The 115,343-nt window shown below is 33.8% G+C and carries 112 protein-coding genes (1 of these 112 cut by a window edge); 57 read left to right on the top strand and 55 right to left on the bottom strand.

From position 1 onward, the window contains the following. Positions 1-178 precede the first annotated feature (178 nt). The 10 genes from NZ698_RS04570 (at position 179) to NZ698_RS04525 (ending at position 10,534) form a co-directional block, all read left to right on the top strand. On the top strand, positions 179-595 hold the full coding sequence (locus NZ698_RS04570) for a DUF6157 family protein (RefSeq protein ID WP_263001906.1): 417 nt from the start codon (positions 179-181) through the stop codon (positions 593-595). A gap of 91 nt (positions 596-686) precedes the next feature. Continuing rightward, complete coding sequence (locus tag NZ698_RS04565; RefSeq protein WP_263001905.1) at positions 687-1,082, top strand: acyl-CoA thioesterase; 396 nt, start codon at positions 687-689, stop codon at positions 1,080-1,082. Next, positions 1,079-1,648 (top strand): helix-turn-helix domain-containing protein, encoded by a 570-nt coding sequence (locus tag NZ698_RS04560; protein WP_263001904.1) that lies wholly within the window; start codon positions 1,079-1,081, stop codon positions 1,646-1,648. Before NZ698_RS04565 ends, NZ698_RS04560 begins: the two co-directional genes overlap by 4 nt. A 231-nt stretch (positions 1,649-1,879) precedes the next feature. Then, the gene (locus NZ698_RS04555) at positions 1,880-4,621 is read left to right on the top strand and encodes a heavy metal translocating P-type ATPase (RefSeq protein WP_263001903.1); all 2,742 of its coding nucleotides are present in this window, start codon (positions 1,880-1,882) and stop codon (positions 4,619-4,621) included. Between the two features lie 151 nt (positions 4,622-4,772). Beyond that, positions 4,773-5,501 carry a DUF72 domain-containing protein gene (locus NZ698_RS04550; RefSeq protein ID WP_263001902.1) on the top strand — a complete coding sequence of 243 codons (729 nt, stop codon included), beginning with the start codon at positions 4,773-4,775 and terminating at the stop codon, positions 5,499-5,501. 118 nt (positions 5,502-5,619) lie between these two features. Beyond that, positions 5,620-6,486 (top strand): polysaccharide deacetylase family protein, encoded by an 867-nt coding sequence (locus tag NZ698_RS04545; RefSeq protein ID WP_263001901.1) that lies wholly within the window; start codon positions 5,620-5,622, stop codon positions 6,484-6,486. 164 nt (positions 6,487-6,650) lie between these two features. Next, positions 6,651-7,313 carry a YggS family pyridoxal phosphate-dependent enzyme gene (locus NZ698_RS04540; RefSeq protein WP_263001900.1) on the top strand — a complete coding sequence of 221 codons (663 nt, stop codon included), beginning with the start codon at positions 6,651-6,653 and terminating at the stop codon, positions 7,311-7,313. 53 nt (positions 7,314-7,366) lie between these two features. Beyond that, complete coding sequence (locus NZ698_RS04535; protein WP_263001899.1) at positions 7,367-8,551, top strand: sigma-54-dependent transcriptional regulator; 1,185 nt, start codon at positions 7,367-7,369, stop codon at positions 8,549-8,551. 69 nt (positions 8,552-8,620) lie between these two features. Beyond that, complete coding sequence (locus NZ698_RS04530; protein ID WP_263001898.1) at positions 8,621-9,985, top strand: MATE family efflux transporter; 1,365 nt, start codon at positions 8,621-8,623, stop codon at positions 9,983-9,985. Positions 9,986-10,045: 60 nt separating this feature from the next. Next, complete coding sequence (locus NZ698_RS04525) at positions 10,046-10,534, top strand: hypothetical protein (RefSeq protein ID WP_263001897.1); 489 nt, start codon at positions 10,046-10,048, stop codon at positions 10,532-10,534. Between the two features lie 28 nt (positions 10,535-10,562). Here NZ698_RS04525 and NZ698_RS04520 read toward each other — a convergent pair whose 3' ends face one another. After that, on the bottom strand, positions 10,563-11,117 hold the full coding sequence (locus NZ698_RS04520; protein WP_263001896.1) for a Crp/Fnr family transcriptional regulator: 555 nt from the start codon (positions 11,115-11,117) through the stop codon (positions 10,563-10,565). A gap of 150 nt (positions 11,118-11,267) precedes the next feature. Here NZ698_RS04520 and NZ698_RS04515 point away from each other — a divergent pair, with 150 nt between their 5' ends. Together NZ698_RS04515 and NZ698_RS04510 are read left to right on the top strand one after the other, a co-directional pair. Further along, positions 11,268-11,819, top strand: coding sequence for a GNAT family N-acetyltransferase (locus NZ698_RS04515; RefSeq protein WP_438265551.1), 552 nt, complete (start codon positions 11,268-11,270; stop codon positions 11,817-11,819). Between the two features lie 7 nt (positions 11,820-11,826). Next, the gene (locus NZ698_RS04510; protein ID WP_263001895.1) at positions 11,827-12,348 is read left to right on the top strand and encodes a GNAT family N-acetyltransferase; all 522 of its coding nucleotides are present in this window, start codon (positions 11,827-11,829) and stop codon (positions 12,346-12,348) included. Between the two features lie 87 nt (positions 12,349-12,435). On the opposite strand, the gene NZ698_RS04505 is transcribed toward NZ698_RS04510, so the two are convergent. Further along, positions 12,436-12,864 carry a DoxX family protein gene (locus tag NZ698_RS04505; protein ID WP_263001894.1) on the bottom strand — a complete coding sequence of 143 codons (429 nt, stop codon included), beginning with the start codon at positions 12,862-12,864 and terminating at the stop codon, positions 12,436-12,438. Between the two features lie 67 nt (positions 12,865-12,931). After that, entirely contained in the window at positions 12,932-13,807 is an 876-nt protein-coding gene (gene era / locus NZ698_RS04500; RefSeq protein WP_263001893.1) for a GTPase Era, read from the bottom strand. Between the two features lie 249 nt (positions 13,808-14,056). Here era and NZ698_RS04495 point away from each other — a divergent pair, with 249 nt between their 5' ends. From NZ698_RS04495 to NZ698_RS04485, 3 genes are all read left to right on the top strand, one after another. Further along, positions 14,057-14,620, top strand: coding sequence for a Crp/Fnr family transcriptional regulator (locus NZ698_RS04495; RefSeq protein ID WP_263001892.1), 564 nt, complete (start codon positions 14,057-14,059; stop codon positions 14,618-14,620). A 195-nt stretch (positions 14,621-14,815) separates the two neighbouring features. Further along, positions 14,816-15,142, top strand: coding sequence for a DMT family transporter (locus NZ698_RS04490; RefSeq protein WP_263001891.1), 327 nt, complete (start codon positions 14,816-14,818; stop codon positions 15,140-15,142). 78 nt (positions 15,143-15,220) lie between these two features. Continuing rightward, positions 15,221-15,922, top strand: coding sequence for a T9SS type A sorting domain-containing protein (locus tag NZ698_RS04485; protein WP_263001890.1), 702 nt, complete (start codon positions 15,221-15,223; stop codon positions 15,920-15,922). A gap of 52 nt (positions 15,923-15,974) precedes the next feature. On the opposite strand, the gene NZ698_RS04480 is transcribed toward NZ698_RS04485, so the two are convergent. From NZ698_RS04480 to gpmI, 5 genes are all read right to left on the bottom strand, one after another. Then, positions 15,975-16,742 (bottom strand): class I SAM-dependent methyltransferase, encoded by a 768-nt coding sequence (locus NZ698_RS04480; RefSeq protein WP_263001889.1) that lies wholly within the window; start codon positions 16,740-16,742, stop codon positions 15,975-15,977. Continuing rightward, the gene (gene map, locus NZ698_RS04475) at positions 16,742-17,551 is read right to left on the bottom strand and encodes a type I methionyl aminopeptidase (protein WP_263001888.1); all 810 of its coding nucleotides are present in this window, start codon (positions 17,549-17,551) and stop codon (positions 16,742-16,744) included. The genes NZ698_RS04480 and map overlap by 1 nt, the downstream gene beginning before the upstream one ends. Positions 17,552-17,655: 104 nt before the next feature. Next, a complete protein-coding gene (locus NZ698_RS04470; RefSeq protein WP_263001887.1) occupies positions 17,656-18,087 on the bottom strand; it encodes a BT0820 family HAD-type phosphatase in 432 nt (143 codons plus the stop codon). 96 nt (positions 18,088-18,183) lie between these two features. Next, positions 18,184-19,161: an acyl-ACP desaturase gene (locus NZ698_RS04465; protein WP_263001886.1), complete on the bottom strand. Its 978-nt coding sequence runs from the start codon at positions 19,159-19,161 to the stop codon at positions 18,184-18,186. A 151-nt stretch (positions 19,162-19,312) separates the two neighbouring features. Continuing rightward, positions 19,313-20,854: a 2,3-bisphosphoglycerate-independent phosphoglycerate mutase gene (gene gpmI / locus NZ698_RS04460; RefSeq protein WP_263001885.1), complete on the bottom strand. Its 1,542-nt coding sequence runs from the start codon at positions 20,852-20,854 to the stop codon at positions 19,313-19,315. A gap of 383 nt (positions 20,855-21,237) precedes the next feature. Between gpmI and NZ698_RS04455 the strand changes: the two genes are divergently transcribed. Beyond that, complete coding sequence (locus tag NZ698_RS04455) at positions 21,238-21,561, top strand: translation initiation factor (protein WP_229984884.1); 324 nt, start codon at positions 21,238-21,240, stop codon at positions 21,559-21,561. A gap of 3 nt (positions 21,562-21,564) precedes the next feature. On the opposite strand, the gene NZ698_RS04450 is transcribed toward NZ698_RS04455, so the two are convergent. The 3 genes from NZ698_RS04450 to NZ698_RS04440 form a co-directional block, all read right to left on the bottom strand. Beyond that, on the bottom strand, positions 21,565-22,464 hold the full coding sequence (locus tag NZ698_RS04450; RefSeq protein ID WP_263001884.1) for a leucine-rich repeat domain-containing protein: 900 nt from the start codon (positions 22,462-22,464) through the stop codon (positions 21,565-21,567). 102 nt (positions 22,465-22,566) lie between these two features. Continuing rightward, positions 22,567-24,714, bottom strand: a complete 2,148-nt coding sequence (locus NZ698_RS04445; protein WP_263001883.1) for an alkaline phosphatase PhoX — start codon at positions 24,712-24,714, stop codon at positions 22,567-22,569. Between the two features lie 213 nt (positions 24,715-24,927). Then, entirely contained in the window at positions 24,928-26,775 is a 1,848-nt protein-coding gene (locus tag NZ698_RS04440) for a cytochrome-c peroxidase (RefSeq protein WP_263001882.1), read from the bottom strand. 140 nt (positions 26,776-26,915) lie between these two features. On the opposite strand from NZ698_RS04440, the gene NZ698_RS04435 reads away from it, so the two are divergent. Beyond that, on the top strand, positions 26,916-27,770 hold the full coding sequence (locus NZ698_RS04435; protein ID WP_263001881.1) for a nucleoside phosphorylase: 855 nt from the start codon (positions 26,916-26,918) through the stop codon (positions 27,768-27,770). A gap of 39 nt (positions 27,771-27,809) precedes the next feature. On the opposite strand, the gene NZ698_RS04430 is transcribed toward NZ698_RS04435, so the two are convergent. Next, positions 27,810-28,997 carry a phage tail-like protein gene (locus NZ698_RS04430; protein WP_263001880.1) on the bottom strand — a complete coding sequence of 396 codons (1,188 nt, stop codon included), beginning with the start codon at positions 28,995-28,997 and terminating at the stop codon, positions 27,810-27,812. A gap of 246 nt (positions 28,998-29,243) precedes the next feature. Here NZ698_RS04430 and NZ698_RS04425 point away from each other — a divergent pair, with 246 nt between their 5' ends. Continuing rightward, the gene (locus NZ698_RS04425) at positions 29,244-29,543 is read left to right on the top strand and encodes a hypothetical protein (RefSeq protein WP_263001879.1); all 300 of its coding nucleotides are present in this window, start codon (positions 29,244-29,246) and stop codon (positions 29,541-29,543) included. A 119-nt stretch (positions 29,544-29,662) separates the two neighbouring features. Then, the gene (locus NZ698_RS04420; RefSeq protein WP_263001878.1) at positions 29,663-30,469 is read left to right on the top strand and encodes an enoyl-ACP reductase FabI; all 807 of its coding nucleotides are present in this window, start codon (positions 29,663-29,665) and stop codon (positions 30,467-30,469) included. Positions 30,470-30,613: 144 nt separating this feature from the next. Here the strand turns inward: NZ698_RS04420 and NZ698_RS04415 are convergent, their stop codons facing one another. From NZ698_RS04415 to NZ698_RS04385, 7 genes are all read right to left on the bottom strand, one after another. After that, positions 30,614-32,053, bottom strand: a complete 1,440-nt coding sequence (locus NZ698_RS04415; RefSeq protein ID WP_263001877.1) for a glycoside hydrolase family 30 protein — start codon at positions 32,051-32,053, stop codon at positions 30,614-30,616. A 90-nt stretch (positions 32,054-32,143) separates the two neighbouring features. Then, on the bottom strand, positions 32,144-32,953 hold the full coding sequence (locus NZ698_RS04410) for a glycoside hydrolase family 16 protein (protein ID WP_263001876.1): 810 nt from the start codon (positions 32,951-32,953) through the stop codon (positions 32,144-32,146). Between the two features lie 345 nt (positions 32,954-33,298). After that, a complete protein-coding gene (gene bglX / locus NZ698_RS04405) occupies positions 33,299-35,524 on the bottom strand; it encodes a beta-glucosidase BglX (RefSeq protein WP_263001875.1) in 2,226 nt (741 codons plus the stop codon). Positions 35,525-35,670: 146 nt separating this feature from the next. Next, positions 35,671-37,134 carry a glycoside hydrolase family 30 protein gene (locus tag NZ698_RS04400; protein WP_263001874.1) on the bottom strand — a complete coding sequence of 488 codons (1,464 nt, stop codon included), beginning with the start codon at positions 37,132-37,134 and terminating at the stop codon, positions 35,671-35,673. Between the two features lie 20 nt (positions 37,135-37,154). Continuing rightward, positions 37,155-38,006 (bottom strand): hypothetical protein, encoded by an 852-nt coding sequence (locus tag NZ698_RS04395; protein ID WP_263001873.1) that lies wholly within the window; start codon positions 38,004-38,006, stop codon positions 37,155-37,157. 18 nt (positions 38,007-38,024) lie between these two features. Next, positions 38,025-39,563: a RagB/SusD family nutrient uptake outer membrane protein gene (locus tag NZ698_RS04390; RefSeq protein ID WP_263001872.1), complete on the bottom strand. Its 1,539-nt coding sequence runs from the start codon at positions 39,561-39,563 to the stop codon at positions 38,025-38,027. Between the two features lie 11 nt (positions 39,564-39,574). Next, on the bottom strand, positions 39,575-42,481 hold the full coding sequence (locus NZ698_RS04385; RefSeq protein ID WP_263001871.1) for a SusC/RagA family TonB-linked outer membrane protein: 2,907 nt from the start codon (positions 42,479-42,481) through the stop codon (positions 39,575-39,577). 177 nt (positions 42,482-42,658) lie between these two features. Between NZ698_RS04385 and NZ698_RS04380 the strand changes: the two genes are divergently transcribed. The 3 genes from NZ698_RS04380 (at position 42,659) to NZ698_RS04370 (ending at position 45,860) form a co-directional block, all read left to right on the top strand. Further along, complete coding sequence (locus tag NZ698_RS04380) at positions 42,659-43,846, top strand: MFS transporter (protein WP_263001870.1); 1,188 nt, start codon at positions 42,659-42,661, stop codon at positions 43,844-43,846. A gap of 23 nt (positions 43,847-43,869) precedes the next feature. Then, positions 43,870-44,610: an NUDIX hydrolase gene (locus tag NZ698_RS04375; RefSeq protein ID WP_263001869.1), complete on the top strand. Its 741-nt coding sequence runs from the start codon at positions 43,870-43,872 to the stop codon at positions 44,608-44,610. Between the two features lie 71 nt (positions 44,611-44,681). Next, entirely contained in the window at positions 44,682-45,860 is a 1,179-nt protein-coding gene (locus tag NZ698_RS04370) for an acyl-CoA dehydrogenase family protein (protein ID WP_263001868.1), read from the top strand. Between the two features lie 57 nt (positions 45,861-45,917). Here NZ698_RS04370 and NZ698_RS04365 read toward each other — a convergent pair whose 3' ends face one another. The 4 genes from NZ698_RS04365 to rsmG form a co-directional block, all read right to left on the bottom strand. Continuing rightward, positions 45,918-48,617 carry a PD-(D/E)XK nuclease family protein gene (locus NZ698_RS04365; RefSeq protein ID WP_263001867.1) on the bottom strand — a complete coding sequence of 900 codons (2,700 nt, stop codon included), beginning with the start codon at positions 48,615-48,617 and terminating at the stop codon, positions 45,918-45,920. After that, the gene (locus NZ698_RS04360; RefSeq protein ID WP_263001866.1) at positions 48,614-49,150 is read right to left on the bottom strand and encodes a DUF922 domain-containing protein; all 537 of its coding nucleotides are present in this window, start codon (positions 49,148-49,150) and stop codon (positions 48,614-48,616) included. Before NZ698_RS04360 ends, NZ698_RS04365 begins: the two co-directional genes overlap by 4 nt. Beyond that, positions 49,150-49,557 (bottom strand): hypothetical protein, encoded by a 408-nt coding sequence (locus tag NZ698_RS04355; RefSeq protein ID WP_263001865.1) that lies wholly within the window; start codon positions 49,555-49,557, stop codon positions 49,150-49,152. The genes NZ698_RS04360 and NZ698_RS04355 overlap by 1 nt, the downstream gene beginning before the upstream one ends. A 65-nt stretch (positions 49,558-49,622) precedes the next feature. After that, positions 49,623-50,258 (bottom strand): 16S rRNA (guanine(527)-N(7))-methyltransferase RsmG, encoded by a 636-nt coding sequence (rsmG, locus tag NZ698_RS04350; RefSeq protein ID WP_263001864.1) that lies wholly within the window; start codon positions 50,256-50,258, stop codon positions 49,623-49,625. A gap of 172 nt (positions 50,259-50,430) precedes the next feature. Between rsmG and NZ698_RS04345 the strand changes: the two genes are divergently transcribed. After that, a complete protein-coding gene (locus NZ698_RS04345; RefSeq protein WP_263001863.1) occupies positions 50,431-51,621 on the top strand; it encodes a pyridoxal phosphate-dependent aminotransferase in 1,191 nt (396 codons plus the stop codon). Between the two features lie 39 nt (positions 51,622-51,660). Here NZ698_RS04345 and NZ698_RS04340 read toward each other — a convergent pair whose 3' ends face one another. Continuing rightward, entirely contained in the window at positions 51,661-51,837 is a 177-nt protein-coding gene (locus NZ698_RS04340; protein WP_263001862.1) for a bacteriocin-like protein, read from the bottom strand. 207 nt (positions 51,838-52,044) lie between these two features. Here NZ698_RS04340 and NZ698_RS04335 point away from each other — a divergent pair, with 207 nt between their 5' ends. From NZ698_RS04335 to NZ698_RS04325, 3 genes are all read left to right on the top strand, one after another. Then, on the top strand, positions 52,045-52,677 hold the full coding sequence (locus NZ698_RS04335) for a peroxiredoxin (RefSeq protein ID WP_047443907.1): 633 nt from the start codon (positions 52,045-52,047) through the stop codon (positions 52,675-52,677). 128 nt (positions 52,678-52,805) lie between these two features. Further along, on the top strand, positions 52,806-53,111 hold the full coding sequence (locus tag NZ698_RS04330; protein WP_047402181.1) for a thioredoxin family protein: 306 nt from the start codon (positions 52,806-52,808) through the stop codon (positions 53,109-53,111). A gap of 2 nt (positions 53,112-53,113) precedes the next feature. Further along, entirely contained in the window at positions 53,114-53,362 is a 249-nt protein-coding gene (locus NZ698_RS04325; protein WP_263001861.1) for a DUF6952 family protein, read from the top strand. 129 nt (positions 53,363-53,491) lie between these two features. On the opposite strand, the gene NZ698_RS04320 is transcribed toward NZ698_RS04325, so the two are convergent. From NZ698_RS04320 to NZ698_RS04310, 3 genes are all read right to left on the bottom strand, one after another. Further along, the gene (locus tag NZ698_RS04320; protein ID WP_263001860.1) at positions 53,492-54,181 is read right to left on the bottom strand and encodes a Bax inhibitor-1/YccA family protein; all 690 of its coding nucleotides are present in this window, start codon (positions 54,179-54,181) and stop codon (positions 53,492-53,494) included. A gap of 14 nt (positions 54,182-54,195) precedes the next feature. Then, on the bottom strand, positions 54,196-54,654 hold the full coding sequence (locus tag NZ698_RS04315) for a peptidylprolyl isomerase (protein ID WP_263001859.1): 459 nt from the start codon (positions 54,652-54,654) through the stop codon (positions 54,196-54,198). A 299-nt stretch (positions 54,655-54,953) separates the two neighbouring features. Then, positions 54,954-55,988 (bottom strand): acyl-CoA reductase, encoded by a 1,035-nt coding sequence (locus NZ698_RS04310; protein ID WP_263001858.1) that lies wholly within the window; start codon positions 55,986-55,988, stop codon positions 54,954-54,956. A 59-nt stretch (positions 55,989-56,047) separates the two neighbouring features. Here NZ698_RS04310 and NZ698_RS04305 point away from each other — a divergent pair, with 59 nt between their 5' ends. The 8 genes from NZ698_RS04305 to NZ698_RS04270 all read left to right on the top strand — a co-directional run bounded on the left by NZ698_RS04305 (position 56,048) and on the right by NZ698_RS04270 (position 63,857). Next, positions 56,048-56,398 (top strand): 4Fe-4S binding protein, encoded by a 351-nt coding sequence (locus NZ698_RS04305; RefSeq protein WP_263001857.1) that lies wholly within the window; start codon positions 56,048-56,050, stop codon positions 56,396-56,398. Between the two features lie 116 nt (positions 56,399-56,514). Further along, positions 56,515-57,579 (top strand): 3-phosphoserine/phosphohydroxythreonine transaminase, encoded by a 1,065-nt coding sequence (gene serC, locus NZ698_RS04300; protein ID WP_263001856.1) that lies wholly within the window; start codon positions 56,515-56,517, stop codon positions 57,577-57,579. A gap of 105 nt (positions 57,580-57,684) precedes the next feature. Then, a complete protein-coding gene (locus NZ698_RS04295; protein ID WP_263001855.1) occupies positions 57,685-58,644 on the top strand; it encodes a D-2-hydroxyacid dehydrogenase in 960 nt (319 codons plus the stop codon). A 7-nt stretch (positions 58,645-58,651) separates the two neighbouring features. After that, positions 58,652-59,893 carry a DUF1015 domain-containing protein gene (locus NZ698_RS04290; protein WP_263001854.1) on the top strand — a complete coding sequence of 414 codons (1,242 nt, stop codon included), beginning with the start codon at positions 58,652-58,654 and terminating at the stop codon, positions 59,891-59,893. A gap of 295 nt (positions 59,894-60,188) precedes the next feature. Next, the gene (locus NZ698_RS04285) at positions 60,189-61,586 is read left to right on the top strand and encodes a M28 family peptidase (RefSeq protein WP_263001853.1); all 1,398 of its coding nucleotides are present in this window, start codon (positions 60,189-60,191) and stop codon (positions 61,584-61,586) included. 1 nt (position 61,587) lies between these two features. Beyond that, positions 61,588-62,946 (top strand): M20/M25/M40 family metallo-hydrolase, encoded by a 1,359-nt coding sequence (locus NZ698_RS04280; RefSeq protein WP_263001852.1) that lies wholly within the window; start codon positions 61,588-61,590, stop codon positions 62,944-62,946. A 3-nt stretch (positions 62,947-62,949) separates the two neighbouring features. After that, positions 62,950-63,336: a hypothetical protein gene (locus NZ698_RS04275; protein ID WP_263001851.1), complete on the top strand. Its 387-nt coding sequence runs from the start codon at positions 62,950-62,952 to the stop codon at positions 63,334-63,336. A gap of 32 nt (positions 63,337-63,368) precedes the next feature. Continuing rightward, positions 63,369-63,857 carry a hypothetical protein gene (locus NZ698_RS04270; RefSeq protein WP_263001850.1) on the top strand — a complete coding sequence of 163 codons (489 nt, stop codon included), beginning with the start codon at positions 63,369-63,371 and terminating at the stop codon, positions 63,855-63,857. Positions 63,858-63,931: 74 nt separating this feature from the next. Here NZ698_RS04270 and NZ698_RS04265 read toward each other — a convergent pair whose 3' ends face one another. Then, on the bottom strand, positions 63,932-65,098 hold the full coding sequence (locus NZ698_RS04265) for an aspartyl protease family protein (RefSeq protein WP_263001849.1): 1,167 nt from the start codon (positions 65,096-65,098) through the stop codon (positions 63,932-63,934). A gap of 494 nt (positions 65,099-65,592) precedes the next feature. Between NZ698_RS04265 and NZ698_RS04260 the strand changes: the two genes are divergently transcribed. The 3 genes from NZ698_RS04260 (at position 65,593) to NZ698_RS04250 (ending at position 66,931) form a co-directional block, all read left to right on the top strand. Beyond that, complete coding sequence (locus NZ698_RS04260; RefSeq protein ID WP_263001848.1) at positions 65,593-66,330, top strand: DUF6261 family protein; 738 nt, start codon at positions 65,593-65,595, stop codon at positions 66,328-66,330. A gap of 92 nt (positions 66,331-66,422) precedes the next feature. Next, positions 66,423-66,665 carry a hypothetical protein gene (locus tag NZ698_RS04255; protein WP_263001847.1) on the top strand — a complete coding sequence of 81 codons (243 nt, stop codon included), beginning with the start codon at positions 66,423-66,425 and terminating at the stop codon, positions 66,663-66,665. Then, entirely contained in the window at positions 66,647-66,931 is a 285-nt protein-coding gene (locus NZ698_RS04250) for a type II toxin-antitoxin system RelE/ParE family toxin (protein ID WP_263001846.1), read from the top strand. Before NZ698_RS04255 ends, NZ698_RS04250 begins: the two co-directional genes overlap by 19 nt. 39 nt (positions 66,932-66,970) lie before the next feature. Here the strand turns inward: NZ698_RS04250 and NZ698_RS04245 are convergent, their stop codons facing one another. Beyond that, positions 66,971-67,546, bottom strand: coding sequence for a hypothetical protein (locus tag NZ698_RS04245; protein ID WP_263001845.1), 576 nt, complete (start codon positions 67,544-67,546; stop codon positions 66,971-66,973). 62 nt (positions 67,547-67,608) lie between these two features. Beyond that, positions 67,609-69,018 (bottom strand): FG-GAP repeat domain-containing protein, encoded by a 1,410-nt coding sequence (locus NZ698_RS04240; protein ID WP_263001844.1) that lies wholly within the window; start codon positions 69,016-69,018, stop codon positions 67,609-67,611. Positions 69,019-69,173: 155 nt separating this feature from the next. Between NZ698_RS04240 and NZ698_RS04235 the strand changes: the two genes are divergently transcribed. Further along, on the top strand, positions 69,174-69,677 hold the full coding sequence (locus tag NZ698_RS04235; protein ID WP_263001843.1) for a hypothetical protein: 504 nt from the start codon (positions 69,174-69,176) through the stop codon (positions 69,675-69,677). A 125-nt stretch (positions 69,678-69,802) separates the two neighbouring features. Continuing rightward, complete coding sequence (locus tag NZ698_RS04230; protein WP_263001842.1) at positions 69,803-71,605, top strand: ABC transporter ATP-binding protein; 1,803 nt, start codon at positions 69,803-69,805, stop codon at positions 71,603-71,605. A gap of 210 nt (positions 71,606-71,815) precedes the next feature. On the opposite strand, the gene NZ698_RS04225 is transcribed toward NZ698_RS04230, so the two are convergent. The 3 genes from NZ698_RS04225 to NZ698_RS04215 all read right to left on the bottom strand — a co-directional run bounded on the left by NZ698_RS04225 (position 71,816) and on the right by NZ698_RS04215 (position 74,747). Next, entirely contained in the window at positions 71,816-72,820 is a 1,005-nt protein-coding gene (locus NZ698_RS04225; protein ID WP_263002598.1) for a peptidylprolyl isomerase, read from the bottom strand. 79 nt (positions 72,821-72,899) lie between these two features. Beyond that, the gene (locus tag NZ698_RS04220; protein ID WP_263001841.1) at positions 72,900-73,412 is read right to left on the bottom strand and encodes an FKBP-type peptidyl-prolyl cis-trans isomerase; all 513 of its coding nucleotides are present in this window, start codon (positions 73,410-73,412) and stop codon (positions 72,900-72,902) included. 261 nt (positions 73,413-73,673) lie between these two features. Continuing rightward, positions 73,674-74,747, bottom strand: a complete 1,074-nt coding sequence (locus NZ698_RS04215) for a branched-chain amino acid aminotransferase (protein ID WP_263001840.1) — start codon at positions 74,745-74,747, stop codon at positions 73,674-73,676. Between the two features lie 84 nt (positions 74,748-74,831). Here NZ698_RS04215 and mnmC2 point away from each other — a divergent pair, with 84 nt between their 5' ends. Then, positions 74,832-75,506, top strand: coding sequence for a tRNA (5-methylaminomethyl-2-thiouridine)(34)-methyltransferase MnmC2 (gene mnmC2, locus NZ698_RS04210; protein WP_263002597.1), 675 nt, complete (start codon positions 74,832-74,834; stop codon positions 75,504-75,506). Positions 75,507-75,637: 131 nt separating this feature from the next. Then, positions 75,638-76,054: an NUDIX domain-containing protein gene (locus NZ698_RS04205; protein WP_263001839.1), complete on the top strand. Its 417-nt coding sequence runs from the start codon at positions 75,638-75,640 to the stop codon at positions 76,052-76,054. A 21-nt stretch (positions 76,055-76,075) separates the two neighbouring features. Here NZ698_RS04205 and NZ698_RS04200 read toward each other — a convergent pair whose 3' ends face one another. Further along, positions 76,076-76,783: a DUF4294 domain-containing protein gene (locus NZ698_RS04200; RefSeq protein ID WP_263001838.1), complete on the bottom strand. Its 708-nt coding sequence runs from the start codon at positions 76,781-76,783 to the stop codon at positions 76,076-76,078. A gap of 52 nt (positions 76,784-76,835) precedes the next feature. Between NZ698_RS04200 and chrP the strand changes: the two genes are divergently transcribed. Then, positions 76,836-77,912 carry a chryseobasin maturation metalloprotease ChrP gene (chrP, locus tag NZ698_RS04195; RefSeq protein ID WP_263001837.1) on the top strand — a complete coding sequence of 359 codons (1,077 nt, stop codon included), beginning with the start codon at positions 76,836-76,838 and terminating at the stop codon, positions 77,910-77,912. Positions 77,913-78,014: 102 nt separating this feature from the next. Next, positions 78,015-78,665, top strand: coding sequence for a ribulose-phosphate 3-epimerase (gene rpe, locus NZ698_RS04190; protein WP_263001836.1), 651 nt, complete (start codon positions 78,015-78,017; stop codon positions 78,663-78,665). Between the two features lie 405 nt (positions 78,666-79,070). Here the strand turns inward: rpe and NZ698_RS04185 are convergent, their stop codons facing one another. From NZ698_RS04185 to NZ698_RS04170, 4 genes are all read right to left on the bottom strand, one after another. Then, entirely contained in the window at positions 79,071-79,487 is a 417-nt protein-coding gene (locus NZ698_RS04185; protein WP_263001835.1) for a nucleoside-diphosphate kinase, read from the bottom strand. A 331-nt stretch (positions 79,488-79,818) separates the two neighbouring features. Beyond that, positions 79,819-80,745: a ribosome small subunit-dependent GTPase A gene (rsgA, locus tag NZ698_RS04180; protein ID WP_263001834.1), complete on the bottom strand. Its 927-nt coding sequence runs from the start codon at positions 80,743-80,745 to the stop codon at positions 79,819-79,821. Between the two features lie 103 nt (positions 80,746-80,848). Then, entirely contained in the window at positions 80,849-81,931 is a 1,083-nt protein-coding gene (locus NZ698_RS04175) for a chorismate mutase (RefSeq protein ID WP_263001833.1), read from the bottom strand. A 379-nt stretch (positions 81,932-82,310) separates the two neighbouring features. Further along, entirely contained in the window at positions 82,311-82,703 is a 393-nt protein-coding gene (locus NZ698_RS04170) for a DUF8439 domain-containing protein (RefSeq protein ID WP_263001832.1), read from the bottom strand. A gap of 43 nt (positions 82,704-82,746) precedes the next feature. On the opposite strand from NZ698_RS04170, the gene NZ698_RS04165 reads away from it, so the two are divergent. Beyond that, positions 82,747-82,920 carry a hypothetical protein gene (locus tag NZ698_RS04165; RefSeq protein WP_263001831.1) on the top strand — a complete coding sequence of 58 codons (174 nt, stop codon included), beginning with the start codon at positions 82,747-82,749 and terminating at the stop codon, positions 82,918-82,920. A gap of 16 nt (positions 82,921-82,936) precedes the next feature. On the opposite strand, the gene dnaX is transcribed toward NZ698_RS04165, so the two are convergent. Together dnaX and NZ698_RS04155 are read right to left on the bottom strand one after the other, a co-directional pair. Next, on the bottom strand, positions 82,937-84,019 hold the full coding sequence (gene dnaX / locus NZ698_RS04160) for a DNA polymerase III subunit gamma/tau (protein ID WP_263001830.1): 1,083 nt from the start codon (positions 84,017-84,019) through the stop codon (positions 82,937-82,939). A gap of 88 nt (positions 84,020-84,107) precedes the next feature. Next, positions 84,108-84,737: a TetR/AcrR family transcriptional regulator gene (locus NZ698_RS04155; protein WP_263001829.1), complete on the bottom strand. Its 630-nt coding sequence runs from the start codon at positions 84,735-84,737 to the stop codon at positions 84,108-84,110. Between the two features lie 890 nt (positions 84,738-85,627). Here NZ698_RS04155 and NZ698_RS04150 point away from each other — a divergent pair. The 9 genes from NZ698_RS04150 (at position 85,628) to NZ698_RS04110 (ending at position 94,183) form a co-directional block, all read left to right on the top strand. Beyond that, a complete protein-coding gene (locus NZ698_RS04150; protein WP_263001828.1) occupies positions 85,628-87,037 on the top strand; it encodes a tetratricopeptide repeat protein in 1,410 nt (469 codons plus the stop codon). 362 nt (positions 87,038-87,399) lie between these two features. Further along, a complete protein-coding gene (locus NZ698_RS04145) occupies positions 87,400-88,755 on the top strand; it encodes a T9SS type A sorting domain-containing protein (RefSeq protein ID WP_263001827.1) in 1,356 nt (451 codons plus the stop codon). 172 nt (positions 88,756-88,927) lie between these two features. Continuing rightward, positions 88,928-89,602, top strand: a complete 675-nt coding sequence (locus tag NZ698_RS04140; protein WP_263001826.1) for a MarR family winged helix-turn-helix transcriptional regulator — start codon at positions 88,928-88,930, stop codon at positions 89,600-89,602. A 1-nt stretch (position 89,603) separates the two neighbouring features. After that, positions 89,604-91,067 (top strand): bifunctional phytoene desaturase/3,4-desaturase, encoded by a 1,464-nt coding sequence (gene crtID / locus NZ698_RS04135; protein WP_263001825.1) that lies wholly within the window; start codon positions 89,604-89,606, stop codon positions 91,065-91,067. An 11-nt stretch (positions 91,068-91,078) separates the two neighbouring features. Continuing rightward, positions 91,079-91,915 (top strand): phytoene/squalene synthase family protein, encoded by an 837-nt coding sequence (locus tag NZ698_RS04130; protein WP_263001824.1) that lies wholly within the window; start codon positions 91,079-91,081, stop codon positions 91,913-91,915. 26 nt (positions 91,916-91,941) lie between these two features. Beyond that, a complete protein-coding gene (locus NZ698_RS04125; protein WP_263001823.1) occupies positions 91,942-92,409 on the top strand; it encodes an SRPBCC family protein in 468 nt (155 codons plus the stop codon). A 1-nt stretch (position 92,410) separates the two neighbouring features. Continuing rightward, entirely contained in the window at positions 92,411-92,869 is a 459-nt protein-coding gene (locus tag NZ698_RS04120; RefSeq protein WP_263001822.1) for a sterol desaturase family protein, read from the top strand. Next, a complete protein-coding gene (locus tag NZ698_RS04115) occupies positions 92,870-93,574 on the top strand; it encodes a lycopene cyclase domain-containing protein (protein WP_263001821.1) in 705 nt (234 codons plus the stop codon). Positions 93,575-93,760: 186 nt separating this feature from the next. Beyond that, entirely contained in the window at positions 93,761-94,183 is a 423-nt protein-coding gene (locus NZ698_RS04110; RefSeq protein WP_263001820.1) for a hypothetical protein, read from the top strand. Between the two features lie 79 nt (positions 94,184-94,262). On the opposite strand, the gene NZ698_RS04105 is transcribed toward NZ698_RS04110, so the two are convergent. Together NZ698_RS04105 and NZ698_RS04100 are read right to left on the bottom strand one after the other, a co-directional pair. After that, positions 94,263-94,970 carry a DUF421 domain-containing protein gene (locus NZ698_RS04105; protein ID WP_263001819.1) on the bottom strand — a complete coding sequence of 236 codons (708 nt, stop codon included), beginning with the start codon at positions 94,968-94,970 and terminating at the stop codon, positions 94,263-94,265. 156 nt (positions 94,971-95,126) lie between these two features. Then, positions 95,127-95,393 (bottom strand): hypothetical protein, encoded by a 267-nt coding sequence (locus tag NZ698_RS04100; RefSeq protein ID WP_263001818.1) that lies wholly within the window; start codon positions 95,391-95,393, stop codon positions 95,127-95,129. Between the two features lie 190 nt (positions 95,394-95,583). Here NZ698_RS04100 and NZ698_RS04095 point away from each other — a divergent pair, with 190 nt between their 5' ends. Further along, positions 95,584-95,961: a DoxX family protein gene (locus NZ698_RS04095; RefSeq protein WP_263001817.1), complete on the top strand. Its 378-nt coding sequence runs from the start codon at positions 95,584-95,586 to the stop codon at positions 95,959-95,961. A gap of 90 nt (positions 95,962-96,051) precedes the next feature. Continuing rightward, a complete protein-coding gene (locus NZ698_RS04090) occupies positions 96,052-97,215 on the top strand; it encodes a cytochrome-c peroxidase (protein WP_263001816.1) in 1,164 nt (387 codons plus the stop codon). A gap of 64 nt (positions 97,216-97,279) precedes the next feature. Here the strand turns inward: NZ698_RS04090 and NZ698_RS04085 are convergent, their stop codons facing one another. From NZ698_RS04085 to NZ698_RS04030, 12 genes are all read right to left on the bottom strand, one after another. After that, a complete protein-coding gene (locus NZ698_RS04085) occupies positions 97,280-98,509 on the bottom strand; it encodes a PQQ-dependent sugar dehydrogenase (protein WP_263001815.1) in 1,230 nt (409 codons plus the stop codon). A 212-nt stretch (positions 98,510-98,721) separates the two neighbouring features. After that, complete coding sequence (locus tag NZ698_RS04080) at positions 98,722-100,932, bottom strand: xanthine dehydrogenase family protein molybdopterin-binding subunit (RefSeq protein WP_263001814.1); 2,211 nt, start codon at positions 100,930-100,932, stop codon at positions 98,722-98,724. 41 nt (positions 100,933-100,973) lie between these two features. Continuing rightward, entirely contained in the window at positions 100,974-101,951 is a 978-nt protein-coding gene (locus NZ698_RS04075) for an FAD binding domain-containing protein (protein ID WP_263001813.1), read from the bottom strand. After that, positions 101,948-102,541 (bottom strand): (2Fe-2S)-binding protein, encoded by a 594-nt coding sequence (locus tag NZ698_RS04070; RefSeq protein ID WP_263001812.1) that lies wholly within the window; start codon positions 102,539-102,541, stop codon positions 101,948-101,950. Before NZ698_RS04070 ends, NZ698_RS04075 begins: the two co-directional genes overlap by 4 nt. A gap of 213 nt (positions 102,542-102,754) precedes the next feature. After that, positions 102,755-103,561, bottom strand: a complete 807-nt coding sequence (locus tag NZ698_RS04065) for a DUF4249 domain-containing protein (RefSeq protein WP_263001811.1) — start codon at positions 103,559-103,561, stop codon at positions 102,755-102,757. A 4-nt stretch (positions 103,562-103,565) separates the two neighbouring features. Continuing rightward, a complete protein-coding gene (locus tag NZ698_RS04060) occupies positions 103,566-105,896 on the bottom strand; it encodes a TonB-dependent receptor (RefSeq protein WP_263001810.1) in 2,331 nt (776 codons plus the stop codon). Positions 105,897-106,083: 187 nt separating this feature from the next. Continuing rightward, positions 106,084-106,449, bottom strand: coding sequence for a response regulator (locus NZ698_RS04055; protein ID WP_263001809.1), 366 nt, complete (start codon positions 106,447-106,449; stop codon positions 106,084-106,086). Positions 106,450-106,472: 23 nt separating this feature from the next. Next, positions 106,473-107,057, bottom strand: a complete 585-nt coding sequence (locus tag NZ698_RS04050) for a chemotaxis protein CheB (RefSeq protein ID WP_263001808.1) — start codon at positions 107,055-107,057, stop codon at positions 106,473-106,475. 7 nt (positions 107,058-107,064) lie between these two features. Continuing rightward, positions 107,065-107,895: a CheR family methyltransferase gene (locus NZ698_RS04045; protein WP_263001807.1), complete on the bottom strand. Its 831-nt coding sequence runs from the start codon at positions 107,893-107,895 to the stop codon at positions 107,065-107,067. After that, the gene (locus tag NZ698_RS04040) at positions 107,896-108,261 is read right to left on the bottom strand and encodes a response regulator (RefSeq protein WP_263001806.1); all 366 of its coding nucleotides are present in this window, start codon (positions 108,259-108,261) and stop codon (positions 107,896-107,898) included. A 15-nt stretch (positions 108,262-108,276) separates the two neighbouring features. Continuing rightward, positions 108,277-111,900 carry a response regulator gene (locus tag NZ698_RS04035; protein ID WP_263001805.1) on the bottom strand — a complete coding sequence of 1,208 codons (3,624 nt, stop codon included), beginning with the start codon at positions 111,898-111,900 and terminating at the stop codon, positions 108,277-108,279. Between the two features lie 4 nt (positions 111,901-111,904). After that, positions 111,905-113,374, bottom strand: coding sequence for a hybrid sensor histidine kinase/response regulator (locus NZ698_RS04030; protein ID WP_263001804.1), 1,470 nt, complete (start codon positions 113,372-113,374; stop codon positions 111,905-111,907). A gap of 323 nt (positions 113,375-113,697) precedes the next feature. On the opposite strand from NZ698_RS04030, the gene NZ698_RS04025 reads away from it, so the two are divergent. After that, positions 113,698-113,922: a hypothetical protein gene (locus NZ698_RS04025; RefSeq protein ID WP_263001803.1), complete on the top strand. Its 225-nt coding sequence runs from the start codon at positions 113,698-113,700 to the stop codon at positions 113,920-113,922. Positions 113,923-113,928: 6 nt separating this feature from the next. Here the strand turns inward: NZ698_RS04025 and NZ698_RS04020 are convergent, their stop codons facing one another. Next, positions 113,929-115,068: a 1-acyl-sn-glycerol-3-phosphate acyltransferase gene (locus NZ698_RS04020; RefSeq protein ID WP_263001802.1), complete on the bottom strand. Its 1,140-nt coding sequence runs from the start codon at positions 115,066-115,068 to the stop codon at positions 113,929-113,931. 244 nt (positions 115,069-115,312) lie between these two features. On the opposite strand from NZ698_RS04020, the gene NZ698_RS04015 reads away from it, so the two are divergent. Beyond that, on the top strand, positions 115,313-115,343 hold the 5' end (the start) of the coding sequence (locus tag NZ698_RS04015) for a hypothetical protein (protein WP_263001801.1). It continues 2,453 nt past the right edge of the window; the window shows 31 of its 2,484 coding nt (coding positions 1-31); the start codon lies at positions 115,313-115,315; its stop codon lies beyond the right edge, outside the window.

The following is a 115,343-nucleotide window of genomic DNA, read 5'->3' as shown; positions in this document are numbered from 1 at the left end:
ATAAACGCTTGCAAGATACAATTAAATTAAATAAATCAAAACTTTTTTCAAACTATTTCATCTATTAAAGAAAATTTAATATAAGAATGTCGTAATTTAGCTTTAAATCAAACATTTACATGAAATATTTACCATCAATACATGTCTAAAATAAGCTAAAAAAACTATCAAAATAAAGATGAAATACCACACAACGAATTATATCAATACTTTTATAGAAGTCGCAGAAGACTGCCCAGTATCAATAAGTCAGATTCCATCTGAAAAGAAAGAAAAAACAATTGCAAATCTGCAATATGAATTTTTAATAAAAAGCCCTTATCAATATACATCAGATGATCTCATTTTTCAATGTTACAAGATTAAAAATGAGATCTCAGAAAGCGAAAAGGATAGTGAACGAGATAAATTCTTTTCAAAAGGTCAACCTTGTCTTCGGTGTTCAGCTTTAGCAAAAAGATACGGATTCGGATTCCATCATAATGAAGAAGGAAAAGTTGCTCTGATTCCCATTGAGAATAAAGAATATCAATATTTTTTAATGAATGATTCAATCAAAAAAGTAAAAGCGATGCGTTCCAAAAGAAATAATTGAGTTTATGAATATTTTTATTTCAATTAAACCTAGGTAAACACTCAGAAAAATCAGTTTTAAACATTAAATTTGTGCTGCAAATATCAATTACATGAATTATCACACCAGAAAATGGGTAAAACCTGAAGATTTAAATCCTAACCAGTCACTTTTCGGAGGAAAACTTTTGCAATGGATCGATGAAGAAGCTGCTTTATATGCCGTGATTCAACTTGAGAATAAAAAAGTAGTAACCAAATATATATCAGAAATCAATTTTGTAAGTTCAGCAAAACAGGGTGATATTATCGAAATTGGTATTGAAGTTTCAGCTTTCGGTTCAACTTCACTTACTTTAAAATGTGCAGTTAGAAATAAAATGACACACCAAACCATAATAACGGTAGAGAGGATCGTAATGGTCAACCTTGATGAAGATGGAAATCCTTCACCCCACGGAAAAACAAAAGTGGAATTTGTAAAAGACCGGCTCAACAATTCATTATGAAAATTCTCATAAAAAATATGGTTTGCGACCGATGTATTTCTGCGGTTCAAAATATTTTTGAGAAGGCCGAAATTAATATCATGTCTATAAATTTGGGTCAGGTAGAAACTGATTCTGAACTGCCACAAAACAGTTTTTCTGATATTGAAAATAAGCTCAATGAGATCGGTTTTGAAATTATCAAAGAACCTTCTCAACAACTTATCGAAAGCATAAAAAATCTTATCATCCTAAAAATCGGACGATTGGAAACTGATGAAGATTTTGTTTTATCAAATTTTCTAAGTGACGTATTACACAAAGATTACAGTTTATTATCTAAAGTTTTTTCGCAATATGGAAATATTACTTTGGAGAAATATTACATTCTTCAAAGAATTGAAAAAGTAAAAGAACTTTTGTTCAACAACGATTTTACTCTTACTGAAATTTCGATTCATCTAGGCTATAAAAGCGTTCAACATCTTTCATCTCAATTTAAAAGCAGTACAGGATACACTCCTACCGAATTCAAAAAACTAAAAGTCACAGATAGAAAACCGTTGGATTATGCCGGAGGGTTTTAGAGTTTTAGAGTTTTAGAGTTTTAGAGTTTTAGAGTTTTAGAGTTGAAATTAATTCTTTTTATAAGCAAACCCATAACTTTTCTTAAAGCATTGCTCCAACCCTCCAACCCTCAAACTCTAAAACTCTCTCTACTCCCACTTAAAAACCATCCAAATTCTATAAACATTATCCTTAAATTTATAACAGTCTTCCATTTTCATTTTGGAAATTTGTAAAATAAATTTAGGATCATGCAAAAGCAATATAAAATACTTGGGATGACCTGTTCAGGTTGTCAGAAAAAAATTTCAGAAAAACTCAACAGTCTCGAAAATATCAACGCTAAAATCAATCTTGAAGAAAATACAGCAACCATTACTTCTCACAAAGAAATTAATTTAAATGAATTAAATAAAGCTTTAAAAGAAATTGGAAATTACAAACTTGAAGATCCAAAAAGTCTGGATAATGCCTTTATAAAACCACAGGACAGAGTTTCTCCTTCTTCAGTTTATTATTGTCCGATGGAATGTGAAGGCGAGAAGGTATATTTCAGACAAGGTGAAAGATGTCCGGTTTGCAATATGTTTTTAGTTCCTATCGAGGAAAAATTAGCGAAGGATCCAAATTTCAAACCAACGTTTTCAACAACTAATTTACCCAAAAATTTTAAAGATCACGTTGGAGATTATTATTGTCCGATGTTTTGTGAAGGTGATAAAATTTATGATGAGAAAGGGGATTGTCCGATTTGTCATATGCATTTAGAGGAAATTACAGAAGATTTGGTTAAAAATTCAGTTTCAAATCATCAAACAAATTCTCATAATCATCAACATCAGGAAGCACCGAAAGTTACTGATGACATGGCGGGAAAATATTATTGTCCGATGTTCTGCGAAGGTGATAAAACATATGATTCTAATGTTGGTTGTCCGGTTTGCGGAATGGATTTGGTTAAATATCCCGATAAAAATGGCGACAACGAAGAAGACGAAACTTATAATATTTTAAAAAGAAAATTCATTACTTCTTTAATTTTCACAATCCCCGTTTTTATTCTTTCAATGGGCGGAATGTTCATCAACTTTCCTTTTTCTCATCAAATGCAGGGATTCACTGAACTTGCTTTGACGATTCAAGTCTTATTTTATTCCGGATGGTTTTTGATAAAAAGAGGCTTCGTTTCTTTTAAAACCTGGAACTTAAATATGTTTAGTTTGATTGCATTAGGCGTTTCGGCAGCATTTATTTTCAGTATTGTTGCTTTAATTTTCCCAAATATTGTTCCGCACGAAATCAGAGGTCACGGTCATGAAAGTCCTTTATATTTTGAGGCGGTTTGCGTGATTATTACTTTGGTTATTTTAGGACAATTAATGGAAGCTTTAGCTCACAAAAAAACAGGAAATGCCATTAAAGAACTTATGAATCTTTCTCCGGATGAAGCCAATTTAATTGTAAATGGAGAAGAAAAAAGAGTTCCGTTATCAGAAATAAAAATTGGCGATTTATTAAAAGTAAAACCAGGTGAAAAAATTCCGGTCGACGGAAAAATAACGGAAGGCAATTCTGTGGTCGACGAAAGTATGATCACCGGTGAACCGATTCCAGTTGAGAAAGAAATCAACGATCAGGTAACTTCCGGAACAATCAACGGAAATCAGGTTTTCATTATGAAAGCTGAAAAAGTTGGTGATGAAACGTTGCTGTCGAAGATTATTAAAATGGTGAATGACGCAAGCCGAAGTCGTGCTCCGATTCAAAAACTGACCGATAAAGTGGCAAAAGTTTTTGTTCCGACTGTAATTTTGGTCGCTGTTCTTACTTTTATATCTTGGCAGATTTTTGGCCCAGAAGGTAAAAAAAGTCTGTTTGCTTTCGTCAATGCAGTTGCGGTTCTTATTGTAGCTTGTCCATGTGCTTTAGGTTTGGCAACTCCAATGTCTCTGATGGTTGGAATTGGTAAGGGAGCGAAGAATGGTATTTTAATTAAAAACGCTGAAGCTCTTGAACAGATGAATAAAGTAAACGTTCTAATTACCGATAAAACAGGAACTTTAACTGAAGGAAAACCTTCTATTGAACATATTGAATCTGTAAATGATAATCCTAATTTAGTTTTAAAACTGGCTTATTCATTAAACCAAAATTCAGAACATCCGCTGTCAAATGCGGTCATTAAAAAAGCAAAAGAAGAAAATATTTGTGCTGAAAAAGTAAGTGAATTTGAGAATATTTCCGGGAAAGGTGTAAAAGGAATCATTGACGGAAAAAAAGTTTATTTAGGAAACGAAAATTTATTGACTTTAAATCAAATTCAAATTCCTGAAAATTTAAAACAAAAAGCTGTGGAAATTCAATCAAAAGCTCATACAATTTCGTACGTTGCTCAAGAAAATGAAGTTTTAGGATTTATAAGTTTTACCGATAAAATAAAGGAAAGCTCGAAAAAAGCAGTCGAACTACTTCAAAATGATGGAATTGATGTCATCATGATGACAGGTGATAACGAGCATACCGCAAAAGCAGTTGCAGAAGCACTTGGAATTAAACATTTTAAAGCCAATTGTCTTCCTGAAGATAAATTAAATGAGGTGAAAAAGCTGCAACAGCAAGGAAAAATCGTAGCGATGACAGGAGACGGAATCAATGACTCCCCTGCTTTAGCACAAGCCAATATTGGAATTGCAATGGGAACAGGAACCGATGTTGCTATTGAAAGTTCAGAAATCACTCTGTTAAAAGGAGATTTAATTGGTGTAGCAAAAGCGAAAATTCTTAGCGAAAAACTTCTTAAAAATATCAAAGAAAATCTTTTCTTCGCTTTCATTTATAATGTTTTGGGAATACCGATTGCGGCAGGATTGTTGTATCCGTTTTTTGGAATTTTGTTATCGCCAATGATTGCAGCGGCGGCGATGAGTTTCAGTTCTTTATCTGTGATTTTAAATTCATTAAGGCTAAATTCTGTGGATTTAAATATTAAATAAATAGTTTTAATCTCTCGCAGATTGAGCTGATTGAGCAGATGATTGCGTGTAAAAATTCAAATTAAACTTAAAATCTGCGTAATCTGCAAAATCTGCGAGAGAATTTAATAGCATGTAAGTTTTATCTCACCGACACTTTAAAGATTCAAAAATGGAAAAAGAAAAAATCTACATCGGATGTTCAGGATTTTACAACAACGATTGGAAGGGTTCTCTTTATCCGGAAGATGCAAAAAGCAAAGACTATCTTACTCTCTATTCTCAACAGTTCAATTCGGTTGAAATTAATTCAACTTTTTACAGAAAACCGACCGCAAAAACATTGACAAAATGGTTCGACGAAACGCCTGAAAATTTTAAATTTTTCATTAAAATTCCTAAGACTATTTCACACGAAAAGAGACTTGAAAATTGCAAAGATGAAATCACAGAATTTTGTAATCATATTGAAACACATTTAAAGGAAAAACTTGCCGGATTTTTGTATCAGTTTCCTCCCTCTTTTAAAAATACAGATGAGAATTTAAGCATCATTTTAGAAAATATTGATGATCGCTTTTTAAACGTCATTGAATTCCGTCATGAATCGTGGTGGAATGATGAAATTTATAAAACCTTAAAAGACAATAACATCGTTTTCTCCGGTGTAAGCTTTCCAGGGAAGCTTTCAGAAGAGGTAATTGTCAATTCTGAAGAAATACTGTACTATCGTCTTCATGGAAAACCTATTCTTTATAAATCAGAATATTCAGAAAATTTCCTAGATGATTTAGCTAAGAAAATTAAAAAGTCATATATGAAAACATATGTATTCTTTAATAATACCTGGGGAAATGCAGCCATAAAAAACAGTATATATTTGAAGAAAATTTTAGGTTAAAATATTTTATTAAAATTTTATTAAAAACCTAAAAGTGTTACTGAAATTGGCTTGAAATTTGTTAACTTTATTTTTGAAAATTTAACATTTTTTAACAATTTAATTTCCATTTACTTTTATGAAAAAAAACTTTGCGGAAAAGTCTGTGAACAGGACTTTTCTTGGGGTGTTTGCATTGATGAGTGCAACCACAATCTTATTACACAGCTGCAATGAGAAAAAAGACAAGAAAGAATCTCAAAAGATGATTTCAGAAAAACATCCCGTCGCAATCAAAGTCCAGAATATTGATGATAAAAATATCATCTCAGACAAAAGAGTCATCTATCTTACTTTTGATGATGGACCCAATCGAGGTACAGACAATCTCTTAAAAATACTTCATAAAAGAAACGTTTGCGCAACAGCATTTTTGGTCGGTCAACACGCAGCAGGAAGCAAAGGGCAAAAAGACGATCTTGAATCTTTAAGAAAAGATAGATTAGTTGAATTAGCCAATCACAGTCATACTCACGCCCATAATAAATACACAGAATTTTATAGAAATCCTGCGGCTGTAATTCATGATTTTGATACTGCAAAAGACAGTTTAAAATTAAAAAATAAGATTGCAAGAACGCCGGGAAGAAATATTTGGAGGCTCAATAATGTTACAAGTACGGATCTTAAAAGTTCAAATGAAGCTGCAAACAGCCTGAAAAATGCGGGTTATAAAATTGTCGGTTGGGATCTGGAGTGGAAACCCACCAATAAGATGGCACTGAAAGGAAATCATCAGGAAATGCTCAAAAAAGTAGACAGCATATTCTTTAATGATTTAGAAAAAACTTCAAGACATTTGGTTTTTCTTACACATGATCAATATCTCACAGATGCAGATTCTATTAATGAGCTCGACTTATTTATAGAAAAACTTCAGAAAAGCAATCGTTTTGTTTTTAGAAAAATTTCAGAATATCCTAGAATTAATGAGGTTTTGAATTAATTTAATCTCCCACAGATTTCACAGATGGTCACAGATGTTATTTTTTCAATTAAATAAAATTAAACTCAATCCTCTGTGAAAATCTGTGCAATCTGTGGGATTTTAATTTAACAAAATTCATATTTAAATAGTTTTTCTTTTCTAAATTTCAGAAATTTGCAATTATGAGTATTCAGGAAAATTACAACAACATAAAAGATCAGCTTCCGGCAACTGTTCAGCTTGTGGCGGTTTCAAAAACACACCCAATTTCAGCAATTCAGGAAGTTTATGAATTAGGACAAAAAGTTTTTGGTGAAAATAAAGTTCAGGAATTGACTGAAAAATATCCTTTACTCCCGAAAGATATTGAATGGCATTTGATCGGTCATCTTCAAACCAACAAAGTAAAATACATTGCAGAATTTATTGACACCATTCAAAGTGTAGATTCAGAGAAACTTCTCAATGAAATCAACAAAGAAGCTGCAAAATATAACCGAAAGATTAATGTTTTACTTCAGATAAAAATTGCCGAAGAAGAAACAAAATTCGGATTTGAAATTGAAGAAGCAAGAAATCTGTTTCAAAAATTCGTTAACGGTGAATTTTCCAATGTAGAAATAACCGGATTAATGGGAATGGCAACTTTTACGGAAGATGAAAATCAGGTTAGAAAAGAATTTAAAATTTTAAAAGATCTTTTCGATGATTTAAATAAAACGAAACCTTTACAAACCCTTTCGATGGGAATGAGCGACGACTTCCCTATTGCTATTGAATGCGGAGCTAATTCTGTGCGCGTTGGTTCGGCAATTTTCGGGCGAAGAGATTATTCCCAATCGTAGATTTAGGAACAGTTTTTGATGCAATTGAGCAAAAATTAACTAAATTTGCGACTATGCAAAAAATCCTTATTGTAGAAGACGAAAAAGCAATCTCCGGTGTACTTCAAAGTATTCTTTCGGATGAACTTACCGATTACGAATTTGTTATTGCCGAAGACGGCCTTGAAGGCTACAAACAAGTTGAGAAAGAAGACTTTGCCTTAGTAATTTCAGATATCAAAATGCCTAAAATGTCAGGTACTGAATTTTTAAAACAAAGTTTGATTTTAAAGCCTGAATCTACATTTATCATGATTTCCGGACATGCCGACATCGATTCTGCGGTAGCTTGCTTAAAGGATGGAGCTTACGATTTTATCTCAAAACCAATCGATATCAACCGATTGATTACCAGTGTGAAAAATGCTTTGGTAAAGGAAACTTTGAAGAAAGAAAACAAAAATCTTCAAACCGAAAATAAAACTCTGAAAAGAAAAGTCAACAAGAAATACCAAATGATCGGTGAATCTGCGGCTTTGAAGAAAATTCAGGAGATGATTGAAAAAGTGGCGGTTTCTGATGCAAGAGTTTTGATTACAGGTCCAAACGGTGCAGGTAAAGAATTGGTCGCTCATGCAATTCACAATTTAAGTGAAAGAGCAAGAGGTCCGATGGTGGAAGTAAACTGTGCTGCAATTCCTTCTGAATTAATTGAATCTGAACTTTTCGGCCATGTAAAAGGTTCTTTTACAGGTGCTATCAAAGATAAACAGGGAAAATTTGAACAGGCAACCGGTGGAACTATTTTCTTAGATGAAATTGGAGACATGAGTCTGATTGCTCAGGCTAAAGTTTTAAGAGCATTGCAGGAAAGCAAAGTTTCTCCTGTAGGAAGCGATAAAGAAATAAAAGTTGATGTAAGAGTACTTGCAGCAACCAATAAAAATATGGCTAAGGAAATCGAAGCCGGAAGATTCAGAGAAGATTTGTATCACAGACTTTCTGTGATTGAAATCTACGTTCCGCCTTTGGATGAGAGAAAAGAAGATATCAAATTGTTGGTAGACCACTTTTCAACGATGATTTCTGATGAGCATGGTACTGCTCTGAAAAAATTTGACGACACTGCAATTGATGCTTTAAAAGCTCTTGCATGGACTGGAAATATCAGAGAACTGAGAAATGTTGTTGAAAGATTAATTATTCTTGGAGGAGCTACGGTTTCTGAAGAGGATGTTGCAAGTTTTGTGAGAAAATAATTTAATTATTAATTAAAATATAGAATAAAAATTTGCAGTATTATTACTGCAAATTTTTTTTGAACTGTTATGAACTTTTTAAATAAAAATTACACGAAAGAAGCCCTCACTTTAGCACTTCCTGTAATGCTTACGCAAGTCGGGCAAGTTTCGGTGAACTTATTTGATAATATTATTGTCGGAAAATTGCTTGGAGCAGATGCTTTGGCTTCCGTATCTTTAGGAAACGCTGTGTTTTTCTCAATGTTTGTTTTGGCATTGGGATTTTCTTTTGCGATTCCGCCACTGGTTTCTGAAGCACATTCGCAAAATGATCACAAAACGATCAATTCAGTTTTCAGTCATGGTTTCGTCATTAATATGTCGGTCGGAATTCTTCTGATGACAATTCTTTTTTTGGGATTACCACTGCTCTACAAATCCGGACAACCGGAAAAAATCATTCCAGATACGGTAGATTTTCTTTGGATCATGGCAATCAGCATTGTTCCATTTATGGCATTCCAGACATTAAGAGAAGTTTCTGAAGGACTTTCTTACACGATCGGAGTTACTAAGGCGACAATTATTGCCAACGTAATCAACATTGTTTTAAACTATGTTTTCATCAAAGGATTATGGATTTTCCCTGAAATGGGGGTGAAAGGTTCAGCTTTAGCAAGTTTAATTGCGAGAGTTTTTATGGTTGTTTTTCTCTATTATGTTTTACTTAAAGAAAAAAAGACAAGACAGTATATCAAAGATTTCACATTAAAAGTAGAAGTTTTCTCAAAGAAAATGTTTGAAAAAATGATAAGAATCGGTTTCCCTACCGCTTTGCAGATGTTTTTTGAAGTGACTGCTTTCGCCGCAGCAGCTTTTATTTGCGGACTGATTTCTTCACACGACATTGCTTCACATCAAATTGCATTAAGCATGGCTTCGTTTACTTTTAATTTATGTATCGGTTTTAGTGTTGCTTCAACAGTGATGATCGGGAGAAAATTAGGCGAACAAAATTTCGTTGAACTTAGAAAAGTCGGGATCAATAATTTGAAAATTGCTTTTATTTTTATGTGTATTTGTGGTGTAATCTTTATTTTGGGACGAAATATTCTTCCGACATTCTTTACTAAAAGTGAAGAAATAGAAGTAATTACTTTAGCCTCAAAACTCATGATTATCGCTGCTCTTTTCCAATTGTCAGACGGAATTCAGGTAACTGCTTTAGGAACTTTAAGAGGATTACAGGATGTGAAAGTTCCTTCTATTTACACGTTTATTGCATATTGGGTGATTACAATTCCTTTAGGATATTTCCTTTGTGTAACGATGAAAATGGGCGCTTTCGGAATGTGGATTGCTCTCGGATTAGGATTAACGATTTCCGCAGTAATGCTCGTCATACGATTTCTCAATTTGTCTGCGAAGAGAATTGAATCAAATAAATTATAAATTGAAAGCGGTCTTTTTAGATCGTTTTTTTTATATTTATATTTAAAACATATTAAGGATTTGACAATAGATCAAATTAGAAAAAGCGCTTTAAACTGGGATGAAAAAATTTCAAGATTAGAAATTATTATTGAGGGAGTGAATAAAGCTATAAAAAATCTTTTTCATAACGAACTATCAAGTGATTGGTGGGGAACTATGGACGAAAGACAGGAGTGTGAAGCAATTTACCGATTGGCAATTTTAGCTTTTGAAAATTATATTTATTCAACAATCAGAATTTATTTTAAAGAAAAAGATTACTCAAAATTTTATGAATTTGAGCCAAATGTTGATTTGATTATTAAGTTGGCAAAGCATATAACTTCAGGAGAAAATACAGATCAGGAAGCATTAAAAAAATTTAACTTAACAACAAATGATTATCCTATTTATAACGGAATCAATCTTTTAAATGCAGATAAAAATCTTGATGAAATTGTTGAAATTCTCAAAAGATGGAGAACCAAACTTATTCACATAATATATCCAATTTCAGATTCATTATAATTGTAAATTACCTAAGAACGTTACTTTATTATTCAATCTTTTTTAAAGCTTTATTCATACTTCTCAGTGAAATTCCTAAATAAGCAGCCATATCACTTTTTGAGATTTTCATTTCTTTTGTTTTTACATCCAGAAGTTCCGATAAAGTATTTTCTGTAAGCTGTTGATGAGACGCTCTACTGGAAGTCTGTACGATACGTTCTGCGAAAACATCAAGCAAAAGATTATTGATAGTTAAATCATTTTTGATTAATGATTGAAAATAAGGTATCGTCATCAAATAAACCTGCACTTCTGTCATGGCTTCGATACTGCAAAGACAAGGAACGTTTTTGATCACTTCTATTTCACCGATGATCTCACCTTTCCCCAAGAATTCGACAATATATTCTTTATCATTTTCTTCTACGAAAAAACATTTAGTGATTCCACTTTTGATAAGCATTATTTCATCAGAAACTTCATTCTGTGTCAGTATTCTATCTTCTTTATCAAAAGATTTGAGAATTATTTCCTGCTTGTTTTCTTGCTTATTATAGAGCTCGTCAAGATAATCTAAAAATATTGGATTGGTTCGTATCATAACTGTTTACGACAATTTTTCTTCAATTTTATATTGAATTTTTGTCGACAGAAAATTACAAAATCTAAAGTAAACAGAATATGAACATTGCGATTACAATGATTGGTATTTATATCGAATCTAATTTCTATTAAACTTTAATTGATTTTCATGAAATTCCTTAAATTACCATATAATTTAAACATTAAAATGGAAGGATTGATTCTTGAAACAACTCGACTTCTGCTCAGAGAATTTAATATGAATGATGCAGAAAGCTTTTATGACTTAAATTTAAATCCAAATGTTATAAAATATACCGGAAATTTAGCATTTAAAGATATTGATGAGGCTAAAAGATTCTTAGAAAATTATTCTGACTATAAAGAAAATGGTTTCGGAAGATGGGCAGTAATCAACAAATCAACAACAGAATTTCTTGGTTGGTGCGGATTAAAATATGATAAAAAATCACATGAAACGGATATTGGTTTCAGATTTTTTGAAAATTTCTGGAGTCAGGGTTTCGCGACCGAAAGTGCAAAAGCCTGTTTAAATTACGGATTCGAAAAACTCAATCTAAAAACAATTATAGGAAGAGCAATGAAAGAAAATCAGGCATCCATTAAAGTCTTGGAAAAAATCGGACTCCACTATGTAAAAGATTTTGACTTTGATGGTCAGAAAGGATTAATTTACAAAATTGAAAATACAAAATATTAAAATTCCAATGGACAACATTATACTTAAAGCTGTAAATCAAAATGATATAGAGCAACTACAGCAAATAGCAAAGCAAACTTTTTTTGACACATTCTCACCACATAATACTGAAGAGAATATGATGAAATATCTCAGCGAAGGATTTACAGAAGAAAAATTAATTTCAGAAATACAGAATCAAAACTCAAAATTTTACTTTGCACTTTCCGAAAATAAGGTAATCGGTTATTTGAAAGTCAATATTGGTGATGCGCAAACCGAATTACAGAATAGTAATGCTTTAGAAATAGAAAGAATCTACGTTTCTAAAGATTTCCATGGTCAAAAAGTCGGACAAATACTTTATGATAAAGCATTACAGATTGCTAAAGATGAAAATGTTGATTATGTCTGGCTCGGAGTTTGGGAAGAAAATTTACGTGCAATACAGTTTTACAGGAAAAACGGTTTTAAGGAATTTAACAAGCATATTTTCAAGTTTGGTAACGAAGAACAGACAGATATAATGATGAAGTTAGATTTAAGATAGTTCATTTGATTGATAAAAGTCCGAATTTAAAATCCATAAAAAAAGCGGTAAAAAAATTACCGCTTTCTATATTTTAAAGTATTACATCTACCATTCTGAAGCTCTTCTTCTTTTTTCTATCATTCCGTCGATAGAAAATCTACCTGCTCCTAAAACCATTATTAAAAGATAGATACTTAAATAGAGTAAACTTATTTCTCTTTTATCAAAAGCATCTGAACCATGAACTATAAAGCCTGCAACAAACATTGTAAACATCAGAAATCCTACTGCAATTCTGGTGAATAATCCCAATATCAGAAATATTGAACAAACAAATTCTGCAAAAACAGTTAGACCCAAAGATATTTTTGGTCCCAATCCCAGAAAATCAAAAAACTTGATATCTCCTCCCTCAAGCAACATCTGAAGTTTTGGAAAACCATGAGATAACATAGCAAATCCTACAAATAATCTTACAATTAATAATACAATGTCGATGAGTACCAGATTCGTTTTTGAATTAAAATAGGTCATTGATTGAATATTTATTTTAAAGATAAGAAAAATCTACTTATACAACGATGAATATTGACTTTTTAGTCTATCTGTATCCGAAATTCTTCAGATCTCTGTCGTTTTTTCTCCAGTCTTTTTTTACTTTAACAAACAGATTCAAATGAATTTTTTTTGCGAAAAATTTCTCCAGATCTATTCTTGCTTCAGTTCCTACTTTTTTGATGGCTTCACCTTTATGACCAATGATAATTCCTTTTTGGGTGTCTCTTTCTACATAAATGATAGAATCAATAAAAATAATTCCTTCATTTTCTTTGAACATTTCTGTCACAACTTCTACAGAATATGGAATTTCCTTTTCATAATTTAAAAGGATTTTTTCACGAATTGCTTCGTTCACAAAGAATCTTTCTGGCTTATCAGTATACATATCTTTGTCATAATAGGCCGGACTTTCCGGTAACATTGATTTTAATTTTGGTAAAATAACATCAATATTAAAAGCATTTAGAGCAGAAATAGGAAGAATCTCCGCTTTAGGAATTCTTTCGTGCCATTCGGTTGCTATTTTCTCAAGACCTTCCTGATTGGTCTGGTCAATTTTATTTAATAATAATAAAACCGGAACCGGAATCTTGTTTAATTTTTCAATTAAAAATTCTGATTGTTCTGATTTATCGGTAACGTCTACAATGAAAAGGAAAACGTCTGCATCCTGTAAAGAATCTTTCACAAAATCCATCATTTTTTCCTGCAAACCGTATTTAGGATCCAAAACTCCGGGAGTATCAGAAAATACGATCTGTAAGTCTTCTTCGTTATAAATTCCAAATATTCTATGTCTGGTTGTCTGTGCCTTTTGAGTTACGATTGCCAGTTTTTCACCCATCAATTGATTCAGAAGGGTTGATTTTCCGGCGTTTGGCTTTCCAACGATATTTACAAATCCTGCTTTATGCATATAAAAAAATTAAGTCGCTTTTATTACGATTTGCAAAGTTAGTAAAACAAAATCGGTCTTGTGGTCTATATTAAAATTAGATGCTGAAAAAAGTGTATTTTTGAATGAAGATAATTTAAAATCGCAAGGTTAAACTAAGGGTTTTTGATAGACAAATATTTTATGAGATAGACAAAGCCGTTTCACTTATCTACGAAATACAAAGAAATAACTTTCAGCTAAATAACTTCTGCAAATATTAATTTCTATATGAATATTGACGAGATTATTGATCGCATCTACCCTCTTCCTTTAGCTTCAAAGGAAAATCTGAAACAATTTATTACAGAAGTTGATCATCCAAAAGGTTTCTGTTTAATGGAATCCAATAAAATTATTCCGCAAATTTATTTTTTAAAAAAAGGAATTGCACGAGCTTATGCTTCGACAGAAAATAATGACATCACTTTCTGGTTCGGAACTGAAGGAGAGCCAATCGTATCAATGAAAAGTTATGTAGATGAAAAACCTGGTTATGAAAGTATCGAACTTCTTGAAGATTGCGAATTGTATCAATTAGAGACGAAAAAATTGAAACAACTTTTCAACGAAGATATTCATATTGCTAATTGGGGAAGAAAATTTGCAGAACGAGAATTGGTAAAAACGGAAGAACTGATCATCTCAAGACAATATAAAACTGCGTTGGAAAGATATAAAGATCTGTTGCGAGAGAAACCTTATCTTTTGCAAAGAGTTCAGTTGGGACATATTGCTTCGTATTTGGGAATTACCCAAGTAAGTTTGAGCAGAATTCGCGCAGAAATAAAATAATCTTAATTTAAACTCTCGCTGATTATGCTGATGAAGCAGATTTATTTTCTTGATCTGCTTAATTTGCCAAATATGCGAGATAAATATTTATATTTTAAGTAAAATTTCTATTCAAGATAAAATCTGATCATTTTTTATCATTTGTAAAATTTTAAACCAAATCAAATTCCCAATTTTGCAACATAAATTAATTTTATGAATTGGGTTATTTTAATTATTGCAGGATTATTTGAAGTTGGCTTTGCCTCTTGTTTAGGAAAAGTAAAAGAAACCTCAGGAAGCGAAATGTATTGGTGGTTTGGTGGTTTTCTGGCTTGTCTTACAATCAGTATGCTGCTTCTCATTAAAGCTACGGAAACATTACCAATAGGAACCGCATATGCAGTCTGGACAGGAATTGGCGCAGTAGGAACCGTCTTAATGGGAATTTTAGTCTTTAAAGATCCTATAAGTTTTTGGAGAGTATTTTTTATCTGTACTTTGATTGGTTCTGTGATTGGATTAAAAGCGGTTTCTCATTGATTAATTGTACAAATTAAATTTAATATTTATCACCAGTTGCAGAATAATTTTATTTTGTATCTTTAGATAAAAATTTACATGAAAAAAGCTTTACTCTTTTTAACATTTCTCAGCAATTTTATTTCTGCACAAAACGCTGATCTTTTTAGTAACAATTGGTACATTTCGCAAATGATTATCAATAATCAAACTACAGTAAGTCCGATTATGCAAGTTCCAACAGGGACTTCTTTGTTCAGTAATAATGGAGGTACTTATAATTTTAACTCGTCTTATTACAATACAGCTGGTTCTACAATCACTTTCAATACGGTGACAGATAGCTTTACCAGACAAGGTGGAGGTTGTACTTTATTGGTTTATAATGGTACAAATGCAACTGCAGCACAAGCTTATGATCAGAAAAATTGTGATTTTTATTTGAATACAACTTCAGGAGCAATTTTTAATTATCAGATTGTAAATAATGGTAGTTCCAAAACTCTTATCATAACAAGTCCTAATGGAGATAAAATATACTATAACAATTCATTTTTGGGAACAAAGGATCATGTAATTGAAAAGAGTATAAAAATCTACCCAAATCCTGCGAAAGATTTTTTAACAATAGAAAATATTGAAAGAAATTTAAATCTGAAAATTTATGAAATGTCAGGTAAATTGGTTTACGAAACTTTGACTTCTGACAAATCCGTAAAAGTTGATGTGAGTCAATTTCAAAAAGGTCAATATATTTTGATGATTGAAAATTTCAAGCCTGAACTTTTTATAAAAGATTAATTTTTAGGTTTAAATCAAACAAAAAACGTCTTCAGATTTTGAAGACGTTTTTTTATTTTTTATAAACCACAGGTAAAATTTCGTTGTGATTGAGTCCGTATTTTAAAATTTCAGCATCGCTGAATTGTTTTGAATAAAAATTGGGTTCAGTTTCAAAACCAACATTTCTCAAACGATCAAAATAATCCATTCCGTACCAACGAACATGGTCGTACTGACCAAAATGTTTCTGACGTTCTTTCGGATCTTTTATCGTAAAATCTTCATACGTTTTCTCCAAAGAATTTTTCATAGGAACCTGGATAATTCCCCAACCGCCCGGTTTCAAAACTCGGTACAATTCGCTCATTGCTTTAGAATCATCTTCAATATGTTCTAAAACGTGATTACAGAAGATCACATCGAAAGTGTCATTTTCAAAAGGTAAATCTAAAATATCAGCTTTTACATCTACAATCGGAGAATATAAATCTGCGGAAATATAATTGAGATTACTCATTCTTTTAAATTTTCTCAGAAATTCCTGTTCCGGGGCGATGTGAAGAACTTTAGAATTTTTAATGAAAAAATCGGTTTCATTCTGAAGATAGAGCCACATTTGGCGGTGTCTTTCCAGGCTCAAAGTTCCGGGTGACAAAGCATTTTCTCTCTGTTTTCCGTAGCCGTAAGGAAGAAATTTCCTGTAAGATCTTCCGTCAATCGGATCAAAAAACTGATCTCCTTTAAAGAACTGATAAATGAGCGGTCGCGCCCAAACACTCATCTGAATAAGCATCGGACGAGGGATTTTATTTAATAAAAACTTAGTCAGCTTTTTCATTAAAATTCCATTTGGAAAGGCTTTTCTTCATCGCTTTCGATTCCTAAAGCTTCATAAACATATTTAAATGTAGAAAGTAACACAGGTTTTCCGTTAATTACCGCTACATCATGCTCAAAATGCGCTGAAGTAAGGTTATCAAGAGTTGTAACCGTCCAACCATCATTATGGAATTTCACTTTTTCAGTTCCCAAATTCACCATTGGTTCGATCGCAATCGTCAAACCATCTTTGATGATTTTACCACTTCCCTGTCTTCCGTAGTTTGGAACTTGCGGATCTTCATGCATTTTTCTACCAACTCCATGACCAACCAATTCTCTTACAACACCATAACCCTCTTTCTCGCAATGAGACTGAATCGCATGAGAAATATCTCCAATTCTTTTGCCTCTCACACATTGTTCGATTCCTTTGTATAAAGATTCTTTGGTTACTTTAAGCAGCTTTTTGATTTCAGGTTTTACTTCTCCAATTTCGAAAGTATAAGCGTGATCTCCTACAAAACCATTCAAAACAGCTCCGCAATCCACAGAAAGTACGTCACCTTCTTTGATTTCTTCTTTGCTTGGAAAACCGTGAACTACTTGTTCGTTAGGTGAAATACACAACGAATACGGAAAGCCTCCGTATCCTAAAAATGCAGGTTCTGCACCGTGATCTTTGATGAAATCGTGAGCTAATTTATCTAAATATAAAGTGGTAATTCCCGGTTTGATTTCCTTTGCCAACATTCCTAATGTGCGCGAAACCAACTGAGCACTTTCTCTCATAAGACGAAGCTCGTCTATCGTTTTTAATTGAATCATTGTTTAATTTATAAATGTAACAATATAACAGTGTATCAGCGTAACAATGTCTGCTCATTCTGATTGGTAGATTGTTGTGTTGGTAAATTATTACATTAATTATTTTACCAGAAAAGTCCTTTTTTCTTTTCTTTTTTTAGTTTTGAATATGCTAAAACTTCCTTCCCTTCTACACGGAATTCTATTCTTTCATTAATAATATTGTAGATTTCTCCCCAACCAGGAAAACCTCCAAGATTCCTGTCATCGATAAACCAATCTGCATCCAGTTTTCTTGATTGCGTTTCGCTGTCAAAAACTTCACCTTCAAAACTTGAATTAATAGCATAGAACTCCACTCCGTTTTTTCTGCAAAATTCTATGGCTTCATCAAGAGTTTTACCGTGTCTGTACGTCCACAAAATCAATCTATATCCTTGAGTCTGGAGTTTTTTCAGTGTCTCGAACGCAAAAATCTTTGCCTTTCCAATTCCGGGATAAGCATCATCTACGATTGTTCCGTCGAAATCTACAGCAATTTTTTTATTACTAATCATTTTGTTCTTTTTAGCTTGGCAAAGATAATAAATAATTAAAAGAGTGCCGAAAAAACATCCGGCACTCCTACTTATAATTTAATGTTAAATTGGAAATTAGTGTTTTACCCAGCTAAACTGAAACTGAAGATCAGGTGTAGAAACCCTGTCTGTGATTTTTTGTAGTCTCGATGGTAGCTTCATCAGGTATTCCTGAGCTTTTTCAGCTTTTTCTGTAAGACCCGTAACGTGTTCGATTTTCCATTCATCCAACAAATCTTTCATGATATTGATGTAATCCTGACCTGTATAAACCATACATCTTTGCGCCGCATCTGAAAAATGTCCCCAAAGTTCTCCTGCTTTTTGTCCTGACTGTCTCATTAAGTGAGCAGGCATTACGATTTTCTTACGCATCATATCTTCAAAAGCCAGAATCATTTCTGACGGATCAAGCTCAAGGATTTTTGCTACAAAATGTTTATAAGCTTTTGCATGTCTTGCTTCATCTGCAGCAATAACTCCGCACATTTTTGCTAATTTTCCGTTTCCGGATTGTTTTGCTAAAGTTCCTACTCTTCTGTGAGAAATATTCGTTGCAGTCTCCTGAAAACTTGTGTACACGAAATTTCTATATGGATCCATGCTTGTTCCCAAATCAAAACCATCACTGATTAAGTATTGAGTAGTAATTTCAACTTCTCGCATATTGACTCTTCCGCACAGATAGAGATATTTGTTTAATAAATCTCCGTGACGGTTTTCTTCACCTGTCCAAGATCTCACCCAATTTGCCCAACCTACTTTTTCTTCCTGATCTACTCCGTCAACTCCCATCAACCATGATTCGTAAGATGGTAAAGCTTCTTCGGTAATACAGTCACCAATTAAGGTCACAAAAAGGTCGTAAGGCATTTCGTGCGCAAAAGTCTGAATTTCATCTAAATCGTATTTAAAATCATCACTTGAAGGATCAGGTAAATAGTCTGATGGCTGCCAGATTTTTTCAATTGGCGTCAAAAATTTATCAAGAAAAGAACCTACTTCCTTTTCCAAAATACCCATTACCTCTTTTCTTACGAGTTTATTGTACATTCTAAAATACGTTTATAATTTACAAAGATATTAATATTTTATTATTTGGAGCATAATATTATATGTCTCTCATAGCATGTCTGACCAAAATCATAAAAAAAATACCGACATCTTCAAAGATAACGGTATTTATATCATATTATTTTAAATTTTAGCTCACTAAAATATCTCCCGTCATAATTGCCGGAATTTCGACTCCCATCACTGATAAAATTGTTGGAGCCATATCTCCCAATTTACCTGGTTTTAAATTCCATTCATGATCTTTATCCATCACAATTAGAGGAACTAAATTGGTTGAATGCTGCGTATTTGGCGAACCATCTGCGTTAATCATTACGTCAGAATTTCCATGATCTGCAAGAATAAATACAGCGTAACCATGCTCGTAAGCTGTTGTTGCCACTTTTTCAATACATTTATCTACAGTTTCGGCAGCTTTTACAGCAGCTTCAAAAACTCCTGTATGACCAACCATATCGGTATTTGCGAAATTTAAACAGATAAAATCAGCAGTTCCATTCTCTAATTCGGGAACAATAGCATTTGTAATATCGTATGCAGACATTTCAGGTTTAAGGTCATAAGTCGGAACGTCTTTCGGACTCGGACAAAGCAACCTTTTTTCACCGTGAAATTCTTCTTCACGACCTCCTGAAAAGAAAAATGTAACGTGAGGATATTTTTCTGTTTCGGCGATTCTGATCTGGCTTTTGCCGTTTCTTTCCAGAATTTCGCCCATTGTTTCTCTTAAAACTTCTTCATCAAAAACAACATGAACGTTTTCATAGGTTTTATCATAATTGGTCAACGTAACGTAATGAAGATTTAGTTTTCTCATGAAATATTCCGGCATGTCATGCTGACAAAGAACCTCTGTAATCTCTCTTCCACGATCTGTACGAAAATTGAAGCAAATCACCACATCATTATCAACAATGTTTGCAACCGGAACAACATTACCAATCTGCGTTTCTTTAACTAAAATAATTGGTTTGATAAATTCATCTGTCACTCCTTCATTATAAGAATTCTGAATGACAGAAGCAGCATCCGTTGTTCTTTGTCCAATTCCGTTGACCATCGCATCATAAGCTAATTTTACACGCTCCCAACGCTTATCTCTGTCCATTGCATAATATCTTCCGATCACGGTCGCTAATTCGCCGGTTGTAGAACTCATGTGATTTTGAAGTTCTTCGATAAAACCTAAACCTGAATGCGGATCACAATCTCTGCCGTCTGTAAATGCATGAACATAAACATTTTCGTGAAGTCCATATTCACTTGCAGCAGTTAATAATCCTTTTAAGTGGTTGATATGTGAATGCACTCCTCCATTCGAAACCAGTCCGATGAAATGTACATTTTTATTTTCTGTTTTGGCATAAGCAAAAGCTTCCTGAATGACGTCTTCATGACCTAAAGTTCCATTCTCGACTGCCATATTGAGTTTTACTAAATTTTGATACACGACTCTTCCTGCACCCAGATTCATGTGACCAACTTCAGAATTTCCCATTTGTCCCAGTGGAAGTCCGACAGCCAAACCGCTTGCTTCTAAAGTTGTATGAGGATATTTTTGATAACAGCTATCTATAAATGGTGTATTTGCCTGAGCTAATGCGGAAACTTCAGGATTTTGACCCAAACCCCATCCGTCAAGTATTGCCAGTATTGCTTTTTTTGACATCTTAATTTATTTTTTAACAAACAAATTTATCGATTTTGAAATGAATTGAAGAATTTGAGCAACTTAAATTTTTATTAAAAAAATCTTTCTTTTTCACCATTATATTTTTTCCTTATTTTTCTTTATCGCAATGAGAGACAAAGTTTTTCCAAATGAAATTTCTGAATTAGGAAAAACTAAGGCATTTCATTTAACAAAGTAATACAATGATGAATGATTTTAAGAATTGAAGTTTCTACTCTCCATTATCTGTGAAAATCTGTGTGATCTGCGGGATAATTATTCCCACGTAATGCACAGATTTTCACAGATTTTTTTAATAAAGATTTTGTATGCTTTTTATAAATTATTGAACCTTTTAAATATTTTATTAATTTTGCTGTATGGATTTACGTGATCAACTTAAAAACCTTTTTCCTGAGCATGAAGAGCAGGAATTCCAGATGCCCGAAGAACAGTTTAAGCAAAAAGAACCTTTGGTTTGTAAGTTTGAAAAGAAAGGCAGAAACGGAAAACCCGTAACCATCGTTGAAGGTTGGGAAGGAAGCGAGGAAGATTTAAAAAAGATTTCGAAAAAAATAAAAACCACACTTGGAATAGGTGGTTCTGAAAAAGACGGTACGATTATCATTCAAGGCGATAACCGTGATAAAATCATGACTATTCTTAAAGATTTGGGCTTTAAGACAAAAAGAGTCGGCGGATAATTTTTAAAAATAGATCTGCGTTTGCGGCATCAACTCTTTAAGTTTCTGAATAGTTTCTTTATCCATCGGATTTCCTGCTAAAATTAATGTTTTCAGATTTTTGAGTAGTTGAAATTCTTTCGGAAGATCTTTCAGTTGATTGTGCGCCAAATTCATACTGACAACACCTTTTAAACCTTTTATTTTTGGCGAAATTTCTTTCAGATTATTATTACTGACATTTAGAAATTCCAGATTCTCTGATCTAAATAAATATTCGGGAAGTGCAACAATGGCATTTTGCTGAAGTTCAAGATACTTTATTTTTGACGGGAATTTCACATCGGTCAAATCATTAATCTGATTGGCTGAGAGATTTAAATTTTTTAAATTTTTCATTTTATTTAAATCCTTCGATACAAAACTGATCTGATTGCTGCTGAGATTAATATTTTCTAAGGCAGCAATTTCTAATAACGCTTCAGGAAAAACATTGAGATTATTGGCATCTAAATCTACTGTTTTCAGCTTCTGAAGTTTTGCAAAATTTGGATTTATCTTTGTTAGACTATTCAGATTTATAGAAAAAGTGGTTAGTTTTTTAAGATTACCAATTTCGTCCGGAATGAATTTAATGCTGTTGGAATTGATATTTAATATTTCCAACTCTTTCAATTTAAAAATTTCATCATCCATTTTTTCTAAATTATTTCCCATCAGATTCAGAAAAAAAACAGAATCCATCTTCACGAGATCAGGAGGTACATTAAACATCCCTTTGTCTCTGAAGCTCATACTGTAGACTGTTTTTCCGCTCTTCAAAGCATCATCAATATTGGTGTAAGTTGGATATTTTATAGGATCAATCTGTGCTTTAAATTGATATGCAGACAGGAGAGCTATGATGAGGACTAATTTTTTCATGTGGAATAATTTTTTTTATAAAAATGATATAGCAGCGATTTGATAAAAATAAAAAAGCCGCCGACAAAGAAAATGCCGGCAGCAGTGAAAGAAAATTAGTAATTATTTTCTGAGAATTTTCACGGTTTTCTGGAATCCTTCAGCTTCTATATTCAGCATCAAAACTCTTGTAGACTGAAGTTGAGATGTGAAATCTAAATCTAGAGATGAATTGTTTCCTGTAAATTTCTTTTGATAAACAATTTTACCATCCATACTGTAAGCAGTCACTTCAAGATTTTTCAAAGCTTTCGGAGATGTGATTTTCACCAATCCTGATGTAGGATTCGGAGAAACGGTAACTTCTGTTTCTTTGATCGTTTCTGTAGTTCCCAACACAGCAGTTGTACCCAGAAATTGTTGTAAAGCAATGACCATTGTTGCAGATTTTCCTTTGTAGTCAATCACGTTTCCGGTTGCATCAGTATCTGTAGCGATCGTAGAATCCGGATGCTGCACTGAGAAGAATCCGAATTTATGATCCGGTGTGAACGTCAAACCAGTTGGCTCAGAACCTGCAGGCATTGAAGCAAACAATCTCACTTTAGGATTTGCCGCAGTATGATCAGGAGCAATTACCCAGATGTAGTTTTTACCACCATCCTGAAGAACCCAAAGATTCCCTAATTCGTCGAACGTAAGGTTGTCATTACCATCTCCCCAAGATTCTGTTTTTACACCTTGTGCTGTATTAAATGAATATTGAGTTGTTAATCCTCCTGCGAAAACTTCTACCTGCGAAGCTGTCATTCCGTTATCCTGCAAACGGTAGATTTTGTTTAAACCTTTAGCTGTAAAATATACTTTACCGTCTAATGGACTGATTTCTACGTCTTCGACACCATTGAATGCAGTACCACCTAAAGATAATGCAAGAGCTTGTGTATTATTTTGATCTGCCTGTAATTTATTAGGAACCTGTATCCATGTAGCAGTTGTACCAGTAGGATTTCCTGCGGATAATGGTTGATCTAGATGCAATACATATAAATTTCCGGATGTAAGATTATTTGGAGTATCCATCACGTATTTGTACACTAAATTTGTTCCACCATCTTCACCGTAGTACGCAGTAGTTCCGGCATTATTTACCACGACATTTTCGTGATTCATAATTCCCATCTGCCAAAGCTTATCTTTTGTTCCGTTGGTATTATGTGACATTACCTGAGCAGTTGCAGGATTAATTTCTACCAACCAACCGTAATCTTTGTAACCGTCTGCATTCGTATCGCTTCCTGTTACTGATTCTTCAGCTGTAACGATGGTTCCCCAAGGAGTAACTCCACCAGAACAGTTTCTGATCGTCTGAACCAAACTTGTCGCAGAAAAACTAACTCCTCTTGATTTTGTTAATTGCCAAAGTTTACTTGTAGGATTATAATTAATTTCTGCCATCGTTACTCCACCCGGATTGGTCTCGTGATTTACAGAAAGATAACCGTTTGTGCTGCTTGCGTTTTTGGCTACATAACCTGTAAAATCGTTTTGTCCGCCAACAAATCCGCCTCCTTCTGTGTAAGCATCACCTTCTTTCAGGATCATCTGATATCTGTGCTCTGCAGGAATAATCAGTTTTGAAGTCTGTGATGTAGGAACGATTGAAGTAAAGCAACTGATGTGAGTTCCTGTACAAGTATTGGCAGGAGGTATTACTGTACCGGTATTTTTAAGATAAGCATCAATGGTCAAATCAGAACTTCCTGCACTTCTGTTATGTAATTCAATTGAAATTCTATTATTACCCTGTACAAATTTATTTTTCGGAATTGAAAAAATATTGATTGCGGTTTCTGCTGCACCGTCAATCGTTGTACTTGAGAAATCTGCATGATTAACAACTCCAGCCGGCATATTATCTCTGATTACTTCTTCACCATTCAAATAAACAATGATACCGTCGTCTCTTCTTACACCAAATTCCATAGTTGCAGTAAGATCTGCCAAGTTTACAGTAAAATCTTTAGTAAGATAAGCAGTGTCTATACCTGTAACAAAGCTAGTCGTCACTGGATCACCATAACCTAAAGGCCCGTTTCCTGATGCCCATGTTGAAGTGTCATAATTGGCATCCTTCCATGTGCTGACAAGAGCTACATCATTGTCATTAAATTTCCAAGATGATCCCAAAGGAAAAATTGTCGTTTGAGCCTGAAATGCTGTACTCGTCATCAAAACAAGTGCTGCAACTGTAAGTAGTTTTCTTTTCATTTTATAAATACCTTTATTATTTCGATGCAAAACTATCTTATTGTATCGAGCCCTCTGTTAATAGGGTTTTAATTAAATACTGGCAAATATTAATTAATCTCAAACCTAATATTACGGGGATTAATTAATTGTTAAATCAACGGTAAACACTTAATATTATAATGACAAAAGCCATCTCAAACGGATGACTTTTATATTTAAAAATCTTAAATTTTACTTCACTTTTGCTTTGCTTACATCTGTCAGAGAATTTAGAAAAGCGATGATCTGTTTGATTTCAGTATCTGTAAGGTTCAATTTATCGGCAGGTAAAGTCTGATTATTTATTTTTAAACCTAAACCTTCTGCGCCGCCTTCGTTATAAAAGTCTAAAACTTCTTCCAAAGTATTGAAAGCTCCATTATGAAAGTAAGGTTTGGTTAAAGCAATATTTCTTACGGTCATTGTTTTAAAAGAATTTTCGTAGATCCACGAGTCTTCTTTTTTGACATTACTTTTTATTCTTCCCCGATCAGAATCTATTTCTAATGGAGAAATTTTAATCGGTTTTTTAGTTACTCCCAAAACTTCCGATTCATTTTCATTGAAAAACGGCGGAACCAAACCTGAAAAATGGGGTGCAAAATGACACGTTGCGCAATTGGCTTTTCCCATAAAAAGATTAAATCCTTTTTTGGCATCGTCAGAAATTTCTTTTTCGTTTCTCATGAAACGGTCAAAATCGCTATCGAAAGAATAAAGTGATGCTACATAAGAACTCAGTGCTTTAGAGAAATTCTGCTTATCAATGTTTCCATTTTTGAATGCTTGGCGGAATACTTTTTTATATTCTGGTTTTGTTTTCAGTTTTTTGATGATGCTTTCATAGCTTGTATTAAATTCTTCATTGTTGTAAATAACGTGTTCTGCTTGTTGTTCGAGATAAAAAGCACGCATATCGTAGAAAAATCTTTTGGCAAAAACTGCATTATATAAGGAAGGAGAATTTCTTAAAACCGTTTTTCCTTCGACGTTACTTAAAGATTTAATTTTTCCGTCTGCAAAGCCTTTTTGCGGAAGATGACAGGTTGCACAGCTCATTTTTCCGTTATCACTCAGATTCTGGTCGAAGAATATTTCTTTTCCTAAATTTCTCAATTCTTCACTGTCTTCCGATTTTTTTAAGATGGTAAAAAAGTAAGAATCAAGAAAATCGCTGTTAAAAAAGTTTTTATTACTGACATTCCAGCCCGAAAACTCTTTTAAATCATCTGAATTTCCATCCCATTTTCCCAGCTCTTCATATAAAGGCTGCAGATAATTTTTGTAAAACTCAATGCGGTCAAAAGTTTCAAAATCTGTATTTCTAGAAAGATAAACTTTGCTTTCGGTTAAGAGTTTTTCAGCTTTTGAAGTATTAAAATTTTTAAAGTAAGATTCGGTCTTAATATATTTTTGCATTCCCTGAAAAGCAAATGAAGCTTCTTCTGAAATATTTAGTGAACCCGGTGTGTCAAAACCGGTGAGTCCTAAAGTATAGATTCTGATCAGTTCAATTCTTAAAGCTAAAGTTTTATTATTTCCTTTGCTTAAACCATTTTTGGTCGTGCTTAAATAAAAATTATTATAATTATTGTACAGAAAATCTGTGATGTCAATGATCTTATCTTTTTGCTCGGCTGCATCATCGGAGAAAATCAATTCATCAAGTACCTGCAAACCTTCCGGTGGTAAAGTATAAGCAGTAGTTCCGGCAGCTTCAATTCTGAATAAAGGAGCAGCGTTTAAATGCGTTTTAGAAAATTCAGGATAATGATAAGCAATGTAAAATTCGATTTCTTTGTACGAATTTCTGGTGTTTTTTAGAGAAAGCTGTAATTTTTCGACTGATATCTTATCCTCTTTAAAGAGATAAACGTCTGACTTTAAGTTTTCAAGATGATTTTTAAAATTCAATAAACCCAGACTGACAAAAGTCTTTTCATTTTGTAAACCTTTGTCAACCGGATTGAATGACATCGCTGAAATCCCGATAAATACGATTAGAATAAATAGAGGATAATATCTCGTAAAATTTTTCATCCGCAAAACTATCATCCTAAGGTTACCACAGTTTTAACGAAAAATTAAATAATGTTTATATTTTGCTTCATTAAAATTCATTAATTTTAAATTCCTTAAAATAAGCGAACAAAACTCTATCAAACTATATAAAAATAATTATGCTAAATAAACTTGCAGCTTCAGAACTTGTATTGAATGAAGACGGAAGCGTGTATCACTTAAACCTACTCCCTGAAGATATTGCCGATAAAGTAATTCTTGTGGGAGATCCTGACCGCGTACCGAAAGTTTCACAATATTTTGATAAAGTAGAAATCAAAAAAAATAAAAGAGAATTTTACACACACACCGGTACTTTGCGTGGCGAAAGAATTTCTGTCATGTCAACAGGAATCGGAACGGAGAATATCGATATTGTGATGAATGAGCTAGACGCTTTGGTGAATATTGATCTTAAGAAAAAGGAATTTAAAACCGAACACAAATTTCTAGAACTCTTCAGAATGGGAACTTGCGGAAGCGTTAATCCTGATGTGCAAGTTGATAATATGTTGGTGACTCAAAATGTTGTAGGTTTTGACGGATTGATGCATTTTTACCAGGATCACAATTTTGAAAATGAATTTTCGAAAAATTTTCTAGATAAATTTCCTTACGAAAAAATTAGACCAATGCTTTATTTCTCTGAATGGTCAGAAGAATTAGGTGAAGTTTTTAAAGATGCAAAATATCATGGAAATACAGCAACATTTCCAGGATTTTATGCACCACAAGGAAGAGAACTCCGCTTGAAAGCGCTTGATGATAAATTTCTTGAAACTTTAAATGATCTTGGAATTACCAATTTTGAAATGGAAACTTCAGCGATTTATGCTTTCTCTAAACTTTTAGGTCATAAAGCTATTACCGTAAATAACGTCATTGCCAATAGAAGACGTGGTGAATTCTCAGCAGATCATCATAACTCAGAAAAAAGACTGATTGGGTGGGTTTTGGAGAGAGTCATTCATTAATATAAAAAAAGGATTTCAAAATTTGAAATCCTTTTTTATTTAAAATTCATTGATGGTCACATAAAACTGTGCCGAATTTAAACTTGCAGTACTTGAAGAAATATTGGTGAGATTAATTACTACATTATTTGTCGAACTTAATCTTGGGTTTGATATTGCAAAGGTAGTTCCTAAAAAATCACCTGCAGGAGTTACAATAATGGTAGCTTTTGTACTTGATGGCTCAAATCCTGAAGGAATCGGAATATTAAGAGTAGTTGTTGCTCCAACTCCTAAGTTCGATATGGATACTGATGGATATTGATTAAAACTAATCTGATTTTTATGTACACTCCCCTTCTCTCCTAATTTATATTGTCCGTTTACATCAATTTTCACATTTGTATTTGGAGTACTTGTACCGATCCCTACATTAGCACTTGAATCACCCAAAACAATAGCATTTGCCTGATTAGTAGTCGCACCGTATCCTATTGCGGTAGCATTTTGAGCTCCTGCGTTGCTTCCAGAGCCTAAAGCAGTAGAATTATAAGCATTTGTTTGAGAATTATAGCCCAAAGCAATAGAATTTTGTCCCAATCCTTTACTTCCTGATCCTAAAGCTGTGGAGTTTTGATTGCTTGTTTGTGCATTAAAACCTAAAGCCGTTTCACTATTTGAAGTTGTTTTTGCATTATAGCCCATCGCGAGAGATTGATAGCCTGCTGCAGCAGAATTATAACCTATTGCAGATGCATCCTGAGCTGCAGAACTTCCCGTACCAAACTGTACAGAATTATTTACTCCTAAACGTCCTGCAATAATATTATTTACTTTGAAAACCAAATCATCATAAGTAGTAGTACCAAATGACATCGTCGTATTTGATCCTGCATAAGATCCTGCATTTCCACCAGTTGTCCAGCCTGTACCGGAGCTTCCGCCAGATGTTGAATTTCCTGGTGAGATATAATTCCATTGACCGGTATTCCAGTAATAAAACCCTGTAGGACTCAGACCTCCTGTTCCGTTATTCCAGATCAATAATCCGGTTGCGGGTGAAGGTATTGTAGTAGCATCACTTATGGATGTTAATGCAATGCTTGTAAGTAATAATCCTTTTTTCGGATCGTTCAGTTGGAGAATTGCAGAGCTATGAGGTGTAGCTGTACCTATCCCTACTTGTGCCTGTATTTTATTAATAGAAAACACAGAAAGAAGGGAGATTAGTAATAAATTATTATTCATCTCTTAATTACACTTGTTTCGATGCAAAGATATACATAATATTTATATGAATATGACAATTGACAGGAAAATCGTTATACTTTTATAAATTTTTTATTAATCTTAAAAAAAATTTATCATAGAGATTCAATTATTTCAATTTCTAAATTAAATTTTAAATATTATGAAAACTTTAACAACCTTTTTTTTCTTTAGGAATACTTCTTGTTTATTCTAAAACATATAACACTTAAATACTATATTATTATGGACAATCAAGATTACAACAAAGCAGAAAGAGCAGTAGATAATACTGAAGATTCTTTAAGAAGTACAGCAAATGATGCGAAGTGGAAAGTGAGTGATTTGGCAGACAAAGCCAGAGATTATATCAAAGAAAAACGTGATAATGATCAGGAAGCTACGCAGGAAGACTGGCTAGACAGAGTGAAAGCAAATGCTTCAGATACTTGGGAAGACATTAAAGACGGAGCAAGTGAAGCATGGGAGAAAACAAAAGATGCTGCTGAAGATGTGAAAGCAGAATGGAACAAGAAAACGAATTAGAAATTCAGTCTTTTAAATATATTCAAAGAAAATGGAGTCTTTTTACAAAGGCTCCGTTTTTTATTATGTGCTAAACACAAATTATTCCTACATTTGTAGATATTAAACATTAAAAAATTATGTCATACGGTTTACTTAAAGGGAAGAAAGGAATTATTTTTGGAGCCCTTAATGAACAATCTATCGCATGGAAAGTTGCTGAGAGATGCCATGAAGAAGGCGCTGAATTTATATTATCAAACGCTCCTATCGCTCTGAGAATGGGAGAATTGAACGGATTAGCAGAAAAAACTGGTTCTGAAGTAATAGGTGCAGATGCAACTTCTACTGAAGATCTTGATAAACTTTTTGATGCTGCCATTGCAAAATTCGGTAAGATAGATTTTATCCTTCACTCAATAGGAATGTCCGTAAATGTAAGAAAAGGGAAACATTATACCGATATGAATTACGATTGGACGGAAAAAGGTTGGGATATCTCAGCAGTTTCTTTTCATAAAGTAATGAAAACGGCTTGGGCAAAAGACTGTATGAATGAGTGGGGAAGCATTTTGGCTCTAACTTATATTGCTGCACAAAGAACGTTCCCTGATTACAACGATATGTCTGACAATAAAGCATACTTAGAAAGTATTGCAAGAACTTTCGGATATTACTGGGGTGACAGAAAAGTACGTGTAAACACGGTTTCTCAGTCTCCAACGGTTACTACTGCAGGAAGCGGAGTAAAAGGTTTCGGAGGCTTCTTAGGATATGCTGAAGATATGTCGCCGCTAGGAAATGCATCAGCTCTTGAGTGTGCAGACTATTGTGTAACTTTGTTCTCAGATCTTACGAAGAAAGTGACAATGCAGAATTTATTCCATGACGGAGGATTCAGCAACACAGGAGTTACTCAGAAAGTAATTGAAAAATATGATTTTTAAGAGATAATATTCTCTAATCAAAATAATTAAAGCCGAAGTATTTTTTACTTTGGCTTTTTTGTTTTAAATTTTTAAAGCTAAAATCAAATCGGCGGCACCTTTGGTGCCGCCGATTCTTAATAATAAAAATGTTAATATGAAGTGCTATAAAATTACAGTTTGTATAGAATGAGCAGGTGCAGATAACTTTGCCGACATTCCTTCGATCCAGAGATTGGTATCGATATCATTGTCTGAATCATTCATGATTACCGTTACCAATTGTCCGTTTTCATTCATGAAAGTTGTAGAGGTTAAAGCTGCTCTATTGGATGAGGTTCCGATTCTCTGAGCATTTGGTTTAATGTATTTGGAAACGTGTCCCACATAATAAAATTCATAAGTATAATGAACTTCGCCAGTTCTTGTATCTGCAATAATTGGTGCAAAACAGAAATTTCCAACATGGTTGGGACCGCCGGTTTCATCAAGAAGAACGTTCCAATCCGTCCACAAAGCTGTTCCTTTGTTAAAATCGTTAATCATATTTCTTCCATACAATTCACCTAAACTTACATCGTAAATTTTAGTAAGATCAAATTGCTCTTTACAGCCTTCGGTAAATGCTAAAAATTTATCCGGAAAAGCTCTTTGAGTTTCCAATAAATTATCGAAAAGCTGCGTTTTGTTATTCCATGTTTCGTACCAGTGATAACCAATTCCTGAAGCAAATTTTGAAGTTTCCGGATCGCTTAACGTTGTTGTGGCTCTTTGATAAATCAAATCACGGTTATGATCCCAAATCATGACTTTTTTATCTTTAAAACCGTTTTTCCAAAGAGTCGGACCTAAATTTTTTCTAAGGAACTCCCCTTCTTCTTCCGCTGTATAGATACAAGATTCCCAGGTTTGTGTGGCCATTGGTTCGTTCTGAATGGTCAACCCCCAAATATTAATCCCTCTTTTTTCGTATTCTTTGATGAATTTTACATAATAATCTGCCCAGGTTTGATAATATTGATTTTCAAGCCTTCCACCTTTCAAAAGATTTTTGTTTGATTTCATCCAAGCCGGTGGACTCCAAGGAGAAAAGTAAAAAGTAAAATCTTTTCCGATCGCCTTTTGAGCTTCCTTAATTAATGGAATTTTATACTTTTCATCATGTGCAACATCGAAAGATTTCAATGAATTATCATTTTCCTTCACATATGTATACGAATCACTTGAAAAATCACACGAATTCATATTAGTACGAACAACCGTGTATCCCAAACCGTTTTTCCCATAATAAGCCTCAATAATTTCTTTCTGCTTATTCTTTGGAAGTTTATAAAAAGTTTCGGCGGAAGCATCTGTAATGGCTCCACCAATTCCGATAAGTTTTTGATATTTAAAATCCGGATCAACAAAAATACACGCATCAGTTTCCTTCGGCTGAGCCATTTTTTCAAATTTCACCACTCCTTTATCCACCATTTTTTCGTTGGTTTTAGAGTTTGTTAAAATTACTTTTGCTGTTTTTCCTGCATTTTTTTTCCAGTAGTTTTGCGCGCTTGCATTAAAAAAAGCTCCCACTACAAAACAACTTACTACTAGTTTCTTCATTATTTCTTCTTTCTATTATATATAATTAACCACCCCGTCAAAAATTCTATCGAATTTTCGCCACCCCTCTAAAAGAGGGGAATTTTAATACTAATCATTTTTATAAACTCTTACATAATCAATGTAATATTTCTGAGGAAAAATGGTATCATCAATTCCTTCTTTTCCGCCCCAAAAACCACCGACAGCTAAATTTAAGATGATAAAATATGGCTGATCAAAAGGCCAAGCTTCATAGGTTTTTTCTTTATTTTCATAAGTGAAAAATTTCTGATCATCAATATATACATCAATTTTTTCAGGTGTCCAGTCTGCTTTATAGATATGGAATTTTTCACTTGCATCTTTCACAATTAGCGTATCAGTTTTCTGAGTTCCGATAATGTGATTGTACTTTTTCGTATGAACCGATGAGTGAATATAACCTTGATTAAAACCAACATGTTCCATGATATCCAACTCGCCATCTTCCGGCCATTCTTTCATATTCTCGCTCATCATCCAGATTGCAGGCCAGGTTCCACGACCTTTTGGAAGTTTCGCACGAACTTCAATTGTTCCATATTGAAAAGAGAATTTTCCTTTCGTTAAAAGTCTTGCAGACGTATATTTATTTTTTTCCCAGTTTTCTTTTTTGGCTTCAATGACAAGATTTCCGTTTTCAACTCTTGCATTTTCCAAACGGTTTTTGGTGTAGAACTGAGCTTCATTGTTTCCGTAACCGTCACCGCCGACATCGTAATTCCATTTGGAAGAATCTGGTAATCCTTTTCCGTTAAATTCGTCATTCCAAATTAAATTTCTCTTAGAATCTGGTTTATTTGATGCGAAATTTAATGATGAAAAAACCAAAGTTCCTCCGATTAAAATGGTGATGATATGTTGGAATTTTATATTCAATTTCTAAGTATATTTTTTAATGCAGCTGTTTTTTTAGCGCAAAGTTTTAACTGTAAACTATTTTATTTAAGGAGCAAAGATTGAATCAATAAATTGATTTTATGAAGCTAGCTAGATTAGCGACTTTGTCGCAATTCTTTGCTCCTTAAATCTGCAGTTTCAGTATTAAATCTTTGCGTTTAAAAAATCTTCATCTAATTTCATTTTTTTTTATATTAAAAGCATCTCTACAAAAACTATTTAGATTCTTTCAGAATGACAAACACGAAGTTTATATAGTTTTTCTAAAAAAACGTTCACTCTTTACCACCAAAAGCGGGTTTTATCCCGCTCTTAGTAATTAAACTAATATTTTGACCAATTAATTCTTTTTGTCTGAACATTTTGAGAATCGGTTCCGACCATGATTTCGAATTCTCCTGCTTCCCAGTCAAAATTTAACTGATCGTCATAAAATTTTAAATCCTGGGGAGTCAGTTTGAAATTTACAATCTTACTTTCTCCTTTTTTAATCATTATTTTCTGAAAACCTTTCAGCTCTTTTACAGGTCTTACGACTTTTCCGACCAAATCTCGGATGTACAATTGCACCACTTCTTCCCCATCATAATTTCCGGTGTTGGAAACATTTACACTCACATCTAATGTTTGATTTCCTTTAAGATTTTTTGAACTTAAATTCATATCAGAATATTTAAATTGAGTATAGCTTAAACCAAAACCAAACGGAAATTTCGGATCATTGTCTAGATCAATGTACGCTGAAACGTAATTTCTGTCGGTATTATTTTTTGCAGGTCTTCCCGTGTTGTAATGATTGTAATAAATCGGAACCTGACCAACTGTTCTTGGGAAACTCATTGGTAATTTTCCTCCCGGATTTACTGTTCCGAAAAGAACGTCTGCAATAGAATTTCCTGCTTCCGTTCCCAGCCACCAAGTGTAAACGATGGTCGGAATATTGTCTGCAGCCCAGTCAAAAACCAAAGGCCTTCCTGCGTTGATCATTAAGACAATCGGTTTTCCGGTTTTCACAATTTCTTTTAATAAATCTTCCTGAACTCCTGTGAAATGTAGGTTACTTCTACTTTTCGCCTCACCGCTCATTGCTGAACCTTCGCCTAAAGTCATGATCACAACATCTGCTTTTTTTGCAGTTTCCACTGCTTCAGCAAACATCGATTTATCCTGATCATCAACGTTGGCGCCTTTTGCGTACAATAACGTTGAGCTTTTATCTAATTGATTTTTGATCCCGTCAAACTGAGTGATGATTCTTTGATTATCATCTTTAAATGCAACCGACCAGAAACCGTGATTGGCAGAAGTTTCTTTCCCGAAAGGTCCGATCAATGCAATCGTTTTCGTAGATTTTGAAAGCGGAAGAATATTCTTTTGATTCTTCAATAAAACAATACTTTTTGAACCAAATTCTCTTCCGAATTTTCTGTTTTCCTGATTGTTTAATTGTTCCTTCTGTCTTTTTTCGTCGCTGAATCTGTAAGGATCATCGAATAATCCCATCTCAAATTTTTTAACTAAAATTCTTCGTGCAGCATCATCAATTAATTTAGGATCAACTTTTCCTTCTTTCACCAAATTTGGAAGTTCAGCCATGTAAGCACGGCTTTCCATATCCATATCGCTTCCTGCATTAATCGCTTTTTCAGCAGCTTCTTTATTGTCTTTTGCATAACCGTGAGGAACCATTTCGCCAATACTTCCCCAGTCTGAAACTACAAAACCTTTATAGTTCCATTTGCCTTTTAATAAATCTCTTAAAATATATTGGTTTGCCGTTGCCGGAATTCCGTTGATATCATTAAAAGAATTCATAAAAGTAGCAACTCCAGCTTCTGCAGCAGCTTTGAAAGGAGGAAGATATGTTTCATTCAGTTGTCTTAAACTCATATCGACAGAATTGTAATCTCTTCCGCCAACTCCGGCTCCGTACGCTGCAAAATGTTTTGCACAAGCCATGATTGCATCCAAATTTCCCAGACCTTTTCCCTGAAAACCTTTGATTCTTGCTAAACCAATTAAAGTTCCCAAGTAAGTATCTTCACCTGAACCTTCCATTACTCTCCCCCATCTCGGATCTCTCGCAACGTCAACCATTGGAGCAAACGTCCAGTGAATTCCGTAAGCAGAGGCTTCTGTTGCGGCAATTCTTTCAGATTTCTCAATTAAGCCTAAATCCCAGCTTGCAGCCTGACCAAGATTGACAGGAAAAGTTGTTCTGTAACCATGAATTACGTCCTGACCGAACAATAATGGAATTTTTAATCTTGATTCTAATGCCAGTTTCTGGAAAGCGCGGGTTTCTTCTGCTCCCGCTACATTCAACATTGAACCTACTTTTCCTTTTTTAATTTCATCTAAAACACTTGCAGAATTGGAATTTTGAGGACCTGTTGCATATTCAAAACCGCTGTATTGAACAAGCTGTCCTATTTTTTCTTCTAAGGTCATTTTAAACAACAGTTCAGAAACTCTCTGATCAATTGTTTTTTGTCCGAATGCATTAATTCCGAATGCTGTAAATGCTAATATGAAATAAAGTCTCTTCATTATAATTTAATTTTGCTTTAAATTTTAACACAAAGAACGCAAAGATTTTTTTGAAAAATGATGCCGTTGATTTTTAAGTTCGCAAAGGCGTTACACTCAGAAAAGAACACAAAGTTTTTCAATCAATACAATTAATAATTCTTTATTTAAAATATATATGTTGCGGTAGAAATTCCCGGAATGCTTACAGAAGCTGTTTTTTGGTTATACTTTATATTAAATGTTTTATCAGTAGAATTACTGTTCTGAACAATTAAAACAGTTTTCCCTGCTGGTGTTTTGAAAGCAACTGTTGATAGATTATCACTTTGTGTAGAAGCTATTCTCTGAGAATTTACAGGAACAAATTTTGAAGCATGAGCAATGATATAGTATGCAACATTTTTATCGTATGCAGCACTTCCCGTTACGGTAACTGCACCTTTACATTGTGTACAACCGCCTGTTGTGTGAGGCCCGAAAGCTGCGTCATTTGCTACATTCCATTCCAATGCGGTTTTACTCCAGTTTCTCATAGATCCGATCACAACATTTTTCACATGCCAATCCAAATCTCCTGAAAAACTTCCTGTAGAGCTCGTCCATTGTTCTGTAAAATAGACGTTTTTGTTTGGAAATAAATTATGAACAGTACTTAACGCCGAAATATCTCCTGCATATAAATGGAAAGCCGATCCGTCTACAAAAGGATTTGCTGCAGTATCATTTAAAACCGTCAAAGGATAAGAAGGATCATCACAGTTGTGATCGTAAGCAATAATTTTAGTAGTAAGATTTGCAGCCTGAAAAGCGGGACCTAAATTATTCTTGATAAAAGTTGTCTGATCTGCAGCCGTCATGTACATACTTGGATTATTTCCGGGATGTAAAGGTTCATTCTGAGGCGTTATCGCATCAATTTTAATTCCTTGCGCCTGCATTGCCTTAATGTATTTAACAAAATACTGTGCGTAAGCGCTGTAATATTGTGTTTTCAGACTTCCTCCGATGCTGTTTCCGTTATCTTTCATCCAAACAGGAGCCGTCCAAGGTGTTGCTAAAATTTTAATATTCGGATTAATAATCAAAATATCTTTTAGCATCTGAACCAAAGCAGCATCTTTCGTAAGACTGAATTGTGAAAGTGTAGCATCCGTCTGTCCAGAAGGCATATCGTTGTATGTGAAAACTTCACTATTTAAATCTGATGCACCAATACTGATTCTCAAATAATTTACAGCAATTCCTGAAGCTCCGAAAAGATCATTTAATAATTCCTGTTTTTTGGCTGCAGAAAGTTGATTGATTACCTGAACACTTCCGCCTGTCAATGTGTAACCAAAACCATCAACGGTCTGAAAAACCTGTGAAGCGTCAATATCGATAATTGTCCCCGTAGCTGAAGTTCCTGAAAAATAAGCTGTATTTTGTTTTTGAAGTTTAATAGACTGATCGCCTTTGGTAAGCCAAACTTCTACAGGATCACCTATCGCACCTCCACCACCATTACCTGGATTTTCGCTGCCTACAGGATCTGTAGTTGTACTGCTACAATTCAAAAAAGAAAGAAGTGCTACACCGCAAAGTGCAGCACCTCTTAAAAAGAAACTATATGAATTTTGTAATTTCATTTTAAAATTTTAGGTGAAAATTATTGCATTCTTCGAACTTCAACATTGTCGATAGTCAACCCGCTGACTTTTTTCCCTCCACACTTGATTGCTAAATAGACAGTTCCTGTTGCTGTTGCTGTGTAAACTCCTCCATTTTTACTTCCGCAACCGACTGATGAGACTTTTCCACCAAATTTAGATTTACCACATCCATCCCAAGTATTGATGTTCCTATAAACTGTTCCGCTAATATCCTGACCTGCAGTCGGTAAATTGTTTAGAATATAAACCTCAAACCAAGTATCTTCCAATGCCGTCTCTGATGAAGCAATTAAATCAACTGAATATTGTTTTCCTGCTTCAACATTTATTGCAGTGTAAATAGCCTGTTGATTACTATCACTGGCTAAAATCGTTGCTTTTTTATTTGCAAAAACCCATTGTGCTTTTGTTGGGCTGATTGTATGGATTGTCCATTTTGCAATTTCAGTAGCGGTATCGAATCTTCCACCCTGAACTATATTTCCAGCAATAGCATCTGAAGTAGGAACTACTACCGTTTGACTTGCAGTACCACCAACTTGACCACCAATACCAACAGCATTATGCTCAAGAATGTATGTTCCTGCATCCGGAAGGAAAAGATCCATTTCATTTTTTCCATTCACAAAGCCTGCTCCATCGATATTCCATTGAGAATTAATGAAATTATTGTATGTTCTTTTTAAGTGATATCTATTCTCGGCTGTTTTTGTTACAGTAAATGAAGCATCTACAGAAGGTTGATTAAGCTCACTTCCATCATTATCTACAGTATCCGGAGAGCAGCTTCCAAGGAAAAAAATTGCAGAGCTCAGTAAGATACCTTTATTAATATATTTAGTTATCATGTTTAAATTGTATTTAAATTAATATCCAGGGTTTTGTTTTAGTGCTGTGTTTGTCAATTCATTAAAAGGAATTGGAAGGATTTCGTTTTTACCTGCAGTAAATCCTCTTGCTCCTAATTTTGCAGGTGCATCACCCCATCTTACCAAATCAAACCATCTGTGTCCTTCACCTGCCAATTCTCTTCTTCTCTCATCTTTAATAGCTTGCATAGAAACCGTAACTGAAGGAAGCCCAACTCTTGATCTTACAGCATCCAATAAAGCCTGAGCTCTTGTACCTGAACCGCCCAAAGCTTCTGCTTCCATCAAATAGGTATCTGCCAATCTGATTGCAATATAATTTTGACGGAAATTAAGTTCTGTAGCACCCGGTAAAGCTGATGTATCCGTAGTTCTAGGCAAAAATTTGTTAAGGAAATAACCTGTGTCTTTAAATCCTGGAGAATAAGAAATTTTGTTCTCAGTTTTAAATTTTTTAGCATTAAAGATAGTCGCATTCAAACGAGGATCTCCCTGCATAAAATTAAACAAATCATCTGTTATAGGATTGAATCCCCATCCTGAATATATACTTGGAGCATCATTATTTGGAGTATTTGTATTACGCCCATAAGAAATAATTCCCAACATTACATTAATAGAATTTCCTTCATCTTTTCCTGATCCCCAAAATGACCAATCTGAGTTTCCGATGTTGGTATGCATAACTTCTAATATAGATTCTGTAGTGAATTTATTATCTATTATCCAAAGATCTGCAAAATTGTTTACTAATTTATATCCATATTGGCTTGTTCCGCCCGGAGTTCCGTTCACGGCAGCAAGTTCTGTAGCTGCTAAAGCATTTTTTTTATCATATAGATAAATCTTTCCTAATATTGCTCTTGCAGTTCCCTGAGTGATTCGTCCTTTCTCATTTGCACCCGATGCAGTCATCATAAGATCAGGTAATGAGGCTACAATATCATTCTCAATTTGAGTATAAACATCTGTTGGATTTGCCTGCGGAATATTATAGTAATCGTCATTAGATTTTATCGGTTTTAAAATCAACGGTATATTTTTGAAAGTTCTTAATAATTCAAAATAATACAGTGATCTTAAAACTTTTGCTTCTGCGATGAATCTTTTTCTAGTTTGATCATTCATCGTAGCATTCGGAATTCTTTCAAGTAAAAGATTTGCTCTCGCAATTCCTTGATAATAATCTCTCCAATAACTTGCAGGCATAATAATTGGGTTTATTGTATAATTAGAAAACCCCTGAATTCCTGCTCCATCAGTAGAACTTCCGCCGCCTGAAAAGAAATCATCAGATGCAGCATTATAGAAAGTCACATTATTTTCAAAACCTCCAGAATATTTTCTCAGAAGATCGTATGTAGAAACTAATCCGCTAAATGCTTGTTCTTCATTTTTATAATAATTTTCAGTATCAAATGTACCGGTATTTACCACATCTTCTAGATTGCTGTTATTACAAGAAGTCGCTCCGAAACCAATTCCTGCAAGCATTAAAACGGCAACACTTTTATATATAAATTTATTATTTTTCATTTTTTTTAAATTTAAAATTGAACATTAGCGCCAAAAAGGAAAGTTCGTGCTTGTGGATAATAAGCCCTGTCTATACCGAATGTATCACCACCAGCGATTTCAGGATCATAACCTGTATATTTAGTGAAAGTAAGTACATTTTCTCCAGTAATATAGAATCTTACTTTGCTTGATCCGATTGCTTCTGAAACGTTTTTAGGAAGTGTGTAACCAATCTGAACTAATTTTAAACGCAGATAATCACCTTTTTGCAAATAATGATCAGACATTCTAGTATAATTTTGGTTAGGATCATCCATAGAAACTCTCGCATCTGTATAAGAAGTTCCTTCACCTGTCCAACGATCCAAAACAGCCGTTTGATAGTTTGCATTCTGAATGTCAAGCCTTCTTAAACCTTGGAAAATTTTATTTCCAGCCTGACCTTGAGCAAATACCATCAAATCAAAATTCTTATAATTCATATTTAAAGTAAAACCAAATGTATATTTAGGAACAGAATTACCTAAATAAACATAATCAGCTTCGTTGATTAAACCATCTCCATTTACATCAGTTCTGATGAAATCTCCAGGTTTTGCATTTGGCTGAATCAATCCGCCGCTAGAATTTCTGTAGGCATCGATTTCAGCCTGATTTTGGAAAACACCAGCATTTTGGAAACCAAAGAAAGATCCATAAGAATATCCAACCTGTAATCTTGAAACTGTTCCCATAGATTGGAATGAAGCAAAGTTTTCAAAAACTTTATTATCTTCTAATTTTGTCACTTCATTTTTCAGAAAAGCAAAATTTCCATTCGCTGAAATTCCAAAATCTCCCCAATTCTTTTTATATCCTAAGCTTACTTCAACACCATCATTATTCATATTTCCAATATTTCTCCAAGGATTATTGGTAACTCCTACATAGCCAGGAATATTTACCTGTCTCAAAATATCCTTCGTCTTTTTTCTGTAAACATCGACAGACAAATCAAAATTCTTGAATATTTTAAGGTCTGCGGCAACGTTAAACTGAGAAGTTGTTTCCCATTTCAAATCCGGGTTTTCCAATGTACTTGGTGCATAACCAATATGAATGCTGTTATCTCCGAAAGAATAATTGTTTCCAGGTGTAAGAAAAGCAGCAAACTGAAAATCATTAATTGCATCATTTCCTAAAACTCCATATCCTCCTCTTAATTTTAAGCTGTTTACAACATTGTTTTCAGGCCAAAAGTTTTCATTTGATACATTCCATCCCAAAGACATTGCCGGGAAAGTTCCCCAATGATGAGCTCTTGCAAATTTCGAAGAACCGTCTCTACGCATAGTTCCTGTAAAGAGATATTTGTTTTCGTAATCATAAACTATTCTACCAAAGTAGGATGTTTTATGAGTTTCCTTCCCATCCCATGCTGCTGTACTTCTGTCTTTTTGAGGAATTTCGAAGTTGAAAGACGCATCTTCCCAGTTTTCTGTAGGAAGATTCTGATAGGTTGTATTTTGTCCTGAAGAAATATTGTATTCATAATATCCTTGTCCCAATAAAACATTTAAGCTATGACCACCAAATTTCTTCTGATAAGTAAGCGTATTTTCTGTACTCCATTCAAACTTTTTTTCGTTTTGTCTGAACAAACTATTGAAAGTATCATTTTTATAAGATGGACTCAAATAAAATCTCGGTGTAAATCCTTGATTTCCCCAATATGAAAGCTTTCCGTTTACGCTTGATTTAAATGTAAAGTTTTTATTAAATTTTATTTCAGCAAATATGTTAGCGATCATATCGTCTGACCAGTTATATCTTCCTAGTTGAGTTTGTTTAAACGCAAGAGGATTAGACATTTCTTTATTTACCCAATGAGAAATTCCATAAGGATTTCCATTACCATCTCTTATTATGAATGGGTTATTATAGTCACTTGAAAAAGGTTCTTGAGAAATATCGCTTACCGTAACCGGCGTTGTGGGATCAAGGTTAATTGCAGAACTTAAAGGTCCTCCGAATTCACCGTTTGCATTGATTCCTGTTGATTTTGTATGAGTATAAGCAAAAGTTTGCCCTATTGTCAACCATTCTAAAACTCTGTGAGTAGAGTTTATTCTTGCATTGAGTCTTTTGTAATTTGAAATATCTCTCATTACAATACCCTCCTGCTCAAAATATCCGAAAGATGAATAAAAAGTAGATTTATCGCTTCCTCCACTGATACTAAAGTCATGAGAAGAACGTTGTGCAGTATTGAAAATAACATCTTGCCAATCTGTACCTTTTCCTAAGGATGAAACGTTAGAAAATATGGGAGTTCTTCCGTCATTTACATTGGCTTCATTCATTATGGTTGCATACTGTGTTGCATTTAATAAATCAAGCTTTCTTGCTGCACTACCAACTCCCATCGAACCATTGTAGCTCATATTCAGTCTACCTTTGGTGCCTTTTTTTGTAGTAACCAAGATTACTCCTTTCGCAGCAGAGACACCATAAATAGCGGCAGAAGCACCATCTTTAAGAACTTCAATTCCTTCAATGTCAGTTTGGTTTAGCCACGCAATATTGTCTACAACAATTCCGTCAACTACCCATAGAGGATCATTACTTCCCGCACCAAAACTGGTAATCCCACGTACTCTCACAGTTGGTGCAGCTCCTGGTTGTCCGGAATTAGAGATTACTGAAATTCCTGCTGCTCTACCTTGTAGAACCTGTTCCGGTCTTCCAGCAGGAATATCTTCCAAGTCTGAAGCTTTTAGACTCGATATTGCTCCCGTCACATTACTCTTCTTTTGAGTACCGTAACCAATCATTACTACTTCTTCAATTTTCTGTTCTTTTTGAATTGTGTCTGTGGTCGTGTTTTGGGCTTGAAAATTTGCAGTAAAATACAGTACGGCAATCGCCCCCAAACTTCTTGATATTTTTACATTCATATACAGTTAGTTTTTTAATTCTCAAATTGAGACAATAAAAATATATTTTTTTTTAAATATTTAACATCATATTCACAATTATTTTAATATTTCCACTATTTTTGGGGCTTCAAAGGCATAAATTTTATGTTAAATGTCTTAATATTTCATTAAAATTGCCTTAATATACTCCCCAAAATGAGCATCAAGACTACCAATATTCCTCTTCCGCTACGATTGACCTTCTTTATTTTTTCAATGGTTTTAAACTGTATGGGAATTGTTATTTTGCAGCTTTCTCAGGAAAATATAGGCTATGATAAGCTTGGTTTTTTAGAAGCTTTCAAAGATTTACCAATTGCATTTATATCTTTATTTGCCGTAAATTTCATCAGCAAGTTTGGAACTAAAAAATCTTTGATACTTGCTTTAAGTATTGTCGGAATTTGCTCTTTCATATTACCTTTTGTTCAGGTATTTTGGTTTTACAAACTCTGGTTTGCGATCATAGGAACTTCTTTTGCGATTGGAAAAATCTGTGTTTACGGTATTATCCGAAATAATATTACGGAAGAAAAATCTTTGGCAAAAACCATGAATAACGTGGAAGCTTCTTTCATGATCGGTATTTTTGTGGTAAACGTTGGTTTTGGTTGGCTGATCGCAAGTGAATATTCAGAATATTGGAAATTTGGGTTTATATTTATCTCAATTGTCTCTTTAATTACGATTTATCTTTTATCAAAAATTAATATCTTAGAAGCGGATAAGAATTTAAAAACCAACATTTTATTAAATCTTGTTTCATTTAATAAAACTCCGATAATTTTATTCTTTGCAGTTATATTTTTTATTGTTTTTACTGAACAAAGTTTTAATTCCTGGCTTCCGACATTTTATAAAAATCATTTGAAAGTCAATTCTTTTTTTGCTATTCAGGCTTCTTCAATGCTTGCCATGTTTTCATATTTTGGAAGAATAATTACGGCAAATGTTATTCAGAGATTTTCTTTGATCAAATATTTCATGTATTGTCTTGTCTGTATCATTTTACTTTTAAGCATTATTTTCAGCATTCAATATTTCAGTTCTGATCAATCTGAAATTTTATTGTACTTATTTCCTACAATTGGATTATTTCTTTCGCCGCTTTATCCTGTAATCAATTCAAAAATGATTTCGCAGATTGAAAGTCAGAAAATCAACACTTTTACATCTGTTATTGTAATATTCTCTTCATTGGGAAGTTCAGTAAGTTCTGTATTAATGTCGATACTGTTTGAAAATCAACTATTAGCATTCTATTCTCTCTATATTTTAGGAGCCGTTTTGATTATATTTTGTCTGAGTTTATTTTATTTTAAACAAGATTATATTAAAAATTAAAAAATAATTTTATTTTTACAAACATGAAAACGTACGGTTCAAAAAACATCGAAACACTTAAGCAGCTCATTGAGGAAAAAGATTTTATCCCCAATCTTTCGGTTGACTGTACTATTTTCGGTTTTCATGATAATATTCTAAAAGTTCTGCTTCTGAAATACCACGATCTTGATATGTGGTCACTTCCGGGAGGATTTGTTTTCGTCGATGAAGATCTTCGTGAAGCAGCCGACAGAGTTTTGTACGAAAGAACTCATCTTAAAGGCTTGTTTCTGGAGCAATTCCACACTTTTGGAAGATTAGACCGTACAATCAATAATGTTCACAAAACATTGATCAACAACAAAGGACTTGATGTACCAAAAGATCACTGGATTTTACAGCGATTTATCACAGTTGGATATTGCAGTCTGATAGATTTTTCTTTAGCTAATACGTTTCCCGATGCATTCAACGAAACTTGTGCATGGTTTGAAGTAAGTAAAATTCCTAAAATGGCTTTTGATCACGACAGAATCATTGCAGACGGACACGAATATTTACGCAAAAACATTGATACTCAGGTTGCTGCAAGCAATCTTTTGCCGGAGAAATTCACCATGAAAGATCTACAGTCTTTGTATGAGACAATTCTGGGGGAAAAATTCAGAAGAAATAATTTCCAGCGTAAAATATTAAGTATGAATTCATTGGAAAGACTTGAAAAACTTTACGATGGTTCTGCCAATAAAGCTCCTTTTCTTTACAAGTTTATCAAAGAGTAGTTTTTCTCTTTTTTCTAAAAAAATTTTCACAGACATGATGAAAAGTATTATTTTTAGGAAAATTAAATTACATGTCATATTATCCTCTTACGACAATTCCAGATTACTACGGAATTGATGCCCTACTTAGCGAAGAACACAAGCTTATCCGCCAATCAATAAGAGATTGGGTAGAAAGTTTTGTAATGCCAAATATCGATCAGGCTGCTCAAGATCACACAGATTTACCCGGACTGATGAAAGAATTGGGGAAAATTGGTGCTTTAGGTCCTTACATTCCTGAGGAATATGGCGGTTCGGGTTTAGATCAGATTTCTTATGGTTTGATCATGCAGGAGCTGGAAAGAGGAGATTCGGCGGTACGTTCAGCAGCTTCTGTACAGAGTTCTTTGGTGATGTTTCCCATTAACGAATTTGGTTCTGAAGAACAAAAAAGAAAATATCTGCCAAAATTGGCTTCTGGTGAAATGATTGGTTCGTTTGGTTTAACTGAGCCTAATCACGGTTCAGATCCAAGTTCTATGGAATCTCAATTTAAAGATATGGGAGATCATTATCTTTTGAATGGTGCTAAAATGTGGATTACCAATTCGCCACTTTGTGACATTGCGGTGATTTGGGCTAAAAATGAAGATGGTAAAGTACAGGGATTGATCATTGAAAGAGGAATGGAAGGTTTCACTACTCCAGAAACGCATAATAAATGGAGTTTAAGAGCTTCTAAGACAGGAGAATTGGTCTTTAATAATGTAAAAGTTCCAAAGGAAAATCTACTTCCTGGAGTTACAGGACTAAAAGGACCTTTATCTTGTTTAAATTCAGCACGATACGGAATTTCCTGGGGAGTTATCGGTGCAGCAATCGACTGTTATTGTACTGCTGTTCAATATTCTAAAGAAAGAAAGCAATTCGGAAAACCGGTTGGAGCATTCCAATTACAACAGAAAAAATTAGCAGAATTTTTAACTGAAATTACTAAGGCTCAATTACTTTGCTTACAGTTAGGAATGTTGAAAAATGACCACAAAGCAACTCCTGCACAGATTTCAATGGCGAAAAGAAACAACGTGAAAATGGCAATTGATATCGCAAGAGAATCTCGCCAAATTCTTGGCGGAATGGGAATTATGGGAGAATTTCCTATGATGAGACACGCTGCAAATTTAGAATCAGTGATTACTTATGAAGGAACTCATGATGTTCATTTGTTGATTACAGGGTTAGATATTACAGGGTTCAATGCTTTTTAAAATAAAAAAATATAAACATTCTAAAAAAGGTGACTGAGATTTTCTCAGTCACCTTTTTTAATAATTATAAACTCTTACACTCTCAATAAAACTAATTTCAGGATTCAGAATTTCCATGATCAGACTTTTTACGGATTGCATGGCATCATCTAGATTTCCTTGTGCAAATTCGAGCGAAGCCACACCTTTTTTGGCATCAGCAAAACTCCAGATTCCTGTTTCAATCGGGAAACCCCAAAACTCAGGTAAACTCTGAACAACGTATTGATAAATGCAAAGCTGTAATGCTTGTTTACGATCATCTTTATGAAAATAACGATCCATATTTTCAGAATCAATTTTTACACTTAAATTCTTGATCTTCGCAGTTTTATAATCAATAATACGAACAGTTCCATTTAATCGGTCAATTCTGTCAATAAATCCAAAAAAAGAAACTTTGTCTTTTGTAAGTTCATCCAAATAAAAGTCTACACCTTCAAAGCGTCTTTCAATATCTATAATTTCTAGAGAATTTCCCTGCTTTACTAATTCAAGATCATAATTAAGAATACTCTGGATAACTTTTTTGGCGATCGCTTTATGAATGAAGTTCATTCCTTTATTATAGAATTCAGGTTGATGTTTTAGTTTTTCAATAGCTATATTTACATATTCATCTATTCGTTGAACTGATTTCTCTAAGTCGTTTGATTTTAAAACTTTACCTTTTAAAACTTCATATATTTCTTGAAGTGAATAATGAACTAAATTTCCATAATTTCTGATAGATAACTCCTCTTCGATCTCATCTGTTTCCGAGGTATTTAAAATTTTAGATAAATAAAAATCAATTGGATTATAGAGATAACTTGTAAGGTGAGAAGCCGAAACTTTTTCCTTCCACTTTTCAAGTTGTTGCATGACAATTTCCGTCTTTGCAATTTCGATTGGATGACTTGTAATTGGCTCTGAAGTATTTTCTACAATCAAGTGCTCAATCTTGTGCGAACTTTCCATCTCAATCTGGGTGATAAATCTGCTTTTTTCACCTGTATTGACTCCGGAACTCAAAGCATTAAACAATAAATGTACATTCTGAGCATCCTGAATTAAACGGTAAAAATGATAAGCGTAAATACTGTCATTTTCAAGAAATGTATGAAGATCAAAATGCCTTCTAATATCAAACGGAATATAGGTGTTCTGCGAATTTCCAAGTGGTAATTTCCCTTCATTTACTGACAGCAAAATTACATTTTCAAAATTGAGAAGACGCGTTTCTAAAAGTCCCATCACCTGCAAACCTTTCAACGGTTCACCCTGAAAATCGATGCTTTCTGAATTGATATGTTGATTGATTAATATCTCCAGAGTCTCCATTTTTATTTCAAAACCGTAAGGAGTAATCTGGTTTTTTATGATCCTAAATGCATTCTCGAAGTGAGATACGTTTTCATACTGTATATCATCAAGTTCCATCCATTTTATTTTCTGACAATACTCTATGAGAATGTCCAGAAAATGATAACCTGAATCAGATTTCTGAAGCAAATTAAAGTAAGACAAGTTGCTTAATAATTCTGTAATCAGGTTTTTTGAAATATATACAATGTTCCGCTCTTCAATGTTGGATTTAAATTCATTAATTATTTTTTCATCATCATCGGTTTTCGGGAGTTCTTCCAAAATCGGAAAAACGTCTCTGTAATAATATGAAGATTTATTTTTTTCTAATTGCTTCTGGAGATAAAAAAGTTGCTTCACAGCATTTGAAAAAGAAAGATTTTTCAAAGGAAAACCCATTGTAATATTCAGGTTTTCCACTTCATGCATCACATCAAGACTTGCAGGAAGCAGATTTTCATCCAGCAAAACCACAGCTGTATTGTTAAAAGTTTTATTATCAATATCTTTGAAAATATCGGGAAGAACTTTTGTTTGCGTTACATTTCCCGAAACTTCATAGATCATTATATTTTTGGGTTGATTAAAATCGTTTTCTATCCAATTGAATGATCTGTTGTCATTGAATTCTTTCCAAAGTTTATGATTTCTGAGAAATTTCCCTGCTTCCTGTCTTTCATCATCAAAATAATAATGATCTGCCTGAAAAAAACATTGTGCTTTGTCCCATTGCAGAAGATTTCTCACCAGTTTTTCCTCAGTTGGAGTAAAAGCATTAAACCCGCAGAAAACAAAATTCCCTTTAGTTTTTTTGGCAAAATCTACAATCATTGTTTTTGCAGCTTCGTGAATCATTCCCGGAGTTGCCCAGTTTTTCTCTTTTAATTTTTGCTTTAAAACAGGAAGAAAAACATTCATATTTCTCCAAAAATTCAAAAATTTCTTTCTTGGAACATCTTCATCATCACCCAAATCCTGCGCCCATTCTTTGATTCGCTCTTCGTCAAACATATATTGTAAAACCGCTTCATCACTTTCAGAAAACTTCAGAATGTCATCCCAGTCTTTTTGAAGCGTTGGAAACCATTTTAGAAATTCAGCAAAATCATCATTTGGAATAAGGTTTAAAGTTTTGTAAACATCAAAAGAAAACAGCCACAGAGCAATACCCTGAATAGATTGCTGATCAACAATATCAATAATCAATTCTTCAATGGTAAAGAAATTCGGAAGAAACCCTGAATAATTGTTTTCCTCTAAAATCTGTCGGATAAAAACAATCGGTCTTTTACCAGGTAAAACAACGTTAAACTGCGACAAATCAGAATTTTGTGACAGCAATTCGTCGATAATTTTATTTAGGAATTTCAAGGTTTTTTATAGTCTTTTAATTGTTCAAGCTCTGAACTGATCATTGCATCGTATTCAGCTTGCTTTTCTTTATTCATTCCGTGTTCTGTAACTCCGTCATACAGAGCCTGAAAATTTTTATAATCTTTGAGAATCTTATTATAGATTGCCTGAAAATATTTATCGTAATCTCCTGAAGTCTTGATCTTTGCAATAATTTCTTTTCTGATTTTCCGGGCATAAATTTCTGCAATGTCAAAATGTTTCTGCTCGTGATTCAGAACATAATCATTGATTCTTTTATCGTCTTTCCAGGACTTATCTTCATTAAAAATTGTTTCGATATTTACCTTTGCGGCGCCTTTTGGATTTGAAGATTTTACCACAGAATACACCCATCCGCAATGAGTATAGGCTACAATATCTTTTCCGCGTTGGTTATTAATTTCGCTTTTGAAATTACTCCAAACCAATTTCTTATCTTCCTTCCACTCTATTCTCTGACTCCATAAGTTATTGGATATCAAAAACAAAACTAAAAACCAATACTTCATTACTCTACTACAATTGTTTTGGTAATCCAAGTATTATTACCTGTCCAGAATTTAAAAGTGTAAGTTCCTGCTTGTTGTGGACTAAAATTGATCTGATTAGCCGAAACATGATTCGCTTGTGCACAAGAACCGTTCGTATGATATTGATAAGCAGTCACATCTCTTGTAAAATTACCTGTGTGAATATAGTCATATCCATAAAATCCGTCACATTGAGAGGCATAAGTAGAATATGTTCGGATGCTTTGTACACTAAAAACAGACATTGTATCATTGATTATTTTCACACTGTCAATTTTCACTTTTTCTGTGGACTGAATGGTTTCATAATCATCATCATCTTTACATGAGACCAGAGAAATCCCTACAAAGATTACTGATAAAGCTGTATTAAACAATGTTTTCATCTTATTATAAAAATTTATGATTATTAAACGTAAATTATCAAAAATTATTCCTTAGAAATGCTAAATTAAGAATTAAAATTACCTTTTGATAGATAAACAACTTTTTTTGTATCAAAAAACTCTTCTTCAAAATAATTTTTAAGATTAAAAAGCTCACATCTCAATCCGGCTAATTCTTCCGCCAAATCTCCACCTTTTAAATAAAGAACGCCATTATGTTTTGGATTAAACTGTTCTTTTTCAAACTTACCTTTCAGCCATCTTAAAAATTCTGGCATTTGTGTTACAGCGCGACTTACTACAAAATGAAACTTTTCTTTCACTTTTTCAGCTCTTCCGTGAATCGCAGTCACATTCGTTAACCCAACACCTTCTGCGACAGCATTCACCACTGTAATTTTCTTCCCGATAGAATCAATCAACGTAAACTTTGTTTCTGGAAACAAAATTGCCAAAGGAATTCCTGGAAAACCACCACCGGTTCCAATATCTAAAACTTTCGTTCCGGGAGCAAATTCCATGATTTTCGCAACACCTAAAGAATGCAAAATATGCTTCTCATAAAGCGATTCCATATCTTTTCTGGAAATGACGTTGATTTTTTCATTCCATTCACCATAAAAACTTTCTAATTTTGAAAATTGTTCGATTTGTTTTTCGGAAAGTTCCGGGAAATATTTCTGAATTAGCTTTACTGACATACGATTGATAATATAAAAAGCAAAAATAAGTTTTATTTCATATTTAGTTAATGTTTTTTAAGATAATATATAGTCATAAATATCTGAAGTCATAATTTTCTAAAATATACCACACCACATTTTATTAACATTAAGTTTTTATATATATTTGTTAAAACGACAAAAAGAATACATGAATAAACTTTCAGACAGAGTAAACAGGCTAGGTTACTCCCAGACTTTCGTAATGTCAAATAAGGCTAGAGAAATGAAAGCCAATGGAATTGACGTTATTTCTTTAACATTAGGCGAACCAGATTTTGATGTTCCCAACAATATAAAACAGGCAGCTTTTGATGCCATCAACGAAAACTACAGCCACTACTCTCCCGTTCCGGGATTTCTGGAACTTCGTCAGGCGATTTCAGATAAACTAAAAAGAGACAATCAGCTAGATTATAAACCAACACAGATTTGTGTTTCAAATGGTGCAAAACAGGCAATCATCAATGTTTTGGCAGCAATTATCAATGACGGAGATGAAGTGATTCTTCCGACTCCTTACTGGGTAAGTTATGATGAAATGGTAAAAATGATGGGCGGAGAATCTGTAATGATTCCTACTTCTTATGTCACTGATTTTAAAATTACCGCTGAACAACTGGAAGAAGCAATCAATGATAAAACCAAAGCTATTCTTTTCAGTTCGCCATGTAATCCTTCTGGCGGATATTACACATTCGATGAATTAAAATCTTTAGCAAAAGTTATTGCAAAATATCCTCATGTGACAGTAATTTCAGATGAAATTTACGAATACATCAATTACGAAACAAAAACAACCTCAATCGCTCAGTTTCCTGAAATTTATGAGCAGACCGCAGTGATCAACGGAATGTCTAAAGCATTTGCAATGACTGGATGGAGAATCGGATATTCTGCCTGTCCGGAATGGTTGGCAAAAGCTTGTGAAAAAGTTCAGGGACAAATGACAAGCGGTGCAAACACAGTTGCTCAGAGAGCTTCAATTGTTGCCTTAAAAACCGACCCTTCAGAATACAAATACATGATTGATGCTTTCGAGCAGAGAAGAAATGTCATGTTTGATTTAATGAAAGAAATCCCCGGATTCAAAGTTCTTTTACCAAAAGCAGCATTCTATTTCTTCCCGGACATTTCATATTATATCGGAAAAACTTTAAACGGAACGGAAATTAAAGATGCGGATGATTTTGCGATGTTTCTGTTAGAAGAAGCTCACGTCGGTTGCGTTGGCGGAGTTTCATTCGGTAGTCCGGAATGTATCAGGTTTTCTTATGCAGCTTCTGAAGAAGAATTGCGAGAAGCAATGAGAAGAATAAAAGATTTACTCGCAAATGTATAAAATAAAAGTTCTTCCTAGGAAGAACTTTTATAATTTAATTTAAAGAGAACCTCCTTCTACAGGCGTTTCCGGTACGATAATATAGCATTCTTCATTAATTGCGACACAAACATCAGCTTCAGGACAATAATATCTTCCAGGAGGACATTTTGAAGTAACTGCTGCTCCTTTAATCGTTTTCAATTCTTTTCTTGAAAGACTTTTTAAATTTTTCATAATAATTCTTTTTTGGTTGGTGAAAATTATAATTCAGTATTCTCAAAGTTAATAATATATTTTTATTTATTTAAATTAAATTATTCCCTACCATATTGAATTTTAAGCCAAAAACAATTATAGATTCTATTTATCAATATTCATTTTTTTGATAGATAGAAATATTATATATTTGCATCATTAAATTAATCAAAAAATTAGAAAATTATGTCTTTAGTAGGTAAAAAATTTCCAAACGTAACGATTGACGCAATGTCTGAAATGGGTGATGATCTTAGAATCAACATCTTTGAAGAAACTACAAAAAACCAACAGAAGGTGATTTTGTTCTGGTATCCAAAAGATTTCACTTTTGTTTGTCCTACCGAACTTCACGCTTTTCAGGAAGCTTTAGGTGAATTCGAAAAAAGAAATACAAAGGTAATTGGTGCTTCTTGCGATACAAACGAAGTACACTTTGCTTGGTTGAATGTTTCAAAAGACAACGGTGGTATTGAAGGAGTTACTTATCCGCTTTTAGCTGATACTCACAGACAATTGGCAAATTTATTAGATATCGTAGATCAGGATCTGGAATTTGACGAAGAAGGAAACGAGTATTTCACAGGTTCAAACGTAACTTACAGAGCAACTTATTTGATCGACGAAACCGGAAAAGTATTCCACGAGTCTGTAAATGATATGCCTTTGGGAAGAAACGTAAAAGAATATTTAAGATTGATCGATGCTTACACGCACGTTCAGAAGCACGGTGAAGTTTGCCCTGCAAACTGGGAAGAAGGAAAAGATGCAATGAAAGCTGACAGAACTTCTACTGCTGAATATTTAGCAAAAAATTAATGAATTAATTTTATCTAACAATGTAGCAATCTAGCAGTATGCCAATTTTAAAATCCCTTTTTCAATTGGTACATTGATAAATTATTAGATTGCTACATTGTTTATTTTTTATTCCAAAAAATAAACTTATGTATACAGAATTAACAGAAGATACGCTTCAGAATATTGTAAGCGACAATGAAAAAGTAGTGGTACAGTACGGCGCAACATGGTGTGGAAACTGCAGAATCATGAAGCCGAAATTCAAAAAATTAGCTTCAGAAAATGATTCAATTCCGTTTTTATATGTAGATGCAGAAAAACTTCCTGAAAGCAGAAAATTAGCTAAAGTTGATAATTTACCAACATTTGCTATTTTTAAAAACGGTGAATTGGTGAATCAGGTTCAGTCGAATCAAGCAGAAAGTTTAATTAATTTATTTAATGAATTGTAATTATGAAGCTACCTGTAATCAGACAGTTTTATCAAAACCAAACTCCTGAAAATCTTGAAAAAACTTTAGAAGTTTTGGAAAGTTTCAGCGAATTCAGAGGAACTAGCGAAGAAGATCTAAATGTTGCCGGAGAGTTGATTACCAATATCTGCGGAGCTTTGGAAGTTCACGCCAACGTACAAAACGGAATGAGCGAAAGAGATGCTTTAAACTCGTTTGCTCAAAAGGTTTTAGGATCGATTGACAAATAAATTTAAATTAACTAAAATCTTTAAGGATCATATTCTTAAAAACAAAATCCCGATGAAACAACATCAGGATTTTTTGTTTTAAAAAGTTTTGAAAATTTCAGCTCAAAACTTATAATTTATAACTTTTAATTAGCTTCTTCTGCTCATTAAAATTCTTAAGATGTACCAGAATAACAACATAATTGAAGCAAAAAGCTGTAAAGAAGCTCCAACGTATTGATTTGTTGCATAAGAATCTTTCAGTTTGCTTGTCTGATATAAAATGGTTGCAGAAGCCAAAATTACCATTCCTACAGAGAACCAAAGTCCCAGATTGAAACCGAAAATCATTCCGGCAACAATCAATCCAAGAGCAAGAAAACCTCCGATCGTTATAATATTTCTAAGGAAAGAAAAATCTCTCTTAGAAGTAAAAGCTACCGCAGAAATTCCAGCAAACATAGCAATAGTAAGTGTTGCTGCCTGAAAAATAACTTCACCACCATCTGTATAATCCATTGCGATATACATCATTGGCAAGAAGATAACCGCCTGAAGCAAAACATAAAAGCCCAATCCTAAATATTGCGTTGATCTGCTTTGTGCCATTGACCATTTTGAGGCCAAATAAGAAGCCAACCAAAAAACTCCCAAAACAAGAAGCCAACTGTATCTCTGCCCAATCATCATATAAATTGTTTCGGCAGGAACTGTTTGAAGCAAAACAGTTTCAACTCCTACAAAAGCCAAAATTGCCAAAGCAACATGCAAATAGGTTTTTTTATAAAAACTTGCCTTTTCAACATCTGTTGAATGCGCAACTAAAACGTCTGTCATCATATTTATATTTTTGTTTACTTTGTTTGTTTATAGGGTTTTATACCCATTATTTTTCCATTCTCTTCAAAAACCGCAGTGATAATTTCTTTCGGATCAGGCTTTGTCTGGTCGTCCGCATATTTATATTGAATCATTGGAAAATTTTCACCGGTCATGAATGATTGATAACCTGTTTTATACATCATTAATTTTCTACTGAAATCAATATCCTTAGAAAGTTTTTCGTAGACTTTATCAGTGACCTTCGATTTAGTTTTATCAGAAATCATACTTTCCATCGTTGCTTTATCAGATGCTTTTAAGGCTTTGATAAATTGCTCAAACTTTCCATTAAACAGTTCTTTTTGTTTCTTGTCAAGTTCTAATTTCTGCTCAGTTGTTCGGTTATCTTTTATGACTTCTGCTTTTTTTACCTTTTGAGCAAAACTGATTTGGAATGCTATAAAAGACAGAATGATTGCTATTTTTTTCATTACATATTTTTTCGTTGATAGGTAAATTTAGTAATAATAAAATAAAAGCTACATTAATCTTTACGAGATAACATATTGTAAAACCAATTTTAAATTTCACCTGTGAAAATCCGTGAAATCTTTGAGTGTTTATTATCCCACAGATTACACAGATTTTAAAGAATTTAATTCTTAAAATAAATCTGCTAAATTAGCTGAATCCGCGGAAGGAATATTTTAAAAATGTAATGTACTAAAAAATAATTTCAGCATTTTTTCTATAATGATCTGTGAAAATCCGTGAAATCTGTGGAAAAAAATCAAATAACTTCCAAAAACTTCATCGTATCTACATTATCAGCATAAGTATCAAGTCTAGGATTCTGAGCTTCACCAAAATAAACCATTTCAATTCCCAAGTCGTTTTTTCCGACTACACATTGAATATTTTCTTCATTTTCACTAATGAAATTTTTAACTTCATCCAAAGAAGAATATCTGCTGAAATTTATCACAGATAACGGACTGAAAAGCTTCTCATCTTCTTTCAGCATGACAAAATTGTTATCCCAGAATTTATCTTGATTTAAAAGATAAACCGCACGATTGTAATCGTAATTATTGGCGTACTTATTATGATTGATAATTTCTTTAAAATCAATAAAACTTTCAAAAACCCTGTCAATCACAAAATCTTCAGGAATAAAAAGTCTCGTCACATTTCTGCATCCCAATCCAAAATATTGGAAAATATCCTGAGCCAGAAGTTTTAATTCTTCTTCCGATTCATCACCTCTGATGACAGCCACTGAAGTTCTGTTTTTTCTGATAATACTTAGATGATTTTTAAAATAATATTCCAAATATCTCGCAGTATTATTGCTTCCAGTAGCAATTACCGCATCAAAATCTGTTAGTCTCTCAACAAACTCATACTCAATTTCATTCTCAGAAAATTCTTTCCATTTTTTCAACAAAAACGGAATCATCTGTTTGTCTTTTGAAGATAATTTGATCAAAGGAACATGGTTACTCAAAGCCACAGAAATCACATCATGCCATCCCACCAAAGGAATATTTCCGGCAAGAATCAATCCTACTTTCTTTGAGGTTTTTGATGGCGAATAATTGTTTAACCAAGAATTTAAATTTTCTTCCGTCAACAAATCCGACCATTGCTTTAATGCAAATCTTTGATTTTCTAAAGTAAACCACGGATTTTCGATTTCAGATTTTTTCACGACCGATTCAAATTCAGAATCATTTTCATTAAAATCTTCAGAATTTTTTGCTAAATAGCTCTTTATATAATCACTTAATTTAATAAGTCCTAAAACTTGTTTTTCGATATTCATAATTACTGTAAAAGTGGGGAATATTTTGTAATTTTGTGCAAATTTAAAAAAAATTAGCGATGGCTATTAAAATAACTGATGAATGCATTAATTGCGGCGCCTGCGAACCAGAATGTCCGAATAATGCAATATATGAAGGAGCAGTTGACTGGAAAGCTTCCGAAGGTACCGAATTAAAAGGTACCGTGACATTACCATCGGGTTTAACGGTTGATGCAGATTCGCCTCAAGAACCGGTAAGTGATGATGTATATTTCATTGTTACAGATAAATGTACAGAATGCAAAGGTTTCCATGAGGAACCTCAATGTGCCGCAGTTTGCCCTGTAGATTGCTGTGTTCCGGATGAAGATCACGTAGAATCTGATGAAGCACTGCTTAATAAAAAAGCATTTTTACACGGTGAATAAAATACACACCGTCTCATACATCATGAGACGGTTTTTTTAACTTTATATTTTTATAAATCAATTACAAAATAGCAGATTGAGAAATCGGCAAAATCTCAAAAACAAAAAATAAAATTATGAGCAAAAAGCACAATTTCAGCGCAGGACCATGTATTTTACCTCAGAAAGTATTCGAAAAATCGGCAGCAGCGGTTTTAGATTTTAACGGAATTGGTTTATCACTTCTTGAAATTTCGCACAGAAGCAAAGATTTTGTTGCGGTAATGGATGAAGCTCGTGCAATTGTAAAAAGACTGATGAATTTGGGTGATGATTATGAAGTTTTGTATTTGGGTGGTGGCGCAAGTCTGCAGTTTGCGATGGTTCCCTACAATTTGATGAAGGTTGGAGGTAAAGCTGCTTATACAGATACAGGAACTTGGGCTGCAGGAGCGATCAAAGAAGCTAAAAAAGTAGGAACAGTAGATGTTGTAGGCTCTTCAAAAGAAGAAAACTATTCTTTCGTTCCAAAAGGTTATACAGTAGGATCAGAATATGATTATTTTCACTGTACTTCAAACAATACAATCTACGGAACTCAAATGAAATCTTTCCCGGAAGTTGATACTTTGATGGTTTGCGATATGAGTTCTGATATTTTCTCAAGACAGTTAGATTTTTCTAAATTTGATTTAATCTACGCCGGAGCTCAAAAAAACATGGGACCTGCAGGAGTAACTTTAGTGGTAATTAAAAAAGAAATTCTTGGTAAAACCGGAAGAGAAAATATGTTTTCAATACTAGATTATTCTCAGCATATTTCTAAAGAGTCTATGTATAATACGCCACCGGTTTTCCCTGTGTATGCATCATTACTGACTTTACAACATTTAGAAAACAACGGAGGAATTGCTGCTGCTGAAGCAAGAAACGAAGCAAAAGCAAAACTTTTATATGACGAAATCGACAGCAACCCATTATTCGAAACTTTCTGCGTTGAAGAAGACCGTTCTTTGATGAATGTTTCATTTAAATTAATTGACGACAGCAAAAAAGAAGAATTTGATGCTGCATGGAAAGCTGCCGGAATCAGCGGATTAAACGGTCACAGAAGTTTAGGGGGATACAGAGCGAGTATGTATAACGCCTTACCTATTGAAAGCGTGCAGGTTTTGGTGGATGTGATGAAGTCAATAAAATAACTTAAATTAGGCAACGCAAAAAATTAAAAAAGATTAAAAGATTTCAGACATGAGATTTCAGACGAATTTGAATCCATCTTGAATCTAAACATCTAAAACAACAATATGAAAGTCTTAGCTAACGACGGAATTTCCAAAGCAGGAGAACTTGCTTTAAAAGAAGCAGGAATCGAAGTGCTCGACAACAGAGTTGCGCAGGATCACGTTATCAACTTCATTAATGAAAATAATGTGGATGTTCTTTTAGTAAGAAGTGCCACCAAAGTAAGACAGGATTTAATTGATGCATGTCCTTCCCTGAAAATCGTCGGAAGAGGCGGTATCGGAATGGACAATATCGATGTGGAATATGCTATTGAAAAAGGTTTGTACGTCATTAATACGCCAAATGCATCTTCAAGATCAGTGGCTGAGTTAGTTTTTGCGCATTTCTTTTCTTTAGCCAGATTTCTTCATGAGTCGAATAGATTAATGCCATTGGAAGGAGATACTCATTTCAATGCTTTGAAAAAATCTTTCAATAATGCGTATGAACTTTCTGGTAAAACTTTGGGAGTGATAGGATTTGGAAGTATTGGTCAGGAAGTTGTGAAGATGGGAATTTCTTTAGGAATGAAAGTAAAAGTTCTGACAAGAAAACCAAAAATTAAAACAATTAGTTTAAGTTTTTTTGACGGACAAACTGTCGATTTTGAAGTTACTTCAACCAACGATTCTGATGCGTTCTACAAAGACACAGACTTCATCAGCATCAATACGCCTAAAACAAATGAATATGTGATAGATACACCAGAATTTGAAAAAATGGAAGATGGTGTGTTTATTGTAAATACTGCAAGAGGTGGTGTCCTTAATGAAGTGACCTTAGTCAATTATATTGAATCGGGAAAAGTTGCCGGAGCAGCATTAGATGTTTTTGAAACCGAGCCGACTCCAGAACTTATTTTATTAATGAATCCCAATCTTTCTCTTACACCGCATCTTGGTGGAAACACTTTAGATGCTCAGGAAAAGATCGGTGTTGAGCTTGCAGAGCAGATTATTGAGATTAAAAAGAAACTATAAAATATATATGCCAGTTTTTAAACCTTTCCGCGGAATCAGACCTCATAAGGATCATGAGGCTACATTTCCAACTCATCCTTTAGATAATTTCACACAGGCTGAAATCGCTGAAAAAGCGCAAAAAGAAAAAACTTACATCAATATGATTAAACCATATGTTGTAAGTAAATCTAAAGATGTGGATCGGAATTTAAGGAAGATTCGTTCAACTTTTGAAGAACTTTTGGATGAGAAAACTCTTGTTCAGGACAGTTCGTCATATTATCTTTACGAACAGATTTATCCTAACAAACAGGTTTTCAGAGGACTTCTCGGTCTTGCAAGTATTGAAGATTTCTGGGCAGGAAAAATAAAAAGACACGAAAGTACGATTCCACAGAGAAAAGAGAAGTTGGCTCACTATTTAGATAAAGTAAACCTTCAGGCAGAACCTGTATTATTGACATATCCATCCAATTCAAAGATCGAATTGTTGATGAATCATGAGGAGAAGAACGTTCCTATTTTCAATCATGTTGATACTGTGGGAATTAGACACAAAATCTGGAGAATAGATAACCGTTTGAAACTTCAGCAGTTCAAAGAAGTGATTGATCAGATTGATTCTTTTTATATTGCCGATGGTCACCACAGAATTGGCTCTACTGCTCTTCATGCTAAACGTTTAAAAGATAAAAATAAAAAGCACAACGGAACTGAAGCTTATAATTTTGTGTATAGCTTTATTGTTTCTAACCAATCGATTAAAATTCACGATTACAACAGAATTGTGAGCAGCATTGGAGATTTGACTACAGAGGAATTCCTGAAAAGTCTTGAGAAATATTTCTTAATTCACGAAAAAGAAGAAACTCCATACTATCCGTCGCAGAAATTTCATATTTCTATGTACATTGATGGGAAGTTCTACTCTCTTCACGTAAAGCATGATCTTCGTTCTCAGGAAATGTCTTTGGATAATTTAGATCATCATCTTTTAGATAAATATATTATTAAAGATATTTTGAATATTGAAGATTCAGACAGTTCTGATCAGATTTCTTACATCAAAGGAAGTTCGAATATAGAAGGAATCAAGCTTTTAAAAGAAAAAGTAGACAGCGGAGAAGGAAAAGTAGGTTTTGGAATTTATCCGGTAAGTTTTAATGATATGATTAAAATTTCTGATTTAAAACTTCGTATGCCTCCAAAATGTACATTCATCGAACCAAAATTGGTAACTGCATTGTTGATGTACGATATGAAGTAATTGACTGCTTGCGATTGGCTTTTGGCATATTGCTTACCATTTGAAGCGAAAATCAACGTATAATATTTCCTCAAAATTGTTAATAGTTTTGAGGATTTTTTTTATCATGAAATTTTTATTTAAATTAAAATCTTTGTGTCTTTGCTAAGTAGAACCTTAGCGAACTTAAAAAAAGTCAATATTCAAAAAAACCTCTGCGTCCTTTGCGTTAAAAAGTATTAGTAAGAAGCAATATCTATTAGAATTACTTAATTTTTCTTTATTTTTATGCACCGAAAAGAAAAAGGTCAGTACAATGAAAAAAATTCTGCTCATCATATTTTCACTCTTTTTGAGTGGATTTTTATTTTCACAAAAAAAACCTGTCAAAAAACCGAAGCCGATTCCGAAATTTAATTATATCGATGAGTTTAAAAAGATTTCTGATGAGATTTTTTTGCATGGTACTGCTTATGACAATCTTGGTGAACTGACGAAAGGAGTTGGTCCTCGTTTCAGCGCGACTCCGGGTTATACCAAAGCTACAGAATGGGCAGAGAAAAATCTTAAAGATGCAGGAGCAGAAAACATCTGGAAACAGGAAGTAAGAGTTCCCATCTGGATCAGAGGCAGAGAATCTTTACAGATCAAAGCCGGAAACGGAGAATGGAAAAATATTAAAATGCTTTCTTTCGGAAACTCTGAAGGAACAGGCGGTAAAGATATGATCTATGATATTCTTTTTGTGAATGATGTTCAGGAATTGGTCAACCTTACCAATTCACAGGTTAAGGATAAGATCATTTTCGTTAATTATCCCATTGATCCTACCATTGTAAGTACGGTAGATTCTTACTTAATTGCTGCAAAATCAAAACTACTTTCAGCATCTGTAATTGGAAAAAAAGGAGCTAAAGGTTTGATCATAAGATCTCTTACGACTGCGAATGATGATATTCCGCATGCTAAACAAATTTATTACGAACCGGATGATAAAGTAAAAATTCCTGCTGTAACGATTGGTGTAAAATCTGCAGATGAGCTGGAAAAACTTCTGAAAAAACAAACTGTAAAGGCAAAACTCAACATGACCGCAGAATCTAAAGGCGAGACTATAAATTACAACGTAATCGGAGAAATTCCCGGAAAAAAAGATGCTAAAGTAATTCTTCTGGGAGCACAGCTAGATTCCTGGGATTTTGCAGAAGGAGCGCACGATGACGGATCGGGAGTGGTACAATGTTTAGAAGTTTTAAGAACGTTTAAAGCTTTAGGTTACGACAATAATCACACGATCAGAGTTATTTTGTATGCCAACAGTGAAAATGGCGGACAAGGAAGAGAAACGTATGCTGCACAGGTGAAAAAGAAAGAAGAAAAACACATTTTTGCTTTGGGAAGTGATTCCGGTGGATATTCTCCTAGAGGTTTTTCCTTGGATATGTCTCCACAACGAAGAAGATTGATTTTCCCGTGGAAAGAATATTTTCTGCCTTATGGAGTTTATGATTTTGATCAAACTTACGCCATTCAGGATATTGCACCTTTGAAAAAGCTTGATATTCCTCTTGCAGAACTTGTAGTTGATACACAAAGATATTTTGATTATCACCATTCTGAAAAAGATACTTTTGATAAAGTAAATAAAAGAGAATTACTTCTTGGCGCGGTTGCGATGACGCAGCTTATTTTTATGATTGATAAGAATTGGTAATATGAAAAAAATTTTAGGCGCAGGAATATTATTTTTAAGTCTTACGAGTTTTGCCCAAACCAAAGAAGACTCCATCCAATTCAGCAAAATTTCAACGGAGATTTTAAACAAAGGAAAATCTTATTATGAATTGAGAGATTTAACTAAAAATATCGGTCACCGTTTAAGCGGATCCGAGGCTTATGAAAAATCGGTGAAATGGGCTGAACAAAAACTGCAAGAAGCAGGCGCTGATAAAGTCTGGCTTCAGGAGGTGATGATCCCGGTTTGGGAAAGAGGAAAAGAATCTTTGTACATCAAGTCAAATACCGGAAAATGGACGAAACTTAAAATGCTTTCGCTCGGAAATTCTGAAGGCACACGCGGAAAAGATGTTTCGGGCGAAATTATCATGGTAAAATCTTTTGCGGAATATGAAAAACTCAATCCGGATCAGGTAAAAGATAAAATTGTTTTCTTCAACTACCCTTTCAGCCAGTCTTATGTTCAGACTTTCAGAGGGTATAGCGATGCATCGGCATACCGTTCAACTGCTGCATCTTTAACCGCTCAGAAAGGCGGAAAGTTTGCGATTGTGAGATCTTTGTCTTCAGCTTTTGATGATGTTCCGCACACAGGAGCAATGCGATACAAAGATGATGTGACTAAAATCCCTGCCGTTGCCATCGGAAATACAACTGCTGATAAACTGGAAAATCTTTTAAAGTCACAAAAAATAACCGCAAAATTAAATTCCAACTGCGGAATGAAAGGTGAAAAACTGTCTCATTCTGTTATTGGCGAGATCACAGGTAAAAAGGATCAGAGCGTGATTGTTGTCGGCGGACATTTAGATTCGTGGGATGTTGGTGAAGGAGCACATGACGACGGAACCGGAATCGTTCAGAGCATTGAAGTTTTAAGAACGTTTAAAAATTTAGGAATTAAAAATAATCATACCATAAGAGTGGTCTGTTTTGCCAACGAAGAAAACGGCGTAAAAGGCGGAATTCAGTATGGAAAAACAGCAAAAGAAACCAGAGAAAAACATCTTTTTGCTTTAGAATCTGATGCGGGAGGATTTTCACCAAGAGGAATTGCTTTAGAAATGGACGATGCCAAAATCAATCAGATCAAAACCTGGATTCCGTTATTCTTGCCTTATGGAGCTTATGATTTTGACGGAAGATATTCCGGGACGGATATTTATCCGCTTCATGATATGGGAGTTCCGACTGCCGAATTGGCTCCCGATTCTCAAAGGTATTTTGATATTCATCACACGGAAGAAGATACTTTTGAAAAGGTGAATCGAAGAGAATTGTTGTTGGGTGCGACGGTAATGACGCAGATGATTTATATGATTGATCAAAATTGGTAAGCCATGAAAATCATTTTTCCAAAACAATTTTTATTATCTGCAATATTATTTTCACTTTTTGGATGCAGAGAAAAATTTGAATCCGAGAAGTGGCAAAATGAAGAAAAAGGCTTGTACGGTGAAAATCACAGAAAGAAAATGCTTCCTGATTTAATCAATAATGTTTTGTTTTTTCCACACAGAGGAAATGAAAAAGGTACAAAGAGAACTGAGGTTGTAAAATTAATAGGAAAACCTTTCCTGAAAGATTGTAATGGCAATGATACTTATGAAATTGAAGAAAAACAAGGTTGGATTGATCCAAATGGTTTTGTAAGGCTTAAATTAATGTATGAAGCCGACTCAACTTTGATTGGTTATGTGATTGAGGATGCGAATTATTTGGAGTGAAAAAATTCTTAAACTTTAATTTTACTAATAAAATGAAAACAAAATTTACACTCAAAGCTTATTTACCTCTGCTACTCTCTGTTGCATTTCTATATTTAATTATAATAATTTTACCTACATTTTTCAGTTCTTCTGAATATGAAGATAAATTATTTATTAAAATATTCCTACCCTCTATTTTTATATTTTCTTTTATAATGCTATTTTTTGGAGAGCTAAGAACTAAATGCATAAGTGTGGAACTTTACAAAAATGAAATAATTGTTAAAAAGTTTTTCAGACTAAAATCAGATTTATACAAAGTATCTGAAATTGAAGGATGGAAATATAGTCATCTTACTTCCAAAAGCGGAACATATGAGTATTTGTATTTATATAAAGGTGACAAAAAAATCATTAAGATATCTCAATTTTATCATTCAAATTATTTCAAAATAAAAAATCAGATACAAGCAGATTTTAAGTATCTCGGCTATGAAAAACTGTCATACTTCGACGAATTTAAGGAAATCTTTAAATAGATATCACAAAATTCTCGATACGGTTTTCTTCAAAAACCTACTCGAATTGACGGAGTTTAGTTCAAAGAATTATACTAATTCAAATACTCTTTCTTAGCTACCGTAAAATCTAAAATCTTTCCGTCTCTTTTCACTTTTATGTCAATAGAATCTGTGGTTTTCTCTACTCTGTTGAGCAAATATTGACAAGATAATTCCTGAGTTAAATTTTCGAAACCTACGTTGTTGATGCTCAGAATTTCGTCGTCAATTTTCAGAGGAATATTATTTCCCTGAAATACCAAAACTACTTTCGCTTTGTAATCGATAAAACGATAGGCAAAACCAAAAGATTCCAATTTTGCAGGAACATCTTTGATTCTGTGCAGATAAATTTTGTTGTTTTCCCAGTCGATGATGAACTTAAATTTTTTCAGGAATTCATTCCCTACTAGATTTGAATTTCCGGTCATTACGATTTCATTGTTGAATTTTTGCTCGGCAAGTAGCAATTCATCGGCTCTGAAATGATAGGTAGACAGCGGTTTCCCTGTTCCGAAAGCGCCTACCGAATTGACTCCGTAGGTCTCAATAGATTTTACTTTTTCATTTTTCGGATCATAATTATTGTCTGCTATCTTAATTCCTCCGGTAAATCCTGTATCGAAAGTGAGATTGATTTTTTTATCTAAAATTTCAGAGGAAATCATTGGTGTTTTCTGAGGTTTTGGTTTGAAAGTAAAAACCGTTTCGTAACCGTCAGTAGAAAATTTAGTCAGATCTTTTGTTGCTTCAAGCATATTTTCAGAATAATTGATCCTCCAGAAAAGTTTTGCCATCTGATTGGCTCCTAAAATCCCGTCAATCTTTAAACATCCGAATTCGGGGCCTTCAAGATCAACCACAACCGCACCAATATTTTTGAAAACAATTTGATCAACGATCATTTCCGGCAACTCGGTAAAAATCTGTTCCTGCTTATTTTTTTGTGAATCTCCTACTTTGCTTTTATGTTTTTTCTTTAGATTCAGTTCGTTGTAAACTGCATTTGAAATGACTGTTGGTGCACCTGTATCAAACAGAAACTGATATGGTTTTCCGTTGATGCTAACTTTTATCAAAGGTAATTCGTTGGCAAAAGTGAGATTGACTTTCTCAACATCATTTTTAAGCACCGCTTCCCCACCCTCAAAAAATCTCTTTCCCTGCGCTGAAATGGTTGTGATACATAAAACAAAAAGTAAAAGCAGATTTCTCTTCATGGCATTATTTTGCACTAAAATAGGGATAAAAGTTTTAGAAGTAAAATTATTTTCCTTATTCGAAATTGTAAAGGTCGATTTAACCAAGCAATTACTTAATTACAAATCATAAAAATTTGATTAAAAAACTTTGTCAAATTAAAATTTTTGATATTTTTGAATAACACAAAACAAAATCTGATGAAAAATAGAATATTTTATCGCCCGCTTATTTGGGTTTTCCCCGTCGGAAGTTCCGACAGTCTCCCTCTCTTCAGATTTGCTCCGTCGGAATTCCCGACAATCCAAAACAGTTTAGGTTTGCTCCGTCGGAAGTTCACAAAAGCTTCCCCCTGTTCAGGTTCTCTCCGTCGGAAGTTCCGACGACAAGAAACAATTTAGGTTTGCCCCGTCGGAAGTTCCGACGCACTATCAAAAAAAATATTTTTCGCCTCTGTTTAGCACGACACTATTCTTCGAGTCGAAACTTTTAATTTAATATTTAAAATGCATTTATGAAAAATTTAATTTCATTAGACCACGCTAAGTTACATCATGCAGAATTCGGTCAGTTGATCGTAAGATTCTTTGAAGATTTTGGTATTTCCGGTTTAGATCAGAATGCTGATCCGGATTTCAAAAAGCTTTTTGATGTTTTACAGGCTCAAATCCCTACCTACAATAATGCGCTAAATCAGATAAGAGCAAATGAAGAATCGCAGAAAATCGCTGAGCTTGATCAGGAACGCGATGCTGATTTACAGTCTTTAAGAGACGGTTTAAAGCCTTACAAAAATGCTAAGACTCAGGCTGAAAAAGACGCCTACAATGCTCTCAAAATCTTAATCAACGAATACAAAGGCGTGGAAGATGACACTTATGAGGAAGAAACCAACAAGTTGAATTCTCTGGTCAACCGACTTCTTTCTTCGGATTACAGTTCGCACGTTGCAACGTTGGGAATCGTAAAGTTTATCAATCATTTAGCAGATTCTAATACGGCATTCAATGATCTGTTTTCGCATCGTTCTTACGAGGTTTCCCAAAAGGTTTCCTACGACGTAAAAACTTTACGTAAGAACCTACGTGAAGATTATAACACAATGACAAATTATATTTCTACATTGGCCCATGTAAAAGAAGATTCTTACTATAAAGATATTCTTACCATCATCAATAATGGAAGAAACTATTTCTCAAACGTAGTGGTCTCAAGAAGAACTGGAAATAAAAATAATGTGGAGAAGCCTTAAATGAAAACCGCCCTGAAAGGGGCGGTTTTCAATAAGAATTTTAGATTTAGTATAAATTTTAATATGTAAATTTGAATAAAGATTTTTGAAAAATGGAAACCTCTGAATTGAAAATAAAATCAGATCTTCTTAATAAGATCAAGGAACTTGATGATATTCGAATCATCAAAGAAATAAATAAATTTCTTGATTTTGAACTTGATGAAAACGTATATGAACTCAATCAAGCTCAGAAAGACAGAATAGAAGAAGCCAGAAGTGAATATGAAAATTCTCAAACACTGACCGAAGAACAGGCTAATAATGAGATTGACGAATGGCTAAAAGAAAAATAATCTGGACTACAAAAGCCAACTTCGAGCGAAAAGAAATATTAGAATTTTGGATCAACAGAAATAAATCTTCAAGATTTAGCAAAAAATTAAATGTATTATTTCTTGAAGCACTTAAACAAATTTGTATTTATCCCAATATTGGCAGAAAAACCAGCGATCAAAATACAAGAGTCATCATAGTGCGGGATTATCTTATCTTTTATGAATTTACTGATCACGAAATTATCATTCAATCAGTCTGGGATGGAAGACGTGAAAATAAATAGAAAGCCGACTCATTAAGAATCGGCTTTATTTATTTTAAATTACAGCTTATCCAAAACCTTCTTCGGCAGCACGTTCACCAGTTTCGATTTATATTCCTTATCGGCAAAAACAAGCTTCCATGTTTTTTTATCTTTAGAAACAGCTACCACTTTCATCGGAGCAGTAATGATGTACGTACCTTCATTGGCATTGTATTTTATATTGGCTTTACCATATTTTGAAGCCATCATTTCGCCGATACCTTTTTTCATTTCGTCGTTCATTGAGCTTGCGTCCCCTTTCATTGTCATATAATAATTGGCGACAGAAAAATTTTCACCACTGATCAGTTCAGACTTTTCGATGGTTCCGAATTTCATATCCTGAACCTCAATTTTCATGAAAGGATTATTGTACGTCATATTCAAAAGCTGAGTAATCTGCTCCTTTTGAAATACTGTGAAAAATTTGGGATATATACAGTTTACCGCCTGATCTATTTTTTTGTATTTAATAGAATTAACAAAGTAAACTAGTGACTTTCTGATTGCCTGGTCTTCAGGATTTGCTTTGGTCTGTGCAAAAGAAAAAACAGAAATTAGAAGTAATAAGCCGATAATCAATTTTGTTTTCATTATTTTTTTTGTTTAAAATTACTAGAATGTGTTTTAAAATGCATTGATTTAAATATTTAAAATCATTTTTTGATAAATGAAGTCATATACCGTTCAGAATTTTTTGCAGAATGAAGTCCGAGAATATATTTTCCGATAGTTAAACTTTTTATATTAATCTCATTGTTGATCAGATTTCCATTCGTTACCATTCTTCCTGAAAGATCATAGATATCATATCGGTCAAACTGCGAATTTCCTTTTACAAAAATAAAATCAGAAGAAGGATTGGGATAGATCTTCACAGAATTTTCTTTTGTAGTTTCCTGTGTCGACAGTTGAATTGCGCTTGCATTATAAAGAATATCAAGTCCGACATTATAATCTGCAATCACGATATCTTTTTTGCCGTCGTTATTGATATCACCGATCGCCAAGCCATCTTCATTATAACTTGAAGCATAAGCAATCGGGAATAGTTGATAGCCATTGGTATAACTTCCGGATGTATTCTGCGAATAGACAGTCACATTGCTCCAGCCACCATGAGCTGCGATGATTTCATTCTTTCCGTCATTATTGAGGTCTGCAACTCGTACTGCATCCGGCAGTTCGTATGCCGGTATTTCTCCCTGATCAGAATATATAGAACTACCGCTGACCTGATGTAAAATCCTGATCTTCGAAGTTCCGTTTGGACCTTTACAGAGCAGAAGATCTTTTTTTCCATCGTTGTTTACGTCACCCAGAGTCATTCCGTCATAGATAACCCCTGTATCAAATTCAACAGGATTGGGATTCATTCCGCTTAATGTTGAGAAATAAGTATATACTTTATGAAGGTTAGGAATATGAATAACAATGTCATTACGACCGTCATCATTCATATCTGCGATTTCCATCATCGGTATCGGATAAGAATATGCATTAGCGGGTTTAGGAATCAAGGTTTCTTGGAATATTCCCGGCGCGCTTTGCTGGTATAAGATCTGAATATTCTGTACGTTTGAGATAATCATATCATTTCGTCCGTCGCGATTCATATCTGCAATTCTTACTCTTTCTACAGTATTGGAAACAGGTGTACTAATAATTGGATTCAACGTACCCGATGCGTTCTGATAGAAGATTCCATAAGAAGAAGACGGAGATTTTATGCCGACGATAATATCGTTTTTCCCATCCTGGTTGAGATCTCCAATGTCTATAGATCCTATAATTTTATAATCACTTGCGTAAGGATATCTGATTGGATCGTTGAGCGTTCCGTTTGCATTTTGAATATATAACAAAATAGAATGGTCATTTACACTAGAAGCATATGCCTGCAGTCCCAAAACCACATCATTGAGTCCGTCATTATTCACATCTCCGATCTTTACAACTTCCGGCCAGGATTGAGTAAATTTATTCTGATAAGGCAGAAAACTAATCTGTGTAAAAGCTTTATTAAAACCGAATAAAAGAATTAACAGAAGGTATTTTTTCTTCATATTATGAATTATTTTATAGAACTGCGATAAAAAAGCCGGTTCTTACAAAACGGCCTTCAAATATATGCAAAATTTCAGTCAGATTCTTTTGTGAAAAAAGGTACTTTTGAATAATTGATCTGATAATTATTATTCTTAAAAAATCTTATAAAAAAATGATTAACAAATTTATTTTTGGAATATTTCTTTTGATTTCTGTCGCATATTTTGGTCAGCAAAAACCATTTTCTACACTCAAATTTGACAAAGTTATCCTGTACGATTTTTCGGGTGGAAAAGGTGTAGGCACTTCTATTATTGATGAAAAAGGAAATTTATCCAAAACCGTAATAAAAAAAGTAACATTAGACGAAGAAACAACAAAAATCCTAAGCAAAAAACTGGAAAGTAAAGAATCTTATGGCGGCGGAACTGCTGCATGTTTCGAGCCACATTTAGGAATCGTTTATTATCTGAAGAACAAGCCAATTGCTCATGTTTCAATCTGTGTGGATTGCAACAGATTGAGTTCGAGCAAGATTATTCCGAACCAAAATCAGGGCAAGACAGGAAATGGTAAAGATGCTTATTATCTTTTGGATGGAATGAGCAAACCATTCAGAAAATACATCAACGGATTGCTGAAGAAATATAATTTTTCCCATCAGATCAAAGAGTAGAATTGCATTGCTTAAATGCTTTACCGATAGTTTTTTAAAATCCTGAATATTGTTTTTAATGTAATATTATATCGCAATCCATCCGATTTATATCTGTAATTTTGCACCCAAGTATTTTTAGAAGAATGAAAACATTATTATATTACTTAAAACCACACAAATGGTTGCTTATCCTATCTTTGGTTTTGGCAACGATCAATCAGGTTTTTTCTTTATTCAGTCCGGCAATTACCGGGAATATTCTTGATCAGTTGGTTACACATCCCAATCATTTTGATAAAGAAAAAGTTGCGGCAAGATCTTTAGACCAATATTTATACGGAACCGATATTTACCACGGTGCATTTTATTTCCTTGGATTATTAATCGGAACTGCAATGATCAGCCGAATTGCCAAAGCATTTCAGGATTATGTAGTGAATGTGATTACCCAGAAATTCGGAGCTAATATTTTCACTGACGGACTGCAACATTCAATGGCACTTCCCTATCAGGAATTTGAAGATCAGCGAAGTGGCGAAACGCTTTCTATTTTAACGAAAGTAAGAGAAGATTCGGTAAAATTCATTACCAATTTCATTAATATATTCTTCGGAATTCTAGTGAGTATTATTTTCGTTTCGATCTATGCGATCCGTTTGCACTGGTCGATTATGCCGGTTTATGTGGTAGGAATTTTTCTTATTGCTTTTATCACTAATTTATTAAGCAAAAGAATTAAAAACATTCAGAAAACAATCGTTACCGAAACGACAGGTTTGGCAGGAAGCACGACAGAAAGTCTTCGTAATATCGAAATTGTAAAAAGTTTAGGTTTAACCAAACAAGAAGTAAAACGTCTGAACAACAATACCTATAAAATTTTAGGACTCGAACTTAAGAAAGTAAAAAGCATCCGTTCGCTAAGTTTTATTCAGGGAACAATGGTGAATTTTCTACAGCAGTTAATTACCCTTACTCTTTTATATTTGATTTTTCGAAATATCGTAACTCCCGGACAGTATTTATCATTAATGTTTTACGGATTTTTCATCTTCGGACCCATGCAGGAAATCGGGAATATCATCATCTCTTATCGTGAAGCTGAAGCATCGCTGCATAATTTTGATACTCTGATGAAAAAAGAGGTTGAACAGAAACCGCAAACTCCAAAACAGATCGGAGCCATCGAAAAACTGGCGTTTGAGGATGTTGCTTTTAAACATCAAAGTGCATCTTACAAAGCTCTTAACGATATTTCGTTTGAAGTTAAAAACGGGGAAACCATCGCATTTGTAGGACCAAGTGGATCGGGGAAAAGTACATTGGTGAAATTATTAGTTGGATTATACAGACCAAAAGAAGGTGCTATTTTCTACAATAATATCAACGGAAATGAATTTGATTTTGATGAATTGAGAAATCAGATTGGTTTTGTAACGCAGGACACTCAGCTTTTTGCAGGAACCATCAAAGAAAATCTACTTTTTGTAAACCCAAATGCTACAGCAGAAGATTTAGATTTAGCTTTAAAAAAATCAAGCGCTACAACACTTATTGAAAGAGCAGATAACGGAATTGACACCATCATCGGTGAAGGCGGACTGAAACTGAGCGGTGGTGAAAAGCAAAGAATTGCCATTGCAAGAGCTTTGTTAAGAAGACCTAATCTATTGATTTTTGATGAAGCAACATCGGCTTTAGACAGCATTACGGAAGAAGAAATTACTTCAACGATCAAACATATTTCTGAAGAAAAAGAACAGATCACCGTATTGATTGCACACCGATTAAGCACCATCATGCATGCTGACAGAATCTATGTTCTAGAGCGTGGGAAGGTGATTGAAACCGGTTCGCATGAAAATTTATTGGATCTGAAAGGATTATATTATGCCATGTGGAGACAGCAAATTGGAGAAAGAAAAATGGTAAATCCTACTGTTTAAAAGATGCTTATAATTATAAGTTTTATTCTCAAATAATCAGAATATTTTTTTGTCATTCCGGAGGAATCTTAACCCAGAAACAAAAACTATTGAGATTCCTCCGGAATGACAAACAGAATGCTTACAGAGTGAATAATGATAGTGAAAAAATAAACAATAAAAAAAAAGCCGTCTCTTTCGAAACGGCTTTCAATATTTATATTAAATCGATTAAGGAACTTTTACCAATTCCACATCGAAGATCAACCATGCATTTGGCGGTATAACTCCTCCTGCTCCTCTTTCACCATAACCCATTGTAGGCGGAATCAAAAGTGTAGCAGTTTCGCCTTCTTTCAATAACAAAATTCCTTCGTCCCATCCTTTGATTACTCTTCCTGTTCCAACAGGGAATTCCAAAGGCTCATTTCTTTTGAATGAAGAATCAAACTCAGTTCCGTTAGTCAGCTTACCTGCGTAATGTACAGAAACATTATCACCCGCTTTTGGAGCTTTACCTTCAGTCTTTTTAGTGATTTTATAATAAAGACCAGATTCTGTAACCTGCATTCCAGCTTTAAGATCTTCTATTGCTTTTTTTGCATCTGCTTCAGTTTTTTCAGCCATCGCTTTGTTGTTTGCAGCAATTTTAGATTTTCCTTCAGTGAAAGTTTTTGCAGCATCGTACCCTTTGTACTCATCACCTTTGCTGAAAATGCTTACTTTTTCAAGTACAATATCAGTTTTAGGTTTATCTTGAGCACCTTTTTCTACATTAGCAATTTTATCAATCACATCGTCACCTTTTACCACTTCTCCGAAGATCGTATGTCTACCATCTAACCAAGGAGTTGCCACTTCAGTAATGAAAAACTGAGAACCGTTTGTGTTTGGTCCAGAGTTAGCCATTGACAAAATACCTTTTCCTGTATGTTTAAGATCGTTTTTCTCGTCTTCGAATTTATATCCAGGATCTCCCATTCCTGTTCCTTGAGGATCACCTCCCTGAATCATGAAATCTTTGATTACTCTGTGAAAAATCGTTCCGTCATAAAAAGGAACACCTTTCGCTTTTGCTTTGTTATCAATTTTACCTTCTGCAAGACCAACAAAGTTAGCCACAGTCACTGGTGATTTTTTGTCTTCAAACTTTACAATTAAGTTACCTTGAGTAGTTTGTAGATTGGCATAAAGTCCGTCTTTAAGCCCTTCGTAAGTTTCTTTGTCTACGTTCATTTTCTTATAAATTGGTGTACAACTTAGCAGCGAAACACTTGCTGCTGCCAGAATTATATTTTTGTTAAACAATTTCATTTTATAGAACTTTTAATTTTATAATTAAAGGAATATCGTTATCTATTTTATTTTCGTCTCCGAAAGTTCCGTAAGCCAATGATGACGGTACAAGCAATGTTACTTCTTCTCCTTCTTTCATATATCTTAAAGCATTTTCTACCGCTTTCAACTCGTCAAAATGTCCGAATCTTGCATCATTTCTTTCGATTGATTTATCATAAATTTTAGTCTGATCAAAATCATACAGATCATAAGAATAAGAAATCGGAGAACCATCTGCTCTTCGTTGTCTTTGATCAAATCCTTCTACCGTAGTCCAGTAATTAAGTTGTGTAGGATAAAATTTAATATCCTGACCATTCACCCAATCCTGAATTTGTTGTCTTTCCAGAGTATTCAGATTTTTCATGCGGTTTCTTGAAATATCAAGATCACTTTTATTCAGGACACCTCCTACCGGTGGATGAACCTGCGGAGTATTTCTTTTACAACTTAAAAGTCCTAATACGGATATGAGAAGTATTTTTTTCATAAAAACTTTTGCGAAAATACGCATTTCGAGAATCATTCACAAAACTTGATGAATTTATTAAAATAAAGTTTGAAAATTTGTTTAATATTAAGTCTTTTCAAACTATTTTTTTAATACTCTCACTGATTTTGCAGATTACACAGATCAATACACTTGAAAAAAATCTGCTCAATCAGCTTAATCTGCGAGAAATCATTTAAAATTAAAAACAAAAAAAAGCCAAGAAAAATCTTGGCATATATAATATTGAATTAATTAATATTAAGCTGTTTCTAAAACATCTTTTTCAACCAAAACTCTCCATCCGAAAGGATCTTCTGAATGGTTGGTTTGTAAATCAACTAAATCATTTTTCAGTGTGACTGCAAAACTTTCTTCATCTGAAAGTACTGGCAATTCCAATTTTTCACCATTGTAGCCTAAAGCCTGAAAAACTGTAGTGACAACCGCTGTTCCGACTCCCCAAACTTCCTTTAAAGTTCCGTTTTTCTGAGCTTCAACAACATCTTTTACTTTAATTGGCTCTACTTTTATTTCGAAACCTCTTTTCTTAGCTAATTGAATGAAACTGTCTCTTGTAACTCCATCCAATATTTTCTCTGAAGTTGGTGGCGTATAAATCGTATCGTTGATTCTTACGAAAACATTCATTGTCCCGCTTTCTTCGAAATATTCGTGAGTAGCATCATCTGTCCATATGATTTGATCATAACCTTCTTCGATTGCCAATTGAGTCGGATAGAAAGAAGCTGCATAGTTTCCTGCTGCTTTTGCCGAACCTACACCACCGCTTGCCGCTCTTGAATAGTGATCAGAGATTTTTACAGATACTGGTTCTGTATAATACATTTTTGCTGGTGTAGCCACGATTGCAAACATATATTTATTTGCAACTCTTGCTTTCAAAGCTTCTTCAGTTGCGAAAATTAAAGGTCTGATATATAAAGAATTTCCTTCACCTTGAGGAATCCATTCTCTATCGATATTTACTAATGCTTTAAGGCCATCTAAAAACATTTCTTCAGTAACTTCCGGCATTGCCAAACGCTTTGCAGATTTATTGATACGCTCAAAATTCTTTTCGGGCCTGAAAAGGAAAACCTGTCCGTCATTGTCTTTGTAAGCTTTCATACCTTCAAAACAAGCCTGTCCGTAATTTACTCCCATCATTGCAGGTGTAAACAATAGAGGACCGTAAGGAACCAATTTCACATCGCCCCATTTGCCGTCTTCATATTCACAGATGATCATGTGATCACTGAAAGTATTTCCAAACGAAAAATTATTGGGATCGAAAGTAGAAATTCTAGAGTTTTCTGTTTTTTGAATTATCATTTCTTAAAATTTTTATGATGTTCTACAAATTTAACATAATTTTCCAAATATAAAAATTTTACATTAAATTTGAAAAAAAATACTTTGGAAAGAGAAATCAGAATCACAAACGACGGTAGTAAAACACTGTTTATCAATGAATTAAACGAAAACTATCATTCACATCATGGTGCGTTACAAGAAGCCGAACATGTGTTTATCAAAAATGGATTAAATCTAATAAATGATTACGAAATTAACATTTTAGAACTCGGTTTTGGAACAGGTTTAAACGTTTTGGTGACAATTAATGAATATTTAAAAACTGACAAAAATCATACGATCAACTATTTCACTCTTGAAAAGTATCCGATAAATGAATCTGAGATCGAAAATTTAGCCTACTTTGATCATTTTGATAACCCAGAATTAAAAAATATTTATCAAAAAATTCATCAAACGGATTGGGAAACTTCAGTTGAAATAGTTAAAGGTTTTAGTTTAAAAAAGATACAATGTGACTTCTTTGATCTGAAGAACATTGACTTACCGAAGATAAATTTGGTTTATTATGATTGCTTTGGAGCGAGAGTACAACCAGATCTTTGGGAAAAACCATTATTTGAAATGGTTTCTGATAAAATGAGTGTAAACGGATTATTAACAACATACTCATCTAAAGGAAGTGTCAGAAGAGTTTTAAAAGAACTTAATTTTCAAGTCGAAAAAAAACAGGGACCACCGGGAAAGAGAGAAATGATCAATGCAATAAAGTTATAAGTGATGAGTGATGAATTATTAGTTATAGTTGACGTCCAATAAATATTACATAGTGGCAAATTCATAATTCATAACTCTCAACTCGTAACTTTTAACTATTTTCCCTATTTTAGCTATACAAAATATTACCTATGATAGACAAGATCAACGTAAGAGTTTATGCTTGTGCAGTAAAAGACAATAAGGTTCTTACGCTTTTTGAAGAATATGCAGGACAGCCGTTATTGAAATTTCCCGGTGGAGGATTGGAATTTGGTGAAGGATTGACAGATTGTCTTCACCGTGAGTTTGACGAGGAATTGAATGTTAAAATAGAAATTGTAGAACACCTTTACACTCAGGAAGATTTTCTGGTTTCCAGATTTAGAGAAAACGAGCAACTCATTACTATATATTATATTGTTAAAATTGTCAATGGAGAAGATTTCCTGATACTTGATCCTTGTATCGAAAGAACAGAATGGCTTCCGATTGATACTGAAGTAAATCCTTTTACATTACCCGTAGATAAAATTGTTTTTGATAAATTAAAAGAAAAATTCCTGTAAAATATTTTACAGGAATTAATTTTATTTTGAAACTTTAAAATCTTTTGCTCCGGGATAAGGTTGTAAATAACCCGAATTCCAATTAGACTGTAGAAGAGACTCCAAAAATTCATCCGTTCTGTTTCGATGCGGATTGTATTGATCTTTTAAATCTATATCGGCGAGTTTTCCCTTAACATTCCACCAAAATGCGCTCCAACCGCCTCGTAACTCTTTTACGATTTCAAAGACATTTTTACCTGTTGCGCGATTCATCAGTTTTGCAAAAACCTGCCCTTCTGTTGTAGTCAGATCTCTTAATTGTTTTTCATATTGATCTGCAAGCATATTTTGTCTGTCTTTCACATATTTTCTTTTGGCTGCAGTATCCATTACCTGCATTTCCTTTTGAATATCTCTGTATTGTTGCAAAGCCGTCAAAAACAATGGGTAAACTCTGTACAGTTTTTTATTAAGGAAAAAATAATAATTTTTATCTAATTGATTATTGAATCGCGGTTTGTTAAGTAATACCAATTCGTCCATTACGACTACAGTTTCGCCATTGATCTCGTAAATTTTGGCTTTCTGTCTTTCATCGTAATAATATTTATTTCCAAATTCATCTGTCTTTAATTCATCTTGAGGATATTGATTTAAAGGTTTAGCAATAATAGAATCCCTTTGCTGACCAAAGACGACGGCACTAAAAAAGAAAAGAAAAAGAAAGGTGATTTTATGAAATTTCATTATTTTTACACGTATTATAACGAAATTTAACTACAAAAATCATTCCTTAAATATGAAATTCGAAAAGAAATCTTTGAAATTTTTAGAGAAATATTTAAACACTTCATCACCAACCGGATATGAACACAGAGGTCAGGAAGTCTGGATGAATTACATCACTCCTTACGTTGACAAAATAGAAGTTGATCACTATGGAACCTGCTACGGAATCATCAATCCAGAAGCTGAATTTAAAGTTGTCATAGAAGCTCATGCTGACGAAATTTCATGGTATGTCAATTACATTACAGATGACGGATTGATTTATGTAATCAGAAACGGTGGTTCCGACCAAACAATTGCGCCTTCAAAAATTGTACACATTCACGGTGAAAAAGGAATTGTAAAAGGTGTTTTCGGATGGCCTGCAATTCACACAAGAGGCGCAAACCAAGATGAACCCACACCAAAAATTGAAAATATTTTTATTGATTGTGGGGCAACAAGTAAACAGGAAGTTGAAGATTTGGGAATTTTTGTTGGATGCATGATTACCTATCCCGATGAGTTTTTCGAAATGAACGACCGTTATTTTGTGTGCAGAGCTTTAGATAACAGAATCGGTGGATTTATGATCGCAGAAGTTGCGAGGCTTTTAAAAGAAAATAAAAAAGAAATTCCTTTCGGATTATACATTACTAATTCTGTGCAGGAAGAAGTTGGTTTGTACGGAGCAGATATGATTGCCGATACAATAAAACCCAATATCGCCATCGTGACAGATGTGACCCATGATACAACAACTCCGATGATCGAAAAGAAAAAAGAAGGGGATCAAAAATGCGGGAATGGCCCCGTTGTTTTCTTTGCACCAAGTGTCCATCATATCATCAGAGAATTAATTATTGACACTGCAAAAAAGAAAGAAATTCCTTATCAAAGAGCTGCAGCGAGCAGAGCAACAGGAACTGATACTGATGCTTTTGCGCACTCAAACGGAGGTGTACCAAGCGCATTGATCTCATTACCATTACGTTATATGCACACAACTGTAGAAATGGTTTCAAAAGAAGATGTAGGAAACGTGATTCAGTTAATTTATGAAACACTTCTGAATATCAAACCGGAAATGAAACTGAAATATCATTAATAAGAAGCTAGAAGTTAGATTTTAGAGATTAGTATTAATTCTAATTTTTTAATTTTCTAATTTCTAGTTTCTAAAATCTAATACTAAAAGTAAAAGTAAAAAATGAAAACTAAGCTTATCGCTCCATCCCTTTTATCTGCAGACTTCGGGAATCTGCAAAGGGACATTGAAATGCTGAACAATTCTCAAGCCGATTGGTTACACGTTGATGTAATGGACGGAAGATTTGTTCCCAACATTTCTTTCGGTTTTCCGGTCATGAAAACAATTCAGCAACACGCAAAAAAATTCGTGGACGTACATTTAATGATTGTAGAACCTGAAAAATACGTCGAGGAATTCATTGAATATGGTGCTGATCTGGTTTCTATACATTATGAAGCTTGTACACACCTTCACAGAACGATCAATTTAATTCAAAGCAAAGGAGCAAAAGCGGGTGTTGTTTTAAATCCATCTACTCCTGTTTTAATGCTTGAAGATATTATTGCTGATGTAGATTTAGTTTTATTAATGAGCGTAAATCCAGGTTTTGGAGGTCAGAAATTTATTGAAAACACCTACAAAAAGATTGCAGAAACCAAAGATTTAATTTTAAGCAATAATTCTACAGCACTGATCGAAGTTGACGGTGGCGTAAATCTAGACAATGCTTCTAAGCTTTTCGATGCCGGTGCAGATGTTTTGGTTGCAGGTAATGCAGTTTTTTCTACAGAAAATCCTGAAAGAACAATCGAATTATTAAAAGTATAAACATAACAAAAAGCAGCCGATAAAAGCTGCTATTTGTTCTCTGGTTAAGAGTAAGTATTATGGTTATTAGTTTTATTAGTTAATGATGTTCAGTTTAACGATGCCTAGTTGTTAAATTTGATCTCTTTTTAACTGGTGTAAAGATGCAGCTTTTTTTAATGCAAAAACATCCGTAAAAACACGGTATTTTTCATCATAAAAAAATTATTTCTTTTATAATCAAGCCGTATTGAAGTATCATTAAAGATTTGACAATTATTTCTCCAGATTCAATAATAACAACAAATAATCATTAAATTGATATTTCATCAAATAATGTGACTAAATGTCACAATTAAATTAAACAATATCTAAAAACGAAAAAATCCGGAAAATTTCCGGATTTTTTATTTAAAAGAGTTTTGATTAGAAAATCTCTCTTCCTGAAAAATGGAATTGCGCTTCGATAAGAGCATTCTCATTAGAATCTGAACCATGTACAGCATTCTCTCCAATGCTTCTGGCAAACATTTTTCTGATTGTACCTTCAGCAGCTTCAGCAGGATTTGTAGCCCCGATTAAAGTTCTGAAATCTTCAACTGCATTATCTTTTTCTAAAACAGCAGCAACGATTGGTCCTGAACTCATGAAGTCAACTAATTCTCCGTAAAATGGTCTTTCAGCGTGTACTTCGTAGAACTTTTTTGCATCAGCATCGGTCAGCTGAGTCAATTTTAAAGCTTTGATTTTGAAACCTCCTTCTGAAATTTTCCCTAAAATTGCACCGATATGCCCATCAGCAACTGCATCAGGCTTAATCATAGTGAATGTAATGTTTGACATAAATGTATATTTTTTGAATGGCACAAAATTACGAAAAATATCTAAAATATAGTTTTAATTTAATTTTAACATAAAATAACTTTTATTAAGAAATCCGCCACAGTTCTTTGGCATACTAATTGCAACTATTAATTCGATTCTCATGTTTAATTTGAGTTTTCATGGTTATTAGTTTTTACCCAGCTTCGGCTGGGTTTTTTATTTTCAAAAATAATGCTGAAAAATTGCGTAATTCGTAAAATATAATTCAGACAATTATAAGCACAATAATATATTGCTTCTATTGTAAACAATAAAGTAAAATGAAAAGTAGTTTTAAAGTTTAGGGAATTTAATTTTGAGAATTTTCTTCAGCTTCTTCCATCAATTTGATGTAGGTTGAATATCGCGAATGTTGAATTTCTCCTGTTTCTAATGCATCAAGAACAGCACATTTTGGCTCATTGATGTGCATACAGTTATGAAACTTACATTCTTTTCTTTTTCTGAAAATTTCGGGAAAATAATGTTGCACTTCTTCTTTTTCAATATCGATCATTGCAAATTCTCTGACACCGGGAGTGTCAATTACATTTCCACCAAAATGCCAGAAATGCATTTGTGCAAAAGTTGTTGTATGTTTTCCTTTAAGATGCGTATCCGAAATTTCTGATGTACGAAGATTCAGATCAGGTTGTAAAGCATTGACCAAAGTTGATTTTCCACAACCGGAGTGACCGAAGAATACTGAAGTCTGATCTTTAAGAAGTTCCTGTAAATCCTGTAAGTTTAGTTTAGAATAAGAGGAAATTTCCAAACTGTCGTAGCCAATTTCCTGATAGAGAAACTGAATATCTTTCACAATTTCAATTTCTTCTTCATTTAAAACATCAATTTTATTGAATAGAATGAGTGGTTTTATATTGTAGGCTTCACAACAGGCAAGAAAACGGTCCAGAAAACCGAAAGATGTTTCAGGATGTTTTAACGTAAATATAAAACACGCAATATCAATGTTCGAAGCAATGATGTGCGCTTCTTTTGAAAGATTAACTGCTTTCCTGATCAAATAATTCTTGCGAGGATCGATTTTCGTAATCCATGCGATATCATCCTGTTCCAACTGAAATTCAACAAAATCACCGACAGCAAGAGGATTGGTCAATCTGGTTTTAATGAGCTTGAATTTTCCACGAATTCTAGCTTCAAAAATCCTTCCGGTTTCCATTTCTAAAACCTGATACCAACTTCCTGTAGATTTAATGATTTTTCCTTTCATATATATGACTGCAAATATAAGGAATTAGGATTTAGATAACAGGATTTAGTTTGATCTAGTGAGATCATATTTCAATTCTAAATCCTATCACCAACTCCTATTTTTATTTTCTGTCAATCATAATATTATTCTGCTTTTCAATAGATTCTTCGTGAATCGCTTTGAAAACCTTTTCTATAAAATCTTGTGACATTCCTGTTTCTTTAGCTTTTTGTACAGCATATTCAGTGATTACTTTCCAACGTTCCGGCTGAAAGATGGCGATATCATTTTCTTTCTTCAGTTTCCCGATTTGTTCTGAAATTTTCATTCTTTGTGAAAGCAATTCGATCATTTGAAAATCTAGATCAGAAATCAATGTTCTGTGTCTTCCCATTTCGTTATCAAAACCTGCCAATCCCGAATTTCTTATTTTTAAATTTGAAATTAATTCTGCCAAAACTTCCGGGGTGATTTGTTGAGAAGCATCGCTCCACGCTTCATCAGGATTCGAATGAGTTTCAATGATTGCACCTTGATAACCAACATTTAAAGCTTCCTGAGTAATATCTGCCAAACCGGTTCTGTTTCCACAAATATGTGAAGGATCTACCAACATTGGAATATTCGGGAACTGACTTTTAAAATCTAAAGCAATCTGCCAATTCGGATTATTTCTGTATTTCGTTTTTTGGTAAGTTGAAAATCCCCGGTGAATAACCCCTAAATTTTTAATATCCTGTCCCAAAAGTCTTTCCAAAGCGCCAATCCACAAAGCTAAATCAGGATTTACCGGATTTTTCACCAAAACGGTTTTCTCAGTTCCTTTTAAGGCTTCTGCAATCTCCTGAACCGTAAAAGGATTTACTGTTGATCTTGCACCAATCCAAAGAATGTCAACATCGGCTTCCAAAGCGGCTGCAACATGATGCGCGTTGGCAACTTCTGTTGCGGTTTTAAAACCGTACTCTTGTTTTACTTTTTTTAACCAGTTTAAACCAATTACGCCAACTCCCTCAAAACCATTGGGTTTTGTACGTGGTTTCCAGATTCCGGCACGAAAAATAGGAACCTTTGCATTGGTGTCTTTTATTCTTTTTGCTGTCTCCAACATTTGAGCCTCGCTTTCTGCACTACATGGTCCTGCAATCATCATCGGTTCCGGAAACTCTTTAATCCAGTCGTTTTTTAAATCTGTTAAGTTCATATTTTTAAGTATTATTTATTTAATTTCTACATTCAATGACAAAGCCTTATAAAGTTGATTTATAATCCTTTTCAAAAAATGCGGTACAAAGATGTAATAAAATTGGAAATGGAAAATAATTGATTTTCCTGTATTTTTTGAGAAAGAAATTTAGTTAGCTATACCAATAAAATCGATAATAGTTTCTGAAATTTCTATAATAATTAGTAGCAAAACTAAAATAACTGCTAAAATAATTAGCAGGTGCAAAAGTAGACAGATATGGGAATAATAATTTTTCCACTTTGATCTTTGAGAATGTCTATTTCTAGTTTTAAATTATGATTGATTATGTAAAAATATGTTATTTTTTACAAAAACATTTAGCAAATATATAAAATTATGTCAAATCAAACTTCATTAAATCATCGAGATCTTTTAGCAAAGGATTGATTTCAACAAATCTTTCGAATTTTTTCTTGGTCGTAAGAACCTCTATTTTAAGGTTTTGAACGTCTTGTTTATATTCGATTTTAATTAAGTAATTATTTACTTTTCTTTTAAAATGATTGAAAAACTCATTGCTTATTTTATCAAATTCCACCTTTGCAGATTCTGACGGATATTGAACCTGTATGATTTTTTCATCAATTTTTTCAAGTTTAAAAGATTTTATCGCATTAAATACAAATTGATCTTTCGTACGAAGCTGCATGAGAAGAAGATTCCATTCTGCCTGAAGATCAGTTTCGGTAAAATGATGCTCCTGAAGATGGTCATTTTTGACTGCCACAGTTTCTTCAACTTCCTGTTTTTCTTCTTTATTGATAAAAGAATTGATACTAAATCCAGACGAAACTTTCGGTCTTGATAAAGGTTTTGAAGCAGTTTTTATTGTTAATTCCGCAGGTATTTCTTCGGTAACAACAGCAACAGGATTTACTTTTATTTCTTCTTTTTTTTCTACAATTTCAATTTTTGAAGGTAATTTTACCTCCTGCTTTTCATGAAGAAAAGGTGCTAATATTATGAACTTTTTTTTTTAGCAACGTCACCAACAGTTAGAGAAGCCAATTGCATTAAAGCAATTTCTACGGTGAGTCTTGGATTCTTAGAATTTTTATAATTTATATCTGCATAATTGCAAATTTCAATTCCATCAATCAATTGCTGAGCGTTCCACTTTTGAGCCTGTTCGACAAATTTTGTTTTCGTCTGTTCACCAACTTCAATGAGATCAATTGTTGATACATTCTGAGCCATCATCAAATCTCTGAAATGATTTCCCAAACCTGCAATGAAAATATGTGGATCAAAACCTCTTTTTACAATTTCATTAAAGGCAAACAGTACTTCCGGAATTTTATTTTCCTTAGCAAAATCTACAATCTTCAAATATTGATCGTAATCTAAAATATTGAGAACTTCAGCGGCTTTTGCCAGTGTAATATTTTTCTGAGAAAAGGTTGAAAGTCTGTCAAAGATTGAAAGTGCATCTCTTAAAGCTCCATCAGCTTTTTGAGCGATTAAATACAAAGCATCATCTTCATATTTAATATTCTCCTTTTGAGCAATCCCCTTCAGATGTTCCTGAATATCTAGAATGGTAATTCTCTTAAAATCATAGATCTGACAACGGGATAATATCGTAGGAATAATTTTATGCTTTTCTGTCGTAGCCAGAATGAAAATAGCGTGAGCAGGTGGTTCTTCCAAAGTTTTCAAAAAAGCATTAAAAGCTGCAGACGACAACATATGTACCTCGTCTATAATATACACTTTATACTGACCAACTTGTGGGGCAAAACGCACCTGATCAATCAGTTCACGAATATCATCAACTGAATTGTTGGAGGCAGCATCTAATTCATAAATATTATAGGCGAAACCGTCTTCTGAAACCGAACCGTCTTTTTCATTGATTTTTCTAGCTAAAATCCTCGCACAGGTAGTCTTACCTACTCCACGGGGACCGCAGAAAAGTAAAGCCTGTGCTAACTGATTTTCGTCAATAGCATGTTCTAAAGTATCTGTAATATGAGATTGCCCAACAACGGTATCAAACTGTTGTGGGCGATATTTTCTTGCAGATACGATAAAATTTTCCATAGCCCAAAAGTAAGAAATATAGTTTTAATCTGAAAGTATAAAATTTCAAATTTAGATAAAACCAGTCATTAACTTTTGCAAAAAATAGTTATTTCTTCTGATACGCAAAATCTATAATATCAACAATTGCTTTCTCAATTTTCTTTCTTCCGTCTTCAGACTTTGTATCTATCCCGCAGAAAGTAGTTCCATTATGAGCTGTATACAGATTGAGGTGGTAAATTCCTGCTACCAGTAACGCTGTAATTGCTCTGTATTCATCGGATTTTTCGCCGAAATGAGGATCGGTAATGTTTGTGAATAATCCTTCTCCTACTTCTTCGCGCTGTTCGAATAATTTTTTCAAAATCGGACGGCTTTCAGAAAGTTCCCAAACAATAATCTTCTGAAGTTCTTTGTTTTTTCTTAAACCTTCATATTGGTTAAGCAAAGCCATTTTTGACATTTCTTTTCCACCGTCAGAAAGATCTACATTCATCTCTTTTTCGTCTACTCTGCTCCAATAATCCTGCGATCTGATATATTCATCAATAAGCTTGTCTGTACTACCGAAATATTCGTAGATTAGCTTTTTATCGAAACCGGCAACGGCTGCGATTTTACTTACCATCAATCCTGAATAACCTTTGGTTTTCAAAATTTTACCAACTGCATTCAGCAATTTCTGTTTGGTTTTTTCTTTGTCCCTGATCGGACCTTGTACAACTTTTCTAGGCATCGTTTATTATTTAAAATTGCAATGAAGCAATTAATTATATATTCTGTTTAAAGTAAAAGTGATTCAAAAGAAATATCTTAATATCCTATTCTTTAGTTTATCACTACATCTTTTTAAAAGTAATTGGGCTGTATAGATTTCCCTCTTTCTTGAAAAGATTTATAATAGCTACGATATTAATATTGGTTTGGATTTGATTTAACTCTAAAATATTTATTTTATAGAAATTATAAATGTGTAATTACCCAACAGTCCGTCAATGTAGCAATCAAAAAATAGTTATCATTAAAAATGTTATTATTTCGATTCACTACTTTAAGAAAATTGCTAAGTAAATTTACATATTAATCTTATATCTAAAATATTTTTTTTTGAGTTACTAAAATTATACCAAATAAAGTTAACAATTAATATTAGTGTTTCTGTATTTTTTATGAAAAATACCACATCAATTTAAAATTAGCATATAATGTACTGATATTACGAACAATAACATACTAAAATCTCAGTTTAATTATCAAATTGTCTTAGTATAATTTATACAAATATAAAATTATCTCTACTTATTTCACAAAAAAAGATTGATTATTAAATAATCTTAGATAAGTATATAGATTTTTCGACAATAGTCAGAAAACGATAATCTTAGATTTTCTGGATATTAGTACTTTTCATTGATTTTATAATTTGAAAAATCAGTTGGAAATTACATTAACTCCAATTTTAAAATTAATAATTCACTATTTCACTAGGTCTAATTATTTTATGATTTAGATAAAACTACAGCAAGTCGAAAATTTGCGCATAATTTCTATTTAAATGGATATTTTTTAAGTAAATTAGCACCACATCTCACAAAAAAGCATCTAAATAACAATTGAATTATTAAAATGAAAGGGGCTTTTCTGAAATTCTTATATTTTACTGTTTTATTAATGAGTGTTTTACTACGAGCTCAAAAGCCAACTCATGCAGAAAAATTCAGGGAAAAAGTTTCAAAAAACTCCGAACTTTTTAGTACTAATATTGATAACGCATATCAACAAATCAGGCCATTATTACATGAAGCCCGAATTTTAAAAGATTCGCTTTCTGAGATGAAACTTCTCGACAGAAAATGCCGGTATTTTTACAGCAAAAATCTGACAGACAGCCTGATTGTTTCGACGGAAAATCTGCAGAAAAAATCTCGTGAGTTTAATAATTACTATTATGAAGCGATGGCAAATATCTATTTGGCAGAAACTTATTCCATCAATAAATTTCATGATAAAGCAATCGTTTATCTGAATAATGCTTACGAAATTCTACAAAAAGATCAGTCTAAATCTAAAAAGATATTCTACGCAAAATCTAATATACTAAACAGTTATTCAAATATTTATCTTGATATCAATCAACCACGCAAAGCTGCTAAAAAAATTCTTGAAGAAATAAACAGTGGAAAAGAACTTACAAACTCGGAAGAATACGCTAATTTTCAATATCTGAATTATTCTAATCTTGCTAATATTTACATTCAGTACAATATAGATTCTGCAGATTATTATGTGAAAAAATCTATAGAATTAAGACCAAAATCTCTTTCGAATGACAAAGCAATGGTTTCCAATTATATTGTTTTAGGTGAAGTTGCCAAATCCAGAGGCGACTTCAAAACTTCGGTTGCCAATTTTCATAAAGCCTTATTTACTAGTCATAAAAATGGAATTGAACTCAATAAAATTAATATTTACACAGCTTTACAACAAATTTATACAAAGACTAAGAATAAAGACAGTGCAGATTTCTATCAACAAAAATTGAAGCAACTTGACTTAAATATTTTGCAGAGCAAATACAACTCGCTTCAAAAAGTCATTGAAAAAGAAAAGATTGAAGAAGACGAAAACAGTTCTCAAAAAATCCTTATTTTCGGAATTGCTTTTGCTGTTCTCATAGGATTTTTCGGACTTTTCATGTACAGATTTAAGAGAAAAAACAAGAAAGAAACTGATCTCAATTTACAGGAAGTTTACAACCAATTAATTACTTTGGTCAAAAATAAGGATGAATCTTTCATGTTTACTTTTGAAAATATTTTCCCTGAGTTTTCAAGTAAGTTATTACACATTACTTCTGATCTTCAACAGTCCGAAATTGAATTTTGTGCTTTATTAAAGCTGAAATTGACAACCAAAGAAATTGCACAATATACTTTCATAGAAACGCGCACGGTACAAAATAAAAAATACAGAATCAGAAAAAAATTAGAAATTCCTGCAAATGAAGATATTTATCAATTCATAGATAATATTTAATTCATTATATACTTTTTAGATATTTAGAGCCATTATCATTAATTAAATGATAATGGCTTTTATTTGTTGACAATACATCTACTGAAGAACTACTTTTTTTTGTTTAAAAAAAATTCATAACACTAAGTACGGTGATAAGTTTACATCTTCAACATTGTAAATTAATCAACAATATCAATTATAAGTCATAAAGTATCTAATGAGTATCATTATTTAGCTTCAAATCTTCAAAATATTTCAGTTTAAACAAATCTCATCCTACATTTGTTAAATTCTTTTGGAGCAGTTCGTACATCAAAAACATAATTTCGGAAAACTTAAAAAAACAATATAAAAATTATAAAAATCTAAAATTAATTATCATGAAAAAAAACTACTCTTTCACTTTTAAAAGAACACTTCTACTCTTTGGATTAGCTGTTAATTTTCTTTCTCTAAAAGGACAACAGTGGGAAAATGTAGGATCGTCGGCAAATGTTTCTGCAGGAGGATCAAGTTATAACAATTTAACAGTTGATGCTACAGGAAAGTATTATCTGTCATATTACGACACCTCAGTTTCAAAAGGTTCTGTACAGAAGTTTGAAGGAAATTCCTGGTCGTATTTGGGAGGAACTGCAGGAATCACTACAGGAATTGCACTTTACAATTCTTTGTCAGTGGATGGTTTGGGAAATGTATTTTACACCAATCAGGGAACCGGGTTGGAAGTAAGAAAGTTTAGTGGCACATCATGGTCCGCTTTAACAAGTGCTACGAGTAACACGGTAAATTTTCATGCTTCGGCGGTGTCACCAGCAAATGTACTTTTCACTTATTCATCTGACGGATCGGGTACGGTAAGACGATTTGCAAATAATGTTTGGGAACAGGTAGGAAATGCAGGATTTTCAAGCGGAGCAGCATTTGCAGAAATGGTAATCGGAACCAACAATAAAATTTACACCTGCAATGTCTCAAGCGGAGTAAGAGTTTATGAGAACACTACATCTGCTACATCTACAGACAACTGGACAATGGTTGGAGGAGCCATCGTAGACGCTTCATCTTCAGGTGAACAGTATACTTCTGACATTGCGATTGATGGAAATAACAATGTATATGTTGCGTACATCTCAAATTCCACAAGTGGAAGAAAAATAAATGTAAAAAAATGGAATGGCACTTCATGGAGTCAGGTTGGTAATGCTAATTTTTCTGCAAAAGCAGTTCAGCATCTTGCCATTGCCGTCACTTCAGGCGGAACACCTTTTGTCGTGGCAAGTCAATGGGACAGTTCTGATGGAAATCACCTGAAAAATACAGTATATAAGCTTGATAGCGTTACAGATACATGGTCATCTTTTGGAGGAAGTTTCGTTTCTGACGATCAGGCAACATATAATGATTTGGCAATTGATGCACTCAACAATTATCTGGTTCTTGCATATTCACAAGGTACAACCAAAGTAAAGAGAATTTCCTTATCTAATTTATCTGTAAATGATGCCAAAAAAGAAGTTTCAACAGTTTATCCTAATCCAACTACAGGAATTATCTACGTGAAAGGTGAAGACAAAATAAAATCAGTTCAAGTTTCCGATGTTGCAGGAAGAACAGTCACATCTCAAAATGATGCTGAAAAAATAGATATTTCAAACGCAACGGCAGGTGTATATTTTGTAACAATAAAGACACAAACAGATAAAATAATCACCAAAAAGATCATCAAAAAATAAAAAGCTTCATAACATACGTAAAAATTAGAATTAGAGAGAATAAGACTTTGCCTGCAGAGTCTTATTTTTTTATTGCTAACAACAGATTTGTGGAATCATTTTTGATAATATTTAAAATATAAATAAACCTTATTTATTAATTAATGAATATTTATATTCTAAATTTATCTAAATGGATTTTGATTTAATAAAAGATGCCGTCACATTACTCGAAGAATTTAATTTAAGTAATAAAAATTCAGCCTATCCTTCAACAATTGAAGGTTTTAAACTTTGGATTTTTGATCAGGAATCTCAAAAACATGACGATCAAGATATCAATACAGACTGGGAAGGAAAAGATCAAGGAAGAAGCCCGGAAAGTGCGATCAGCACTTTGCTCGTACATCTTAACAGATATGCAAAATCCTATTCTAAATCAGCAATATCAGATTCTGAATTTTCAACACAGGAAGATTTTATTTACTTAATTAATTTAAAAGCTTTAGGTGCGATGTCAAAAATTGATTTAATCAAAAAAAACATTCACGAAAAACCAGTCGGAACTTTGATTATTAACAGACTTTTAAACAAAGGCTGGATTGAGCAAACTGATTCGGTGGATGATAAAAGAATTAAATTGATCAATATTACCCAAAAAGGCTTAGAAATTCTTGAAAACCAAATGAGTAAAATTCGTAAGGCAACAAAGATTGTTTCAGGAAATCTTACACACTTAGAAAAAATGGAATTGATTCGGATTTTAAATAAATTAGATCAGTTTCATCATCCGATTTATCACAAAAATATCGACAGTAAAAATCTTATAGAAACTGTTTATAATGATTTTTCATTTGAAAATAACTAATATGAGTAAGATTGCAATTATAGGATCAGGATTTTCAGGTTTGTCGGCTGCAGCTTACTCTGCACAAAAAGGTCATGAGGTTCATGTATTTGAAAAAAACGACAGTTTAGGTGGAAGAGCAAGAAAATTTACCACAGATAATGGTTATACTTTTGACATGGGTCCGAGTTGGTATTGGATGCCCGATATTATTGAAAATTTCTTTACCGATTTTAATAAAAAAACTTCAGATTATTTTCAACTAGTTCCATTAAATCCACAGTTTGAAATGGTTTTTTCGGACGGAACAATGCAGATTCCGCACGATTACAATGAGATTCGAAATCTTTTTGAATCTACAGAAAAAGGTGCAGGAAAAAAGCTGGACGAATTCATGGACGACGCTCAGTATAAATACGAAGTCGGGATGAAAGATTTCGTCAATAAACCTTGTCATTCATGGTTTGAATTTGTTTCTCCGAAAATTGCTAAAAGTGCATTGAAATTAGACCTATTATCCAATTTCCACAAATTTGTAAGAAAATATTTTAAAGATCCAAAGTTGATTATGTTGATGGAATTTCCTGTAATTTTTCTTGGCGCTGCTCCAAAAGACATTCCTGCTTTATACAGTCTGATGAATTATGGTGGTTACAAATTGGGAACTTGGTATCCGATGGGTGGATTTTCCAAAATTATTGATGCGATGGCAGATGTTGCAGAGGAACAGGGAGTTCAATTTCATTTGAATTCAAATATTGATTCAATAAAAATTAATAAAAATAAGGCTACAGCGATCTCAGTAAACGGAACGGATATTGAATTTGACACCGTGATTGCATCGTCTGATTATCACCATACAGAAAACATTTTACTTCCTAAAGAATACAGAAATTACACGGAAGATTACTGGAAAAAGAGAACTTTTGCGCCCTCATGCTTAATCTATTATTTAGGATTTAAAGAAAAAATCTCAAATCTAAAGCATCACACTTTGTTTTTTGAAAATGATTTGGATTTGCATACTACCGAGATTTATGATGATAAAAAATGGCCAACAAAACCTCTGTTTTATGTTTGCTGTCCATCGAAAACCGATGAAAATGTAGCTCCGGAAAATTGCGAAAACGTATTTCTTTTGATGCCGGTTGCGACAGGTTTGGAAGACAGTGATGAAGTAAGAGAAAAATATTTTGACGAAATGATTCTCAGACTTGAAAAACACACCGGAACATCAGATTTAAAATCAAAATTAGAATATAAGAAAAGTTACTGCATCAAAGATTTCAAAGAAGATTACAATGCATACGAAGGAAATGCTTACGGATTAGCAAATACGCTTTCCCAGACAGCAGTTTTGAAACCTTCATTAAAAAATAAAAAAGTCAGCAATTTATTTTATACCGGACAATTGACCGTACCGGGACCGGGAGTTCCGCCATCGATTATTTCAGGGAAAATTGCAGCAATAGAAGCCACCAAATAACCAATATTATTATGAAAAAACTATTTGACGATCTCTCATACAAGATCAGTAAACAGACCACAAAACAATACAGTACCAGTTTTTCATTGGGGATTTTGGCGTTGTCACCAAAGATTAGAAATTCTATTTATGCAATTTATGGTTATGTGCGTTTAGCCGATGAAATCGTGGATAGCTTTCATGATTATGACCGTTCTACCCTACTTTCGCGTTTCAGAGAACAGACAAATCAGGCTTTAGAGGAAAAAATTTCGTTAAATCCAATTTTACAATGTTTTCAGGAAACGATTAACCAATACGAAATTGATGTGAAATTAATCTACCAGTTTCTCGACAGCATGGAAATGGATCTTCAGAAAATCGATTACAATTCTGATCTTTACAAACAATACATTTTAGGCTCTGCAGAAGTTGTCGGATTGATGTGCCTTCATATTTTTGTTGATGGGAATAAGGAGCAATATGAAATTTTGAAACCTTCGGCAATGAAGCTAGGATCGGCTTTTCAAAAGGTTAATTTTCTTCGAGATCTGAAAGACGATTATCAGGTTTTGGGACGTACTTATTTCCCGAATGTTGACATCACATATTTTGATAATTCTGTGAAAGAACATATAGAAAATGACATTCAGCAGGAATTTAAAGAAGCTTTGGAAGGAATTAAAAACTTACCAAATTCAGCAAGATTTGGCGTTTATCTGGCTTACAGATATTACATTTCTTTATTCAGAAAAATTAAAAGAACTCCGGCCAAAAAAATCATCAATCAGAGAATCAGAATTTCAAACGGAAGAAAATTTTCATTGATGATGAGCAGTTATGTTCAATACAAAATGTCTTTTTTATAGAATTAAATTTACTTTAAAACATCACAATGGTACACCAGCTCAAAAGAGAACAACAAATAAACTGCGATATAGAAACTGCCTGGAAATTCTTTTCAGCTGCCAATAATCTTTCTAAAATTACCCCGAAAGACATGAACTTCATCGTTCGTACAAAAATGGAAAGCGATGAAATTTATGAAGGAATGATCATCGATTACTACGTTTCTCCACTTTTCGGAATTAAAATGGATTGGCAAACGGAAATCACACAGGTCAATCATCACAGAAGTTTTACTGATTTTCAAAAGAAAGGTCCTTACAAATTATGGAATCATTTTCATGAATTTATTCTGAATGAAAAAGGAGTTTTGATAAAAGATACTGTAGACTATGAACTTCCGATGGGATTTTTAGGTGAAATTGCACACAGACTTTTTGTTAAAAATAAAGTTGAGCATATTTTCAGTTACCGTTTTAATATTTTGGAAAAAATGTTTAACCAGAAACAAAATTAATATGAATTTTCTGATTGTAGCAGCGACATTTTTTATCATGGAAGGAATTACCTGGATGGTTCACAAATACATTATGCACGGTTTTCTGTGGACACTTCACCGCGATCATCACGATCACAGCAATGATGGTCATATGGAAAGAAACGACTATTTCTTCGCAATTTTCGCAATTCCAACTATAGCGATGATGTACTATGGAACGGTACATAATTTCAATGCTTATTTTTATATTTCTATCGGAATTACTTTGTACGGAATGGCGTACTTTTTCGTCCATGACATCTTCATTCATCAGCGTTTTAAATTTTTGAGAGATACCCAAAATCCGTATTTACTTGCGATAAGACGAGCTCACAAACAACATCATAAACATACAGGAAAAGAAATGGGAGAATGTTTCGGATTTCTGTGGGTTCCTGTGAAATATTTTAAAATGTATTTTAATAAAAACAAGAAATAAATGTTGCAATACACGTATTTGGCGATCAACTTTTTTACGGTGATTATCTGTTTTTTGTTTTCTTTTCATCCAAAAATAAAGTTTCATAGACATTTTAAAGCATTTTTGATGGCTTCTTTTTTAGTTGCTGTCTTTTTTATTGTTTGGGATGTCTGGTTTACGAAACATGGAGTTTGGTGGTTTAATGACCAATACTTGATTGGAAGCCGACTTTTCGGCTTACCGATTGAAGAGTTGATGTTCTTTATCTGTATTCCATTTTCCTGCGTGTTTACTTATTTTTGCCTGGATAAATTTTTTAAGCTCGATTGGAAGCCAGATTTTGAAAAAGTATTTGTCATAATTTCAATTTTACTTTTACTTTTTCTCTCAGTTTATTTCAGAAGTAAAATTTATCCATTCGTTACATTTCTTACATCTGCGATCAGTCTTTTTATTCTTTATTTTATTCTTAAAGTTCAATGGATTGGAAAAGCTTCTTTAATTTATTTAATATTGATGCCCGGTTTTCTTGCTGTCAATGGAATTCTTACCGGAACCGGACTTGACTCTCCAATCGTCAATTACAATCCTGAAAAAATAATCGGTCTGAGAATTTTCACCATTCCGATTGAAGACACTGTTTACGGCTACGAAATGATCTTATGGAATCTTTATTTTTTTCACCGATTTAAGAATCAAAAGACAGAGGAATCAACCGTATAATTATTATTTTTAAACCAGATAAAAAAAATCTGATAAAATTAATAACCACAACAAATTGTGACTGATCTCTTTTAAGAATAAGTTTAAAATTTTTTATTCATTATTAGTCACTTTTACATACCACACAAATAATGTAAGGCATAGTATTTGCAACTGCTATTTTAAACCACTTATACCACAAATATTATGAACGTTACAGATTTAAAAATTAAAAATCTGGTAGATTATAGAGGCCAGATTTTCACGATTACCGAAATTTTTCACAATGAAAAAAATGATTATTCCGTAAAGATTGAAAATGATAATCAATGTTTTGATGTACCTGCAGATTCAATTCAACCGATTACGATCAATGAAGCCTGGCTTGAAAGATTTGGATTTATGAAAACATATACTTCAGATCACAGAATCAGATACGAAAGACCGGAATCTTTCATTAAATATGATATCGATTTAAACTCAAAAAAAATTGTTGATGGTCTGAAAATTTATGGAAATTCAATCAGATGCAAATATATTCATGAGTTTCAGAACATTTTCTCAAGTCTGTTTGGAAGAGATACAGGAATTTCTATGAAAAACATTTTTAAGAACGAAGCAATAGCTTAAGGCTACCGACCAAATCTAAATTATATATATCTTAAATTGAAAATCCCCGACTTAGAAATTAAGTCGGGGATTTTATTGATTAAGTGATTCTTTTCTTATTGCTAGCTTTTACCCAATTATCTCTTTTACAATTTTTACATTTTCCTGCATTTCCTATGTTTTTTTCTTCTGTAAATCCACAAAACGTACATGAATAATGTCCATCATTATCAATATTTTGCAAAGGATGATCTAATGAATGTGGCATTACCGGTAAACCAAATTTGATATCTTTTTCATCATAAAAGAAAACACTGATATCTCCAGAAGTCTCTTCTATTGCAGTTTCTATCTGACCAAGATGAGAAACTCCTTTTAATCTTAATTCTGAAAAGAATTCATCACTGCCCAGATTTTCTTTTTTAAAATTATCTATTGCAAAAACACCTTCTTCAATAAGACAGATAGATTTTCCTTCCAGTAAAGTTTCAATTTTTTTGAATCTTCCTATAAGATGTGTAAGAAGGCTGTATCCAAGGATAATTATAGTGAAAACGAGAATGGAAGAAGCAATTCCAACATCTTTATAAAACATAGGATCTCCTGCTGCAGAACCCAGACCAATGATGACAACCAATTCAAAAACAGACAGTTGCTTGACTCCCCTTTTTCCCAAAACTCTCAAACCGATGATGATTGTAAGAAACATAATGATGGTTCGTAAAACAATTTCAAACATGAAAGTAAGATCTTCACTACCGAGAAAAAATTCTTTCCAGCTAAAATTTAAGAAAATTGAGAGATACATAAATAATAATTTTGAAAATTAAAGTCAAAAAATAAGCCAATGGAAAACGTCTATCATTAAAAACCTCCGAATCTGAATTTCAAATCCGAAGGTTCTCACTTTTAATATAAATTCTTAAAACTTTTATAAAAGCTTCATTTTTGGTAATTGAGAAAACTATTTCAAATCAAAATAACTTCCATATTTACTTTGCTGAATTTTAGCCATAAAATCATCAAATGCAGGATACCTTATTCCGGTAGCAATATCAATGACAATTTTATTAAGATTAGGTTTAAGTCTTAATCTGATCTGATCAAAACTGTAATTATCAGCTTCACATAAGAAATTCTTTATCTCGCTGAAATTCATACCGTCCATCACGGTTGCTTTTCTTGACTTCTGAACAGGCATGTCGTCCAAAAGAAATTTAATTCGTTCCATAAAATATAGATTTGGTAGTGAATGCTAAGATACGAAATTTCCATGACTTATTTATGATTACAATCACATTATCAGCTTAATATGCTGATTTTTTATGTTAAAATTTTAAAGCTATACCGTCATAATTTAATTTAAAATAAATACTTATACTGGTCTGAATTTTGTCTTTACCAAGAAACAAAATATTATTATGGATACTAAAAACATTTCAAGAATTGCATTGGGTACAATGCTCATCAGTGCAGGAATTGCTCATCTTACTTTTGGAAGAAAACCATTTCAGGCGCAAGTTCCGGATTGGGTTCCATTAAAAAAAGATGATACAGTAGTTTATTCCGGTTATGTAGAAATTGCTTTAGGAGCAACGATTATTGCTACTCCGAAAAAATACCGAAGTCTTTTAGGGAAATTTACTGCCGCATTTTTTACAGCTGTTTTTCCGGGAAATATCGCACAATATAAAAACAAGAGAGACGCTTTTGGCTTAGATACTGACGAAAGAAGGATGGCTCGATTATTTATGCAGCCTCTTCTTATTGGATGGGCGTTAAAGTCTATGGAAGATTAAACTGAATTTTCACTAAATTCATCAAACAGATTTTACAAAATAATCATTCTAAAGTTAGAATGATTATTTTTGTTGAAATTATTACAGAAAATGAAGAACGCAGTAAGCTGGGTTTTGGTTTTGTTTTTAACCGTTACTTTACTCAATAACTGCCTGCACACGAAGACTTACAAAGAGATTAAGAAAAAGCAATCTTTCATTGATCAGTTAAGACTTGCCTATTCTTCAGGTGATATTTCGAAATGGCCCAAACCAATTCTTGATCCTTCAAAACCAGCATTTTCAGAAATCGGTCATCTTCCAAAAATTGAATTTCCATCAGACAATTCTTATTCTGCCGAAAAAGCTTCTTTAGGAAGAATATTATTCTACGATCCAAGGCTTTCAGGATCAAATCAAATTGCATGTGCGTCTTGCCATGATCCTGAATTGAGCTGGACAGACAACCGAAAATTTTCTTTCGGACATGACAGACAATTGGGCAACAGAAATGCGATGACCATTATGAATGTTGCTTATGCAAAATCTCTTTTTTGGGACGGAAGAGCGGCATCTCTTGAAGATCAGGCAAAAATGCCGATTGAAGATATGAGGGAAATGCACGAGCACATCGATATCGCCACTGAGAAAATTCTAAAAGTAAAAGGCTATGAACCGCTTTTTGAAAAAGCTTTTGGTGATAAAAAAATTACAAAAGACAGAATAGCGAAAGCTATTGCAACATTTGAACGAACGATTATAAGTCCTGCAAGTCGATTTGATCAATTTATTGATGGTGATAAAGAAGCTTATACTGACGATGAAGTAATGGGACTACATCTTTTCAGAACCAAAGCTCAGTGTATGAATTGTCACAATTCAGGATATTTTTCGAATAATTTATTTGAAAATGACGGAACTTCTCTCTTGAGTTCTGATGAGGAAGATTTGGGGCAATATTTAATTACAAAAAAATCTTCTGATGTAGGAAAATTCAGAGTTCCTACATTGAGAGAAATTACCAAAACAGGACCTTGGATGCACAATGGCTCTTTCAATACTTTAGCTGAAGTCATTAATTTCTATAATACAGGAAATCCCGAATTAGCAAAACACCGATCGACCATTCATGAGGGAATTTCATTACAATCTGAAAAATCGGATATGCTTAAACTTTTGGAGTTAACAAAAGAAGAAATGTTGCAGCTCGAAGCATTCCTTGGAACATTGAGTACTCCTACGACCAGACCTGCTCCCCCGAAACTTCCAAAATAGAAAAAGCGTAGAATATCAAGAAGATCCCACTTAATATTCTACGCATTTTAATTATAAATATATTTTATTGCTTGTTGATTTTATACAATCTTCCCGCATCAGTAATGGCATACAACGCATTATCAGTACCTTGGGTAACATCTCTGAAACGTTGATTTTCATCAGCCAATAATCGCTCTTCGCCTACAACTTTATTATTTTCGATAACCAATCTTGCGATATGCATTCCGCTCAAAGATCCGATGAAAAGGTTGTTTTGCCATTCAGGCATATTATTTCCTTTATAGAACGTCATTCCGCTAGGTGAGATTACAGGATCCCAATAATAAATCGGTTGCTGCATTCCTGTTTGCTGTTGGATTCCGTTTCCGATTACCGCACCGCTGTATTCAATTCCGTAAGTAATTGTTGGCCATCCATAATTAGCTCCTGCCTGAATACGGTTGATCTCATCACCTCCTCTCGGACCGTGTTCACCCTGATAAAGATCTCCTGTAACAGGATGTATCGCCAATCCCTGCGGATTTCTGTGACCAATGCTGTACAATTCCGGCAGAGCTCCGGACTGACTGAATGTAGGATTTCCCGGTGCTGGTTGACCGTCTTTTGTAATTCTGACTATCTTACCGATTGCAGCAGTAACCGATTGCGCCAAAGGTCTTGTTGAAAGATCTGATCGCTCTCCTGTGCTCACAAATAAATTTCCTGTAGAATCGAATAAAATTCTTCCGCCATAATGAAGATTACCCGTTGAAGCTGACGGATTTGCTCTATAAATTACTGTTGGGTTTTCGATGGTTGTTTCAGAATTTGATAGTCTCCCTTTCGCAACTGCTGTCAAAGTTCCACCAGCGACATTCTCAGAAAACACCCAATAAACCATCCTGTTGGATGAAAACTGAGGGTCAAGACACAATCCCAACAATCCGCCTTGACCGGTAGAGTTTACAGCCGGAAGACCAGTAATAGGATTTCCGACCGTTCCCGTACTGGTAACAATTCTCATGGTTCCTGTTTTTTGAGTAATCAGTAATCTGCCGTCAGGAAGACCCGTAATTCCCCAAGGTGAAGTAAGTGCAGAAGTAAGAATTGTTTTCTGATAAGGTGTTGTAGTTTTTACGGCATTGATTCTAGTTTGTCCCGCAAATGCAGGTGCATAATTGGTATTTGCAGGATTGGTTTCCACGGGTGGAAATGTCTCGCCATTGTTTCCTCCGTTATCATCCGGATCATTTACGCAATTGATCAAAAGCATCGATGATGCAATCATTAAGTAATGCAGTTTCATTTTCATATTTAAAATTTTGGTGTTTAGTGATTTTGGTTTATTATTTAATATTATGTATTATGGTTACGAAATATTAAAAGCTAAGCATCAAAGTTTAAGCCAACGAGGAATTTCAAAAGCTTTTTAGTGCGAAATATTTATTTAAATTTTAATTACTAAAAAAAATAAAATGCCCTTAAAATAAATTTAAGAGCATCTATAATTTGATGAATTTTAGTTTAAAAAAACTGATCCGGAGTAATCGGCAGATTTCTGAAACGTTTTCCGGTGGCATTATAAATTGCATTTGCAAGAGCCGGTGCAGCACCTATAATTCCGACCTCTCCTAAACCTTTTGCACCGCTAGGATTTAGATTTAAATCTGGTTTATTGATAAACGCCACTTCGATTATTGGCGCATCTGCATTTACGGGGAAATGATATCCTGCTAAATCATTGGCTATAATGCTTCCTAATTTATCGTCAACAGACATTTTTTCCATTAAAGCCATACCAATACCTCCAACGGCAGCGCCGGAAATCTGATTGGCTGCGGGTTTCTGATTAACAATTTTTCCGCCATCGACTACGACCACCATCTTATCAACAACCACTTTTCCGGTTTTTGTATTGACTTTAACTTTACAAAAATGAGCAGCTGACGAACAGAAAGAAAATTTCTTTTTCTCTTCACCTGCTTCTGATGAAGCCTCTACTTCAATTACATTTAAATTATTTTTCGTGAAAACATCCTGGTAAGAAAGGAAATTGTCACCCTGTTTCTGCAATGAAACTCCACTATCTGAAAGAATAATATCTGTAGCTAAAGCATTTTTGAAATTTTGATTTGTAGCTGATGCATATTCTGCGATCTTTAGTTTTAATGCATCGCTTACAGCTGCAACAGCTCCACTGATGGATGACAATCCTGTACTCCCACCCTGATTTCCTGCAGCTGGCAAATCTGAATTTCCAAGTTCAATTTTTATTTTATTCCGAGAGATTCCGGAACGTTCATGCATGATATTTACCATTCCCGTTCCTGTTCCCGTTCCAATGTCGGTCATTGCGGTCTGTAAAACTACATTTCCGTCTTTCATCATTTTGATTCCTGCGCTGGCTTTGTTTCTTCCTGCATTCCACATTCCGACAGCCATTCCGTACCCGATTTTCCAATCGCCTTCAGATATTGAGCCGGGATTTGCCTGTCTCAAATTCCAACCAATCATTTTAGAACCTTTTTCAATGGCTTCTTTTAAATAATTGGTCGACCATGGTAATCCCGTTTCGGGATTTTTTTCGGATGCTAAATTTTTATATCTTAACTGAACCGGATCTATTTTCAATTGATAACTTAGTTCGTCCATCGCAGATTCTACAGCAAAATCTCCTGTACAATCACCAGGACCACGCATCCAGGTTGGTGCACTTAGGTTTAAAGGAACAACTGCATTCTCGGTTTTAAGATTATCAAACTGATAGATTAATCTCGTCACTCTTGTTATACCGTCACTGAAGGGATCGTAAATAGCACAGCCATTTTTTGCCTGATGCAAAACTCCAGTTACTTTACCGTCCTGAGTTGCACCTATTTTTATTCTTTGCCAGGATGCAGGTCTGTAACCTACTGAATGAAACATTTGTGGTCGAGTCAACATCAGTTTTAATGGTCTTTTGACTTGTTTTGCTCCTAAAATAGCAGCCAAAGCATGAGGCCAGACTTTTAAACCAGATCCAAATCCGCCACCCACAAATTCACTGATCACCTGAATATTATCAACAGGAATATCAAACAATCCCGCAAACATTTTCTGAACACTGTTGACTCCCTGATTTTTATCGTAGAGCCTTAATTTATCATCTGCATACCAATCTGCAATTGTTGCGTGCATTTCCATGGGATTGTGAATCTCGGCAGCAATTCCGTATTGCTGATCAACAGAAAATGGCGAACTGCTCCAGCTCTTTTCATCTCCTCTTTCTTTTCCCGCAGGTTTTAATTCAACTGAATTTTTAGCTTTATTAAAATCAACTTCGAAAGGTGCAGTTGTATATTCAACCTTCACCAAAGATGCAGCATAAGTTGCTTCTTCCAATGTCTCTGCAATCACCAAAGCAATAGGTTGTCCTTTAAAATAAATTTTATCGGTATGAAAAACCGGCAATCCGAATTTCGATTCTTTTATTTTTGCTTCATTGGCAAATCCCGGAACGTTCGGTTTTTTGAGGTGAGATATAATGTCAAGAATTCCATCCGACTGTCTCGCCAAATCTAAATTAATCGATTTGATGGTTCCTGATGGAATCTCACTCGTCACCAAAACTCCATGGCAAAGATTATCAACCTTATATTCAGCAGAATATTTTCCCTGTCCTTTTACTTTTGCAATAGCTTCAACTCGTCCGTCGATTGGTATTACAAAATCAGTTTCATCGTCAAAAAATCCCATTTTTTTTAATTTTAAAATTTGTTAGAAATAAAACTTTCTTATTATGAATTAACTGCATTTTTTAAAGCAAGCTCAATTGCTCCTTTCAACATCGGAACTTTGTATGCGTTATGAGAAAGCGGTTTAACCTTTTCTACAACAATTTCAGATGCTTTTTTAAATACTTCTTCTGTAACTTTTTTTCCTTTTAAATAATCTTCCGCTTCGTACCATCTCCAAGGTTTGTGAGCAACACCTCCAGAAGCTAATCTTGCTTCTTTGATTGTCTTTCCATCCATTTGAAGAGCAGAACCTACAGAAATCATTGCAAAAGCATATGAAGTTCTTTCACGAAGTTTTACGTAAGCATATTTTTTATGAAATTCATTTTTCGGAACTTCAATATGAGTTATCAAAGAGTTTTGTGGTAAATTATTATCCAACCAAGGTGTATTTTCCGGTAATTTATGGAAATCCTTAAAGGGAATTGTAAACGGTTTATTTTTTGAATCGACTCCATGAACATTAGCATCTAATGCAACCAATGAAATACACAAATCTGAAGGATGAACTGCAACACATTGATCATTGTAACCCACTATGGCACTCATTTTATTATCTCCGCTCAAAGCACTGCAGCCACTTCCCTTTTTTCTTTTATTACAGGGAGTCGTCACATCATAAAAGTACGGACAACGCGTTCTCTGCAATAAATTCCCGGCTGTACTTGCCATATTTCTAATTTGTGGTGAAGCTCCGGATAAAACTGCTTTTGTAATTAAAGGATAATTTTTAAGTAAATCAGAGTTGGTCGCTAAGCTTGTATTACGAACCATTGCACCAATGCTGACTGACTTTTCAGAGAGTTTAATTTCATTAGACAATGCTGTAGAAACATCAATCATCCCATCGGGTGGAGCAATATTTTTCTTGAGAAGATCTACGATATTGGTTCCTCCTGCAATGAAATCTTTACTTGAAGTTTTCAATTTTAAAGCTTCTGTAGAAGTTTTTGCTTTTTCGAATATAAATGGTTTCATAATGCTGCTACTTTTTGTATAGATTCAACAATTCCGTTGTAAGCACCACAACGACAAAGATTTCCACTCATAAATTCTTTAATTTCTTCAACTGAACCAGTGTTACCTTCTTTTACACAAGCAACTGCAGACATGATTTGTCCCGGAGTGCAGTATCCGCACTGAAACCCGTCACACTCAATGAATGCTTCTTGCATAGGATGAAGTTTGTCTCCAGTTGATAATCCTTCAATTGTTGTTACCTCTTTTCCGGGAACCATTGCAGCTAAAGTAAGACAACTTAAGGCTCTTTCTCCGTCAATATGAACGGTACAAGCGCCACATTGACCGTGGTCACATCCTTTTTTCGTTCCGGTAAGATTAAGATTTTCACGTAGAACATCCAACAAAGTTGAACGACTGTCTGTTTTTATTTCGTGAACTTTTTTGTTGACAGAAATTTTTATCGGTAAAACACTTTTCTTTGGAAGAATGAAATCTTTTACATCCTGATAAAAAGCTTTTACAGAAGTTGGAATTGCTGCGAAAATCGCTACAATGGCTGTACTTTTTAAGAAGGATCTTCTGCTGTGATTGGTTTTGTCAGACATATCTGATATTTTTTGAGAAGGATTGAATTATTTTTAAGCGAAATTGAATTAAAAATTCAATTATATCAAATATAATGAAAACATTACGCTAAACTTATTAACATAATCTAAACTTACACCTGCAAAGTCTAATTTATAATCGAAATAAATTAACTAAAACGAAAAATTCCGACAAAAGAGTTTTTTGTCGGAATAGTATAAATTTCTGTAATTTTATTGAATTACGTACGTTTTTTTACTTACTGTATGAGCAGAGAAATATCCTAAAGCGCCATTGCTAATATTGCTTGGCGGATTTGAAGGGGTAATTCCTCCACCAGGACCACCACCGTCAATGATCTGCAACAACGAAGAAAAATAAGTGTAAACATTTGTATCAATACACTGCATTTCTACATGAACCGTGTCTCCTACCTTGGTTTTCTCGCCATCACCGTCATCATCTTCGTTTGGTAAAAATAAAGGTCTTTGATTGGCCATTCCGTTGTTCACATTATCAGAAAATGCTTCAAAAATTTTACCGGAATTATTGACATAATAATTAAAGAGATACCTGTTTCCCAATGCAGGAGGATCTGTAAACACAGGAAGAAGCGTATATGACATTTCACCGGCCACCAAAAAAGAATCCTGCTCTAAATCTTCAAGCAAAACAGGTTCCGGCATTTTGCTTTGTGCTGTATATACTTTACCTTCTGCTGAAACTTTCAAAGTATATGTTCTACCAGGAACAGCTGAAAAAGTTTTAGTTTCGTAGAAACCTTCTCCGATATATGTTAAAGTTTCGGTTTGTCCTGTATTATCGCTTAATACAACTGTAGCATCTTTTATTACAGGATACACATTGTCTGCGGTAAAAGCAACTGATTTTGTAATCTTTACATAATATGGTCCCACCTGATCTGTAACATTGGCTTCGATGACAATATTTCCGCTTTGATCATCTAAATCGAGATCGATTTCTTTTTCACAACCCGTGAACAAAAAAAGAGAGATTATAATTAAAAATAAATTCTTCATTGTATTAAAATTTAAAATTATAAGTAATATTCGGAACAAATTTGAAGAGTGAAGTCTGTACGGCACGAGTCGTTCCAGGCTTATCAGGATTGTCTTCAAATGCAATAGTGTATGCATTTTCTCTCCCGTAAACATTATAAATTCCGAATGTCCATGAGCTCTTCCAGCGTTTGTTTTTATTTGGCTCGTATGTTGCGCTCAGATCCATTCTGTGATAAGCAGGCATTCTGTCGGCGTTTCTGTTGCTATACTGAAAAATCGTCTGGTTTTGCAACTCATATTTTCCTGTCGGGAATGTTACTGCATTTCCTGTACTATAGACAAACAATCCTGAGAAAGTCCATTTCGGATTCAATTCATAGGTTGCAACTAAAGATAAATCGTGCGTTTTATCTTGTCGAGCGTTGTACCAATTATTGTCGTTGATTCCAGTTATTTTTCTTTCGGTTTTTGATAGTGTGTAAGAAATCCAGCCTGTCAGTTTTCCACTTTTCTTTTTGGCAATTAACTCCAAACCATAAGCTCGTCCTTTTCCAAACAATAATTCTCCTTCAACATCTGCGGCGGCATCGAAAGTAATTTCTGCACCGTTTTTAAAATCAATCTGATTCTGCATAGATTTATAATAAACTTCTGCATTGATTTCATAATTATTATTGTTAAAGTTTCTGCTGTAACCTGCACTGATCTGATCTGCGATTTCAGGTTTTACAGTATAACTGCTTCCAATCCATTGATCGGTAGGATTTCCGCTGCTGCTGTTGCTGAGTAAATGTAGATTCTGAGTATTTCTGGCGTAACCGCCTTTGATGCTGCTTACTTCATTGATTCTGTAGTTAGCAGTAATTCTCGGCTCGAGATTGACATATGTTTTTCCGAATTTTCCTTTTTCTAAAAATTGACTGCCGGTCAAAACTCCGTTGTCATAAGTATTAAAAGTGTCTCCACCTAAAACGCTGAACATCGATAATCTTAAACCATAATTGACAGTAAGGTTTTCTGTCGCTTTAAAATCATCATTGACGTACAGTGCATTTTCCCAGGAATATCTGGAATTCCTTGGAAAACTACTCACACTTGTTCCTGATGCGCTGCTTGGAGTAATCGTGTGATAGATCGACTGCAAACCAAAACGAACCGAATGTTTATTCCCTGCAAACCAGCTGAAATCCTGTTTCAGATTCCAATCCTGAATTTTAGAATTTAAACCAAAAGTATTGTCATTGCTCGAAAGACTGACCTTATAATCGTAATTGCTGTAAATGAATGAAGTATTTGAAAATAATTTACTGTTGATAATGCTGTTCCATCGTACAGTTGCCGTGGTATTTCCCCAATCTGTCGAAAATGTATTTCCTAATCCCAAAACATCCCTACCAAAATACCCCGAAACATACAAACGATTATTTTCATTGAGCTGATAATTGGCCTTTAAATTTAAATCATAAAAATAAAGCTTACTGTCTTTAAAATCATCGGTAGCTTTCAAAAAAACATCGGCATACGTTCTTCTCCCGGAAACGATGAATGAAGATTTTTCTTTCTGAATCGGTCCTTCCACACTCAATCGACTGCTGATCAAACCAATTCCTCCGTTGACATTGTAATCTTTGTTGTTTCCATCCTTCATTTTCACATCCATCACCGAGGAAAGTCGACCGCCATACTGAGCCGGACTGTTTCCTTTGATAATACTTGCATCTTTCAGTGCGTCACTGTTGAATGTGCTGAAGAATCCTAATAAATGCGACGCATTATAAACCGGAGCTTCATCCAATAAAATTAAATTCTGATCAGTTGCGCCACCTCTCACACTGAATCCGCTGCTACCTTCACCATTACTTTTGATTCCGGGTAAAAGCTGAATCGTCTTCAAAACATCTTTTTCACCAAACAAAACAGGCAATTTTTCTATGCTTTTGATACTCAAAGTTTCAGTTCCCATTTGAGCAGAGGTTAGGTTTTTATCTTTCTTAACTGCCGAAATGATCACTTCTTCAATCTCTGAAGTTTTTTCTTTTTCCTGACTCAAAATCAAATCTAACTTCACATTCTGATCAAGCTGCACAGTCTGTCTGTAGTTTTGATACCCTCCGTAAGCAACAGCAATTGTATAATTTCCCTGCGGCAGAGACAGTGAATAAAAACCATATTCATTTGCTGTGATATTGATGGTAGGATCTTCTTCTACTTTTATAGTAGCTCCGATAACGAGTTCTCCGTTCCTTCCGTCTCTTACCGTTCCGCTGATCGTTTTCCGTTCCTGAGCAAAAGCCGTAATGCTGAAAACCGAAAGTCCGATTGTGGCAAAAATTCTACAATAGATTGCTTGCATTCTTCAATGTTTATTAGAAAATAGTTTTTAAAAAATTTAAAGCCTAAAGATAAGCTTTAATTAAGTGGACTTAAAAGTGAATAAACGGATAATTGAAGTTTAAATTGTCTTTGTCTGTGTGAAATCTTGTTCATAAAAAAATTCCTCACTTTAAAATGAGAAATTTAATATCTTAAAAAAAATTAAGTTAATTCTTAATGTGTTTCGCTACCTTTTCTTCAAGATCTTCCAAATTAAAAGGTTTTGCCACAAAATCATCCGCTTGTGCACTTTTGGCAAGAGCTACAATATCATTATTTGCGGTTACATAAATCACAGGAATATGCTTGTAATCATCGTGGCTTTTCAGAAGTTTTGTTGCTTCTACTCCACCAATATTCGGGATCCAATTGTCCATCAGAATGACATCCGGCTGAAACTGCGAAACTTTCTGTATAATGTCATGCGATGTTTCGGAAATCTCGACATCGTAACCACCTTCTTCAAAAATAATACTGATCACTTCAAGAATAACCTTGTCGTCATCGAATATTAAAATTTTCTTTCTGTCCATATCTTTATTTGTTTAATTTAAAATTATTTGTTTTTATTTAACCTGTTTATATTTTCTGCCAAATCTTTCTGCTCAATTAGTAAATCATAATCTACTTGGTCAATTGCCTGTCTCGGCATATAATCAACTTCAGCAGATTCGGGATTTTGAATCCAGACTTTTCCTCTGTTTTTTTTTATATACTTTAAACCTTCCACTCCGTCTGCATTTGCGCCTGAAAGTAAAACTCCTATTACATTTTCACCAAAGGTTTCAGATGCAGATTTGAAGGTAACATCAATCGATGGTCGTGAGTAATTCATCTTTTCTGAACTGTCTAATGAAACCGTATTTTTATTTTCAAATAATAAATGGTAATCAGCGGGAACAATATAAATTTCATTCCTCTGAATCTCAGTTTTATCCTCAATCTCAATCACTTTCATCGAAGTAAATTGCTGTAATAAAGTAGGCAGAATACTCGTTGAATATGCTTTTCTGTGAACAACCAATACGATAGGAAAATTCATATCCTCATCAAGATTTTTGATCATTTCCATAATCACCTGCAGACTTCCGGCAGATCCTCCGATGACTATTAATTCAGTATTGTTCATTTGTGTTTTCATACTGAATTTATTGATGATCAACTTTTTTCCAGATCTTCTGATCTTCGATCTGATGATAAAATTTATCTAAATTGGAAAAACGCAATGTTTCTTTTGAACCCAAAGCCAAATACCCTAAATTTTCCAGACTTGCATCAAAAAGATGGAAAACCCTTTCCTGCAAAGCTTTTTCAAAATAAATCATCACATTTCTGCAGATAATCAGCTGGAAACTATTGAATGAGCTGTCTGAAACCAAATTGTGTGTCGATAAAATCAGTTTTTCCTGAAGACTTTTATCAAATCTTGCACTATCATAATTTGCTGTATAATAATCTGAAAAATCTTTTTTACCACCTGAAAGCATATAGTTTTCAGAATATATTTTCATCTGATTCATCGGAAAAACTCCTGATCTTGCAGTCTCCAGAACCGAAGGATTGATATCTGTTCCGTAGATCAAACACTTATGATACAGATTGGCTTCTCTCAACAAAATTGCCATCGAATATGCCTCTTCCCCAGTTGAGCATCCTGCAACCCAAATTCTGATCAAAGGATAAGTTCCTAACTGAGGCAAAATTTCTTCTCTTAATTTTTTAAAAAAATGCGGATCACGGAACATTTCTGTCACATTTACCGTTATTTCTTCGATAAAATGTTTGAGATAATCCGGATCATTGAGAATTGTGTATCGCAATTCTGCAAAACTGGTAAAACGGTCAATCAGACAAATACGGTTGACCCTGCGTTTGAAAGACGCTCTGCTGTACAAAGAAAAATCGTATCCGTACAAATCGTACACATCTTTGATCAGAAATTCAATTTCTTCGTCTTTTACGATACTCGGTTCCAGCATTTATGACAATTTTTCTATAGCAATTAATAACTTGTCAACATCGATCGGCTTTTTCACATAATCCTGCGCACCTGCATCAAGACATTTCTGACGGTCTTCTTCCATTGCCTGAGCGGTAACGGCAATTACAGGAATATGTTGTATTGATGATGTTTGTCGGATAATTCTCAATGCTTCATAACCATCCATTTCAGGCATCATCATATCCATCAAGACCACTCCGATTTCGGGGTCATTTTTTAAAATCTGAATCGCTTCCTGCGCCATTGTAGAAGTTTCCATCTGAAAACCGCGGGCTTTTAATGTCAATTTAAGAGCAAATATATTTCGTGGATCATCGTCCACAATCAAAATTTTCTTTTTCATAAGAGAATCTGCGATTTAACTTTCATACAACCAAACACGCAACAGAGACAGCAACTGATCAATATCCACAGGTTTTGTAATATAATCTGAAGCTCCTGCTTCAATACATTTATCACGGTCGCCAATCATCGATTTTGCAGTAACTGCAATGATAGGAAGTCTTCTGAATTTCGGCATTTTTCTGATTTCCTGAATGGTTTCGTAGCCATCCATATTCGGCATCATCATATCCATTAAAACAACGTCTACATCCGGATGCTCTTTGATCTGTTCTAAAGCCTGAACGCCGTCCATCGCCAATACAACTTCCACTTTATATTTTTCTAAAGCTTTCGTTAAGGAGAAAATATTTCGGACATCGTCATCCGTGATAAGAATTTTTTTACCGCTTAAAACTTCAGTTAACGAACCCAAAGTTCTGTTTCTGATCGTTTCAACCGAACTGTTTTTTTCTTCTACCAAATGAAGGAACAAGCCAACTTCATCTAAAATCCTCTGATAAGAATGTGCAGTTTTAACAACAATAGAATCAGCATATTGCTTGATTTTCAGTTCTTCGGAAGTCGATAGATTTCGTTCTGTGAAAATAATGATCGGCAGATTTTCTAAACCTTCATAGCTTTTAATAGATTCAATAATTTTGTAAGCATTTCTTCTATTGGCGCCAATATCAAAAATCACACAGTCTACTCCGTTTTGATTGAAAGCTTTCACACTGTCTTCTACGGTATCTTCAACCGACAATGAAATATCAAAATTGCTCAGGAAATACGAAAGTGCATTTGCATGTTTGGCATTTTCTTCTACAATCAAAACTTTCTGCGGCGATTTTTTCAGGGCATCTTCAATCTTTTTGAAGACATCATTCATCTGTTCCATCGCAACGGGTTTATTAATGAAATCAATTGCTCCTTTCATCAAACTTTCCTGTTTTACATGAAGTGACGACATCATGTGAACCGGAATTGGTTTTGTCTGAGGATTAGATTTCAGCTCATCCATTACTTTCCAGCCGTCTTTTACAGGAAGCTGCACATCCAGTAAAATTGCATTCGGATGGTACTGCAACGCAGCAGACAGGGCTTGATCACCTCTTACAACGACCACAGCTTTATAGTTTTGCATTCTTGCATATTTCAGCAAAGCCTTTGCAAAATTGGTGTCGTCTTCAACGATTAAAATCACTTTATCGTCCTTTAAAATGCTATCTCTATCGTCTTCGACATCTTCAGGAATTTCTAAATGATTGAAAGCTGTCGTCACATTACTTTCCTCGTAATCGATAATGTTTTTGATTTCTTCAACGTCTTCTAAAATGACATCTACCAAATTCTGATCGGAATTTACATTTAAATTTGCCTGAATTCCTTTCAGTTTTTCACTCATCGGAATAATCAAACTAAACTCACTTCCTTCATTGACTTTACTTTTCAGATCTAAATATCCTCCTAATAATTTGGCAATTTCACGACTGATAGATAATCCTAAACCGGTTCCTCCAAATTTACGCTGAGTAGATCCATCAGCTTGTTGGAATGCTTCAAAAATAATTTTCTGCTTATCTTCCGGAATCCCGATTCCCGTATCTTTTACTGAGAAAATGATGAAATCTCTATTTTTAAGATCTTTTTTAATGTTTAATTCTACGCTTCCTTCTTTTGTAAATTTCAAGGCATTAGACAAGAGATTTCTTAAAACCTGATCCAAACGCAAACGGTCTGTTTCAAGGCTTTTTGCTAAATCATCTTCGATGTTGATATTAAATTCAATTCCTTTTTCTTTCACCAAAGGATTCATTAAATTTTTCAAATCTTTCACAACATCATTTATCACAACATCTTCATATTCCAGAGACATTTTCCCGGATTCTATTTTAGCTAAATCTAAAATTTCGTCAATCAAAGTCAACAAACTGCTTCCCGAACTTTGAATCACTTTTGCAGATTCTATCTGATCTTCATTCAGATTTTCATCAGGATTTTCAGCCATCAAACGAGATAAAAGTAGAATTGAATTCAGTGGCGTTCGCAATTCATGCGACATATTCGCCAGGAATTCAGATTTGTATTGAGTACTTAAAGCCAATTCTTCAGCTTTTCTCTGAATTTCAATATTTCTTTCAGCAATCAGCTGATTTTTTTCTTCCAGTAATTTTGAACGCTCTTCCAATTCTGTATTGGTCTGCATCAGTTCTTCCTGTTGAACTTTAAGTTCTTCTTCTGAAGCCTGAAGTTTTTGAGTCTGCGCTTCGAGTTCTGTATTTAAATTTTCGAGTTCAGAATGTTGAACTTGAAGTTCTTCCGATTGTGCCTGAGTTTCTTCCAGCAAACGCTGTTCTTTTTCCCGACCTTTTGCAGCACGCAAAGCAATAGCAATATTTCTTGAAGTTTCAACAAAATAATCGATTCTGTCCTGATCAAAATTTTCATTCGAACTTACTTCCAAAACTCCAACGGTAAGTCTGTCTGACATGATAGGAACCAACAAAATCGCATTGATTTTCACCTTGCTGCTTGCAAAAGTAACTGCAAAATCATTTTCATTTAAATCATTGTATGCTTTTGGTTTTTTCTGCACAAAAACTTGACCCACCATTCCCTCTCCTGACTCGAAGATTTGTTTCATATTATTTTCCAAGCCAAACGAACTGCTCAACTTTAATTTACCATCATCCATCAGATAAATGGCACCGTTAATGCAATTTCCATAGTCGATTAATTGATTGAGAGAATCGGTAGTAACTTGCTTTACAGATTTATTTCCTACTAAAGATTCATTTAACAAAGCCAGACCTTTCTGTCTCCAGTCGCTTTTATTAATTTTATCAAAAGAAATTTTCAGAGATTCCGTCATATGGTTGAGTGAATCAACCAGATCTCCTAAGTCGCCGTCATAATCATCAGCAATTCTCTGGCTGTAATCACCATTCGAAACTCTGCTTGCAACCTGCTGAATGACATTCACACGTCTGGAAATTTCGAGATCTTTTGCTTTCAATTGTTTCTCTAGTCTGTCTCTGCGAAGTAGGTCATTGCGTAACTTTACATAGAAGAAAATGGTCACAAAAATTGCCGCCAAAGACGAAAATATGATAAATAAAACAGTGGTTTTTGAAGAACTGTCAAGATCTTTGTTCTTTTTTTCAAGACCGGTTTCTTCAAACTTCACAAAATCCTGTACAATTGAGCGACACTTGTCCATGTACAGTTTACTCATTTCAATTTGTTGCTGAGTCATTGAAATCCCATTGTGCCTGTTTTCGACAAAAAGTTTCAGGTTTCTGATATTTCCATCAACATTCTTCTCTAATTCTTTAAGTCGGAACAACTGAGAAGGTTCTGTGATATCAAGAGATTTCGCTTTATTGATAGATTCGGTGTAAGCTTGCAAACTGCGGTTGTAAGGTTCAAGAAAATTTTCTTTTCCGGTAAGCTGATAACCACGATTTCCTGTTTCTGCATCTAGAAGTGCTATTAGGACATCCTTCACAGCGGTAACCGATCTTCTGCTTTTGGAAACACTTTCACGATGCTGCATCTGATTCTGGATGCTCATATAGGATGCGACCGAACTCGCAATTAAAATAAACAAGGAAAATCCAATCCCAAATTGAAGATTTCTTATAACTTTTTTCGGCATAAAATTAATTTAATGGTAATGTGAAATAAAATGTAGAGCCTTCTTCTACTTTACTGGAAAGACCGATCGTTCCGTGATGCTGTTTGATGATTTCCGAACAGATATACAAACCGATTCCCATTCCCTGAAACTGTACAGATGATTCTTCGACACGGTAAAATTTACGAAAAACTGCATCCTGCTTAAAATCAGGAATTCCGATTCCGAAATCTGTGACGCTTACTTTAACCTCGTCATCATCTACAAAAGTGGTTACGATAACCTGATTATTTTCCGGGGAATATTTTATAGCGTTGGTTAAAAAATTGATTAAAACCTGCTCGATACGTATTGCATCAAAAGAAATCAGGTGATCGATTGTAGCGATGTGACGTTCGATTTTCACATTCGGATTATCGTGCGTCTGAAGAATAGTATCAATAGTATTGTGAATGAGTTTTTCAAGATCAGCAGGTTTTTTATTGATCTTAAGTTTCCCGTTTTCAATTTTGGAAACATCCAATAAATCTGTGATCAATGTATTTAATTTTTCAATCTGATCTAAAGCTTTCGTCACAAAAACGGCTTCTGTATTTTCGGTATTGAGTTTCAGCTTACGATCCAACAATTGCATATAAGCTTTTATGCTTGTCAAAGGTGTTTTCAGTTCGTGACTTGCAATACTCAGAAATTCGTCTTTTTCTTTTTCTACTTTTTTCTGATCTTCAATATCTGTGAATGTTCCTACCCAGTTTTTGACTTTTTCGTTCTGATAAACAGGCGACATTCTCAAAAGGTGATATCTGTAATCTCCGGTATCTCTGTTTTTTATACGAATTTCCAACTCAAGAGCCTTTCCTTTTTTTCTGCATCTTTGAAATTCTTCTTCAATATTCAAATCATCAGAATGCGTTTCCGGAAATTCCTGATCAGAAGATGAATATTCAAACCATTTTTTGTTGACAAAATTGACGATTCCGTCTTCGTTTAGAGTAAATGCAATCTGGGGTAAAGCTTCAAGCATCAGATGAAAATGTTCGATTTCAGACCTCATGGAAACCTGTGCTTCTCTTCTTCCTTTTACTTCAAGCTCCAGACTTTCCTGCGTTTTCTTCATCGCAAGATTATTCTCCTGCAGATTGTAAAAAGTTTTCACTTTTAGCATTAGAATTTCGGGATCGATGGGTTTCGTCACATAATCCATTCCTCCGGAATTGTAACCGCGGGTAATGAATCTTTTTTCTGTATTGACAGCCGATAAAAATATAATCGGAATTTCTTTGGTTTTGCTATATCCTGCAAAGGTTTCTGCGACTTCAAAGCCGTCCATTCCGGGCATTTGTACATCCAAAATAATCAGTGCATAATTATTTTTCAGTGCTTTCCCCAAAGCTTCTTCACCAGAATTGGCAGTATCAACCTGAAAATCTTTCGATTCCAACAGTTTTTTTAACGAATAAATATTGTTCTGGTTATCATCGACAATTAAAATCATAAAAGTAAAATAATCTGGTAAAGGTTATACTTTTCCTCAGCTACCAAAAATACTCACAAATTTTCAAAAAACAGGTTATTATTTTAAGAATATTGACTCACTAAGACAAATAGGCGTTTAAAAAAAACACTTATAACATTTTAATATTAAATTATCACCAAAACTTATAGATCAATAATATTCAATGTACCACAACATATAATTTTTTAATAAAATAATTTATTTTTTTGAATATAATTCATAAAAACAGAAGGCTGGAAAATTTAAGATGCTCAAAAAAGTTGGCATGTTTTTGATCTATTATTAAACTATAAATTTAAATCATGAATTATCAAGAAGCGCTAAAACACAAAAAAGAGTCATTGGAAAAAGCCGATGAATCATTATTAAAATTATATCACATCGTGATTACTCCTGCAAACACTGATGAAAGTTACAAATTCATCGAAGATTTTACGAAAAATCCTGAAGCGTTCGATGATGAAAGCTGCAAAAAATATTGTACAGATGACGAATTTGAAGTAGTAAGTTTTAAAAAAGAAGAATGATTTAATTTAAAAACTTTGAGATACTAATTTCATTTTATTCACAACGGGATTTGCATACATTGATAAGAAACCATTTTTTAAAATTTCATCGTCAACGTTGATTCTCATTTCCAATCTGCGTTCAAACAGCTGTTTTTCTTTTTCAGTATAATTTTTTGAAAACTGGTTGGTTTGATTTAACAGATCGTAAGCAATATAATTGGTGGGCCAAAGATGATAGTTTTGAATGATTGATTCATCAATAATCTGTGCGATTGCCTGAAGCTGTTTGTTTTTATTATCAAAGTTTGCAGAAATATCATCCAATTCCTGATGAAGGACGTTTCCTGAATGTAAGTGAATACGTTTTTTCTGTCCCAAAACTCCACTCATCATGGTGGTAAAGTCTTCGTCTTTAGCTTTGACATAAACTTCGTCTTTCTGTTTTGCCAATAACTGTGGCATTTTCAGAACATCGGTCGGATCATATTCGTATGAAATCGATAAAGGAACGATTTTCAGATTTTTAAAGAAATCAGGAATTGATGTATGGTTTGATGCCATTGCAAGCATTTTCAATACACCTTGTTGTGTGGCATCATTTCCATCTTTTGTGCGACCTTCACGTTGAGCAATCCAGACTGAACGGTTTTCAGATTTCAGGAGCTGAAAAATATATTCCGACATCAATTGAGAACTTTTTAATTGTTCACGCAGCGACAATCCTCTCTGAACCAGAAAATTACGATTCAGTTTGGCGAGAATATGAAGAAAATTCTGTTGCACCAAATTATCACCAATTGCAGAAGATGTCATGACAAAATCTTTTTCTAGAAGTACTAGATTGAGCAATGATGTATCTAAAACAATATCCCGATGATTTGACACGAAAAGATAAGAAGCATTTTTATCTAAATTTTCAAATCCCGAAGTCGTCAAACCCTGAGAACTTGTTTCCAATATTTTTCGGATTGTATGAGAAATAAAATTTTTCTGAAAATCGTAAATCGAAAACGTATCTTTTAGTTGATCCGACCAAATCTCATCATCAACATCAGGAAATGTAAAATTCATCAGCGCTTTCATCATGGGATGACGAACTACACTTTGTACGGCTTCATTGACTTCGCGGTCATCAAACGACCTGATCTCATCAAACTTGGACATTGAATTGCTTACTTTTTATTACGATCTGCAAAAGAACAAAAATTTTTTTGAAGACTGTATGTTAAGTTTTAATTGATTTATATGTCATCAATATGTTATTCTCAAATGAAAAGTATTTGTTTTAAATTTTTATCAACTTACCCTGCTAAAATTATATAAGTTAGTTATCAAATTAACATAATTAATTATTATGATGCGAATTGGAATATGTTTTGTTTAGTGTACGTATCTCAAAATTTAACTGATGGAAAAAAACGACTCTATACCAAAATCTA

The sequence above is a fragment of the Chryseobacterium edaphi genome (assembly GCF_025628985.1).
In the GTDB taxonomy this organism is placed as follows: Bacteria; Bacteroidota; Bacteroidia; order Flavobacteriales; family Weeksellaceae; genus Chryseobacterium; species Chryseobacterium edaphi.
Note: the sequence above shows the minus strand (reverse complement) of the source record. Positions and strands in the feature narration are given on the sequence as shown.

Bases quoted from the DNA above. Each gene is read 5' to 3' on its own strand.
- NZ698_RS04570 (WP_263001906.1), top strand. From the start codon at position 179: ATGAAATACCACACAACGAATTATATCAATACTTTTATAGAAGTCGCA.
- NZ698_RS04565 (WP_263001905.1), top strand. From the start codon at position 687: ATGAATTATCACACCAGAAAATGGGTAAAACCTGAAGATTTAAATCCT.
- NZ698_RS04560 (WP_263001904.1), top strand. From the start codon at position 1,079: ATGAAAATTCTCATAAAAAATATGGTTTGCGACCGATGTATTTCTGCG.
- NZ698_RS04555 (WP_263001903.1), top strand. From the start codon at position 1,880: ATGCAAAAGCAATATAAAATACTTGGGATGACCTGTTCAGGTTGTCAG.
- NZ698_RS04550 (WP_263001902.1), top strand. From the start codon at position 4,773: ATGGAAAAAGAAAAAATCTACATCGGATGTTCAGGATTTTACAACAAC.
- NZ698_RS04545 (WP_263001901.1), top strand. From the start codon at position 5,620: ATGAAAAAAAACTTTGCGGAAAAGTCTGTGAACAGGACTTTTCTTGGG.
- NZ698_RS04540 (WP_263001900.1), top strand. From the start codon at position 6,651: ATGAGTATTCAGGAAAATTACAACAACATAAAAGATCAGCTTCCGGCA.
- NZ698_RS04535 (WP_263001899.1), top strand. From the start codon at position 7,367: ATGCAAAAAATCCTTATTGTAGAAGACGAAAAAGCAATCTCCGGTGTA.
- NZ698_RS04530 (WP_263001898.1), top strand. From the start codon at position 8,621: ATGAACTTTTTAAATAAAAATTACACGAAAGAAGCCCTCACTTTAGCA.
- NZ698_RS04520 (WP_263001896.1), bottom strand. From the start codon at position 11,117: ATGATACGAACCAATCCAATATTTTTAGATTATCTTGACGAGCTCTAT.
- NZ698_RS04515 (WP_438265551.1), top strand. From the start codon at position 11,268: ATGAAATTCCTTAAATTACCATATAATTTAAACATTAAAATGGAAGGA.
- NZ698_RS04510 (WP_263001895.1), top strand. From the start codon at position 11,827: ATGGACAACATTATACTTAAAGCTGTAAATCAAAATGATATAGAGCAA.
- NZ698_RS04505 (WP_263001894.1), bottom strand. From the start codon at position 12,864: ATGACCTATTTTAATTCAAAAACGAATCTGGTACTCATCGACATTGTA.
- era (WP_263001893.1), bottom strand. From the start codon at position 13,807: ATGCATAAAGCAGGATTTGTAAATATCGTTGGAAAGCCAAACGCCGGA.
- NZ698_RS04495 (WP_263001892.1), top strand. From the start codon at position 14,057: ATGAATATTGACGAGATTATTGATCGCATCTACCCTCTTCCTTTAGCT.
- NZ698_RS04490 (WP_263001891.1), top strand. From the start codon at position 14,816: ATGAATTGGGTTATTTTAATTATTGCAGGATTATTTGAAGTTGGCTTT.
- NZ698_RS04485 (WP_263001890.1), top strand. From the start codon at position 15,221: ATGAAAAAAGCTTTACTCTTTTTAACATTTCTCAGCAATTTTATTTCT.
- NZ698_RS04480 (WP_263001889.1), bottom strand. From the start codon at position 16,742: ATGAAAAAGCTGACTAAGTTTTTATTAAATAAAATCCCTCGTCCGATG.
- map (WP_263001888.1), bottom strand. From the start codon at position 17,551: ATGATTCAATTAAAAACGATAGACGAGCTTCGTCTTATGAGAGAAAGT.
- NZ698_RS04470 (WP_263001887.1), bottom strand. From the start codon at position 18,087: ATGATTAGTAATAAAAAAATTGCTGTAGATTTCGACGGAACAATCGTA.
- NZ698_RS04465 (WP_263001886.1), bottom strand. From the start codon at position 19,161: ATGTACAATAAACTCGTAAGAAAAGAGGTAATGGGTATTTTGGAAAAG.
- gpmI (WP_263001885.1), bottom strand. From the start codon at position 20,854: ATGTCAAAAAAAGCAATACTGGCAATACTTGACGGATGGGGTTTGGGT.
- NZ698_RS04455 (WP_229984884.1), top strand. From the start codon at position 21,238: ATGGATTTACGTGATCAACTTAAAAACCTTTTTCCTGAGCATGAAGAG.
- NZ698_RS04450 (WP_263001884.1), bottom strand. From the start codon at position 22,464: ATGAAAAAATTAGTCCTCATCATAGCTCTCCTGTCTGCATATCAATTT.
- NZ698_RS04445 (WP_263001883.1), bottom strand. From the start codon at position 24,714: ATGAAAAGAAAACTACTTACAGTTGCAGCACTTGTTTTGATGACGAGT.
- NZ698_RS04440 (WP_263001882.1), bottom strand. From the start codon at position 26,775: ATGAAAAATTTTACGAGATATTATCCTCTATTTATTCTAATCGTATTT.
- NZ698_RS04435 (WP_263001881.1), top strand. From the start codon at position 26,916: ATGCTAAATAAACTTGCAGCTTCAGAACTTGTATTGAATGAAGACGGA.
- NZ698_RS04430 (WP_263001880.1), bottom strand. From the start codon at position 28,997: ATGAATAATAATTTATTACTAATCTCCCTTCTTTCTGTGTTTTCTATT.
- NZ698_RS04425 (WP_263001879.1), top strand. From the start codon at position 29,244: ATGGACAATCAAGATTACAACAAAGCAGAAAGAGCAGTAGATAATACT.
- NZ698_RS04420 (WP_263001878.1), top strand. From the start codon at position 29,663: ATGTCATACGGTTTACTTAAAGGGAAGAAAGGAATTATTTTTGGAGCC.
- NZ698_RS04415 (WP_263001877.1), bottom strand. From the start codon at position 32,053: ATGAAGAAACTAGTAGTAAGTTGTTTTGTAGTGGGAGCTTTTTTTAAT.
- bglX (WP_263001875.1), bottom strand. From the start codon at position 35,524: ATGAAGAGACTTTATTTCATATTAGCATTTACAGCATTCGGAATTAAT.
- NZ698_RS04400 (WP_263001874.1), bottom strand. From the start codon at position 37,134: ATGAAATTACAAAATTCATATAGTTTCTTTTTAAGAGGTGCTGCACTT.
- NZ698_RS04395 (WP_263001873.1), bottom strand. From the start codon at position 38,006: ATGATAACTAAATATATTAATAAAGGTATCTTACTGAGCTCTGCAATT.
- NZ698_RS04390 (WP_263001872.1), bottom strand. From the start codon at position 39,563: ATGAAAAATAATAAATTTATATATAAAAGTGTTGCCGTTTTAATGCTT.
- NZ698_RS04385 (WP_263001871.1), bottom strand. From the start codon at position 42,481: ATGAATGTAAAAATATCAAGAAGTTTGGGGGCGATTGCCGTACTGTAT.
- NZ698_RS04380 (WP_263001870.1), top strand. From the start codon at position 42,659: ATGAGCATCAAGACTACCAATATTCCTCTTCCGCTACGATTGACCTTC.
- NZ698_RS04375 (WP_263001869.1), top strand. From the start codon at position 43,870: ATGAAAACGTACGGTTCAAAAAACATCGAAACACTTAAGCAGCTCATT.
- NZ698_RS04370 (WP_263001868.1), top strand. From the start codon at position 44,682: ATGTCATATTATCCTCTTACGACAATTCCAGATTACTACGGAATTGAT.
- NZ698_RS04360 (WP_263001866.1), bottom strand. From the start codon at position 49,150: ATGAAGTATTGGTTTTTAGTTTTGTTTTTGATATCCAATAACTTATGG.
- NZ698_RS04355 (WP_263001865.1), bottom strand. From the start codon at position 49,557: ATGAAAACATTGTTTAATACAGCTTTATCAGTAATCTTTGTAGGGATT.
- rsmG (WP_263001864.1), bottom strand. From the start codon at position 50,258: ATGTCAGTAAAGCTAATTCAGAAATATTTCCCGGAACTTTCCGAAAAA.
- NZ698_RS04345 (WP_263001863.1), top strand. From the start codon at position 50,431: ATGAATAAACTTTCAGACAGAGTAAACAGGCTAGGTTACTCCCAGACT.
- NZ698_RS04340 (WP_263001862.1), bottom strand. From the start codon at position 51,837: ATGAAAAATTTAAAAAGTCTTTCAAGAAAAGAATTGAAAACGATTAAA.
- NZ698_RS04335 (WP_047443907.1), top strand. From the start codon at position 52,045: ATGTCTTTAGTAGGTAAAAAATTTCCAAACGTAACGATTGACGCAATG.
- NZ698_RS04330 (WP_047402181.1), top strand. From the start codon at position 52,806: ATGTATACAGAATTAACAGAAGATACGCTTCAGAATATTGTAAGCGAC.
- NZ698_RS04325 (WP_263001861.1), top strand. From the start codon at position 53,114: ATGAAGCTACCTGTAATCAGACAGTTTTATCAAAACCAAACTCCTGAA.
- NZ698_RS04320 (WP_263001860.1), bottom strand. From the start codon at position 54,181: ATGATGACAGACGTTTTAGTTGCGCATTCAACAGATGTTGAAAAGGCA.
- NZ698_RS04315 (WP_263001859.1), bottom strand. From the start codon at position 54,654: ATGAAAAAAATAGCAATCATTCTGTCTTTTATAGCATTCCAAATCAGT.
- NZ698_RS04310 (WP_263001858.1), bottom strand. From the start codon at position 55,988: ATGAATATCGAAAAACAAGTTTTAGGACTTATTAAATTAAGTGATTAT.
- NZ698_RS04305 (WP_263001857.1), top strand. From the start codon at position 56,048: ATGGCTATTAAAATAACTGATGAATGCATTAATTGCGGCGCCTGCGAA.
- serC (WP_263001856.1), top strand. From the start codon at position 56,515: ATGAGCAAAAAGCACAATTTCAGCGCAGGACCATGTATTTTACCTCAG.
- NZ698_RS04295 (WP_263001855.1), top strand. From the start codon at position 57,685: ATGAAAGTCTTAGCTAACGACGGAATTTCCAAAGCAGGAGAACTTGCT.
- NZ698_RS04290 (WP_263001854.1), top strand. From the start codon at position 58,652: ATGCCAGTTTTTAAACCTTTCCGCGGAATCAGACCTCATAAGGATCAT.
- NZ698_RS04285 (WP_263001853.1), top strand. From the start codon at position 60,189: ATGAAAAAAATTCTGCTCATCATATTTTCACTCTTTTTGAGTGGATTT.
- NZ698_RS04280 (WP_263001852.1), top strand. From the start codon at position 61,588: ATGAAAAAAATTTTAGGCGCAGGAATATTATTTTTAAGTCTTACGAGT.
- NZ698_RS04275 (WP_263001851.1), top strand. From the start codon at position 62,950: ATGAAAATCATTTTTCCAAAACAATTTTTATTATCTGCAATATTATTT.
- NZ698_RS04270 (WP_263001850.1), top strand. From the start codon at position 63,369: ATGAAAACAAAATTTACACTCAAAGCTTATTTACCTCTGCTACTCTCT.
- NZ698_RS04265 (WP_263001849.1), bottom strand. From the start codon at position 65,098: ATGAAGAGAAATCTGCTTTTACTTTTTGTTTTATGTATCACAACCATT.
- NZ698_RS04260 (WP_263001848.1), top strand. From the start codon at position 65,593: ATGAAAAATTTAATTTCATTAGACCACGCTAAGTTACATCATGCAGAA.
- NZ698_RS04255 (WP_263001847.1), top strand. From the start codon at position 66,423: ATGGAAACCTCTGAATTGAAAATAAAATCAGATCTTCTTAATAAGATC.
- NZ698_RS04250 (WP_263001846.1), top strand. From the start codon at position 66,647: ATGGCTAAAAGAAAAATAATCTGGACTACAAAAGCCAACTTCGAGCGA.
- NZ698_RS04245 (WP_263001845.1), bottom strand. From the start codon at position 67,546: ATGAAAACAAAATTGATTATCGGCTTATTACTTCTAATTTCTGTTTTT.
- NZ698_RS04240 (WP_263001844.1), bottom strand. From the start codon at position 69,018: ATGAAGAAAAAATACCTTCTGTTAATTCTTTTATTCGGTTTTAATAAA.
- NZ698_RS04235 (WP_263001843.1), top strand. From the start codon at position 69,174: ATGATTAACAAATTTATTTTTGGAATATTTCTTTTGATTTCTGTCGCA.
- NZ698_RS04230 (WP_263001842.1), top strand. From the start codon at position 69,803: ATGAAAACATTATTATATTACTTAAAACCACACAAATGGTTGCTTATC.
- NZ698_RS04225 (WP_263002598.1), bottom strand. From the start codon at position 72,820: ATGAACGTAGACAAAGAAACTTACGAAGGGCTTAAAGACGGACTTTAT.
- NZ698_RS04220 (WP_263001841.1), bottom strand. From the start codon at position 73,412: ATGAAAAAAATACTTCTCATATCCGTATTAGGACTTTTAAGTTGTAAA.
- NZ698_RS04215 (WP_263001840.1), bottom strand. From the start codon at position 74,747: ATGATAATTCAAAAAACAGAAAACTCTAGAATTTCTACTTTCGATCCC.
- NZ698_RS04205 (WP_263001839.1), top strand. From the start codon at position 75,638: ATGATAGACAAGATCAACGTAAGAGTTTATGCTTGTGCAGTAAAAGAC.
- NZ698_RS04200 (WP_263001838.1), bottom strand. From the start codon at position 76,783: ATGAAATTTCATAAAATCACCTTTCTTTTTCTTTTCTTTTTTAGTGCC.
- chrP (WP_263001837.1), top strand. From the start codon at position 76,836: ATGAAATTCGAAAAGAAATCTTTGAAATTTTTAGAGAAATATTTAAAC.
- rpe (WP_263001836.1), top strand. From the start codon at position 78,015: ATGAAAACTAAGCTTATCGCTCCATCCCTTTTATCTGCAGACTTCGGG.
- NZ698_RS04185 (WP_263001835.1), bottom strand. From the start codon at position 79,487: ATGTCAAACATTACATTCACTATGATTAAGCCTGATGCAGTTGCTGAT.
- rsgA (WP_263001834.1), bottom strand. From the start codon at position 80,745: ATGAAAGGAAAAATCATTAAATCTACAGGAAGTTGGTATCAGGTTTTA.
- NZ698_RS04175 (WP_263001833.1), bottom strand. From the start codon at position 81,931: ATGAACTTAACAGATTTAAAAAACGACTGGATTAAAGAGTTTCCGGAA.
- dnaX (WP_263001830.1), bottom strand. From the start codon at position 84,019: ATGGAAAATTTTATCGTATCTGCAAGAAAATATCGCCCACAACAGTTT.
- NZ698_RS04155 (WP_263001829.1), bottom strand. From the start codon at position 84,737: ATGCCTAGAAAAGTTGTACAAGGTCCGATCAGGGACAAAGAAAAAACC.
- NZ698_RS04150 (WP_263001828.1), top strand. From the start codon at position 85,628: ATGAAAGGGGCTTTTCTGAAATTCTTATATTTTACTGTTTTATTAATG.
- NZ698_RS04145 (WP_263001827.1), top strand. From the start codon at position 87,400: ATGAAAAAAAACTACTCTTTCACTTTTAAAAGAACACTTCTACTCTTT.
- NZ698_RS04140 (WP_263001826.1), top strand. From the start codon at position 88,928: ATGGATTTTGATTTAATAAAAGATGCCGTCACATTACTCGAAGAATTT.
- crtID (WP_263001825.1), top strand. From the start codon at position 89,604: ATGAGTAAGATTGCAATTATAGGATCAGGATTTTCAGGTTTGTCGGCT.
- NZ698_RS04130 (WP_263001824.1), top strand. From the start codon at position 91,079: ATGAAAAAACTATTTGACGATCTCTCATACAAGATCAGTAAACAGACC.
- NZ698_RS04125 (WP_263001823.1), top strand. From the start codon at position 91,942: ATGGTACACCAGCTCAAAAGAGAACAACAAATAAACTGCGATATAGAA.
- NZ698_RS04120 (WP_263001822.1), top strand. From the start codon at position 92,411: ATGAATTTTCTGATTGTAGCAGCGACATTTTTTATCATGGAAGGAATT.
- NZ698_RS04115 (WP_263001821.1), top strand. From the start codon at position 92,870: ATGTTGCAATACACGTATTTGGCGATCAACTTTTTTACGGTGATTATC.
- NZ698_RS04110 (WP_263001820.1), top strand. From the start codon at position 93,761: ATGAACGTTACAGATTTAAAAATTAAAAATCTGGTAGATTATAGAGGC.
- NZ698_RS04105 (WP_263001819.1), bottom strand. From the start codon at position 94,970: ATGTATCTCTCAATTTTCTTAAATTTTAGCTGGAAAGAATTTTTTCTC.
- NZ698_RS04100 (WP_263001818.1), bottom strand. From the start codon at position 95,393: ATGGAACGAATTAAATTTCTTTTGGACGACATGCCTGTTCAGAAGTCA.
- NZ698_RS04095 (WP_263001817.1), top strand. From the start codon at position 95,584: ATGGATACTAAAAACATTTCAAGAATTGCATTGGGTACAATGCTCATC.
- NZ698_RS04090 (WP_263001816.1), top strand. From the start codon at position 96,052: ATGAAGAACGCAGTAAGCTGGGTTTTGGTTTTGTTTTTAACCGTTACT.
- NZ698_RS04085 (WP_263001815.1), bottom strand. From the start codon at position 98,509: ATGAAAATGAAACTGCATTACTTAATGATTGCATCATCGATGCTTTTG.
- NZ698_RS04080 (WP_263001814.1), bottom strand. From the start codon at position 100,932: ATGGGATTTTTTGACGATGAAACTGATTTTGTAATACCAATCGACGGA.
- NZ698_RS04075 (WP_263001813.1), bottom strand. From the start codon at position 101,951: ATGAAACCATTTATATTCGAAAAAGCAAAAACTTCTACAGAAGCTTTA.
- NZ698_RS04070 (WP_263001812.1), bottom strand. From the start codon at position 102,541: ATGTCTGACAAAACCAATCACAGCAGAAGATCCTTCTTAAAAAGTACA.
- NZ698_RS04065 (WP_263001811.1), bottom strand. From the start codon at position 103,561: ATGAAGAATTTATTTTTAATTATAATCTCTCTTTTTTTGTTCACGGGT.
- NZ698_RS04060 (WP_263001810.1), bottom strand. From the start codon at position 105,896: ATGCAAGCAATCTATTGTAGAATTTTTGCCACAATCGGACTTTCGGTT.
- NZ698_RS04055 (WP_263001809.1), bottom strand. From the start codon at position 106,449: ATGGACAGAAAGAAAATTTTAATATTCGATGACGACAAGGTTATTCTT.
- NZ698_RS04050 (WP_263001808.1), bottom strand. From the start codon at position 107,057: ATGAAAACACAAATGAACAATACTGAATTAATAGTCATCGGAGGATCT.
- NZ698_RS04045 (WP_263001807.1), bottom strand. From the start codon at position 107,895: ATGCTGGAACCGAGTATCGTAAAAGACGAAGAAATTGAATTTCTGATC.
- NZ698_RS04040 (WP_263001806.1), bottom strand. From the start codon at position 108,261: ATGAAAAAGAAAATTTTGATTGTGGACGATGATCCACGAAATATATTT.
- NZ698_RS04035 (WP_263001805.1), bottom strand. From the start codon at position 111,900: ATGCCGAAAAAAGTTATAAGAAATCTTCAATTTGGGATTGGATTTTCC.
- NZ698_RS04030 (WP_263001804.1), bottom strand. From the start codon at position 113,374: ATGATTTTAATTGTCGATGATAACCAGAACAATATTTATTCGTTAAAA.
- NZ698_RS04025 (WP_263001803.1), top strand. From the start codon at position 113,698: ATGAATTATCAAGAAGCGCTAAAACACAAAAAAGAGTCATTGGAAAAA.
- NZ698_RS04020 (WP_263001802.1), bottom strand. From the start codon at position 115,068: ATGTCCAAGTTTGATGAGATCAGGTCGTTTGATGACCGCGAAGTCAAT.